General features: G+C 61.6%; 104 protein-coding genes, 3 tRNA genes and 2 pseudogenes (1 of these 109 only partly in view). 54 read left to right on the forward strand and 55 right to left on the reverse strand.

From position 1 onward, the window contains the following. Positions 1-2 precede the first annotated feature (2 nt). The 6 genes and pseudogenes from AB1E34_RS14490 to AB1E34_RS14515 all read right to left on the reverse strand — a co-directional run bounded on the left by AB1E34_RS14490 (position 3) and on the right by AB1E34_RS14515 (position 5,046). A complete protein-coding gene (locus AB1E34_RS14490) occupies positions 3-137 on the reverse strand; it encodes a hypothetical protein (RefSeq protein WP_372570726.1) in 135 nt (44 codons plus the stop codon). A gap of 463 nt (positions 138-600) precedes the next feature. Beyond that, positions 601-1,783 (reverse strand): annotated as a pseudogene (locus AB1E34_RS14495) (IS91 family transposase); the annotation flags it as partial. 10 nt (positions 1,784-1,793) lie between these two features. Beyond that, positions 1,794-2,263, reverse strand: a pseudogene (locus tag AB1E34_RS14500) (tyrosine-type recombinase/integrase). A gap of 47 nt (positions 2,264-2,310) precedes the next feature. Beyond that, positions 2,311-2,529 (reverse strand): phage integrase N-terminal SAM-like domain-containing protein, encoded by a 219-nt coding sequence (locus tag AB1E34_RS14505; protein WP_372573061.1) that lies wholly within the window; start codon positions 2,527-2,529, stop codon positions 2,311-2,313. A gap of 309 nt (positions 2,530-2,838) precedes the next feature. Beyond that, complete coding sequence (locus AB1E34_RS14510) at positions 2,839-4,059, reverse strand: lectin-like protein (RefSeq protein ID WP_372573062.1); 1,221 nt, start codon at positions 4,057-4,059, stop codon at positions 2,839-2,841. A gap of 78 nt (positions 4,060-4,137) precedes the next feature. Further along, positions 4,138-5,046, reverse strand: a complete 909-nt coding sequence (locus AB1E34_RS14515; protein ID WP_372573063.1) for a LysR family transcriptional regulator — start codon at positions 5,044-5,046, stop codon at positions 4,138-4,140. Positions 5,047-5,139: 93 nt separating this feature from the next. Here AB1E34_RS14515 and AB1E34_RS14520 point away from each other — a divergent pair, with 93 nt between their 5' ends. Beyond that, entirely contained in the window at positions 5,140-6,096 is a 957-nt protein-coding gene (locus AB1E34_RS14520; protein WP_372573064.1) for a Rossmann-fold NAD(P)-binding domain-containing protein, read from the forward strand. A 15-nt stretch (positions 6,097-6,111) separates the two neighbouring features. Here AB1E34_RS14520 and AB1E34_RS14525 read toward each other — a convergent pair whose 3' ends face one another. The 3 genes from AB1E34_RS14525 to AB1E34_RS14535 form a co-directional block, all read right to left on the reverse strand. Next, complete coding sequence (locus tag AB1E34_RS14525; RefSeq protein WP_372573065.1) at positions 6,112-6,621, reverse strand: bactofilin family protein; 510 nt, start codon at positions 6,619-6,621, stop codon at positions 6,112-6,114. Then, positions 6,611-7,936 (reverse strand): DUF5930 domain-containing protein, encoded by a 1,326-nt coding sequence (locus AB1E34_RS14530; RefSeq protein ID WP_372573187.1) that lies wholly within the window; start codon positions 7,934-7,936, stop codon positions 6,611-6,613. The genes AB1E34_RS14525 and AB1E34_RS14530 overlap by 11 nt, the downstream gene beginning before the upstream one ends. Positions 7,937-8,118: 182 nt before the next feature. Beyond that, a complete protein-coding gene (locus tag AB1E34_RS14535; protein WP_372573188.1) occupies positions 8,119-8,925 on the reverse strand; it encodes a ferritin-like domain-containing protein in 807 nt (268 codons plus the stop codon). 248 nt (positions 8,926-9,173) lie between these two features. Between AB1E34_RS14535 and AB1E34_RS14540 the strand changes: the two genes are divergently transcribed. After that, a complete protein-coding gene (locus AB1E34_RS14540; RefSeq protein ID WP_372573066.1) occupies positions 9,174-12,269 on the forward strand; it encodes an RCC1 domain-containing protein in 3,096 nt (1,031 codons plus the stop codon). Between the two features lie 315 nt (positions 12,270-12,584). Here the strand turns inward: AB1E34_RS14540 and AB1E34_RS14545 are convergent, their stop codons facing one another. Next, positions 12,585-13,046, reverse strand: coding sequence for a peroxiredoxin (locus AB1E34_RS14545; RefSeq protein WP_372573067.1), 462 nt, complete (start codon positions 13,044-13,046; stop codon positions 12,585-12,587). A 70-nt stretch (positions 13,047-13,116) separates the two neighbouring features. Here AB1E34_RS14545 and AB1E34_RS14550 point away from each other — a divergent pair, with 70 nt between their 5' ends. The 4 genes from AB1E34_RS14550 to AB1E34_RS14565 all read left to right on the forward strand — a co-directional run bounded on the left by AB1E34_RS14550 (position 13,117) and on the right by AB1E34_RS14565 (position 19,830). Further along, positions 13,117-16,482: a YhdP family protein gene (locus tag AB1E34_RS14550; RefSeq protein ID WP_372573068.1), complete on the forward strand. Its 3,366-nt coding sequence runs from the start codon at positions 13,117-13,119 to the stop codon at positions 16,480-16,482. A 36-nt stretch (positions 16,483-16,518) separates the two neighbouring features. Continuing rightward, a complete protein-coding gene (queA, locus tag AB1E34_RS14555) occupies positions 16,519-17,565 on the forward strand; it encodes a tRNA preQ1(34) S-adenosylmethionine ribosyltransferase-isomerase QueA (protein WP_372573069.1) in 1,047 nt (348 codons plus the stop codon). A 103-nt stretch (positions 17,566-17,668) separates the two neighbouring features. Further along, the gene (locus tag AB1E34_RS14560) at positions 17,669-18,940 is read left to right on the forward strand and encodes an MFS transporter (RefSeq protein ID WP_372573070.1); all 1,272 of its coding nucleotides are present in this window, start codon (positions 17,669-17,671) and stop codon (positions 18,938-18,940) included. Between the two features lie 308 nt (positions 18,941-19,248). Further along, entirely contained in the window at positions 19,249-19,830 is a 582-nt protein-coding gene (locus AB1E34_RS14565; RefSeq protein ID WP_372573071.1) for a DUF924 family protein, read from the forward strand. Here the strand turns inward: AB1E34_RS14565 and AB1E34_RS14570 are convergent. After that, the gene (locus tag AB1E34_RS14570; RefSeq protein WP_372573072.1) at positions 19,827-20,255 is read right to left on the reverse strand and encodes a hypothetical protein; all 429 of its coding nucleotides are present in this window, start codon (positions 20,253-20,255) and stop codon (positions 19,827-19,829) included. The genes AB1E34_RS14565 and AB1E34_RS14570 overlap by 4 nt on opposite strands. 203 nt (positions 20,256-20,458) lie before the next feature. On the opposite strand from AB1E34_RS14570, the gene lpdA reads away from it, so the two are divergent. From lpdA to AB1E34_RS14595, 5 genes are all read left to right on the forward strand, one after another. After that, positions 20,459-21,853 (forward strand): dihydrolipoyl dehydrogenase, encoded by a 1,395-nt coding sequence (gene lpdA, locus AB1E34_RS14575; RefSeq protein WP_372573073.1) that lies wholly within the window; start codon positions 20,459-20,461, stop codon positions 21,851-21,853. A 187-nt stretch (positions 21,854-22,040) separates the two neighbouring features. Continuing rightward, on the forward strand, positions 22,041-22,589 hold the full coding sequence (locus tag AB1E34_RS14580) for a methyltransferase domain-containing protein (RefSeq protein WP_372573074.1): 549 nt from the start codon (positions 22,041-22,043) through the stop codon (positions 22,587-22,589). Beyond that, complete coding sequence (locus tag AB1E34_RS14585) at positions 22,579-23,742, forward strand: MFS transporter (protein ID WP_372573075.1); 1,164 nt, start codon at positions 22,579-22,581, stop codon at positions 23,740-23,742. Before AB1E34_RS14580 ends, AB1E34_RS14585 begins: the two co-directional genes overlap by 11 nt. A gap of 79 nt (positions 23,743-23,821) precedes the next feature. Beyond that, positions 23,822-26,680 carry an excinuclease ABC subunit UvrA gene (gene uvrA, locus AB1E34_RS14590; RefSeq protein ID WP_372573076.1) on the forward strand — a complete coding sequence of 953 codons (2,859 nt, stop codon included), beginning with the start codon at positions 23,822-23,824 and terminating at the stop codon, positions 26,678-26,680. A 25-nt stretch (positions 26,681-26,705) separates the two neighbouring features. After that, complete coding sequence (locus AB1E34_RS14595; RefSeq protein ID WP_372573077.1) at positions 26,706-27,536, forward strand: spermidine synthase; 831 nt, start codon at positions 26,706-26,708, stop codon at positions 27,534-27,536. 4 nt (positions 27,537-27,540) lie between these two features. Here the strand turns inward: AB1E34_RS14595 and mmsB are convergent, their stop codons facing one another. The 4 genes from mmsB to AB1E34_RS14615 are packed head-to-tail and all read right to left on the reverse strand — an operon-like array spanning position 27,541 to position 30,986. Then, positions 27,541-28,413 carry a 3-hydroxyisobutyrate dehydrogenase gene (mmsB, locus tag AB1E34_RS14600; protein ID WP_372573078.1) on the reverse strand — a complete coding sequence of 291 codons (873 nt, stop codon included), beginning with the start codon at positions 28,411-28,413 and terminating at the stop codon, positions 27,541-27,543. After that, positions 28,410-29,456, reverse strand: a complete 1,047-nt coding sequence (locus AB1E34_RS14605) for an enoyl-CoA hydratase/isomerase family protein (protein ID WP_372573189.1) — start codon at positions 29,454-29,456, stop codon at positions 28,410-28,412. The genes mmsB and AB1E34_RS14605 overlap by 4 nt, the downstream gene beginning before the upstream one ends. Continuing rightward, positions 29,449-29,847, reverse strand: coding sequence for a hypothetical protein (locus AB1E34_RS14610; RefSeq protein WP_372573079.1), 399 nt, complete (start codon positions 29,845-29,847; stop codon positions 29,449-29,451). The genes AB1E34_RS14605 and AB1E34_RS14610 overlap by 8 nt, the downstream gene beginning before the upstream one ends. Next, a complete protein-coding gene (locus AB1E34_RS14615; RefSeq protein WP_372573080.1) occupies positions 29,844-30,986 on the reverse strand; it encodes an acyl-CoA dehydrogenase family protein in 1,143 nt (380 codons plus the stop codon). Before AB1E34_RS14615 ends, AB1E34_RS14610 begins: the two co-directional genes overlap by 4 nt. Before the next feature lie 345 nt (positions 30,987-31,331). Here AB1E34_RS14615 and AB1E34_RS14620 point away from each other — a divergent pair, with 345 nt between their 5' ends. Next, on the forward strand, positions 31,332-31,763 hold the full coding sequence (locus tag AB1E34_RS14620) for a hypothetical protein (protein ID WP_372573081.1): 432 nt from the start codon (positions 31,332-31,334) through the stop codon (positions 31,761-31,763). A 21-nt stretch (positions 31,764-31,784) separates the two neighbouring features. Here the strand turns inward: AB1E34_RS14620 and AB1E34_RS14625 are convergent, their stop codons facing one another. Next, a complete protein-coding gene (locus AB1E34_RS14625) occupies positions 31,785-32,900 on the reverse strand; it encodes a carboxylate-amine ligase (RefSeq protein ID WP_372573082.1) in 1,116 nt (371 codons plus the stop codon). Between the two features lie 395 nt (positions 32,901-33,295). Here AB1E34_RS14625 and AB1E34_RS14630 point away from each other — a divergent pair, with 395 nt between their 5' ends. The 6 genes from AB1E34_RS14630 to AB1E34_RS14655 all read left to right on the forward strand — a co-directional run bounded on the left by AB1E34_RS14630 (position 33,296) and on the right by AB1E34_RS14655 (position 36,978). Further along, complete coding sequence (locus AB1E34_RS14630; RefSeq protein ID WP_372573083.1) at positions 33,296-33,652, forward strand: hypothetical protein; 357 nt, start codon at positions 33,296-33,298, stop codon at positions 33,650-33,652. A gap of 151 nt (positions 33,653-33,803) precedes the next feature. Next, positions 33,804-34,742, forward strand: a complete 939-nt coding sequence (locus AB1E34_RS14635; RefSeq protein ID WP_372573084.1) for a pirin family protein — start codon at positions 33,804-33,806, stop codon at positions 34,740-34,742. 130 nt (positions 34,743-34,872) lie between these two features. Then, a tRNA-Asp gene (locus tag AB1E34_RS14640) sits at positions 34,873-34,949 on the forward strand. Positions 34,950-35,021: 72 nt separating this feature from the next. Next, positions 35,022-35,098 (forward strand) — tRNA-Asp (locus AB1E34_RS14645). A 99-nt stretch (positions 35,099-35,197) separates the two neighbouring features. Next, a complete protein-coding gene (locus AB1E34_RS14650) occupies positions 35,198-36,184 on the forward strand; it encodes a DUF922 domain-containing protein (RefSeq protein WP_372573085.1) in 987 nt (328 codons plus the stop codon). An 80-nt stretch (positions 36,185-36,264) separates the two neighbouring features. Then, complete coding sequence (locus AB1E34_RS14655; RefSeq protein ID WP_372573086.1) at positions 36,265-36,978, forward strand: enoyl-CoA hydratase/isomerase family protein; 714 nt, start codon at positions 36,265-36,267, stop codon at positions 36,976-36,978. Positions 36,979-36,983: 5 nt separating this feature from the next. Here the strand turns inward: AB1E34_RS14655 and AB1E34_RS14660 are convergent, their stop codons facing one another. Continuing rightward, a complete protein-coding gene (locus AB1E34_RS14660; protein WP_372573087.1) occupies positions 36,984-38,360 on the reverse strand; it encodes a M20/M25/M40 family metallo-hydrolase in 1,377 nt (458 codons plus the stop codon). A 215-nt stretch (positions 38,361-38,575) separates the two neighbouring features. Here AB1E34_RS14660 and hemA point away from each other — a divergent pair, with 215 nt between their 5' ends. The 3 genes from hemA to ispG all read left to right on the forward strand — a co-directional run bounded on the left by hemA (position 38,576) and on the right by ispG (position 42,368). After that, a complete protein-coding gene (gene hemA, locus AB1E34_RS14665; RefSeq protein ID WP_372573190.1) occupies positions 38,576-39,799 on the forward strand; it encodes a 5-aminolevulinate synthase in 1,224 nt (407 codons plus the stop codon). Positions 39,800-39,928: 129 nt separating this feature from the next. Next, positions 39,929-41,149 carry a helix-turn-helix domain-containing protein gene (locus tag AB1E34_RS14670; protein ID WP_372573088.1) on the forward strand — a complete coding sequence of 407 codons (1,221 nt, stop codon included), beginning with the start codon at positions 39,929-39,931 and terminating at the stop codon, positions 41,147-41,149. 85 nt (positions 41,150-41,234) lie between these two features. Further along, positions 41,235-42,368 (forward strand): flavodoxin-dependent (E)-4-hydroxy-3-methylbut-2-enyl-diphosphate synthase, encoded by a 1,134-nt coding sequence (gene ispG, locus AB1E34_RS14675; protein ID WP_372573089.1) that lies wholly within the window; start codon positions 41,235-41,237, stop codon positions 42,366-42,368. A 48-nt stretch (positions 42,369-42,416) separates the two neighbouring features. On the opposite strand, the gene AB1E34_RS14680 is transcribed toward ispG, so the two are convergent. Both AB1E34_RS14680 and AB1E34_RS14685 read right to left on the reverse strand, forming a co-directional pair. After that, positions 42,417-43,172, reverse strand: coding sequence for a DsbA family protein (locus tag AB1E34_RS14680; RefSeq protein WP_372573090.1), 756 nt, complete (start codon positions 43,170-43,172; stop codon positions 42,417-42,419). Next, positions 43,172-44,551 (reverse strand): M48 family metalloprotease, encoded by a 1,380-nt coding sequence (locus tag AB1E34_RS14685; protein WP_372573091.1) that lies wholly within the window; start codon positions 44,549-44,551, stop codon positions 43,172-43,174. Before AB1E34_RS14685 ends, AB1E34_RS14680 begins: the two co-directional genes overlap by 1 nt. Here AB1E34_RS14685 and AB1E34_RS14690 point away from each other — a divergent pair. The 3 genes from AB1E34_RS14690 to AB1E34_RS14700 all read left to right on the forward strand — a co-directional run bounded on the left by AB1E34_RS14690 (position 44,550) and on the right by AB1E34_RS14700 (position 49,723). Then, positions 44,550-45,695 (forward strand): pyridoxal phosphate-dependent aminotransferase, encoded by a 1,146-nt coding sequence (locus tag AB1E34_RS14690; RefSeq protein ID WP_372573092.1) that lies wholly within the window; start codon positions 44,550-44,552, stop codon positions 45,693-45,695. The genes AB1E34_RS14685 and AB1E34_RS14690 overlap by 2 nt on opposite strands. A gap of 63 nt (positions 45,696-45,758) precedes the next feature. Then, on the forward strand, positions 45,759-46,988 hold the full coding sequence (locus tag AB1E34_RS14695) for an N-acetylmuramoyl-L-alanine amidase (protein WP_372573093.1): 1,230 nt from the start codon (positions 45,759-45,761) through the stop codon (positions 46,986-46,988). Between the two features lie 242 nt (positions 46,989-47,230). Next, the gene (locus AB1E34_RS14700; protein ID WP_372573094.1) at positions 47,231-49,723 is read left to right on the forward strand and encodes a penicillin-binding protein 1A; all 2,493 of its coding nucleotides are present in this window, start codon (positions 47,231-47,233) and stop codon (positions 49,721-49,723) included. Here AB1E34_RS14700 and AB1E34_RS14705 read toward each other — a convergent pair. Further along, a complete protein-coding gene (locus tag AB1E34_RS14705; RefSeq protein WP_372573095.1) occupies positions 49,717-50,559 on the reverse strand; it encodes an aminoglycoside phosphotransferase family protein in 843 nt (280 codons plus the stop codon). The two genes, AB1E34_RS14700 and AB1E34_RS14705, sit on opposite strands and share 7 nt — an antisense overlap. A 79-nt stretch (positions 50,560-50,638) precedes the next feature. On the opposite strand from AB1E34_RS14705, the gene prfB reads away from it, so the two are divergent. The 3 genes from prfB (at position 50,639) to AB1E34_RS14720 (ending at position 55,075) form a co-directional block, all read left to right on the forward strand. Then, the gene (prfB, locus tag AB1E34_RS14710; RefSeq protein WP_372573096.1) at positions 50,639-51,763 is read left to right on the forward strand and encodes a peptide chain release factor 2; all 1,125 of its coding nucleotides are present in this window, start codon (positions 50,639-50,641) and stop codon (positions 51,761-51,763) included. A 152-nt stretch (positions 51,764-51,915) separates the two neighbouring features. Continuing rightward, positions 51,916-53,994 (forward strand): calcium-binding protein, encoded by a 2,079-nt coding sequence (locus AB1E34_RS14715; protein ID WP_372573097.1) that lies wholly within the window; start codon positions 51,916-51,918, stop codon positions 53,992-53,994. A 277-nt stretch (positions 53,995-54,271) separates the two neighbouring features. Then, the gene (locus tag AB1E34_RS14720; protein ID WP_372573098.1) at positions 54,272-55,075 is read left to right on the forward strand and encodes a DUF2189 domain-containing protein; all 804 of its coding nucleotides are present in this window, start codon (positions 54,272-54,274) and stop codon (positions 55,073-55,075) included. Here the strand turns inward: AB1E34_RS14720 and AB1E34_RS14725 are convergent. The 4 genes from AB1E34_RS14725 to AB1E34_RS14740 form a co-directional block, all read right to left on the reverse strand. Beyond that, positions 55,060-55,794 (reverse strand): helix-turn-helix domain-containing protein, encoded by a 735-nt coding sequence (locus AB1E34_RS14725; RefSeq protein WP_372573099.1) that lies wholly within the window; start codon positions 55,792-55,794, stop codon positions 55,060-55,062. The genes AB1E34_RS14720 and AB1E34_RS14725 overlap by 16 nt on opposite strands. 310 nt (positions 55,795-56,104) lie before the next feature. Further along, positions 56,105-56,665 (reverse strand): acetolactate synthase small subunit, encoded by a 561-nt coding sequence (gene ilvN, locus AB1E34_RS14730; RefSeq protein WP_372573100.1) that lies wholly within the window; start codon positions 56,663-56,665, stop codon positions 56,105-56,107. 14 nt (positions 56,666-56,679) lie between these two features. Then, positions 56,680-57,339, reverse strand: coding sequence for a hypothetical protein (locus AB1E34_RS14735; protein WP_372573101.1), 660 nt, complete (start codon positions 57,337-57,339; stop codon positions 56,680-56,682). Further along, complete coding sequence (locus AB1E34_RS14740) at positions 57,336-59,087, reverse strand: acetolactate synthase 3 large subunit (RefSeq protein WP_372573102.1); 1,752 nt, start codon at positions 59,085-59,087, stop codon at positions 57,336-57,338. The genes AB1E34_RS14735 and AB1E34_RS14740 overlap by 4 nt, the downstream gene beginning before the upstream one ends. Before the next feature lie 510 nt (positions 59,088-59,597). Here AB1E34_RS14740 and AB1E34_RS14745 point away from each other — a divergent pair. Next, complete coding sequence (locus AB1E34_RS14745) at positions 59,598-60,029, forward strand: hypothetical protein (RefSeq protein ID WP_372573103.1); 432 nt, start codon at positions 59,598-59,600, stop codon at positions 60,027-60,029. A gap of 380 nt (positions 60,030-60,409) precedes the next feature. On the opposite strand, the gene AB1E34_RS14750 is transcribed toward AB1E34_RS14745, so the two are convergent. Beyond that, positions 60,410-61,057, reverse strand: coding sequence for a response regulator transcription factor (locus AB1E34_RS14750; RefSeq protein WP_372573104.1), 648 nt, complete (start codon positions 61,055-61,057; stop codon positions 60,410-60,412). Continuing rightward, positions 61,054-62,490, reverse strand: coding sequence for a cache domain-containing protein (locus tag AB1E34_RS14755; protein WP_372573191.1), 1,437 nt, complete (start codon positions 62,488-62,490; stop codon positions 61,054-61,056). The genes AB1E34_RS14750 and AB1E34_RS14755 overlap by 4 nt, the downstream gene beginning before the upstream one ends. A gap of 246 nt (positions 62,491-62,736) precedes the next feature. Here AB1E34_RS14755 and AB1E34_RS14760 point away from each other — a divergent pair, with 246 nt between their 5' ends. The 3 genes from AB1E34_RS14760 (at position 62,737) to AB1E34_RS14770 (ending at position 67,235) form a co-directional block, all read left to right on the forward strand. Next, positions 62,737-63,822 carry a TRAP transporter substrate-binding protein gene (locus tag AB1E34_RS14760; RefSeq protein WP_372573105.1) on the forward strand — a complete coding sequence of 362 codons (1,086 nt, stop codon included), beginning with the start codon at positions 62,737-62,739 and terminating at the stop codon, positions 63,820-63,822. Positions 63,823-63,927: 105 nt separating this feature from the next. Further along, positions 63,928-64,863, forward strand: coding sequence for a TRAP transporter small permease subunit (locus AB1E34_RS14765; protein ID WP_372573106.1), 936 nt, complete (start codon positions 63,928-63,930; stop codon positions 64,861-64,863). A gap of 17 nt (positions 64,864-64,880) precedes the next feature. Next, positions 64,881-67,235 (forward strand): TRAP transporter large permease, encoded by a 2,355-nt coding sequence (locus AB1E34_RS14770; RefSeq protein WP_372573107.1) that lies wholly within the window; start codon positions 64,881-64,883, stop codon positions 67,233-67,235. A gap of 51 nt (positions 67,236-67,286) precedes the next feature. Here AB1E34_RS14770 and AB1E34_RS14775 read toward each other — a convergent pair whose 3' ends face one another. The 5 genes from AB1E34_RS14775 to AB1E34_RS14795 all read right to left on the reverse strand — a co-directional run bounded on the left by AB1E34_RS14775 (position 67,287) and on the right by AB1E34_RS14795 (position 71,162). Beyond that, positions 67,287-68,645, reverse strand: coding sequence for a dicarboxylate/amino acid:cation symporter (locus tag AB1E34_RS14775; RefSeq protein WP_372573108.1), 1,359 nt, complete (start codon positions 68,643-68,645; stop codon positions 67,287-67,289). Between the two features lie 274 nt (positions 68,646-68,919). Then, positions 68,920-69,309, reverse strand: a complete 390-nt coding sequence (locus AB1E34_RS14780) for a VOC family protein (protein WP_372573109.1) — start codon at positions 69,307-69,309, stop codon at positions 68,920-68,922. Between the two features lie 4 nt (positions 69,310-69,313). Further along, a complete protein-coding gene (locus tag AB1E34_RS14785; protein ID WP_372573110.1) occupies positions 69,314-70,135 on the reverse strand; it encodes an arginyltransferase in 822 nt (273 codons plus the stop codon). A 73-nt stretch (positions 70,136-70,208) separates the two neighbouring features. Then, entirely contained in the window at positions 70,209-70,646 is a 438-nt protein-coding gene (locus tag AB1E34_RS14790) for an RDD family protein (RefSeq protein WP_372573111.1), read from the reverse strand. A gap of 78 nt (positions 70,647-70,724) precedes the next feature. After that, positions 70,725-71,162, reverse strand: a complete 438-nt coding sequence (locus AB1E34_RS14795) for a DUF2852 domain-containing protein (protein WP_372573112.1) — start codon at positions 71,160-71,162, stop codon at positions 70,725-70,727. A 147-nt stretch (positions 71,163-71,309) separates the two neighbouring features. Between AB1E34_RS14795 and glnE the strand changes: the two genes are divergently transcribed. The 5 genes from glnE (at position 71,310) to AB1E34_RS14820 (ending at position 77,049) form a co-directional block, all read left to right on the forward strand. After that, the gene (gene glnE, locus AB1E34_RS14800; RefSeq protein WP_372573113.1) at positions 71,310-74,108 is read left to right on the forward strand and encodes a bifunctional [glutamate--ammonia ligase]-adenylyl-L-tyrosine phosphorylase/[glutamate--ammonia-ligase] adenylyltransferase; all 2,799 of its coding nucleotides are present in this window, start codon (positions 71,310-71,312) and stop codon (positions 74,106-74,108) included. Continuing rightward, on the forward strand, positions 74,092-74,367 hold the full coding sequence (locus tag AB1E34_RS14805) for a hypothetical protein (protein WP_372573114.1): 276 nt from the start codon (positions 74,092-74,094) through the stop codon (positions 74,365-74,367). The genes glnE and AB1E34_RS14805 overlap by 17 nt, the downstream gene beginning before the upstream one ends. Positions 74,368-74,498: 131 nt before the next feature. Beyond that, positions 74,499-75,254: a DUF6778 family protein gene (locus tag AB1E34_RS14810; RefSeq protein ID WP_372573115.1), complete on the forward strand. Its 756-nt coding sequence runs from the start codon at positions 74,499-74,501 to the stop codon at positions 75,252-75,254. A 38-nt stretch (positions 75,255-75,292) separates the two neighbouring features. After that, positions 75,293-76,504 (forward strand): RSP_2647 family RNA methyltransferase, encoded by a 1,212-nt coding sequence (locus tag AB1E34_RS14815; protein WP_372573116.1) that lies wholly within the window; start codon positions 75,293-75,295, stop codon positions 76,502-76,504. Then, the gene (locus tag AB1E34_RS14820) at positions 76,501-77,049 is read left to right on the forward strand and encodes an RSP_2648 family PIN domain-containing protein (protein ID WP_372573117.1); all 549 of its coding nucleotides are present in this window, start codon (positions 76,501-76,503) and stop codon (positions 77,047-77,049) included. The genes AB1E34_RS14815 and AB1E34_RS14820 overlap by 4 nt, the downstream gene beginning before the upstream one ends. Positions 77,050-77,054: 5 nt before the next feature. On the opposite strand, the gene AB1E34_RS14825 is transcribed toward AB1E34_RS14820, so the two are convergent. From AB1E34_RS14825 to AB1E34_RS14855, 7 genes are all read right to left on the reverse strand, one after another. Next, positions 77,055-77,744 (reverse strand): M48 family metallopeptidase, encoded by a 690-nt coding sequence (locus tag AB1E34_RS14825; RefSeq protein ID WP_372573118.1) that lies wholly within the window; start codon positions 77,742-77,744, stop codon positions 77,055-77,057. A 101-nt stretch (positions 77,745-77,845) separates the two neighbouring features. Continuing rightward, positions 77,846-78,361, reverse strand: a complete 516-nt coding sequence (locus AB1E34_RS14830) for a hypothetical protein (protein WP_372573119.1) — start codon at positions 78,359-78,361, stop codon at positions 77,846-77,848. 163 nt (positions 78,362-78,524) lie between these two features. Further along, positions 78,525-79,709: a vWA domain-containing protein gene (locus tag AB1E34_RS14835; RefSeq protein WP_372573120.1), complete on the reverse strand. Its 1,185-nt coding sequence runs from the start codon at positions 79,707-79,709 to the stop codon at positions 78,525-78,527. A 6-nt stretch (positions 79,710-79,715) separates the two neighbouring features. Next, a complete protein-coding gene (locus tag AB1E34_RS14840; RefSeq protein WP_306193869.1) occupies positions 79,716-79,883 on the reverse strand; it encodes an apolipoprotein acyltransferase in 168 nt (55 codons plus the stop codon). Positions 79,884-79,889: 6 nt separating this feature from the next. After that, positions 79,890-81,227, reverse strand: a complete 1,338-nt coding sequence (locus AB1E34_RS14845; protein ID WP_372573121.1) for a DUF2927 domain-containing protein — start codon at positions 81,225-81,227, stop codon at positions 79,890-79,892. Positions 81,228-81,259: 32 nt separating this feature from the next. Next, positions 81,260-81,706 carry a GNAT family N-acetyltransferase gene (locus AB1E34_RS14850; protein WP_372573122.1) on the reverse strand — a complete coding sequence of 149 codons (447 nt, stop codon included), beginning with the start codon at positions 81,704-81,706 and terminating at the stop codon, positions 81,260-81,262. A gap of 175 nt (positions 81,707-81,881) precedes the next feature. After that, on the reverse strand, positions 81,882-82,727 hold the full coding sequence (locus tag AB1E34_RS14855; RefSeq protein ID WP_372573123.1) for an AAA family ATPase: 846 nt from the start codon (positions 82,725-82,727) through the stop codon (positions 81,882-81,884). A gap of 432 nt (positions 82,728-83,159) precedes the next feature. On the opposite strand from AB1E34_RS14855, the gene dksA reads away from it, so the two are divergent. Then, positions 83,160-83,582 carry an RNA polymerase-binding protein DksA gene (gene dksA / locus AB1E34_RS14860; protein ID WP_306195672.1) on the forward strand — a complete coding sequence of 141 codons (423 nt, stop codon included), beginning with the start codon at positions 83,160-83,162 and terminating at the stop codon, positions 83,580-83,582. A 71-nt stretch (positions 83,583-83,653) separates the two neighbouring features. Further along, complete coding sequence (locus tag AB1E34_RS14865) at positions 83,654-84,835, forward strand: FAD-dependent monooxygenase (RefSeq protein WP_372573124.1); 1,182 nt, start codon at positions 83,654-83,656, stop codon at positions 84,833-84,835. A 6-nt stretch (positions 84,836-84,841) separates the two neighbouring features. Here the strand turns inward: AB1E34_RS14865 and xth are convergent, their stop codons facing one another. Beyond that, positions 84,842-85,621 (reverse strand): exodeoxyribonuclease III, encoded by a 780-nt coding sequence (gene xth, locus AB1E34_RS14870; protein ID WP_372573125.1) that lies wholly within the window; start codon positions 85,619-85,621, stop codon positions 84,842-84,844. A 106-nt stretch (positions 85,622-85,727) separates the two neighbouring features. Further along, positions 85,728-86,051: a HesB/IscA family protein gene (locus AB1E34_RS14875; RefSeq protein ID WP_306193877.1), complete on the reverse strand. Its 324-nt coding sequence runs from the start codon at positions 86,049-86,051 to the stop codon at positions 85,728-85,730. 54 nt (positions 86,052-86,105) lie between these two features. On the opposite strand from AB1E34_RS14875, the gene AB1E34_RS14880 reads away from it, so the two are divergent. Continuing rightward, on the forward strand, positions 86,106-87,287 hold the full coding sequence (locus tag AB1E34_RS14880) for a deoxyguanosinetriphosphate triphosphohydrolase (RefSeq protein ID WP_372573126.1): 1,182 nt from the start codon (positions 86,106-86,108) through the stop codon (positions 87,285-87,287). 46 nt (positions 87,288-87,333) lie between these two features. Here AB1E34_RS14880 and AB1E34_RS14885 read toward each other — a convergent pair whose 3' ends face one another. Beyond that, positions 87,334-87,870 carry a hypothetical protein gene (locus tag AB1E34_RS14885; protein ID WP_372573127.1) on the reverse strand — a complete coding sequence of 179 codons (537 nt, stop codon included), beginning with the start codon at positions 87,868-87,870 and terminating at the stop codon, positions 87,334-87,336. A 123-nt stretch (positions 87,871-87,993) separates the two neighbouring features. On the opposite strand from AB1E34_RS14885, the gene argS reads away from it, so the two are divergent. From argS to AB1E34_RS14915, 6 genes are all read left to right on the forward strand, one after another. Continuing rightward, positions 87,994-89,739 (forward strand): arginine--tRNA ligase, encoded by a 1,746-nt coding sequence (gene argS, locus AB1E34_RS14890; protein WP_372573128.1) that lies wholly within the window; start codon positions 87,994-87,996, stop codon positions 89,737-89,739. A gap of 86 nt (positions 89,740-89,825) precedes the next feature. Then, positions 89,826-90,905, forward strand: coding sequence for an SPOR domain-containing protein (locus tag AB1E34_RS14895; RefSeq protein ID WP_372573129.1), 1,080 nt, complete (start codon positions 89,826-89,828; stop codon positions 90,903-90,905). After that, entirely contained in the window at positions 90,902-91,909 is a 1,008-nt protein-coding gene (nagZ, locus tag AB1E34_RS14900) for a beta-N-acetylhexosaminidase (RefSeq protein WP_372573130.1), read from the forward strand. Before AB1E34_RS14895 ends, nagZ begins: the two co-directional genes overlap by 4 nt. After that, positions 91,899-92,693, forward strand: a complete 795-nt coding sequence (locus AB1E34_RS14905) for a segregation and condensation protein A (RefSeq protein ID WP_372573131.1) — start codon at positions 91,899-91,901, stop codon at positions 92,691-92,693. Before nagZ ends, AB1E34_RS14905 begins: the two co-directional genes overlap by 11 nt. 46 nt (positions 92,694-92,739) lie before the next feature. Further along, positions 92,740-93,345 carry an SMC-Scp complex subunit ScpB gene (scpB, locus tag AB1E34_RS14910; RefSeq protein ID WP_372573192.1) on the forward strand — a complete coding sequence of 202 codons (606 nt, stop codon included), beginning with the start codon at positions 92,740-92,742 and terminating at the stop codon, positions 93,343-93,345. 72 nt (positions 93,346-93,417) lie between these two features. Beyond that, on the forward strand, positions 93,418-93,639 hold the full coding sequence (locus AB1E34_RS14915; RefSeq protein ID WP_372573132.1) for a hypothetical protein: 222 nt from the start codon (positions 93,418-93,420) through the stop codon (positions 93,637-93,639). Between the two features lie 12 nt (positions 93,640-93,651). On the opposite strand, the gene AB1E34_RS14920 is transcribed toward AB1E34_RS14915, so the two are convergent. The 8 genes from AB1E34_RS14920 to AB1E34_RS14955 all read right to left on the reverse strand — a co-directional run bounded on the left by AB1E34_RS14920 (position 93,652) and on the right by AB1E34_RS14955 (position 99,068). Then, positions 93,652-94,731: a 2'-deoxycytidine 5'-triphosphate deaminase gene (locus tag AB1E34_RS14920; protein ID WP_372573133.1), complete on the reverse strand. Its 1,080-nt coding sequence runs from the start codon at positions 94,729-94,731 to the stop codon at positions 93,652-93,654. Positions 94,732-94,789: 58 nt separating this feature from the next. Then, a tRNA-Pro gene (locus AB1E34_RS14925) sits at positions 94,790-94,866 on the reverse strand. A 69-nt stretch (positions 94,867-94,935) separates the two neighbouring features. After that, positions 94,936-95,583 (reverse strand): MerR family transcriptional regulator, encoded by a 648-nt coding sequence (locus AB1E34_RS14930; RefSeq protein WP_372573134.1) that lies wholly within the window; start codon positions 95,581-95,583, stop codon positions 94,936-94,938. Between the two features lie 12 nt (positions 95,584-95,595). Next, positions 95,596-95,901, reverse strand: a complete 306-nt coding sequence (ihfA, locus tag AB1E34_RS14935; protein WP_306193890.1) for an integration host factor subunit alpha — start codon at positions 95,899-95,901, stop codon at positions 95,596-95,598. Positions 95,902-95,998: 97 nt separating this feature from the next. Continuing rightward, on the reverse strand, positions 95,999-96,970 hold the full coding sequence (locus AB1E34_RS14940) for a beta-ketoacyl-ACP synthase III (RefSeq protein WP_372573135.1): 972 nt from the start codon (positions 96,968-96,970) through the stop codon (positions 95,999-96,001). Between the two features lie 18 nt (positions 96,971-96,988). Next, the gene (plsX, locus tag AB1E34_RS14945) at positions 96,989-98,101 is read right to left on the reverse strand and encodes a phosphate acyltransferase PlsX (RefSeq protein WP_372573136.1); all 1,113 of its coding nucleotides are present in this window, start codon (positions 98,099-98,101) and stop codon (positions 96,989-96,991) included. An 18-nt stretch (positions 98,102-98,119) separates the two neighbouring features. After that, positions 98,120-98,326 (reverse strand): 50S ribosomal protein L32, encoded by a 207-nt coding sequence (gene rpmF, locus AB1E34_RS14950; RefSeq protein ID WP_249707580.1) that lies wholly within the window; start codon positions 98,324-98,326, stop codon positions 98,120-98,122. 205 nt (positions 98,327-98,531) lie between these two features. Continuing rightward, on the reverse strand, positions 98,532-99,068 hold the full coding sequence (locus tag AB1E34_RS14955; protein ID WP_372573137.1) for a YceD family protein: 537 nt from the start codon (positions 99,066-99,068) through the stop codon (positions 98,532-98,534). A 117-nt stretch (positions 99,069-99,185) separates the two neighbouring features. Between AB1E34_RS14955 and AB1E34_RS14960 the strand changes: the two genes are divergently transcribed. The 3 genes from AB1E34_RS14960 (at position 99,186) to AB1E34_RS14970 (ending at position 102,330) form a co-directional block, all read left to right on the forward strand. Continuing rightward, a complete protein-coding gene (locus AB1E34_RS14960) occupies positions 99,186-99,632 on the forward strand; it encodes an outer membrane protein assembly factor BamE (protein WP_372573138.1) in 447 nt (148 codons plus the stop codon). 86 nt (positions 99,633-99,718) lie between these two features. Beyond that, positions 99,719-100,456, forward strand: coding sequence for a GNAT family N-acetyltransferase (locus AB1E34_RS14965; RefSeq protein WP_372573139.1), 738 nt, complete (start codon positions 99,719-99,721; stop codon positions 100,454-100,456). 68 nt (positions 100,457-100,524) lie between these two features. Then, on the forward strand, positions 100,525-102,330 hold the full coding sequence (locus tag AB1E34_RS14970; protein WP_372573140.1) for an ABC-F family ATP-binding cassette domain-containing protein: 1,806 nt from the start codon (positions 100,525-100,527) through the stop codon (positions 102,328-102,330). A gap of 711 nt (positions 102,331-103,041) precedes the next feature. On the opposite strand, the gene AB1E34_RS14975 is transcribed toward AB1E34_RS14970, so the two are convergent. From AB1E34_RS14975 to tyrS, 4 genes are all read right to left on the reverse strand, one after another. Next, positions 103,042-103,584: a sugar O-acetyltransferase gene (locus AB1E34_RS14975; protein WP_372573141.1), complete on the reverse strand. Its 543-nt coding sequence runs from the start codon at positions 103,582-103,584 to the stop codon at positions 103,042-103,044. A gap of 10 nt (positions 103,585-103,594) precedes the next feature. Continuing rightward, complete coding sequence (locus tag AB1E34_RS14980) at positions 103,595-104,350, reverse strand: SDR family NAD(P)-dependent oxidoreductase (protein ID WP_372573142.1); 756 nt, start codon at positions 104,348-104,350, stop codon at positions 103,595-103,597. Between the two features lie 78 nt (positions 104,351-104,428). Continuing rightward, entirely contained in the window at positions 104,429-104,875 is a 447-nt protein-coding gene (locus tag AB1E34_RS14985) for a universal stress protein (RefSeq protein ID WP_372573143.1), read from the reverse strand. 92 nt (positions 104,876-104,967) lie between these two features. Next, positions 104,968-106,224: a tyrosine--tRNA ligase gene (gene tyrS, locus AB1E34_RS14990; RefSeq protein ID WP_372573144.1), complete on the reverse strand. Its 1,257-nt coding sequence runs from the start codon at positions 106,222-106,224 to the stop codon at positions 104,968-104,970. Between the two features lie 63 nt (positions 106,225-106,287). On the opposite strand from tyrS, the gene AB1E34_RS14995 reads away from it, so the two are divergent. Next, positions 106,288-107,400: an anhydro-N-acetylmuramic acid kinase gene (locus tag AB1E34_RS14995; RefSeq protein ID WP_372573145.1), complete on the forward strand. Its 1,113-nt coding sequence runs from the start codon at positions 106,288-106,290 to the stop codon at positions 107,398-107,400. 31 nt (positions 107,401-107,431) lie between these two features. Here AB1E34_RS14995 and AB1E34_RS15000 read toward each other — a convergent pair whose 3' ends face one another. Both AB1E34_RS15000 and AB1E34_RS15005 read right to left on the reverse strand, forming a co-directional pair. Next, a complete protein-coding gene (locus tag AB1E34_RS15000; protein ID WP_372573146.1) occupies positions 107,432-108,346 on the reverse strand; it encodes a fatty acid desaturase in 915 nt (304 codons plus the stop codon). A 30-nt stretch (positions 108,347-108,376) separates the two neighbouring features. Continuing rightward, positions 108,377-108,796, reverse strand: coding sequence for a cupin domain-containing protein (locus tag AB1E34_RS15005; RefSeq protein ID WP_372573147.1), 420 nt, complete (start codon positions 108,794-108,796; stop codon positions 108,377-108,379). Positions 108,797-108,882: 86 nt separating this feature from the next. Between AB1E34_RS15005 and AB1E34_RS15010 the strand changes: the two genes are divergently transcribed. From AB1E34_RS15010 to eno, 5 genes are all read left to right on the forward strand, one after another. Continuing rightward, positions 108,883-110,301 carry a protein adenylyltransferase SelO gene (locus AB1E34_RS15010; protein ID WP_372573148.1) on the forward strand — a complete coding sequence of 473 codons (1,419 nt, stop codon included), beginning with the start codon at positions 108,883-108,885 and terminating at the stop codon, positions 110,299-110,301. A 63-nt stretch (positions 110,302-110,364) separates the two neighbouring features. Further along, positions 110,365-111,069: an endonuclease/exonuclease/phosphatase family protein gene (locus AB1E34_RS15015; RefSeq protein ID WP_372573149.1), complete on the forward strand. Its 705-nt coding sequence runs from the start codon at positions 110,365-110,367 to the stop codon at positions 111,067-111,069. Positions 111,070-111,151: 82 nt separating this feature from the next. Further along, positions 111,152-111,565 carry a Fur family transcriptional regulator gene (locus tag AB1E34_RS15020; RefSeq protein ID WP_372573150.1) on the forward strand — a complete coding sequence of 138 codons (414 nt, stop codon included), beginning with the start codon at positions 111,152-111,154 and terminating at the stop codon, positions 111,563-111,565. Between the two features lie 66 nt (positions 111,566-111,631). Next, entirely contained in the window at positions 111,632-112,537 is a 906-nt protein-coding gene (locus AB1E34_RS15025; RefSeq protein ID WP_372573151.1) for a DMT family transporter, read from the forward strand. A gap of 79 nt (positions 112,538-112,616) precedes the next feature. Next, positions 112,617-113,529, forward strand: the 5' portion of a protein-coding gene (gene eno / locus AB1E34_RS15030) for a phosphopyruvate hydratase (RefSeq protein ID WP_372573152.1). It continues 365 nt past the right edge of the window; the window shows 913 of its 1,278 coding nt (coding positions 1-913); it begins with the start codon at positions 112,617-112,619; its stop codon lies beyond the right edge, outside the window.

Here is a 113,529-nt window from a genome sequence, read left to right on the forward strand (position 1 = left end):
ATTCACTGGATCGCTTTCTGATCCTCCTCAATTATGTACGTGAAGCCGAGCTTGCGTAGGAACCGGCCAATTGCATCAGGGTGCGTCTGAACGCCGGTCGCTTCCGCCAGCGCACCGGCCAGTTCGGGCATGGTCATGTCGCCGTCCTGCTTTTGAGTTCGACGAGAAAAGACCGGTGGGGATCAAGCTTGCCCTTGCCTTGAGGCCGACCTTGCGGCGCAGCTCTGGCCTGTCCGGTTCGCCGGATTGCAAGTCCCCAGCGCGCCCCGGTGGCAGGCGAAAGCCTAAGCCGCAGCGCCGCAGCGCGACCACTTAACCCTTCCTCAGTCAACTTTTGAAACCGCGCCCGAAGCGCATCCGGCAAAGGTGCTGAATAGTGGCTCAGGGCTTATACAATCGATGCACTGAGTTTCGGAGTGTGCGACGCCGATGGGTGGCGGCTCTTCGAATTTTCCGGTCCGACGTCGTCAATCGACCTCTCCCTTTGTAGTCATGGGCCTTTCGCTGCGCAGGTTTCGTTGGAGCGGCCGCGTGGACTGGTCCGGCACCACCGGGTTTTGGTGCCAGGTGTGAAGGTGTTGCATCATTCGGCATCCCCCCTGGCGGTGCGCGGGATTTTTGAGGCTGTCCGAAGGTGAAGGTTTCGATGACAGGTATCGCCCCCCGCATTTGGGGCAAGGCTGAAGACAGATCTCGTCGCGGGGATCGTCGCGCGTCCCCTCATCCGGCGCCTGGGCAGGTTCTGGTTCCACATCGAGCAAGCGCCTGATCCGCTTGATCCTGTCACGGCGAATGCCATTTGCCAAGAATCCGGTGTGGCGGATGCGGTGGAAGCCCGTCGGCAGAACGTGGATCAGGAACCGGCAGATAAACTCGTCCGTGGGCAAGCGCATGACCTTCATGCGATCACCGCGCGTGATGCGATAGTCTTTCCAGCGGAAGGTCACCATTTCGGCGTCGGCGCTGACAAGGCGATGGTTGGAGATTGCGACGCGGTGGGTGTTGCGACTCAGATAAGCGAGCACGGGCTTGCGGCCCACCGAAGGGTGGTTGGCGAAGACACCCCATTCGGCCTTGCGCAGCGACGCCAGATGGGCTGTAAAGGCGTCGGGATCGGCCAACCCCGACAGATCGCAGAAGAACGCCAGCTTCCCCGCATGGTGTAATCTGGCCAGGCCTTCGAGGAACAAGCGCCGGAATAGCCGCGACAGGACCTTGACCGGCAGCAGAACTCCGGGCGGCAGCCGATCCATCGGGTTGCATCCGGTGACATTCCTGCGCCCGGCACAATGATATGCACATGCGGGTGGTGCGTCATCGCCGATCCTCAGGTGTGCAGCACGCTGGTCATGCCGATCCGGGCACCAAGATGCTTCGGCTCGGCCGCAATGGTGAGGAGCGTCTGGGCGGATGCTTTGAGCAGCAGGCCATAGACCACCGCCTTGTTCTGGAAGGCATTGTCAGCAAGCTGGGCCGGCAGGGTGAAGACCACGTGGAAGTACTCCACCGGCAACAGATCCGAGATGCGCGCCTGCATCCATTCCCGCGACGCGGCCCCTTGGCACTTCGGGCAATGTCGGTTGCGGCATGAGTTGTAAGCGATGTGCTCGTGGCCGCACTTGGTGCAGGCCGCCACCTGCCCGCCGAGCGCGGCGGTCCGGCAGGTCTCGATCGCGGACATCACCTTCAACTGCGGCCGGTTCAGGTGGCCTGCATGGTCGCTGCGATAGGCAGCACCATGGGCGCGGAAGAGATCCGCAACCTCCGGTCTGGGACGAGACATGCGACCGTGGTCAGTCGGAACCAGCCTCCCGCCGTACCAGCAGATCGAGCGGGCTGGTCACATCCCGGATCGTCTTGGTCGCCACCTTCGTGTAGATCGTCGTCGTTTCTAGCTTGGCATGGCCAAGCAGCACCTGGATGACGCGGATGTCAGTCCCGCGCCCCAGAAGATGGGTGGCAAAGCTGTGTTGCAGCGTATGGCGTGAGACCTTCTTCTTGAGCTCGGCGACAGCATCACATGACGGTCCTTGCACCCCTTGCCCTGATCGACCCGGATCAACATCCGGTCGCTGTCAATGGCGCCGACCTTGAGATGCGTGACCTCGCTGGCCCTGAGCCCACCGCCATAGGCTACGCTGAAGGCCGCCCGGTATCGCAGCCCAGGTTCTGGCGCAGCTTCGAGAAGGCGCGCGACCTCCTCGGCGCTCAGCACCACCGGGATCTTCTTGGCCGCCCGCTGGTAGCGCATGTGCCGCTTCATCTCCGGCCTCAGACATGTGGTTGTGCAGAAGAAATGGGCACCGTCAGTCAGTTGTTGAAGATCGGAGCGCCAACCCCTTTCTCCTTCATATCAAGCTGGAATGCGCACAATTCCTCCGAGGTCGCGGTATCAGGCGAATGGCCAAGATACCTCGTGAACTCGCGCATTGCCCGCAGATACATCGTCTGCGTCTTGGGCTGCAGACCCTTGATCCGCATATCTTCGAGAAAACGCTGGCGCAGCTTCGGTATATATTGGTCCGTCATCGGAACCTCCTGTCATCAGATGAAGAAGATCCCAATCGTCAGACAGGCGCGCTCATCAACAAAATCGAAGCGCCTCGTTCAGCGCACCCAACCCGCCACAAGCGCCAATACCGCGAAAGCGGCTTCGCCCTCGTCCGGGTTGCACTCATTGGGCCAGAACCGCCTGACGTTTGGGGCAGCGTTGCCCGAATAGCTGCGTCTTAAAGTCCCGGAAAGTCTCACCGATTGTGTCAAACATACCCGAAGTTCCACGGCCGGTTTGTTTCCGCGAAACCGGCGCATATGACCGTCACCGCGTTGCGGCCAGGATCACTCGAACTCGACGATATACCCGTTGGCCTGTTCCAGACCCGAGGCGTCGCCCCATTGCGGCTTGCTGTCGCCGCCCCAGTGATGGAACCGCGCGACGCTTTCGTTCCCGTCCCGATTGTCGGGCTGGTGCTCGTACCAGTTGCTATAGCCCAGGTGCGCGCCATTGACCCAGATCCATCCTTTCTCAGGGCTATCTGTGTCTGGCTGATGCAGCAGACCAATCCAGGGGCCGGTGTAGTGGCCGGGTTTCCATTCCTGCCAGAGCGACTCCTCCTGCTGGATCAACTCCGCGATGAAATCGTTTTGCGCCTGCGAGGTGATCGAGACGAGGCTGCCCCCCATGGCGCGCGCTTCGGCGTCTGCCTCGGCCCAGTTGATGCCCTCGGCCCTCACGATCGAATAATCATGCCCGCCAAAGGCTTCGGTTCTGAGGATATCGCGCCCGGCGATGGCCTCGCGCGCGGCGGCTTCCAGCGCCTGCCGGTCCAGTGCGTCGCGCGCGGCACTCAGCCCGTTCGTTGCACCGCCCTCCCAGAGATGGTGATACACAACGACACCAGCCGCCGCACCAACGCAGAGCAATGTGGCAAGCGCCATGCCTGTTCCGCGCCCGCGCAACTGGCGTTTCAGAATTGCGATCACGGACAGTCGCGCGCCATCCTCCAGCCCGATCTGATAGGCGCGAACCGGGCGAGGGATGTTCTTGAGCCGTTGATTGCCCAGCGACTGGACCTGCAAGGTTAGTTTGCCTTCGATTTGGTCACGCACATCGCTGGACACGCAGATGCCGCCCGGTGCGGCCAGCGATTCCAGACGGGCGGCGATATTGACGCCATCCCCCAGCAGGTCGCCCTCGCGCTCGATCACATCACCGACGCCGATGCCGATCCGGAACCGGATGCGTTTGTCGCTGGGCAAGGGATCGTTGCGATGGCGCAGTGCCTCCTGAATCTCGACCGCGCAGCGCACCGCCTCGACCGAGCTGGTGAACTCGGCCAGCACGCTGTCGCCCGCGGTATTGGCGATGCGCCCGCCGTGATGGGCGATCAGCCCGTCCATGATCTCGCGATACTGCGCCAGCGTGGTGGTGGTGAGCTCCTCATCCGCCGCCATGAGCCGGCTATAGCCCGCCACATCGGCCGCAAAGAGCGCGGCGAGTTTGCGCTGAATGCCACTGTCCTGCTGCAAATGATCTGTCCCGGTTCCGTCTGATGCCATGGGCGGCTTTCCCGCCTTACTCACAAAGCCTATACCAACCGGGCGTTTTTGCGCCATGTCCTGTTTGGGGATCTGCGCTCAGCTCGGGCGCTTGTCGACAAATTCGCTCAGTTCGCGATCAAGTGCGCTCCAGACGCGCCGGATCAGCGGGCTGTTGCGCAGCGCCGCCGGTTTGGTCAGCCAGATCGGGAGTGTCGGCAGAGGGAAAGTGAGGTCGATCTCTTCCAGATCCGGGTCGGCGCGTCCGACCGCCGCCTGCCCAAAGCCCAGACCGCAGCCCGCGCGGATGAGTTCCCAATAGGCCGTCTGGAGGTCGCATCTTGTCGTAAAAAACTCCCGATCGACGGCGAACCCCACGTCGCGAAAGCCCTGAATGATCTGATCGTTGCGGTCATAGCCGACGAAGTCATGGCTCAGTATGTCGGCATCTTTGGTCGGACGCCCCGCCCGGTCAAGGTAGTCCTTGTGCGCGAACAGGCCCATGTCCACCTCGCCCACATAGCGGCTTACCACGTCCAACTGCTCGGGGCGGACCATGCGTATCGCGATATCGGCCTCGCGGAACAGCAGGTTTTCGGTCGTGTCCGAGGCCACCAGTTCCAGCGATATCTCGGGCGCCGCGCGCCGGAGGCGGGCAAAGACCGGCGGCAACACGTGATGGGCCATGAAGATCGACGCGGTGATGCGCACGGTTCCGCTTTCCGCCTGCGCCGCGCCCGCCGCGTGCAGTTCCAGCAGATGCGCGGCCTCCTGCATCCGGCGCGCCGGGCTCAGCAGGTCGAGCGCGGCCTCGGTGGGTTGCATGCCACTGGCGGTGCGCGTGAACAGGTCAAGGCCAAGCCTGTCTTCCAGCGTTGAGATATGCCGCCCGATTGTTGGCTGGGTCAGCCCCAGACGACGTGCCGCCGCCGAGAGCGATCCGGTGTCAGCCACAGCAAGCAGCGTTTGAATATGCGCCCAGTCGAGCCGGGAGAGGGGAGATGTCATGCGTATATGTATATCCAATCAACAAATTTTGGCAATTTTCATACACAAAAGAATATCTCAGTTTGTCGCCATCGTCGCTAAAGGAGAGCAGATATGGGTGGAACGGTTCTGATACTTGGCGCAAGCGGGCGCTTTGGCAGCGCCGCTGCGGATGCATTCTGGAAAGCGGGATGGCAGGTGCGGTTCTTTGATCGAAAGGCAGATGATCTGGACAGCGCAGCCATGGGGGCGGATGTGATCGTCAATGGCTGGAACCCGCCCTATGACCAATGGGCCGCAACCGTGCCCGACCTGACGCGGCAGGTGATCGCTGCCGCTCGGGCCAGTGGCGCGATGGTGATCGTACCGGGCAATGTCTATGTGTTCGGTGTGGACGCCCCGGCGTGCTTTGATGCTGACACGCCGCACCGCGCCACAAACCCGCTGGGTCGCATCCGGATCGAGATGGAGGAGGCCTATCGCAAATCGGGGGTCAAAACCGTGATCCTGCGGGCAGGTGATTTCATTGATACCGCGCGCTCGGATGGCTGGCTCGACAAAATCATGCTGGCCGGGCTGGAGCGGGGCAGGTTCACCTATCCCGGCGACCCGGACCAGCCCCATGCCTGGGCGTTCCTGCCGGATATGGCGCGCGCGGCGGTAGCGCTGGCCGAAATGCGGCACCAACTTTCCCGGTTCGAGGATGTGCCCTTTCCCGGTTACACGCTGACGGGGCGGGAACTGGCAGAGGGCGTGGCATCGGCATATGAACACCGGCTGGCGCTGCGTCGGTTCAACTGGCTACCCATCCTGATGCTGTCGCCATTCTGGAGAATGGGCCGCCACCTGATCGAGATGCGGCATCTGTGGTCAAAGCCGCATGCGTTGGACGGCACGCGCCTGGGCGAACTTCTGCCGGAGTTTGAGGCAACGCCCGTGCAAGATGCCCTGAGTATGGCATTGAACGGTGCGCAGTACAGCCAGACCGATCTGGCGCGCGCGCCGCAAAGCGCAAAGGCCAGAGAAAAGAAAACGCCGCAGAAATTATCTGCGGCGCGTCCTGAATTCTGAACCGTCCTGAGGCTTTCAGGCTTCGGCCTTGGCGGCAGCTGGATTGGCGCCGGGCTTGGTTGCGCGACCGGGGTTCAACGGGTCGTCCTGACGCTGCACCGAACCTTCGAAATGCGCGCCGCTTTCGATTGCGATGGTCTTGTGGATGATGTCGCCTTCGACACGTGCGGTCGAGGTCAGGCGCACCTTGAGGCCCCGCACACGGCCCACGATACGGCCATTGATCACCACGTCATCGGCGGTCACTTCGCCCTTGATGGTGGCCGATTCTCCGATCGTCAGCAGATGCGCGCGGATATCGCCCTCGACCGTGCCTTCGACCTGAATGTCGCCGGTCGTCTTGAGGTTGCCGGTCACATGCAGGTCCGAGGACAGCACCGATGCGGGCGCTTTCGGCTTGGGGGCGGTGGGTTTGTAGTCGCTCTGGGCAGGCGCTGCGGGGGCCGCCGTGGGGGCAGCGGATGCGGGTTTGTCCGCTTCGGGCGCCTTGGTTCCGGGCTCGTTGATTTTGCTCTTAGAAAACATCTCTTGCAGCCTTGATGTAGGTCATAGGGTTCACGGGTTTACCATTGACGCGCACCTCATAGTGCAGATGCGTGCCTGTGGACCGTCCGGTGCTACCCATATCAGCTATGTGATCGCCGCGCGAGACCCTTTGGCCGACCTTTACGCGGATCGAGGTGTTATGAGCGTAAAGTGTCTCAATGCCGAATTCGTGCTTGATTTTGACCAGCCGTCCAAAGCCCGATTGCCAGCCCGCATGGGTGACGACTCCGTCCGCTGTTGCAAAGATATCAGTGCCATGTGCGCCCGCGAAATCGGACCCGTTATGCATCCGGCGACCGCCGGTTTTGGGGTCGCGGCGCGTGCCGAAACCGCTGGTGTAACGCACGGCGGCGCGAACCGGGCTGGCAAAGGGCGCCTTCTGGGCGGCCATACGATAAAGGTTCAGCTGATCCATCTGCTGCAGCAGGCGGTTGGCGCGAATCTCGTCGGGCGAGGCTTCCTCACCGCGTGTGCTGAAGGATAAAGGGGTCAGCGGACCGCCCACACCGCTATAGCCGCGCCGCACCTGTTCGATGATCCGGTCGGTGGGCATGCCCGCACTGCGGAACATCTTGTCCAGCGGTTCGACCGAGATGGCCATCGCCTCTTCGAGCTGACGGAAAATCTGTTCGTTCTGCTCGCGCATCAGCGCGATTTCCAGCTCCAGCTCGTCACGGGCCTCAAGGGCCGATTGCGCATCGGCGATGATCTGGTCGCGCTCGGCTGCGGTCCGGCTAAGCGCGTCGGCGATCAGGTCCATCTGCGCCGGGGCGGCAGAGGCAAGTTTCTGCGCATCGTCGCTCTCGGCCTCAAGCTGCATCTGTGCCAGCGTGGCGCGTGCCGTCTCGCGTTCCTTCATCGCGGTGCGCAGCGTTGTCTGGACGACTTCGATCCCTGTCTCCAGCTCGCTGCGGCGGATTTCCGAGTTCAGCAACTCGGACTGCATCGCTGAAACCTGCGCCAGCGCGGCGTTGAACCGTTCCTGCGCGGCCAGCGCCTCTTCGGCGCGGGCGTCGCGTTCCTGCGACAAGGCGTTGAGCCGGTCCTGATAGGTGGCCTGATCCCGGCGCGCCTGCTCGCGGAAGTTGCCCGAGCCGATGCTGTCCATCAACAGGATCGCGGTGGCCACAATGGTCCAGGCCACGAGCGCCGAGGCACCGGCAAATGCCATAAGCTGGGTTTCGGGTCGGAGGCGGATGAAGCGGGTGTCGCTGTCGGATTTGAGGAACACTCGGCGTTCCGGGAAGCGTCGTTCCAGAAACGCATGAATTTTGATCGCCAGCCTTGTACGCACGCGTAAGTCCCTGTCTGCCCCCAATAGGCGGCCCATCGGTTTGGTCCTGCGGGCCTTGGTGCGACTGAATAGCCACATGTTAAGAATTGGGCAAGCGCGACGCCTTGCGGTTGGTCTCAAGATGGGAGATTTCGCCGCAATTGCGCGGAAAGTTGCCGAAAATTGAGGCAGATTGGCTGATCTCAGCGTAGATAGGCCGGAAACTCCTCGGCAAGTGGCCAGTAAAAGTCGGGCGGCAATCCGGCTTCGGCGCGTTTTTCCTCGTTGAACGGGGGCTTAAGGCCGCCTTTGAAATAGTGCCTGACAAGCGCGTGAAAGACCTCTTTGGGGTCGCTGTTTTCCCGTCCGCAGCAGAAATTGAACCATTTCGCCCCATAGGCCACATGGCTGACCTCTTCGGCGTAAATTGTGTTCAGGCTTTCCACCGCTGCGGTTTCTCCGGCTTTCTCGAAGATGGCGATCATGCCGGGCGTGACGTCCAGACCGCGCGCCTCCAGCACCATGGGCACGATGGCCAGCCGTCCGTGCAGGTCGTCAGCGGTATCCGTCGCGGCCCGCCACATGCCGTGATGGGCGGGTAGGGCGCCATAGAAACTTCCCATATTTTCAAGGCAGTCGCACATAAGATTAAAGTGCTTCGCCTCATCATCTGCGGCCTTGACCCAGTCGTCATAAAACCCCGCAGGCATCGGAGTGTCGGCAAAGCGCGCGATGATGTCCCAATGCAGGTCAACGGCATTTAGTTCGATATGGGCAACGGCATGCAGCAGCGCGATTCGACCGGCAGGAGACCCCGGTTTGCGTTTCGGCACGTCGCGCGGGCTAAGCAGTTCGGGACGTTCCGGGCGCGCTGGGTGGTCCGGCGGGACCGCGTTGCCAAGCGGAATGATCTCGCCCGCATCGCGCGCCGCCTTCCAGGTCGCGGCATGGGCGCGTGATTTGGCCGCCTTGGCGCGGCCATCAGCGGTGCTCAGCACATCGACCGCCATCGCGCTCAATGTGTCCAGGGCAGAGGTATCGGGGGCATCGGTCACGGCTCGAGGGCTCCGGGGGCGTTTTGAAACGGGTCTGTGCCCGGCTATCAAATGCGCGCGGGCGATGCCAGCAGATCAGCTGATTGATGTCGCCGGCGGGTGCAACAGGGCACTGGACAAGCGCGCCGTTCCGTCCTAGCACGCCCTCGAAACTCAGCATTCCAGCCAGGCGACCCCTTTCAACTCAGAATGGAGGCCTGCACATGGCACGGCTTGTTTCCCGCACCCCCAATGGCATTTTGGTGGGCGATCAACGGAAGGATCAGATCCTTCTTCTTCAGGACATGGATGGCGACGGCACCGCCTCGGGCGTCGATGAGGCGCGCGTCTTCTTCGATGCCGATAACGCCTCCGGCCTCACCGCGCCCACCGGCAATGTGTTCACCATCCATCAGGCCAGCGACAAATCGGTCTATTTCGGCGATGGCAATGCCGACACGGTCTATCGCCTGAGCGATACCAATGGCGACGGCGATGCGCAGGATTCGGGCGAGGCGCGGGTCTGGTTCTCGGCTGACAATGCGGCAGGGTTCTCGACCGTAACACCGAATGGCGTGCATGAGGGCGTTGACGGCGCGATCTATATCGCCAATGCCGGGGTGTCCTCGGCACCGCAGGACGCGATCTATCGCACGCTTGATCTGAATGGCGACGGTGATGCCAATGACGCGGGCGAGGCGACGCTGTGGCTGGACCTGCAAAGCGTCATCGATACCGCCGTGCCTTTCGATCTGAGTTTTGACGGCGATGTGGCTTATCTGAACGACCTGACCGGGGCTGCGGCGGATGTGATCTACCGGATCGAGGACAGGAATGGCGATGGCGCCATTCAGAGTGATGAGGTCGTCGATTTCATCTCCGACGACATGAGTTTCGGCGCGCCGGTGGATATTGCCAGCGCGGTGGCGGTGGATGGCACGCTCTATACGCTGACCTGGTTCCCGGATGCGGCCGAGGTGCTGAAGGTTTATCGCCTGGAGGATCTGGACGGATCGGGGCAGATCGACGATTTGGGCGAAGCCACCGAAGTCTGGAACGCCAACCAGATGCCTGACGGGGTCGATGCTGAGATCGGCTTTTCCATCACTGCGGATGAGGATGGCACCCTGGCGCTGGTCGGCAACAGCTTTGCCGGTGCGGGCAATGTGATCCGCCTGAGCGATGCCAATGATGATGGCGATTATTTTGACGGGGCCGAAACCGCATTGTTTGGCTCCAGCACCTATGACGACCAACTGACCCGCCCTCGCGCTTTGGAAACTTATGAGGGCAAGGCGCAGGTAACCGCCGGGACCGCTGGCGCGGGCAACCATTTCTCGGTCTTCCTCGATACCGAGAGCAACACGCTTTATGCGAGCGGCGAGAATGTGGTGGGCCAGTTGGGCAATGGCGCGACGGGGTTCGATATCAAGACGCCCTTGGCGGTCGAGATGCCGGAAGGGTTTGACGCCAAGATCGTCTCCGTCTCCGCCGGTCTGCTGCATACCACCTTTCTGACCGAGGATGGCGATGTCTATGCGTTTGGCTTCAACAATCGCGGGCCGCTAGGGACCGGGGATGAAGAGACCCGCACCAGTGCCGTCAAGATTGACGCGCTGGATGATGCGGATATTGCCAGCATCGAAAACGGCAATGGCGCCTCTTATGCAATCTCCGAGACGGGGCAGCTCTACGCCTGGGGTAATAACAGCAACGGGCAGTTGGGGCTGGGCGATCTGGAGGAACGGCTGACACCGCAAATGGTCGAGGCGTTGGGTAATGAAACCGTGGTCACCGTGTCATCGGGTACTGCCCACACGCTGGCGCTGACAGCCGATGGTCAGGTCTGGGCCTTTGGCAGCAACACGGACGGCCAATTGGGTTCACCCGACGCGCTAGACGAGGATGGCGCGCCCGCGCGACGCTCGGCAGAGCCAGTTCTGGTCGAAGGTCTGCCCGAAAACATCACCTCGGTGACAGCAGATACCAAGACTTCATACGCGGTGACCAGTGATGGTAGGGTCTTTGGCTGGGGCGAAAGCCGCAATGGCCAGTTGCTGCAGGGCGATGACAATGGTGACGGCACCTTCACGCCCGATACCTCAGATGTGCTGGTCCCGGTCGAGCTGACCGGGCTGCCGAACAACGTGGTCGAGGTCAAGGGCGGCGCACGCTGGGCGATGGCGCTGACCGATGATGGCGATGTCTATGCCTGGGGTCCCAATGACGAAGGCCCGACCGGCGGGCTGGATGGTGATCCGCAGGAAAGCGATGCCAGCTTCTACCCGACCCTGATCACCGAGCTTGACGACGTGACCGTGGTGGAACTGCATACCGGTCCGAACTCGATCATCGCGGTGACGGATACGGGCGAGATCTTCACCTGGGGGTCCAACTCGGATGGGCGCCTTGGGTTTTCTTCCGATGGTTCGGTTTACGTCCCGACCCAGATCGAGCTGGGCGGCGAGGCTGATCCCTTCCTCGTCTCTGCGACGCCGGGCGACAACGCCCGCGAGGTGGAGAATGACAGCGCGCTGACCTTGAGTTTCACAGAAGAGGTTGCGGTTGGCGAGGGCACCCTCACGCTGGTCAACCGCGCCGACGGGACTCGGACCGAGATCGACGTGAGCGATGCGCGACTGGTTCAGATCGATGGGACAGAGGTGACCGTCACGCCGCCCGAACATCTGGAGGCGGATGCGCGTTACGCGGTGGAGATCACCGACGGTGCCTTTATCGACCTCAACGGCAATCCCTACGAGGGCATCGCCGAGGGCGACACCTCCAGCTTCAATTTCTCCACCGGCGAAACCCTGTCGCTGGCAACCGCTGGCAAAGGCAGTTTCGGGGCTGACCTGCTGCGCGCGGGCGCAGGCGATGACCGGATCAACGGGCGCTGGGGGGATGATATCGTCTCGGGCGGGGCCGGGGAGGACCGGTTGAAGGGCGGCTTTGGCAATGATCTGCTGAATGGCGGTACGGGTAATGACTGGCTGAAAGGGGGCTTCGGTCGGGATACGCTGGATGGCGGCGAAGGTAACGATGTGCTGACGGGCGGCTGGGGTCGCGACAGCTTTGTCTTTGACGGCGGGCATGACGTGATCCGTGATTTCGACCCCGGTTTCGAATTCCTATGGTGGAGTCGCCCGGGCGACACCGTCGTTCTTGATACCGAGGGTGTTGAAGACTTCGACGACGTGCTGTCGTCGGCCTCGCAGGTCGGGCGCAACACCGTGCTGGAATTCAGCGAGGATGACAGCCTGCTGCTGCGCAACGTCTGGGTGGCAGAGCTGGACAGCGACGATTTCGCATTCCTCTGAAAAGGTCACCCCGGGCGCTCCTGCAAGCGCCCGGGGTGTTTGAAAACCCGGCCTCTCGGGACGCCACTTGCAACAGGGGGCTGCTGCGGCGTTGCGGAGCCGGTGCCGCGCCCGGTGGCCGGAAACTTTCAAAGCTTCTGGACCGATTCCATTTCATGAAATCGGCTGCTCCGAGCCGTCCCGTCTCACCTCACCCCTATAAGCGGAAAACAGAGAGCTTCCTTAAGGGGCTCCTGACGTAGCCGCACTTTATCTGGAGGTCGAAACTGGCACTTCGGGGCAGGGCCGTCCCGGCTTTTTCGGGGCCAAGAGATCTCAGAGCGTTTCGACCGCCTCCAGAACCTCTTCCACATGGCCGGGCACCTTCACTTTGCGCCAGATGCGCGCGATCTTGCCGTCGGCGTCGATCAGATAGGTGGCGCGTTCGATCCCCATCGATTTGCGGCCATACATGTTCTTTTCCACCCAGACGCCATATTGCTCGCAGACGTCAGACTCGGCGTCCGACAGCATCGTGGTGGTCAGCCCGTGCTTGGCGACGAATTTGTCATGCTTGGTGACGGTATCCTTGGAAATCCCCAAAACGTGAGCGCCCGCATCGGAAAAAGCCTGCAACTGCTCGGAAAAGCCGATGGATTCCTTGGTGCAGCCCGGCGTATCATCACGGGGATAGAAGAACAGGACAACCTTGGAGCCGCGCAGGTCGGACAGCGTGACCTCGCCGCCCCCATCGCGGGGCAGGGTAAAGTCCGGGGCGGTATCGGAAAGATCGGGCATAAATGTACTCCGGCAGGAAATTGGTGACAGACAATCGGCATAATAGGCCGCCAGAGTGAAGCGGAAAGGCGTGACAGACAAAAAGAAATCCTCTCCTCGCGTGCCACGCCGCCGCTCGCGGGTGGCGCATGTCTCGATCTGGTCGATGCGGGGGTTTTTGGTGCTGGTCCTGCTGGCCGGGGTCACCGCGTTTGTCTCTCTGGGCCGGAACCTGGATGCGCCCGAATGGCTGCGAGAGCGGATCGAGGCGCGGCTGGAACGGGTGCTTGATGGCGCGCAGGTCGAATTCGGGACGGTCAGGTTCATCATGGATCAGGGCTGGCGTCCGCGCCTGAGCCTGCGCGACGTCACGCTGACCGCCGCCAACGGCACGCCGATCGCGCGTCTGGCCGATACTCAGGCCAGCCTGGCCATGCGGCCGCTGTTGCGGGGCCAGATACGCGCCAAACGGATCGCGCTGGACGGGCTGTTTGTCCTGTTGCGACGCGATATCGACGGCAATTTCGCGCTGACCTTCGGGGATGGGGCGACGCCTGTGGAAAGCGCTCCGAACCTGTCCGGGCTGATTGAAGAATTTGACGAGGTGTTCGAACTGCCGCAATTGTCTGCGCTGGTTGCCGTTGACATGAACGGGCTGACGCTGAGCTATGAGGACGCTCGCCATGGCCGCGCCTGGACGCTGGATGGTGGGCGCATCCAGCTTTATCGCAGCGATGACACGCTGCGTATGGCCACCAGCTTTTCGCTGCTGGGCGGGCGCGATTATGCCAGCAGTATCGAGGCCAATTACACCAGCAGCATCGGATCGCGCGAGGCGTCTTTCGGCGTTTCGATCAGCGATCTCGCTTCCGAGGATATCGCAGTCCAGAGCGTGGCGCTGGCTTGGCTTGAGGTGCTGCGCGCGCCCATTTCCGGCTCCTTGCGCGGTGGCATTGATGCACAGGGCGTGTTGCAGCCGGTCTCGGCCACGTTGCAGATCGGTCAGGGCGTACTGCAACCCACCAACGAGACCCGCCCGATCCCGTTCCGCAGTGCGCGCACCTATTTCAGCTATGATCCGGGCGCACAGGTGCTGCGCTTTGACGAGTTGGCGGTGGACAGCGCCTGGGGGAGGGCCTCGGGCCTGGGCACGGCCTATCTGAACGGCGCCGACCAAGGGCAGCTTGACAGTATCGAGGCGCAGTTCCGGCTCAGCGGGCTGGAGGTCAATCCCAGAAATGTCTACCCCGAGCCGCTGCAACTGGATGCGGCGGATCTGGACTTTCGGCTCGACTTGCGCCCGTTCCGGCTGCGTCTGGGGCAGATGAACATTCGCCACGGTGATCGCAACCTGCATCTGACCGGCGATCTGGCCGCCGCGCCCGAGGGGTGGGACCTGTCGGTGGATGGCAAGCTGGACCGGATCACGCCGCAGCAATTGCTGCATTACTGGCCCGACGGGCTTGCCGTGAAGCCGCGCAAATGGGTCCGCGAGAATCTGCGCGCGGGGCAGGTCAGCGATGCCGAGCTTGCGCTGCGGCTGCGCCCCGACCAGTCCCCGGACATTTATGCGGGCTTTGATTTCGAGGAGGCAGAGGTGAAATTCTCGCGCACCCTGCCGCCGCTGACCAAGGCGCAGGGGCGGGCCGACCTGTTCGGGCGCCGCTTTACGGTCACCGCCAGCGCCGGGCAGGTGGTCAGCGATGCAGGTGCGGTGATCGATGCGGCGGGCTCGTCTTTCATCATCCCCGATATCGGCATCAAGAAGGCCGCGCCGGGCATCGCGCGATTGGCCGCGCGCGGGCCTGTGACGGGCATGCTGTCGCTGCTGAACCGACCACCACTGAACCTGATGGACAAGGCCAAGCTGCCGGTGGATGCGGTGCAGGGCAATGTTGAGATGACGGGCACGCTGGCCCTGCCGATCAAGGACAAGGTGAAACTGCCGGATATGGAGTTCCATTTTGCCGGTACGGTCAGTGATGCCGAAAGCGATATTCTGGTGCCCGGGCAAGAGGTGAGCGCCACATCTTTGGAACTGAGCGGCGATCAGACCGGCGTCCGCCTGTCCGGTTCGGCCTTGTTCGGCGCGGTTCCGATGCAGATCGACTGGCGCCAGCCCATTGGCAAGGGTCCCGAGACGCGCAGCCGTCTGACCGGCTCGATTGAGCTGTCGCGCGCTTTGCTGGACGAGTTGAACGCGGGCCTGCCCGAGAGCATGGTCAGCGGCCTGGGCCGGGCGGATATTGTCTTCGAGGTCGGAGGCGGCACGCCGCCGGAACTGGCGGTCTCTTCCGATCTGGTGGGCGTGGTGCTGACGATCCCGGAACTGGGCTGGCGCAAAACCGCTTCATCTTCGGGGAGTCTTGAGATCACCACCGTGCCCAAGCCCGGCGCGGATATCGACCGGATCGCATTGCAGGCGGCGGGCCTGCGCGCGCAAGGCCGGATCAGCTTTGGCGAAGATGACCAGTTCGAGCGCGCCAGTTTCAGCAGTTTTGAGTTGCGCAACTGGATCGCGGCCCCGGTTGAGTTGATCGGGCGCGGCCGGGGTGCCCCGGATATCCGCCTGCTGGGCGGGCGGGTCGACATGCGCAATGCCACATTCGGAAGCGGCGGTTCGGACGGAGGCGGTAGCAGCGGCAGCGGACCAAACATTACCGCCAATCTGGACCGGTTGCAGATCACCGACAGCATCGCGCTGACCGGGTTTCGGGGCGAGTTTGTCACCGGCGGCGGCCCAAGCGGGAATTTCACCGGCGCCATCAATGGTGGTACGCAGATCACCGGCCAGATGCAGCGCCGTGGCGGGCGGAGCGGGTTTGTCCTGCAATCCGATGATGCGGGCGGCGTGTTCCGCTCGGCAGAACTGCTCAATCAGGCGCGCGGCGGCTCGTTCCAACTGACGCTCGAACCGGTCGAGAGCGATGGGCATTACGACGGTCGGCTCAGGGTGCGCAACACGCGGATCAAGGACGCGCCCGCCATGGCTGCGCTCCTGAACGCGATCAGTATCGTGGGTCTGATCGATGAAATGTCGGGGCAGGGTATCCAGTTCTCGTCTATGGATGGCCGGTTCCGCCTGACCCCAACCGAGGTGATCGTGCTGGAAGGCAGTGCCGTCGGTCCCTCGATGGGGATTTCGGTTGATGGCCGGGTCGATACCGAACGGCGCGTGTTGAACCTGCGCGGGGTGATTTCCCCGGTCTATCTGCTTAATGCCGTTGGCCGGGTGATCAGCCGCAGCGGTGAGGGCTTGTTCGGGTTCAACTACACGCTCACCGGGCCGATGACCGACCCGCGCGTCGGGGTGAACCCGCTTTCGGCGCTGACGCCCGGTATCCTGCGCGATATCTTCCGGGGCGAACCGCGCCCGACCGTTCCGGGGCAAGAGCGTGCCCGGCCGAGGGAGTCGACGCGGGAATCGCTCACCAAACGCCATGGCGAAGATCGCTAGTTTCCAATCCCGCCGCATCGCCGTATAGGGCGGCGCATGAAACTCAGCGATTTCGATTTCCACCTGCCTGAAGAGTTGATCGCCACGCGGCCCGCCAACCCGCGCTCCTCGGCGCGGCTGCTGGTGGCCGAGGGGGCCCGGATCAGCGACGCCCATGTCTATGATTTGCCCGACTGGCTGCGGCCCGGTGACCGGCTGGTGCTGAATGACACACGGGTGATCCCGGCGCGGCTGAGCGGGCAGCGTCACCGCGACAGCGCGCAAGGGCCGGTCTCGGCCCGGATCGAGGCGACCTTGCTGGAGCCGCGCGCCGATGGCGGCTGGTCGGCGCTGGTGAAGCCGCTGAAGAAGGTGAAACCGGGCGAGGAGATCCGCTTTTCGGACGCGCTCAGCGCCACGCTGGTCGGCGTTGAGGAGGGGCAGGCGGTGTTGCGCTTCAACCTGAGCGGCGAGGATTTCGACGCAGCACTGGCCGAGGCGGGCGCGATGCCTTTACCGCCCTACATCGCCAGCAAACGCCCAGCGGATGCGCGCGACAAGACCGATTACCAGACCGTCTGGGCGCGCCATTCCGGCGCGGTTGCCGCCCCCACCGCCTCGCTGCATTTCGACGAAGCCTTGCTCGCAGCCCTTGCCGCGCGCAGTGTCGATTTCACGCATGTGACGCTGCATGTGGGCGCGGGCACCTTCCTGCCGGTCAAGGTCGAGGATGTGACCACCCACAAGATGCATGCGGAATGGGGCCGGGTCAGCGCGCAAGCGGCCGAAGAGATCGTGCAAACACAGCGCGCGGGAGGGCGAATCATCCCGGTCGGCACCACCGCGCTGCGCCTGATCGAAAGCGCCGCACGCGGTGGCGCGATCGCGCCCTGGGAAGGCGAGACCGACATCTTCATCTATCCCGGCTTTGAGTTCCGGGTGACCGATGCGCTGATGACCAATTTCCACCTACCCAAATCGACCCTGCTGATGCTGGTCTCGGCCCTGGTCGGGCAGGACCGTGCCCGCGCGATCTATGATCATGCGATTGCGGGCAAATACCGGTTCTTCTCCTACGGGGATTCGTCGCTGCTGATCCCCTGATCATGGGCCGGAACCGACAGTGAAATTGTCGTAGACAAACGCGTCGGCCCCGCGCAGAGATGGCACCGTGGTCGCAAGATCGGCCAGGCACAGGGAGGCGCAGATGCTACAGGTTCTTTCCAGCGCTTGGGCGCTTTTGCTGGGCATGGGCCTGCTGATGGTGGGCAACGGGCTTCAGGGCACATTGCTGGGCGTGCGCGGCGAGATCGAAGGGTTCTCGACGCTCGAGATGTCCTTTGTGATGTCTGCCTATTTCCTTGGCTTTCTTGGGGGGTCACGTCTGGCCCCCGAGATGATCCGCCGGGTCGGGCATGTGCGGGTCTTTGCGGCGCTGGCCTCGTTCATCTCGGCGGTGATGATCATGTATCCGCTGCTGACCAACCCGGTGGCCTGGGTTCTGGGCCGCGTGGTGATCGGGTTTTGTTTCTCGGGCGTGTATGTGACGGCCGAAAGCTGGCTGAACAACGCCGCCGACAACCAAAACCGCGGCAAGGCGCTGTCGCTTTATATGATCGTGCAGATGACCGGTGTGGTCACGGCGCAGGCGCTGATGTTGGTGGGCGGGCCGGAGGGGTACCAATCCTTCGTGATCGCCTCGATCCTGGTCTCGATCTCTTTTGCGCCGATCCTGCTGTCGATCTCGCCCACACCGGCCTTCGATACCGCCAAACCGATGAGCCTGCGCCGGATCCGCCAGATATCGCCCCTGGGCTGCGTGGGTATGTTCCTGCTGGGGGGCGTGTTTTCGGCACAGTTCGGCATGGCCGCCGTCTATGGGTCTGTTGCCGGGCTGTCCCTGACGCAGATTTCGATCTTTGTCGCGACCTTCTATATTGCAGCCTTGTTGGTGCAATACCCGCTGGGCTGGCTGTCGGACCGGATGGACCGGCGGCGGTTGATCTTTCTTGTTGCTGGTGCTGGTGCGGGCGGCGCGCTTTTGGCGATGTTGATGGGCAACGTCTTTGCCATCCTGCTGATCGCGGCCTTTGTGATCGGCGGCACGTCGAACCCGCTCTATTCGCTGCTGCTGGCCCATACCAACGACCACCTTGATCATGACGACATGGCGGCGGCTTCGGGCGGGCTGGTCTTCATCAATGGCCTGGGCGCAATCGCAGGTCCGCTGATCACCGGTTGGCTGATGAGCGAGAAGGTGTTCGGCCCGCCGGGCTTTTTCCTGTTGATCGCTGTGCTGCTGATTGCGCTGGCGCTTTATGCCGCCTTCCGCATGACCCAGCGTGCGGCTGTTCCGGTCGAGGAAACCGGGACCATATCGCCAATGGGTCCGATCGCGACTCAGGTCGCGATGGAGGTCGCCCAAGAGGTGGCTATCGAGGCAGAATTGGAAGGGCAGGAGGCGGAACAGTCGGCCTGATGGCCCCGCTGTTCCGGCAGAAATGGCAACAAAGCGCGAGCCGCCTCACGCATTGTTTCACTTTGGCGCGCGGCTTTCGTCGCGCCTGTTCCTTTGATTTGGAAACAATCCCCGCGCCAACCGGGCTGTTACCGCAAAACCTTCATAAAAATGTTATAATTTTCACATTCGAGGGCAAAATTTGTGCACATCACCGGAAACAATCGCAACACTCATACGGTGTTGCAATTCGTGACTGTATCGGGGCTGCCAAAAAAGTGTTACTCTACATATGCCTTTGGGGGGCATATGAAAGGTGGAGTGAGGACATGACAGGTCCTGAAGATGTACTGAGTTTTTGGTTGGACGAAATCGGTGAAGACGGGTGGTACCGACAAGACGAGGCGCTGGATCAGCAGATTCGCGACAGGTTCTTGTCCGCCTGGGAGGCAGCATGTGAAGGGCGCTTTGCGCTTTGGCTGACATATCCCAGCGGCGCGCTTGCATACATTATCCTGATGGATCAGTTCCCGCGGAACATGTTCCGGGGCGAGGGACGGGCATTTGCCTCGGACCGTGCCGCTCTGGCAGCAGCAAAATGCGCGGTGGACAAGGGTTGGGATATGCGGATCGATGAACCCGCACGGCAGTTCTTCTACCTGCCGATGATGCATTCGGAAAGCCTCTGCGATCAGGAGCGCTGCGTGCGTCTTCTGTGTCAGCGGATGCCCGAGACGGGCGCATCGAACATGGTGCACGCGCAAGCGCATCGCGAGATCATCCGTCAGTTCGGCCGATTTCCATATCGCAACGAAGCGCTCAGCCGCGAGACAACGCCGCAGGAAATGGCGTTTGTGTCAAACGGCGGCTACGGCGCAACCGTTCGCGAATTGCAGTCCGCCGCCGTTTAAGACGGCGCCGGAACGCAGCCGCGCAGGGTGGTCACCCTGGCTGCAACAGTGTCCGCTGTTGTCTCAATGGCTTGGTCAAGCAATTGACCGGGCCGGTCGGCCAGATCGTCGATCCGCGTTTGCGCTGCGCTGAGCCGTGTGTTCAACGCGTCCAGCTGTGACTGGATCTTGGCCAGCTGCAGCAGGTCATCTCGCGCTGTTTCTGTGTCGAGCGCCTTGATCTCCCCGCGCAACGCGTTGAGTTGCGCCGCAACATCCTGCATATCGTTTCGCAGGGGTGTTACCACCTGCACCGTATCCTGAACCGTATCGGCCACCTGGTTTGCTCTGTCGACGGTTTTCCATGCCAGGAACAGGCATAGCGCCAGCAGGATCAGCGTTGCATTGAGCAGCGCCAGCACAAGATCTTTCAGTGTTTTTGCCATTTCTCGGGGGCCTCCGGCGATGTCTGTTTGCAGCTCTGAGGTTAATTTCTAGCCAGCATCCGGCGATGCGTATAGGGTGAATTCCAGCGGATATCCGCGACATAGCCCCGCGACGCGTTTTCTTTTCTCATGGGTTGTTGATGCGCCGCAAAAAGTAGTTTAATGCTAAACTAATTTTCACGGACCGGCGCCGAGAGGGAAACATGGCTGCACAATCCTTTGATCTGATCGTAATTGGCTCGGGCCCTGGTGGCTATGTGGCCGCCATTCGCGCCGCGCAACTGGGGCTCAAGACCTGCGTGGTCGAGCGTGAGCATCTGGGGGGCATCTGCCTGAACTGGGGCTGTATCCCGACCAAGGCGCTGCTGCGCACCTCCGAAGTGTTCCACCTGATGGAACGCGCCAAGGAATTCGGTCTGTCGGCGGGCAAGGTCGGCTTTGATCTGGACGCGGTCGTGCAACGCTCGCGTGGGGTTGCCAAGCAGCTCAGCGGTGGGGTCGGGCATCTGCTGAAAAAGAACAAGGTCACCGTGATAATGGGCGAAGCCTCAATCCCCGCCAAGGGCAAGGTTGCCGTCAAGACCGACAAGGGCAGTGAAGAGCTGACAGCCAAGAACATCATTGTAGCGACAGGCGCGCGGGCGCGCGAATTGCCGGGGCTGGAAGCGGATGGTGATCTGGTCTGGACCTACAAGCACGCGCTGCTGCCGCCGCGTATGCCGAAAAAGCTGCTGGTCATCGGTTCGGGTGCCATCGGGATCGAATTTGCCAGCTTCTACAACACGTTGGGCGCGGATACGACGGTGGTCGAAGTGATGGATCGCGTCCTGCCGGTCGAAGATGCCGAGATCAGCGCCTTTGCCAAGAAAGCCTTTGAGAAACAGGGCATGAAGATCATGGAAAAGTCCATGGTCAAGCAACTCGACCGCGCCAAGGGTAAGGTCACCGCGCATATCGAAGCGGGCGGCAAGGTTACAAAGCACGAGTTCGACACCGTGATCTCAGCCGTGGGCATTGTCGGCAATGTCGAAGGGCTGGGGCTGGAAGAACTGGGCGTCAAGATCGACCGCACCCATGTGATCACCGATGAGTTCTGCCGCACCGGTGTCGATGGGGTCTATGCCATCGGCGACATCGCGGGCGCGCCATGGCTGGCGCACAAAGCCTCCCATGAAGGTGTCATGGTCGCGGAGCTGATCGCAGGCAAACACGCGCACCCGGTCAAGCCGGAAAGCATCGCGGGCTGCACCTATTGCCAGCCGCAAGTGGCCTCCGTCGGCTATTCCGAGTCCAAGGCCAAGGAGCTGGGCTATGAGATCAAGGTGGGCCGCTTCCCCTTCATCGGCAATGGCAAGGCCATCGCTCTGGGCGAGCCTTCAGGCCTGATAAAGACGGTGTTCGACGCCAAGACCGGCGAGCTATTGGGCGCGCATATGGTGGGTGCTGAGGTGACCGAGCTGATTCAGGGCTATGTGGTGGGCCGCCAGCTGGAGACCACCGAAGAAGACCTGATGCAGACCGTCTTCCCGCATCCAACGCTGAGCGAAATGATGCATGAAAGCGTGCTGGATGCTTATGGCCAAGTCATCCATATGTAAGGCGCATTGATCACTAAAAAGAGAGGCCGGGCAGGGGGTTGCCCGGCCTTTTTCATGTTAGGTTAGCGCATTGGCGGGCGTCTTCGGAACACCTCTGCCTTCAGTCCCTGCTGGACCTTCTCCGGGGCGCCTGTTTAAGTCGCGGCGAACCCGATGGAACGCTATGTCCAGCCTGAATAGAATCGTGATGAACCGATCCAGCCGACGGCTGATCCGGAACCTGCAGCCCGAGCGGCTGCAGGTGGCCGAGATATCCGGAAAATGGGGGCGGCAATTCCCGTTTCGCTCCTATGACAGCTTTCGCTATCCGGCGCATGACATCTGCGCCGGCCCGGTTCTGGACCATGACGGGCAGCCCCGCCGCTTCGATCTGGTACTGGCAAACCAGGTCTGGGAGCATCTGGACCGCCCCTATGAGGCGACGCTCAATGTGATCGAGATGCTCAGGTCGGGCGGGTATTTCTGGCTCGCGGTGCCCTTCTTCATCCCGTTTCACGCGGCCCCCCGGGACAATTCGCGCTGGTCGGCGCGCGGGTTGCGCAACCTGCTGATCGAGTGCGGTTTTGCAGAGGATCAGATAGAGGCGCATCAATGGGGCAATCGCCCCGCGGCGCTGCGCAATCTGGAGCCCGACTGGCCGCCGCAATACGACCCCGACAGGGACAATCTGGACAATGATCCGGATTTCCCGATCTGCGCCTGGGCGCTGGCACGAAAGACATCTCATGACGCGTGAGAAAACCCGCTGGGGCCTGATCCTGCTGATCTGGGTCGCGGGGCTGGGGGCCGCTGCGCAATATGGCAAGATCAGCGTGGTCTTTTACCGGATGGAGGCGCTGTTTCCCGGGGTCGGCCATTGGCTGGGCTTCACCGTGTCGATGGTGGCGGTTCTGGGCATTCTCTTTGGTATCGTGACCGGCGCGGTTGTGGCCGCCATCGGGTTTCGCCGGGCGCTGGTGGGCGCGCTCTGGATCGGGGCGGCGATGTCGGGCTTGCAGGCGCTGGACCTGTCCTTCGGGCTGTTTCTGCTGACCCGCGCCGTCGAAGGCCTGTCACATCTGGGGCTGGTGGTCGCCGCCCCGACGCTGATCGCGCAGATCAGCAGCGAACGGAACCGGGGCGCGGCCATGACGCTCTGGGGGACGTTTTTTGGCGTGTCTTTCACTGTGCTGGCTTGGCTCGGGTTACCGCTGGTGGATCGCTATGGGGTGCTGAGCCTGTTTGCCGCGCATGGGCTGATCATGGCGGCGCTGGCGGTGATCTTGCATCTGGCGCTGCGCAGCGTGCCTGCGCTGCCCCGGCAAAGCATGCCGCAGCTCTCCGAACTGCCAAGGCTCCACCTGACCATCTACAGCTCGCCCTGGATGAGCGCGCCGGCCGCGGGCTGGCTGTTCTATACCGCCTGTTTCGTGTCGATCCTGACGGTCATCCCGCCCTTCATCGCCCCGGAATGGCGTGGCTTTGTCGTTGGTGCGATGCCGCTGACCAGCATTCTGTCGTCGATGAGTATCGGCGTGCTGCTTTTGCGGTACATACAGGCGGTGCAGGTGGTACAACTGGGCTTTGGCTTGAGCATGTTGAGCATGATCTGGCTCTGGTCCATGCCCGGTGATCCCGCCGCCTGCCTGGTGCTGGCCGCCTCGATGGGGCTGATCCAGGGGGGCAGCTTTGCCGCCATCCCGCAACTGAATTCCGCCGTGGTCGACCGGGCCTATGCGCAGGGCGCGCTGGCGCAGACCGGCAATCTGGGCAATGGCATCGGCACACCGCTAATGGTGGCCCTGCTGGCGCTCTCGGGCTATTCCTCCATGGCGGGGGCGGTCACTTTGCTGTTCCTGTCGGGCCTGCTGGTGCATCTGTTTCTGGCACGCCTGCGTGCCGATGGGTGATGTTCTTGTAACGTTCCTATTTTTTTGTTGGAGACTCAGGCAGCCTTCACTATGTGTTAACCGGTGAACCGAGGGCATCATGGCTGAGCTGAAAAACATCGAGGTGCGCGGCGCGCGCGAGCATAATCTCAAAAGCATCGACGTGGATATTCCGCGCGATCAGTTTGTGGTGATCACCGGGCTGTCTGGCTCGGGGAAATCCTCGCTGGCATTTGATACGATCTATGCCGAAGGGCAGCGGCGTTATGTCGAATCCCTCAGCGCTTATGCCCGTCAATTCCTTGATATGATGGAAAAACCGGATGTGGACCATATCAGTGGTCTCAGCCCGGCAATCTCGATCGAGCAAAAGACGACGTCCAAGAACCCGCGTTCAACCGTGGGCACCGTGACCGAGATCTACGACTATCTGCGTCTGCTTTTTGCCCGCGCCGGAACGCCCTACAGTCCGGCTACCGGCTTGCCCATCGAAGCGCAGCAGGTGCAGGACATGGTCGACCGGATCATGACGATGGAGGAAGGCACGCGCGGCTATCTGCTGGCCCCTATCGTGCGCGACCGCAAGGGCGAGTACAAAAAAGAGTTTCTGGAGCTGCGCAAGCAGGGCTTTCAGCGGGTGAAAGTGGATGGTGCGTTCTATGAATTGGACGAGCCGCCAACGCTGGACAAGAAGTTCCGCCACGACATTGACGTGGTTGTCGATCGTCTGGTGGTGCGCGAAGGGATGGAGACGCGGCTGGCCGACAGCTTGCGCACCGCGTTGGACCTGGCAGACGGGATCGCGGTGCTTGAGACGGCCCCGAAAGAGGGCGACCCGGAGCGGATTACGTTCAGCGAGAATTTCGCCTGCCCGGTCAGCGGCTTCACCATCCCCGAGATCGAACCGCGCCTGTTCTCCTTCAACGCGCCGTTTGGGGCCTGCCCGGATTGTGACGGGCTGGGGGTGGAACTGTTCTTTGATGAACGCCTCGTGGTGCCGGATCAGGGGCTGAAAGTTTATGACGGGGCGCTGGCGCCCTGGCGCAAGGGAAAGTCACCCTATTTTCTACAGACCATCGAGGCCATTGCGCGCCATTACGAGTTCGACAAGAACGCCAAATGGAAGGACCTGCCAGCCCATGTGCAGCAGGTCTTCCTCTATGGCTCGGGCGATGAGGAAATCCCGTTCCGTTATGATGAGGGCGGGCGGGTCTATCAGGTCACGCGGGTGTTCGAGGGGGTGATCCCCAACATGGAACGCCGCTATCGCGAGACGGATTCGAACTGGATTCGCGAAGAATTCGAGCGCTACCAAAACAACCGACCTTGTGGCACCTGCGAGGGTTACCGCCTGCGCCCCGAAGCGCTGGCCGTGCGTATCGCCGACCTGCATGTGGGGCAGGTGGTGCAGATGTCGATCCGTCAGGCGCTCGCCTGGATCGAGGATGTGCCGAACCACCTCTCGGTGCAGAAACAGGAGATCGCCCGCGCCATCGTCAAGGAAATCCGCGAACGGCTAGGATTCCTGAATAACGTTGGATTGGAATATCTTACGCTGTCTCGTTCAAGTGGTACACTGAGCGGTGGCGAGAGTCAGCGGATCAGGTTGGCCAGCCAGATCGGCTCTGGCCTGACCGGGGTTCTTTACGTGCTGGATGAGCCCTCGATCGGGCTGCATCAGCGTGACAATGACCGGCTGCTCGGCACGCTCAAGAACCTGCGCGATCAGGGCAATACGGTGATCGTGGTCGAACATGACGAAGAGGCCATTCGCGCCGCCGATTACGTCTTTGACATCGGCCCCGGTGCTGGCGTGCATGGCGGGCAGGTGGTCAGCCACGGCACGCCGGATGTTGTTGCGGCGGATGCGGGTTCGATCACCGGGCAATACCTGTCCGGCAGCCGAGAGATCGCAGTGCCGGTCAAGCGGCGCAAGGGCAACAAGAAGAAGGTCAAGGTGGTCAAGGCCACCGGCAACAACCTCAAGGACGTCACTGCCGAGTTCCCGCTGGCCAAGTTCGTCTGCGTCAGCGGCGTCTCGGGCGGGGGCAAATCGACCCTGACCATCGAGACACTGTTCAAGACCGCCTCGATGCGCTTGAACGGTGCGCGCCAAACGCCCGCGCCCTGCGAAACGATCAAGGGGCTGGAACATCTGGACAAGGTGATCGACATTGATCAGCGCCCCATCGGGCGCACGCCACGGTCCAATCCAGCGACCTATACCGGGGCCTTCACCCCGATCCGCGACTGGTTCGCGGGTCTCCCCGAGGCCAAGACGCGCGGCTACAAGCCGGGACGGTTCAGCTTCAACGTCAAGGGCGGACGCTGTGAAGCCTGTCAGGGCGACGGGGTCATCAAGATCGAGATGCACTTCCTGCCCGACGTCTATGTGACCTGTGAGACCTGCAAGGGCGCGCGGTACAATCGCGAGACGCTGGAGATCAAGTTCAAGGGCAAGAGCATTGCCGATGTGCTGGATATGACGGTGGAAGATGCGCAGGACTTCTTCAAGGCGGTGCCCTCGATCCGCGACAAGATGGACGCGCTGGCCCGCGTCGGGCTGGGCTATATCAAGGTGGGTCAGCAGGCCACCACGCTCTCGGGCGGCGAGGCGCAGCGAGTGAAGCTGTCGAAGGAGCTTAGCAAGCGGTCCACCGGTCGCACACTTTATATCCTCGACGAACCGACCACCGGCCTGCATTTCGAAGATGTCCGCAAGCTCTTGGAAGTGCTGCATGAACTGGTCGATCAGGGCAACACCGTGGTGGTGATCGAGCATAATCTGGACGTCATCAAAACCGCCGACTGGATCATTGATATCGGCCCCGAGGGCGGCGATGGTGGCGGAGAAATCGTGGCAACCGGCACGCCGGAACAGATTGTCGAGGAACCGCGCAGCCATACCGGGCATTATCTAAAGCAGATGCTGGATCCGCAGGCGGTCGCGGCTGAATAACCATCGCAGCGATAACCAGCAGGGGATGTCAGAGCGCGACATCATGGATCGCCTGCGGCCCCTGCGCGAGCTGCCTGACGGTATCGTCGAGCATCGTCAGGGGCAGTTCGGACAGATCGTCGTCGCCAAGCAGGGCGATGAGCTGTTTCTGGTGTTCTGCCCGGAGGGCGTGCCGCTCAGCAATGACGCCCTGAGCGGAGTGATGTCGCGAATCAATCTCGGCACGCCGCTGGTTCTGACCGGGGCCTATACGCAGGCAATGCTGCTCTGCCTGGCGTTCTTCGGGGCTCCGAAACAGGTCTATGTGATGGGCGGTGGCGGGGGCCGGGTGCCGATGGTGTTAGGCGCCCTGATCAAAGGTATCACCATCCAAAGCTCCGAGATTGACCGGGATGTGATCGAGCTGTCGCAAAAGTATTTCGGGCTGCGCGATGGACCGCGCCATCAGATCACCTGTCGCGACGGACAGGCGCATCTGTCGGAGCAGCCGGATGGTTCCTTCGATCACATATATCTCGATTGTTTTGCCGCAGACGGTTTCGTGCCCGAGCTGTTGACGACGGCCAACTTCCTGCAGATGTGCGCGGGAAAACTGAGCGCTGGTGGCGTGATCTGCATGAACATGGTCGATCGCGATCCGTCATTTGCCGCGCAGAGAGAACGGTTTGCCTCCGCTTTCCCGATCGCCTGGCAGTTGGAGATCGACGGGACCCATGTGCTGTTCGGCCAGATGGCGGGCGCGTCAGCGGCGCGTGATCTGGTCGCTGACGCCAGGGCCGTTCAAGCCGATCTGCTGCTGGGGTTCGATTTGTCGGACCACGCCCTGCGCCTGACCTCTCTGGTCAGCGAGGGGTAACGGGCTATCCGCGCCCGCGCCCCTCGAACCTCGGCAGCATGGCCGAGAAGTCGCGGCCCTTGCCGTCTTCGGCCTCGACAAATTGCGCATAGAGCCGTTCGGCCAGCAGCCCCATCGGCGTATCCGCATCGGCGCTTTCGGCGGCCTGCTGGCTCAGGCGCAGGTCCTTGAGCATCAACTCGGCGGCAAACCCGGGCTGGTAGTCATTATCCGAAGGGCTTTGCGGCCCAATGCCCGGCGCCGGGCAATAGGCGTTCATGGTCCAGCTATAGCCGGAAGAGGTGCTGACCACGTCAAACATCTTTTGCCGGTCGAGCCCCAGCTTATCGGCCAGCGCAAAGGCCTCGCAGGTGGCGATCATGGTGACGCCGAGGATCATGTTGTTGCAGATCTTGGCGGCCTGACCTGCGCCCGCTTCGCCGCAATGCACGGCCTTCTGGCCCATGATGTCAAAGAGCGGCGCGGCCTTGGCAAAGGCATCATCCGAACCGCCCGCCATGAAGGTGAGCGTTCCGGCGCTGGCCCCGCCGACGCCCCCCGAGACCGGCGCATCGACAAAAAGCAGCCCGGCCTGTTCGGCCTGCACCGCGACTGCGCGGGCGCTTTCGACGTCGACGGTGGAGCAGTCGACAAGCGCGGCCCCCGGTTCCATCACCGGCAGGATATCCTCGGCGACCGACCGCAGGATTGCGCCGTTGGGCAGCATGGTGATCACCACCTCGGCACCCGCAACCGCATCTCTGGCAGAGCCGACCATGGTGATCCCGTCAACCGCGACCGCAGCGGTGTCAAACCCGTGTAGCTGATGCCCCGCCTTGGCAAGATTGGCCGCCATCGGTGCGCCCATATTGCCAAGGCCGATAAATCCGATCCTCATGTCGTCTCCTCCTCGAATGTCAGACCTTCCTGGTCCAATGGCTGCAGCATCCGGGCCACGGCATCCGCCGGGACCTCCATGTCGGGATACTGCCAGCGCGGGCTGCGGTCCTTGTCGATGATCTGGGCGCGGATGCCCTCCAGAAAATCGCCATGCTCCATCGCGCGCGCGGTGAAGCGGTATTCCAGCTCCAACGCCGCGCGGATGGTGGGCAAGGCGGTGCGCAGCCGGTGCAGAATCTCTACGCCGCAGGCCATCGACAGGGGCGAATGGCGGGACATGGTTTTCAGCGCCTGTCGCGCCAAATCGCTGCCCTGCGCGCGCAGATGGGCGAGGATATCACCCAGCGTGTCGCCCTCAAAGAGGCGGTCGATTTCAGCTTCCTGTCCGCGCAGATCGCCGGTTGGGGCTGGGCGCGCATGGGTGTCGACTAGCGCGGCATCGCCTGCGCTTTCCAGCATGTCGATCAGGTCAGACCATTGATCCTGCGGGATATAGTGATCGGCGAACCCGACCAGGATGGCATCATTCGGCCCCATCCGATGGGCGGTGAGGGCCAGGTATTCGCCCAGCCGCCCCGGCGCTTGCGCCAGCATCAGCGAACCGCCCACATCCGGCACCAGGCCGATCCCCACTTCAGGCATTGAAATGCGAGAGCTATCACAAACCACGCGGTGAGAGCCATGACAGCCAATGCCGACGCCCCCGCCCATGGTGAAGCCCTGCAGGAAACTGACAACGGGTTTGGGGTATTCATGGATCAGCGCGTTCAGTCGGTATTCATCACGCCAGAAGCGGCGACCATAGTGGTAATCGCCCTTGGTGCCGGTCTCATACAACTCGGCGATGTCACCCCCTGCGCAGAAGGCCTTGTCGCCCTCGGCATCAAGGATCACCAGATCAACCGCATCATCCTCGCGCCAATTGCGCATCGCGGTGTCTATGCCGAGGCACATGTCATAGGTCATCGCGTTCAGCGCCTGCGGCCGGGTCAGGGTGATCCGGCCCGCGCGGCCGGTGGTGCGGATGTAGATGTCAGGCAACGCGCGGTTCCCATTCATTCAGTTCGTTTTGAGTTTTTTCCAAGAAAACAAGTGCTCTCTTTCGCTTGCCGAAAACCGCGAACAGACCGGCAAAATAGCCCTGGGTTAAATCGGTGAAGATCCGCAGAGATATCGGCCCCAATGCGATCAGGTAAACCATCAAGAGGGAATTGATGATTGCAACCGAAACGCCGCCATCGCCCGTCAACCAAAAAATCGCAGGCAGCGTCAAGGTAAGTGGCAGAAAGACCCAAACGAAGGCGACGCTACCAAGCGGAAAACAGAAAAGTATAGGTGAAGCGATCACCAATTTGGCGACCCAGACGCGGTGTTGGAGGAACGCCCTGTAGAAACGCGTTGCCTTCAAGGTTCGATACCAGTCCCTGATCATCTGTTCGCTAGCATGCTCCGCGCCACGATCACCCGCATGATCTCGTTCGTGCCTTCCAATATCTGATGCACCCGCAGGTCGCGCACAAGCTTTTCGATCCCGTAATCGGCCAGATAGCCGTAGCCGCCATGCAGTTGCAGGCATTGGTCGACCACCTTGGACCCGGTCTCGGTCACGAATTTCTTAGCCATGGCGCAGAATTTGGTCGCATCGGGCGCGGCAGTGTCCAGCTTCCAAGCGGCCTGCCGCAGGAAGGTGCGAGCGGCCTGCAGCTCGATCTCCATATCCGCGAGCCGGAATTGCAGGCCCTGGAACTGGTCGATGCTTTGGCCAAAGGCCTTGCGTTCGGACATGTATTGCAGGGTCATGTTCAGCGCGGTTTGCGCAGCCCCCAGCGAACAGGCCGAGATGTTCAGCCGACCGCCATCCAGCCCCATCATGGCATATTTGAACCCGTCGCCCTCGCTGCCCACCAGATTGCCCGCCGGAATCTTGCAATCGTCAAACTGCACTTGCGCAGTGGGCTGGCTCTGCCATCCCATCTTCTTCTCCAGCGCGCCGAAGCTGAGGCCGGGCGTGCCATCCTCGACATAGACGGTCGAGATGCCCTTGGGGCCATCCTGACCGGTGCGCACCATGCAGACATAAGCATCGGAATAACCACCGCCCGAGATGAAGGCCTTGGTGCCGTTCAGCGTATAGCCCTCATTCGTGCGTTCTGCACGCGTCTTCAGCGCCGCTGCATCCGAACCGGAACCGGGTTCGGTCAGGCAATAGCTGAGCACGGTGTTCAGGCTGAGCACATCGGGCATGATCCGCGCCTTGAGTGCGTCATCGGCAAAGCTGTCCAGCATCTTGGCGCACATGTTGTGGATCGACAGGAAGGCCGCAACCGAGGGGCAGGCCATCGACAGCGCCTCAAACACCAGCGTCGCATCCAGCCGCCCAAGCCCGGCACCACCACCGCCCTCGGACACATAAAGCCCGCCGAATCCCAAGGCACCGACCTGCGGCCAGAGATCCTTGGGGATGGTGCCGTCAGCCTCCCACTGACGGGCAAAAGGCGCGATCTGCTCCTGCCCGAAGGCATGGGCCATATCGAAAATGGCGCTTTGTTCTTCGGTCAGTGCGAAATCCATGAGGTCTCCTCCACTGGCATGGCTCGAAATTGAACGGGTGTTAAATTAATACGGGCCCTGCCTGTGCCGATCAAGCCGCAAATCCGCAAAGAGCCTTTGCAGGAATGCAAAACATTTGCGCGTCGCCGCTCCCCGTGACGGCAAAACTGCCGGGTATTCTTGTGTTTTAACCGGCTGATCACCGGGACATCTCTATCGAAAGCGGATCGCAAGCGTAAGTTGAAATACCGTTTGCCAATACCCGATCACCTGCGGCATCGTGCGGGTATGCGATATGGTCCTATTGTATATCTCCTCTCCGCCTCGGCGGCATTTGCGTCTTGCCCGGCGGACCAGAGTTCTTTCTTGTCCTGTCAAATCGAAGGAAAGTCGGCAATTTTGCAGGTCTGCTATGACGCAGGGGCCGCGCATTATTCCTATGGGCCGCGCGGAGGGCCAGCCGAGCTTGCCTTGTCAGAGAGCTATGACACGCTCGGCTACACTCCATGGCCCGGCGTCGGCCGCGCGATCTGGGAGGCCGTCACATTCACCAATGGGCAATACACCTACATGGTCTCGGGCGGTGTCGACCGCATGTTCGGCGATGAGGTCGACACAGATAATCCATACCCGCAATTCGGGTCGGTAACAGTGTCGAAGGGGGATGATTTCCTCGCCGAATTCACCTGCGACCGGGCGACGACATCCTTTAGCTGGTCCGACAACCTCTTCGACTACAAAGAGGCTGCGGGGTTTGAATGGGATGACCGTGACAGCAGTTGGAAAGCCCGCCGCTGAGATCGTCTGAACTTGCAGGCCTCAAAGATCGGCGTGGAATTCTTCGATCAGATGTTTGACCACCGCCTGTCCGGGGTCGTCGCCGCGCGCGCTGGCTTCGGCGTGGACGCGGCGCTGGCGGGTGGCCGATGTGCCGCCCTCGGCAATGCGGCGCAGGCGGGCCAGATCGCCCAACGTTCCCAGCGCTTCGGCATCCTCGGCCAGCATGCCCATCAACTCATCGACCAGCAATGTCATCGGCTTGATCGAGCGGTCGCCGAAATCGATCATCCCTTCGCTCACCCCATAGCGCTGCGCGCGCCAGCGGTTTTCACCGATCAGGAACCGGTCATAGGTGCGCCAGCGCAGGTTGCGTGATTTCAGACGGCAGAACATCCGCAGCAACGCCTGATTGAGCGCCGCCAGTGCCAGCGTATGTTCAAGGCGGGGCTGCACATCCATGATCCGCGTTTCAAGCGTCGGGAATCGGTGCGACGGGCGCAGGTCCCACCAGATTTTTGTGGTGTCCTCGATCACGCCCATCTCGATCAGCGTGCCGGTGGTGCGCTCATATTCCGACCAGCTGTCAAACCTGGGCGGCAGGCCGGTACGGGGCAGGTTGTCGAACACGGTCAGCCGGTAGGAGGCCAGACCGGTATCCTCGCCATTCCAGAACGGTGAGGAGGTGGAGAGCGCCAGCAAATGCGGCAGGAAATAGCTGAGCTGTGGCATCAGGTCGGCACGCAGCGCCTGGTCCGCCACACCGATATGGACATGCATGCCACAGATCAGCATGCGCCGCGCCACGCCCCCCAGCGCGTGTTGCAGCGCGTCATAGCGGTCCTTGCGGGTATGTGGCTGGTCCTTCCAGTTCGCAAACGGATGGCAGGACACCGCGATGGGGGCCAGATTGTGCTGGGCGGCATGCATCGAGACACAGGCGCGCAGGCGTTTGAGGTCATCACGCGCGCTGGCGATGGTGGTGTGGGAGCGGGTGCCGACCTCGATCTGGCATTGCAGGAATTCCGGGCTGACCTGGCCTTCGAACTCGGCCTGACAGGCGGTCATCAGCGCCTCGGGGGCGGTGGCCAACGCGCAGCTGTCCTTATCGACCAGCAGATATTCCTCTTCGATGCCCAGCGTGAAGTCTTGCTGCATCCGGTTCCTCCCTTGGTGCCCCGCGCCATGATCGGCTGTCCATCGACCTATCCCGAACGGCTTGGTTGTTCTAAACTTTTGTAGCTTAGCCAGAATGTTGCCCTTTGGTCGAGTGCCGCTGTGCTGAGCGTGGGCGCTCGGCAGGGCGCGCTGCTTCTACCCGGGCGCGGGCTCCGATGCCCGCAGCGTGCGCCGAGAGGGCGGTCTTTGTGGTCGCTACATCGGATCGCAGGGGCAGGCCGCCTGTCAACGCTCCGCGCTGGCCAGATTAAAACTCTTTCACGGCGCGTTGCGGCCCCCCTCAACCCGGATGACTACCTCTTGTCTTGCACACATGCGCGTCCTGAGCCTCTGACCAAACGGATGGCGGGGCGCAAAAAACAGAGGAGGAGAAGATGAAAAACGATATCAGTGCCCGCGCGGGCGAAATGAAGACCCACCCGTTTTTTACGCGCGTTTTTCAGGATGAGGCTTACGCGAAACGTCTGGAGATCGACACGCGTGCTGCGTTGGAGGAAGTAACCGGCCCGCTGCCCGATAGGGTCGAATACCGGCTGGTCAGGGATACCGCGACACTCAAACACGTCCATATCCCGCAACCGCCAACCACTGCTGAGATCAGCGACGCGGATCTCCTCTTTGCACAAGGGGGCAGCACGATGCTTTGCACGGCGATTGCCGTCGGAAGTGTGGCCACTGGTGTGATCAGTGCGAGCGTCACCATAAGCTACATGGTCACGACCGAGGTCTAGCGCGCTCCGCTCCGCCCGCGGTTGTGCATGCTTGCACATATACTGGGTGTTCGCGCGGGATACTCTTTCTCGCCGAACACTCTAACTTTGCTCCAACGGGCCAAGATTGTGGCTCTACATCCTGGACACGCCATCAGAACGGAGCAAGGCCATGAGTTGGAACCCCGCCCTTGACGCCAGTATCCCGACCGGAGATGCGGTCGACGCGATCGAAACTGTCATCGTCCCGCGCGCCCGCGATCTGGGCGGGTTCGAGGTGCGACGCGCATTGCCCGCGCCAAAACGGCAGATGGTCGGACCGTTCATCTTCTTTGACCAGATGGGACCGGCCGAGTTTTTGACCGGGCAGGGGCTCGATGTGCGTCCGCACCCGCATATCGGTCTGGCCACGGTCACCTATCTCTATAAGGGCCGCCTGCATCACCGCGACTCGATGGGGATTGACCAGTGGATCACGCCCGGTGCGGTGAACCTGATGATCGCCGGCAACGGCGTCACCCATTCCGAGCGCACCGATGGCGAGGCGCGGCAGGCCCCGCTGGAGATGTTTGGCATCCAGACCTGGCTGGCCCTGCCGGAGACGCGGGAGGACGACGCGGCCGCGTTCGAACACGCACCAGCCGATACGCTGCCGCTGCTCGAAGGCGAGGGCAAGCAGGTGCGTCTGATCCTCGGGGACGCCTGGGGCGAGCGCGCACCAGTCACCACCACATCCGAGATGTTCTATGTCGATGCGGTGCTGGAGCCGGGGGCCGCCATCCCACTGCCCGACAATCACGAAGATCGCGGGGTCTATGTGGTTGAAGGTGACGTGAGCGTCGGGGGTCAGATCTTCGAGGCGGGCCGGATGATGGTTTTTCGCCCCGGTGACCGCCTGAGCCTCAGGGCGGGTCCGCAGGGCGCGCGGCTGATGATGCTGGGCGGAGCCACATTCAGCGGCTCGCGTTACATCTGGTGGAATTTCGTGGCCTCGTCGCAGGACCGCATCGACGCCGCCAAAGAGGCGTGGCGCGCAGGCGACTGGACGCATGGGCGCTTCCGTTTACCACCGGGGGACAATACCGAGTTTATCCCGCTACCGGAGCACTGATCGCGTGACGGATCGGGGACGGTTTGCGAAATCCTCGGGCCGATCCGAAAAAAGTACGAATGCGTGCTTGACCCTGCACCGCACTGCCCATAATACACGCAAACGCTCGGGCAACCGGGCAAGACAGCGGGCGGTTGTAGCTCAGTTGGTTAGAGTGCCGGCCTGTCACGCCGGAGGTCGCGGGTTCGAGCCCCGTCAACCGCGCCACTGCTGTCATCCCTCGGACCCGGGACAATGGGTCTCCCTTGGACCCGGGACAGGTATCCACGAAAACGATGCGCGGTTGTAGCTCAGTTGGTTAGAGTGCCGGCCTGTCACGCCGGAGGTCGCGGGTTCGAGCCCCGTCAACCGCGCCATTTTTCTTCGATTGGTAATCCAGATCACAGTCAGCGCGCCTCTGCCCGTGATAGCTGCGCGCTGCGGGTTTATTTCGGCCCGCGCGACGGAGACCGATTATGCCGACGAAGATTAAGACCAAGAACCAGAAGCCCAGAAAGAAGATTTTTACCATTTCGGGCACCGATCTGGATGCGCTGACCACGATTCTCGACAAGCGCGACACATGGGGGGCGTACCGGCCCAATGTCACGCTCGTGCCCAAATACGACAAGTCGAAGACGGTGACCGAGATCACCATCACGCTCAAGCCGGTGATGGACATCCCGAAATGGAAGGAGTTGTCCAAATCCACCAAGAAGCGTCAGGCCGAATGGAACCGCATGGTAACCGCGTTGGAGAAATACCTGCGCAAGCTCTATGCGCTGTCGCTTGAGGCGCTCGTCAAGGTGGTGAAGGACCTGGAGGGCAAGGATGGTCTGAAGAAGGCGGATTTTGTCAAGGAACAGAAGAAAGCCAAGGAGGCCATTGAAAAGGCGGCCAAGGACTATGACAGCAAACAACTGGGCGGCTACAAGCAGGGCGTCGAACTGGCCGACATTCCGCCCGATCCGCCCGAGGTCAAGCAAGCGATCTCGAACCCCAAGCTGGTGGTCTATTCGGTGGGCGGCAATACAATTGAACAGGTCTTCAACAACCTCAACAAACGTCAGTTCTGGGGGCGTTACCGCTCGAACCAGTCAAAATCGGCCACCTACCAGTTGGACGGTCATATCAAAACCATCACCGTGACCGCCAAGCCGACGATCACCATGCCGAAATGGAAGAATTATTCGAAGGGCAACAAGGGCCAGAAGGGCACCTGGGACACTATGTGGAAAAAGCTCAAGGCGCATGAGGACAATCACCACAAGATTTTCCTGAAATGTGTCAAAAGCTTCGAGGATGATCTTAAATCCGACAATGTCACCAAGAAGGAATTGCCGACCCATTGGCGCGACGAGACCAAAAGCTGGCAGGATGATCAGGATGCGTATGACTCACCCGCTCAATCGGATCACGGGATCAACGAAGGAGTGGAGCTGGATTTCTCGCATGATCCCTGAACGGGGGCGCGCCGCGCAGGCTTGACGCGGGGCAGGGTTGTTCCTCCAACTGAAGCGAGCCGAAGCGGAGGCAAAGACTCATGGATGTGCAACATGCGGACCGCCTGATGATCTGGACGCTGGACCGGCCAGCGCAGGCGAATGGGATCGACGCGGCAACCATGGGCGATATGGAGGCAGCGCTGAGCGCGCTGGAAACGCCGGACAGCCCGCTCAGTTGCCTGCTGGTGCAAGGGCATGAGACGGTTTTCTCTACCGGGCTTGACGCGGAGATGCTTGAGGTCTGTTTTCAGGATCGCGCGGCCTTTGCTGAGGCCGTGCGGCGCATGGGTCTTGTGCTGGACCGGCTGGCGGCGCTGCCGCTGGTGACAATTGCCTGCATCGATGGCGAGTGCCGGTTGGGCGGATTGGAGCTGGCGCTGGCCTGCGATCTGATCGTGGCCGGGTCGGGGGCATCGATCACGGACGGTCATCTGGGCTTTGACGCCATGCCCGGCGCTGGCGCCACCAAGCGGCTGCCTGCGCGATTGGGCTACGGGCGTGCCCTGCATTTCCTGCTCGAATCGCCGGTGCTTGATGCAAGGGCGGCCCATGCGATGGGGCTTGTGGATATTGTGGCCGAAGGGCTGGCAGCGGAACGCGGCGCCGATCTTGTCCGGATCGTGACCGGGCGAGACCCGGGCCTGATGCGTGACCTCAAGGCCAGCCTGCGGGCGGCGTGTCCTGCGCCCTCAGATCAGTCGTTTATGGATGCGTTTCAGCGCTCGGTGATCAACAGGTTGGTCCCCGAGTAATAGCGCTAGGTCAGCGCATCCAGCACCCGCGCCCAGGACCGGATGCCCTTGTGAAAGCTCTTGAGGTCGTATTTCTCGTTGGGCGAGTGGATGGCGTCATCCTCGTTGGCATACCCGATCAGCATCGCATCCATGCCCAGAATGTCCTTGAAGAAACCCACAACCGGGATCGATCCGCCCATACCGGTGAACACCGCCTCGCGATCCCATTCATCCGAGAGAGCGCCGCGCGCGGCCTCAAACTCCGGGCGGTGGATGTTCATCACCGAGGCGCGCGAGCCTTCCAGATCATTGTCCCAGACCACCTTGGTATCCGGGGCCAGACGATCCTCCACATGTTTGCGGATATTGCGCCGCAGCGCGTCCGGGTCCATGTCACCCACCAGCCGGCAGGTCAGCTTGCAATGGGCCTCGGACGGGATCACCGTTTTGGACCCGGCGCCGTTATAGCCGCCCCAGATACCGTTGATTTCAAGCGTCGGGCGCGCCCATTGCTGCTCCAGCGTGGAATAGCCCGTTTCCCCGTGCGGCTGGCTGTAGCCGACCGAGTTCAGATATTCATCCTCGTCAAATCCGCAGTTCTGCCATTGCCGAAGCTGATCGGCGGGCACCTCATGCACGCCTTCATAAAACCCCTCGACAGCGACGCGCCCGGTTTCGGGATCGTGGAACGAAGCGATGATGCGGGAAATCTCGCGCAGCGGGTTCAGGCCGGGGCCGCCATAATGGCCCGAATGCAGGTCGATGCGCGGGCCGATCAAGGTAAACTCATCCTTCAGCATGCCGCGCAGCTGCGCCGCGATCGACGGCACCCCGCGTGACACCATCGAGGTATCGCAGACCAGCGCCAGATCGGCGGTCAATTCGTCCTTATGGGCCTCAAGAAACGGCACCAGCGAGGGCGAGCCGCTTTCCTCTTCGCCTTCAAAGAAGAAAGTGATGCGGCAGGGCAGTGTGCCATGCACCGCTTTCCAGGCGCGGCAGGCTTCGACAAAGGTCATCAACTGGCCCTTGTCATCGGAGGACCCGCGCCCGCGAATGATGGTGCCATTCTCGGTCTCGTGCAGATCGGGATCGAAGGGCGCGCGCTGCCAGAGTTCCAGCGGGTCGACCGGCTGCACATCGTAATGGCCGTAAAACAGCAGATGCGGGCCGCTGTCGCCCACATGGCCCACCACCATCGGATGACCCGGTGTGGCGCGCTTTTCGGCCTGAATGCCGTTGCTTTGCAGATCGCGCACCAGCCAGTCGGCGGCCTGATCACAGTTTTCGGCATAAGCCGGATCGGTCGAGATCGAGGGGATGCGCAGCAACTCCATCAGGCGCTCGGTGGACTTGGGCAGGTCGCTGTCGATCCGTGCCAGCACGTCAGCTAGAGACATTGTGAACTCCGAAGATTTTGAGATTTTCTGCCGCTGACCGTATCATTGTCGCGGCGGGTGTCCAGTTTGACTTGATTGAAGTCAAAGATGCGACATGACGCCCTTGTCTAATGTATTGATTGAACGGGGGAGGGGCTGTATCCACCTCTAACGCAAAAGCGGTCGCCGGACCGTCGTTCCGATCCAGATCGGGGCGGAAGCCAAGGAGAAGCATGTTGGACTATACCGCACAGCTTGATACCGCCATTGCGCGTCTGCATGAAGAAGGCCGTTACCGGACCTTCATCGACATTGAGCGTCGCAACGGCAATTTTCCACATGCCGTCTGGACCCGGCCCGATGGCAGCCAGCAGAACATTACGGTCTGGTGTGGCAATGACTACCTTGGCATGGGCCAGAACCCGATCGTGCTGAACGCGATGCATGAGGCGATCGATGCGGCGGGCGCGGGCTCGGGCGGAACACGCAACATCTCTGGCACCACGGTCTATCACAAACAGCTTGAGGCCGAACTGGCGGATCTGCATGGCAAGGAATCAGCACTGCTGTTCACCTCGGCCTATATCGCCAATGACGCGACGCTCAGTACGCTGCCGAAACTGTTTCCCGGCCTGATCATCTATTCCGACGCGCTGAACCATGCCTCGATGATCGAAGGCGTGCGCCGCAATGGCGGGGCCAAGCGGGTTTTCCGTCACAACGACGTGGCACATCTGCGCGAGTTGCTTGAGGCCGATGATCCCAAGGCGCCCAAGCTGATCGCTTTTGAATCGGTCTATTCCATGGATGGCGACTTTGGTCCCATCGAAGAGATTTGCGATCTGGCCGACGAGTTTGGAGCGCTGACCTATATCGACGAGGTCCACGCCGTCGGCATGTACGGTCCCCGCGGTGGCGGCGTGACCGAACGTGACCGTCTGGCGCACCGGATCGACATCATCAACGGTACACTGGCCAAGGCCTTTGGCGTGATGGGCGGCTATATCGCGGCATCGGACAAAATGTGTGACGCGATCCGCTCTTATGCGCCGGGCTTCATCTTCACCACCTCGCTGCCACCCTCGGTTGCAGCAGGGGCGGCGGCCTCGGTTGCTTATCTCAAGGGGGCGCAGCAACTGCGCGAGCGGCACCAGACTCAGGCAAAGATCCTCAAACTGCGCCTGAAAGGGCTGGGACTGCCGCTTATTGATCACGGATCGCATATTGTTCCGGTGATGGTCGGAAATCCGGTTCACACCAAGAAGTTGAGTGATATGCTGCTGGAAGATCATGGCATCTATGTCCAGCCGATCAACTTCCCGACGGTTCCGCGTGGAACCGAACGGCTGCGCTTTACCCCATCCCCCGTTCATGGCCCTGACGAGCTGAATGCATTGGTGCACGCGATGGACGAATTATGGTCACATTGTGCGCTAAATCGCGCCGAACTTGCCGGATAAGCTCTTCGCTGAGTATGCAAATCCGATAGCTGCGTGTTACAGTTAAGTTAACAATAAGCGTGAACGAATCGCATTGGGGCGATTTCATGCACTGCTTACACTCGCGGCAGGCAAAACGGGGCGGCAGAAATGATTGGGCGTAGACCCCAACCTGTAGAGTCCGAGGAATCGGAAGTCGTGAGACCCAAGGGGTTTGACGACTTTGAGTTGCGTCTTGGTGATACCATGCGTGGCGAGCGGGCGACTCTGGGCAAATCGCTGCTGGATGTGCAGCGCGAATTGCGCATCAAAGCCAACTATATCGCCGCCATCGAAAACTCCGATCCATCCGCCTTTGATACGCCCGGCTTCATCGCCGGATATGTCCGTTCATACGCGCGCTATCTGGGCATGGACCCGGATGAGACCTTTGCCTCTTTCTGCGAAGAAAGCGGGTTCGAGGTGGCGCATGGCATGTCGGCGCAGGCCTCGGTGATCAAGAAATCCGGCTCCGAGGTGATTGCCAAGGGACCGATCGGGCATGATCCGTTCATCTCGCCCAACACCCCCTTCATTCCCGGCGGCGAACCCGTCTTTTCGCAGATCGAACCCCGCGCCATAGGGTCGCTGATGGTGCTGATCGCGCTGATCGGTGGCATTGGTTATGGCGGCTGGACGGTGTTGAAACAGGTGCAGCAGGTGCAACTGGCTCCGGTCGAACAGGCGCCACTGGTGCTGGCCGATCTCGATCCGCTCGAAGGGGCGCTGGTGACCGAAGAGCCCGGCGTCGAAGATGGTGCGCCGACGGCGGATGCGCTGGATCGGCTCTATCGTCCACAGGCGCTGGATGTGCCGGTTCTGGTCTCGCGGGATGCGCCGATCTCGACTCTCGATCCCCGCAATGTTGGCAGTTTCCGCCCGCCGGAACTGCCCGAGGTGCAGATCGCCGATTATCAGCGCAAGGAAGAGTTGATCGGGCCGCAATTCCCATCCGTCCCGCAAGTGGTCGAAGATGCGGCCCCAAGCCTGCAGATGGTCGCTGTCCGCCCCTCCTGGGTGCGGGTGACGGCGGCGGATGGCACCCATATCTATGAAAAGATCATGGAGCCGGGCGAAGTCTATGAGGTTCCGCTAACCGAAGAGCCGCCGAAATTGCGGGCCGGTGAATCCGGTGCTGTCTATTTCGTGGTGAACGGCGCGCATTATGGGCCGGTTGGCGAAAAGGGCGTTGTGACCAAGAATGTGCCCCTGTCCATCGACGCGGTGAACGAGCGCTATCAGGTCGCCGACATCAAACAGGATGGCGATCTGGCCCGCGTTGTGGCGGAAATGCAGACATTGCCGGACGAAACAGCGCAGCCTGCGCAGTGATCTGACCGTTGCGGGCCGCCCCGCATCGCCCTATGTATCCCCCAAAGACATAGATACCGGCTCAGAGCCGCAGACAGGGACCCCCATGTCGCTCAATCACGTGCGCCCCTGGCGCAACATATATCGCCGCAAGTCCCGTCAGATCATGGTGGGCAACGTCCCCGTTGGCGGTGACGCGCCGATTTCGGTCCAGACCATGACCAACACGCTGACCACGGATGTGGCGGCGACCGTGGCTCAGGTGAACGCCGCCGCCGAGGCTGGCGCCGATCTGGTCCGCATCTCGGTCCCGGATGAGGCGTCCTCCAAAGCGCTGAAAGAGATCGTCAAAGAGGTGACGGTCCCGATCGTCGCCGACATCCATTTCCACTACAAACGCGGGATCGAAGCGGCTGAGGCGGGCGCAGCCTGCCTGCGCATCAACCCGGGCAATATCGGTGACGAAACCCGCGTCAAAGAGGTCATCAAGGCGGCGCGCGACCACAATTGTTCGATCCGGATCGGGGTCAATGCAGGCAGTCTGGAACGTCACCTGCTGGAGAAATACGGCGAGCCGTGCCCCGAGGCGATGGTGGAAAGCGGCCTCGAACATATCCGCATTCTGGAAGACAATGATTTCCACAATTTCAAAATCAGCGTGAAGGCCAGCGACGTCTTTCTGTCAGCCGCCGCCTATCAGGGCATTGCCGAAGCCACCGACGCGCCGATCCATCTGGGCATCACCGAGGCAGGCGGGCTGGTCTCTGGCACCATCAAATCCGCCATCGGGCTGGGCAACCTGCTGTGGATGGGGATCGGTGACACGATCCGCGTCAGCCTGTCGGCGGACCCGGTGGAAGAGGTCAAGGTCGGCTATGAAATCCTGAAATCGCTGGGTCTGCGTCATCGCGGTGTCAACATCATCTCCTGCCCCTCCTGCGCGCGGCAGGGGTTTGACGTGATCAAGACGGTCGAGGTGCTGGAAAAGCGGCTGGAACATATCAAGACGCCCATGAGCCTCAGCATCATCGGCTGCGTCGTGAACGGGCCGGGCGAGGCGCTGATGACCGATGTCGGTTTCACCGGCGGCGGGGCCGGGTCCGGCATGGTCTATCTGGCGGGCAAGCAGAGCCACAAACTGTCGAATGACCAGATGATCGATCACATTGTCGAACAGGTCGAGGCCAAGGCCGCACAGCTTGAGGCGGAAAAGGCGGCCTCAGACAAGGCCGCCGAATAGTTCGTGATGGATGAATTATAGGCGGCAACACCTTGTTGCCGCTTCAAATTACCCCTGTTCGGCGCGCACCCCATCAGCGATTTGCTGCATCTGGTCTGCCGTCAGGTAACCGCGCAGCATCTCTGTTCCCAACACAAAGGACGGCGTGCCGGAAATCTGCAGCTTTTGCGCCAATTCGCGGGTCTGGCTGATCTCTTCACTCACCGCGTCGCTATCCATGGCCGCAAGGATGGCGTCGCTGTCCAGCCCCAGACCGTCCGACAGGCGGCGCAATGTGACCTCGGAAACATCGCCGCCGAATTCCAGCAAGGCGTCATGGACCTGTTTATAGGCATCGTCGCCCGCGACCTGTTTGGTGGCAATGGCAAAGCGGGAGGACAGCACCGAGGCTTCGCCCAGAATCGGCAATTCCTTGATCACCAGACGGATATTTCCGTCATCGGCCAGCAAGCTGGCCACTTCGGGCACGGCGCGACGGCAATAGCCGCAGCGGTAATCCATGAATTCGACCAGCGTGATGTCGCCATCCGGGTTGCCGCCGACCCAGCTATAGCCGTCATTGAACAGCGCATCGGCATTGGCCTGCACCAGTTCCTGATCCGCAAACGCGGCGGCCTGTTGCTGCTGCTGTTCCAGAATTTCGATCGCCTCGACGATGATCTCGGGGTTTTCCAGCAGATAGGCGCGCACTTCGTTGCCGAAGGCGGCGCGCTCTTCTTCACTCATGGAGCTCAGATCAAGCGCCTGAACAGGATGGGCGATCAGGGTGAGCGCAGTCAGGGCCGGGGCGGCAAAGCGGAACATTATCTCTTCCTTCTTTTCTTTTCAGCTCGTTTGGCGGCAAGAAGCACATCTTCGGCCCGTTGCCAACCCGGCGATCCGGTCGGCAGTTGAGCAACGGCCCGTTGTGCATGCAGGCCCGCATCTTCCATTCGGCCATTTAGCGCATAGCGTTCCGCTGTCACCAGCGACGCCATACCATTCTGACCAAGTTTTGAATAGGCCACCGCCAGATCGCGCATCATCCGTGCATCGCGGAAATCGCGTGTGCGGGCGCGTTCGAGAACCGGCAGCGCCTCTTTCGGGCGGTCCAGCGCCAGTAGCGAGCGGCCATATCCGGCAAGGATCAACGGTTCGGTGGGCGCAATTTCGGCGGCGGCCGCATAGGTCTGCATCGCCTCCGCAGCGCGGCGGTTTTCCATCAGAATCTGGCCCTTGAGTTCCAGATAATAGGGGTCGTCGGGCTTCAGGCTCAGCGCCCGGTCGATTGCCGTGCGGGCCTGGCTCAGGTTCTGGCTGCGGTGATAGGCGGCAGCCTCGCGCATGGCACGGATATCGGCATAGGGTTCCGACTGCGCCCGGCGCATTGTCCATTTCGGGCTGCGGGTGAAGGCCGAGAGTTTGCCCTTGACCCGCGCGAACCAGTAATCGGCATTGGCATTCGGCTCGGCACTGTCGCCATAGGCGGCCACATAGGCCTCAGCCGCCCGCATCCGGTCACGGTTCAGTGGGTGCGAACGCATATAGGGGTCTTGCAGCGACTCGCTCAGCGTTTCCTGTCCCACGAATTTGCGGTGCAACTGGACCATCCCCCGGGGGCTGATACCGGAGGCGCGCAGGAAACTGACGGCCGATCGGTCGGCGGCTGATTCCTCAGCGCGCGTGTGCTTGAGGAAGCTGCGCAACGCTGATGTACGCGTACCCGCTGTGATGCCCGCGCCCGCCTCGGGGCTGCCAGCAGCCGCAACCGCGAGCCCCAGCAGAAACCCCAGCGCAGAGGCGGATTGCGCGCTCTGGATGTTGCCAAGGCGGCGCGCGATATGGCCGTTGGCGATATGGGCGGCCTCATGCGCGATCACCGCTTGCAGCATTTCGGGGGTCTCGACCTGAAGGATCAGGCCGTAATTTATGTAGATCGCGTTGTTGTCGACGACAAAGGCGTTGAAGCTGTCGTCGTTGACCAGCAGCAGCTTGACCCGCCTGGGGTTCAGGCCCGCCGCCCGCAGGATCGGAAAGGACAGTTCGCGCAGCCCGTTCTCGATATCCGCGTCGCGCAGCAGGCCCACCGCCGCAGCCGGGATCGCAGAGGCCACAAACAGCAGGCAGCTCAGCACCAGAGCTGGGATTGACGCCAGCCGGGATACGCGATCAAAAGCCATGGCCGCAACATGGGAGATGGGCATGAGAAACTCAACCCGGTCCAGGGTCGATCCCTTCATCGTGATGGACGTGATGGAGGCCGCCCGCCGTGCCGAAGAGGCCGGGCGTCACATCATCCATATGGAGGTCGGCCAACCCGGCACTGGCGCGCCCAAAGTCGCGCTGGAGGCGCTTGGGGCGCGGATGGCATCCGATCCGATGGGCTACACGGTCGCGCTGGGGCTGCCCGCTCTGCGCCAGCGTATCGCCCGGCTGTATGGCGACTGGTACGGCGTCGATCTGAACCCCGAGCGGGTGATCGTGACGTCCGGCTCCTCGGCGGGGTTCCTGCTGGCCTTCACCGCGCTTTTTGACAGTGGTGATCGTGTCGGTATCGGTGCGCCGGGCTATCCGTCCTACCGGCAGATTCTGCGTGCGCTGGGGCTGGAGCCGGTCGACCTGCCCACGGCACCGGAAAACCGGCTGCAACCGGTGGCGGCTGATTTCGCGGGGCTTGATCTGGCTGGTCTGATGGTGGCCTCTCCGGCCAATCCAACCGGCACGATGCTGGATCGCGACGCGCTGGGGGCGCTGATCGAAGCAGCGCAGGGGCAGGGGGCGTCGTTTATCTCGGACGAGATTTATCACGGTCTGGAATATGAGGCCAAAGCGGTGTCGGCGCTTGAAATCAGCGATGAGGTCTATGTGATCAACTCGTTTTCCAAGTATTTCTCCATGACCGGCTGGCGCGTCGGCTGGATGGTGGTGCCCGAAGATCACATCCGCACCATCGAGCGTCTGGCTCAGAACATGTTCATCTGCGCGCCCCATGCCAGCCAGGTGGCCGCTTTGGCGGCGATGGAGTGCGAAGATGAACTGCAGGCCAATGTGGAGGTCTACCGCCGCAACCGCCAACTGATGCTGGAGGGGCTGCCCAAGGCGGGCTTCACCAATATCGCGCCGCCGGACGGGGCGTTTTACGTCTATGCCGACGTCTCCGACCTGAGTGATGACAGCCGCGCCTTTGCCGCCGAAATTCTCGAACACGCCGGGGTCGCGGTGACCCCGGGGCTGGATTTCGACCCGCTGCGGGGGCATCACACCTTGCGGTTCTCCTACGCGCGGGCCACGGCGGATATCGAAGAGGGACTGACACGGCTGCGCGAATTCATGCGGTCTCGTGGATAGGTGTTTTCCCTGCGCGGCTTACTCCTCTATGATCATCCGAAACGGCATAGAAAGCCGGAGGCAATGAGCAGAGTTTTTTTGATCACAGCGCTGGTCTTCGGGCTGGTCGGTTCCTTGGCGAGCCCCCTTCGGGCGCAGGCGTTTGGTGGGCTGGCGCGCGTCGACGCCGGGCGCAGCCTGATCACGGATACGGGCCGCGAGGTGGGCGTCGACCTGCATCTGAGCCAGGGCGTGCCGTACCGGGTGTTCACGTTGGACAGCCCGCCGCGCCTTGTTCTGGACTTCAGGGAAGTGGACTGGTCCGGGCTGGATGCCGGTGATCTCAACAAAAGCGCGCGGATTTCGGATGTGAAGTTCGGCACTTACGTGCCGGGCTGGTCCCGCATGGTCCTGATGCTGGCGGGGACGCTCTCGGTGGCGCAGGCCGGGCTGGAGGTCGACCCGGTCACCGGTGGTGCGCATCTGGCGATCCGGCTTGCGCCGGTGGAGTCCGAGGACTTCGCTGCCGCCGCGGGCGCGCCCCGCGATCCGCGCTGGGATCTGCCGGAACCCCAGCAGTTTGACGGCCCGCCGCCACGCGCGGCAGACGCTCCGCTGCGCGTGATGCTGGACCCGGGCCATGGCGGGATCGATCCGGGGGCTGAAACGGAACAGGTCGTGGAAAAGCATCTGGTGCTGACCTTCGCCCGCGAATTGCGCGAGCTTCTGCTGCGCAGCGGCAGGTTCGAGGTCACACTGACCCGGGATGCGGATTACTTCGTTTCGCTGGAACGCCGTATCGCTCTTGCACATGAAGCGGGCGCGGATATCTTCATTTCGCTGCATGCCGACGCGCTGGCCGAAGGGCGGGCCCATGGCGCGACCGTTTACACGCTGTCGGAGGAGGCCTCGGACATTGCCAGTGCCAAACTGGCCGAGCGTCATGATCGCGACGACCTGCTCTCGGGCGTTGATCTGAGCAATGCCGATGACGAAGTCACGGATATCCTGTTGGATCTGGCGCGGCAGGAAACCCGGCCCCGCTCGCAAGCACTGGCGCGCGTGCTGGTCGACAATATCGCCGCTCAGGGCACCCCGATGAACCGGCGGCCTCTGCGCTCGGCCTCCTTCTCGGTGCTCAAGGCCGCCGATATTCCTTCGGTTCTGGTCGAAATCGGGTTCCTGTCCTCGCCCCGTGATCTGAAAAACCTGGTGGACCCTGCGTGGCGCGCGACCATGGCAACAGGCATCCGCAACGCGTTGCAGGACTGGCGGTCACAGGATCAGGCCCGCCGCGCGCTGGTCCGGCAGTGATATGATCACACCGCTGACCTGCGCGTTTTGAACGCGCCATCCAGTGTTTCAGGCGGTTTGCACGCAATTATTCCGGGAACCGGTCAAAAGTGCCGCAGGGTAACGCTATGGCAGCGGCGCAAGGCCGATGATCGGCAAAGGCCCGCGCGTCGCACCTTGCGTGACGAAACGTTTCCGGTTCGTGTTTTGACGCCCCGCATCGGGATGCCTATATAGGGCCCATCGCACAAAAGGGCAGCAGCGTGATCCGGTTTATTCTTTCCTTCTTCGGGACGATCTTCACACTCGTCACATTGGGTATTTTCATGGCTGCGCTGACCATTGGCGGGGTGTTCTGGATGTATGGCCGGGACCTGCCCAGCCACGAGTCGCTGGCGCGCTACCAGCCGCCGACCATCAGCCGCATCTATTCCGGCGAAGGCACGCTGATTGATGAATTCGCCAAGGAACGCCGCCTGTTCACCCCGATCGAGGAAATTCCCGATCTGGTGAAACAGGCCTTCATCTCGGCCGAAGACAAGAATTTCTACTCGCATAGGGGCTTCGATGTGCGCGGTATCGCTGCCGCCGGGGTCGAGGCGATCCAGTCGCGGGGCCAGAACATCCGAGGTGCCTCCACCATTCCGCAGCAGGTGGCCAAGAACGTGTTCCTGAGCGGTGAACGCTCGGCTGAACGCAAGATCAAAGAGATCATTCTGGCCAACCGCATGGTCACGTCGCTGAGCCGCGATGTGGTGCTGGAAATTTATCTCAACGAGATTTTCCTGGGCCAGAACTCTTTTGGTGTGACGGCTGCCGCGCAGACCTTCTTCAACAAGACGCTGGGTGAGTTGGAGCCGCATGAGGCCGCGATGCTGGCCGCGATGCCGCAGGCGCCCAGCAAATACCACCCGGTGCGTGCCAAAGAGCGCGTGACCCAGCGCCGCAACTACGTGCTGCGCGAGATGTATGAGAACGGGTACATCGACAAGGCAGTCTATGAGGAAGAAGCCCAGAAACCCCTGCGCACGGTGCAGAATGGCGATTTCGAAAGCTTCCGTACCGCGCTGCCACCGCGCGACTATTTCACCGACGAGATCCGCCGCCAGCTGAGTGACGATTTCGGCGAGGGGGAGTTCTTTACCGGCGGTATGGCCGTGCGCGCCACCATCGACGAAGAATTGCAGGTCGAAGCTGCCCGCTCGCTGCGCGAGGGGCTGCAAAAGTATGACCGGCAGCGCGGCGTCTGGCGCGGTACCGATGTGGTGCTGCCCGCCGAGGTGCTGGGGGACGAGACCGCCTGGCGTCAGGCGCTGGCCGTGGCCGAAGTGCCGCGCGACATCACGCTGGGCGGCAAATGGCATCCGGCTGTGGTGCTGTCGGTGGGCGATCAGGAATTGACCGTAGGCGTCGAGGATGGCGACAGCGCAGGCATCGTGCCGCGAGAGGACATCAAATGGATGCGCGGCAATTTTCAGGACAACTTCACCGTTGGTGACGTGGTTCTAGTGCGTGCGGGCGAAACGGCCGGCCAGTACTCTCTCAGGCAGGTGCCCGAGGTGCAGGGCGGCTTTGTTGCGATGGATGTGAACTCGGGCCGTGTTCTGGCGATGCAGGGCGGGTTCAGCTATCAGGATTCGGTGTTCAACCGCGCCACGCAGGCGCAGCGGCAACCGGGGTCTTCGTTCAAGCCTTTTGTCTATGCCGCAGCGCTCGACAGTGGTTACAGCCCAGCCACCATCGTTGTGGACGCGCCTATCGAGATCAACACACCGCAGGGCCTGTGGCGGCCCCGGAACTCATCGAACAAATTCTACGGGCCCACGCCACTGCGGACCGGCATTGAACGCTCGCGGAACCTGATGACGATCCGTCTGGCGCAAGAGGTGTCGATGCCTGTCGTGGCAGGCTATGCCGAACGCTTCGGGGTCTATGACCATATGGGGTCGTATCTGGCCAATTCGCTGGGCTCGGAAGAGACCACGCTTTATAAGATGGTGGCGGCGTATGCGATGTTCGCCAATGGTGGTGAACGGGTAGAGCCGACGCTGGTCGACCGTATTCAGGATCGTTATGGCGAGACGATCTATCGCCATGACGACCGCAACTGCGTCGATTGCAGCAATGACACCATCGCCCCCAATGCCGCCCCACGGATCGAGACCAACCGCGAGCAGGTGATGGACCCGATCACGGCCTATCAGCTCACCTCGATGATGAAGGGTGTTGTCGATCGCGGCACCGCTGCGGGCACAGTCAACCTGCCGGTGCCCACCGCAGGCAAGACCGGCACCACAAACGACGCCAAGGATGTCTGGTTCATCGGCTTCACCTCGAACATCGTGGCAGGTTGCTATATCGGTTATGACCAGCCCCGACCGATGGGGCGCGGGGCCTATGGCGGTGCCATGTGCGGCCCGGTTTTCCAGAGCTTCATGGAACACGCGGTCGAGAAATATGGTGGCGGTCCGTTTGACGTGCCCCCCGGTGGTTATTTCATCAAGATCGACCGCTTCACTGGCGCGCGCCTGCCGGACAATGCCAGCGGTGATTATGTGGTGGCTGAGTATTTCCGCGAGGGCGAACAGCCGATCTTTGGCCTGACCTATGATGGCGGCTTTGCCATGGGCTCTGACCTGCCGCTGTTTGAAGAGGCGCAGCAGGCCGGTGTGTCGGTGACCACCTCAACCGGCAGAACCACCACGGTGGGGCCAAATGCCTCGCAGGGCACGGTTAGTTCCGGCGGGCTTTACTGACCGGCCTCGCGCAGGAAAAGCGCCAGCAGGTCTTTCTCCTTGTCATCGGCGATGCAACCCTTGGCGCGCCAGGTGATCGAGAGCGCGCATTTGACCGCCACCCAGGCCGTGAGCCGCATGGGATCAACCGGCATCGCCTCGGCATAAAGCGCGACGCAGCGACGAAGGCGCTGCGGATCACGGACCAGATCGGGCAGCCCTCGGGGATTGCGCAGGGCATTGGCCATCTCAAAAGCCGGGTCGCCGATATACCCTTTGGCATCGATCACGCGCGGGCCGCGTTCAGTCAGGATCACGTTGTCATGATGCAGATCGCCATGCAGCGGCACCTGTTCGGGCTGGCTGTTCAACAGGTCGCGCGCCAGATCCTGCGCGCGTTCAATGTTCTGCCAGAGCCCGTCATCACAAGCGGCGCCGCGTTGAAGCGAAAAGAGCGGCGCGGTGATCGTCTCAAGACATGGCAGGCCCGGCACGGATGGGGTAGGGCGCTGGTGAAGCCGCGCGGCGGTTTGTGCCAGTAGCTCTGTGGCGCGCATATCCTCACCGCCGCGCGCGATATCCCCCAGCAGCGGGCCATCAAGATGTTCGAGCAGCAGGATCGGGCCATCCTCTACAATCACCTGGGCGGCCCCGCGATCCGCCCAGGCGCGGAGCAGATCGACGCCCGGTCCCTCATTGGCCCGGTCGGCGCGTGTGTAGAGTTTCAGGACCGCCCGTGTTCCATCCTCTTGCCTGACCGCCCAGACCTGCGCGATGGGCGAGTCACCCAGCGGGTGCGGATCGCTCAGGCGCAGGCGGTGCAGCGCGGCTTGCAGGTCGATTTCCGTCTCGGGCATGGGGTGGTCCGGGTGATCTTGTGAAGGGGCAAGGCTCTTGCTATCACGCAAGCCTCAATTGTGAAGTCAGGAAGTCCCAATGCGCGCCGAGACGCAGAATACTGTCGCCGAGATCGAGAAGTCGCTGGAGTTGCTGGCCCAGCGGATGGATTACGAGACCGCGCCGCACCGGCTGGAGGAATTCAACGCCCGCGTCGAGGACCCCAACCTGTGGGACGATCCCGAGGCGGCGCAAAAACTGATGCGTCAGCGCCAGATGCTGGTCGATGCGATGGAGACCTATAGCTCGATCAAGACCGACATGAACGACAATGTCGAACTGATCGAACTGGGTGAGATGGAAGAGGATGAAGAGGTCGTCACCGACGCCGAAGAGGCGCTGAAGGCGCTGCAGGTGAAGGCCGCCGAAAAAGAGCTTGAGGCGCTGCTGGATGGCGAGGCCGACGGCAACGACACCTTTCTTGAGATCAACTCGGGCGCGGGCGGCACCGAAAGCTGCGACTGGGCCTCGATGCTGGCGCGGATGTATGTCCGCTGGGCCGAGAAAAAGGGGTACAAGGTCGAGCTGCAATCGGAAAGCGCGGGCGAAGAGGCGGGGATCAAATCCGCCGCCTACAAGATTTCCGGCCACAACGCCTATGGCTGGCTGAAATCGGAAAGCGGCGTGCACCGGCTGGTGCGCATCTCACCGTTTGATTCCGCGGCCAAGCGGCACACATCCTTCAGCTCGGTCTGGGTCTATCCGGTGGTGGACGACAATATCGAGATCGAGGTGAACCCGGCCGATATCCGCATCGACACCTATCGTTCCTCCGGCGCGGGCGGCCAGCACGTGAACACCACCGACTCGGCGGTGCGGATCACCCACATCCCCACCGGCATCGTGGTGACCTCTTCCGAGAAATCCCAGCACCAGAACCGCGATATCGCCATGAAGGCGCTGAAATCGCGGCTCTACCAGCAAGAGCTCGACCGCCGCAACGCCGCCATTAACGAGGCGCATGAGGCCAAGGGTGACGCGGGCTGGGGCAACCAGATCCGGTCTTATGTCTTGCAGCCCTACCAGATGGTCAAGGACCTGCGTACCAATCACGAGACCTCGGACACCAAGGGCGTGCTGGACGGTGATCTGGATGGGTTCATGGCAGCCACGCTGGCGCTGGATGTTGCGGGCAAAAGCCGCGCTGAGGCGCAAGGCGACTAACCCCTGGTACTGTCGGCCTCCGCTTTCCGGGGGTGTCGCGATTTAATATTTCTCAAGTGGCAATTTTAAGCTAATTTTATTATCATTCGCCCCTGCCGCGCGGAACACGCGCGAAAAATGCATTTTTAGCATCAATTTCTGGGGAGGGGACAATGCCCACATACAATACGAACATCAACAATACGTCCGATGTTACATTGCCCGATGGCAGCACCGTTGCATGGGACAATGATGAGTTCATAAGCCTGCTATGGATGAACGATCCGACCAGCAACGGGGTCTCGACCATTAACGCCAGACTTGCGGGCGCCAACTGGTACATAGATGCCTTACGCTTTTCCGGTAACACCGAATTCACCAATATTCGCGACCTGAATGGTGCGGATGGGCGGAACATTTCTTGGTTGAAGCTGGGCCAGAATTCGGATGTCGATCTGATCTCGACGCGCATAAAACACATCGAAGGCAGCGATGGCAATTTGCACGACATAAAGCTGGGCAGCGCCTCGACCAACAGCATCACGCTTTATGCCGATGCCAATCATATTACCACCGGTTCCGGATGGGTCGGGCAGATCGAGACGGGTGGCAAAGACAGGATCACGGTGAATGGGGATGTCGGGCGTATCAGCGCGGGCTGGCAAAATGATCAGGTCAAGATACTGGACGGTCGGGTGGAATATGTCGATCTCAGCCGTGGCGTCGATCTGCTCGAAGTCTCGGGCGAGAGCCGGGTGATCACGGCGCAGGCTTATCTGGGCAGCAACACATTTAAACTGACCAACAACGCACGCATTTTCCTGCTGGATTCCTTTGATGGCAATAACACGGTTAATGTTTCCGGAAACGCCCGGATCGAAAATGCAAAACTTGGCGGGGAGGGGACGACCAACAAGTTTACCCTGAACGGGAACGGCCGGATCGACCAATTGCAGCTTTCCGAGACGGATGGCGTGATGATCAACCTTAACGGTAGTGGTCGGATCCGCCATCTGAATCTCTACGATACGCAGAACGCAAAAATTACGGCATCAGGCAACAGCCGTATAGAAATTCTGGAAATAAGCGAGGCCAGTATGACGCTCGATACCGACGAGCGCTGGTTCAATTACATATCAAGCTGGGAAAGCTCGAATACGCTGAATATCGGGTCCGGCGGTGCTGGACGTATCGTGATGCATGCGGAAACCGCTCAGACCCAGACCATCACGGCAGAGGGGTACATTTCTTATGTCGAAGTTGGGGACAATCAGAAAACCAAACTGACGATTGGTGACGAGGGTGCTGGGGTTATCAAGCTCAGTGACGCGAATGACGTGGTTGAAACAGGCAGTGGCTGGGTCGAACTTATCTCGACAGGTAACGGAAGCGATTTCGTGCGCATGGGGTCGGTTGGCGGTGGGCTGGTGCGTCTTGGAAACGGAAATGACACCATCGTCGTCAATGAAATGAGCGAGGACAACGGTGTTAGCATCAACGGCGGATCGGGGATCGACACGATCCGGTTTGGCCCGTTCACCAAAAGCGTGACGTTCGGTCTGAACCTGGATGGTGCTTGGCAGAACGTGTCCGATCCGAGCCTGGGCTATGTGCAGGCGATTGGCATTGAAAATATCTGGGGCGGCATCGGCGCGGACTCGTTGACCGGAGATCACCGAAACAATGAACTGCGCGGCGGGGCTGGACATGACACTCTGAACGGACGGGAAGGCAATGACCAGCTTTTCGGGGACAATGGCAAAGATCGTCTGATTGGCGGCGACGGTGCCGACAAGCTTCTGGGCGGCAATCAGAACGACACTCTGTTCGGCAACGCCGGAAATGACTCGCTTACCGGCGGAAATGGGAATGATCGCCTGTTCGGTGGCGCTAGAAATGATCAACTGGTTGGCAATTTGGGTGCCGACACCCTGGTTGGTGGCGATGGCGGCGACCGCCTCTTTGGAGGTGGCGGGGCAGACCGACTCGAAGGTGGCAGAGGTAACGATCATCTTGATGGTGGGCCTGGTGCCGACATATTCCGATTTGGCCCCATGTCGGGCGCGGATACGATCAAGGGTTTCGAGGACGGATTGGACCGCATGGAGATCGTCGGTCAGGCCGGTGGTTTTGGCGGTTTGACGATCACGAATAGCGGAAATGACTTGCTGATCCAGCACGACAATGGGTCGATCCGCTTGCTGGATGAGGCAGGACTGGTTTTGACCGGTGCGGATTTCCTGTTCGTATGAGGTGCAGGCGGGGCCAAACAAGACGGTCCCGCCCGATCGGTCGGCCTTGATTAGGTTTTGGAAGGACGCAGACCCGCGTCTGCCTTGCCACAGGCACCAGCATTGACGGCGGATAGAGCACACCGGTTTTGCCTTATCCTGGGGCTGGGATCGGTCCGTCTGGCGATATGGCGTGGAGTGCGAAAGTCGCCTCCGCGATGCATCTTTTTTTCCCATGATACCACGATTAGGCTCTTTGCACGGAAACCGCGACATACCGGCAAGGAGGAGAAAATCGGTGGAGAAGGAGTTTGGTGTGCCGCCCCTGGGGCCCGCAAGTGTCGATATGATCAAACAGGCCTTGCGAAACGGGTGGCAGGATTATCGCAAGGCACCGCTCTTCGGCCTCCTGATTGCGGCGTTCTTCATTCTTGGCGGTTGGCTGTTCGTCTGGATCACCCTGCAGACCGGAAGCACGTTCTGGCTGATTCTGGCCGCCATCAGCTTTCCGATGATCGGTCCATTTGCGGTCGTGCAGCTCTATGAGGTTTCGCGGCGGCTTCAGGAGGGCGAGCCGCTGAACCCCGGGGAAATCTTTGGCGTCATGCTGGGGCAGGGCCGCCGTCAGTTGCCGTCGATCTGTGCCATCATCGTTGTGGTCTTCATGTTCTGGTTCTTCATCGGACACATGATCTTTGCCCTCTTTCTCGGGCTGACGACGATGACCAACATCTCGTCCTCGATGGAGGTGTTTCTGACCCTGAACGGGATCGTCATGCTGGCGATGGGCACTCTGGTCGGCGGGCTGTTTTCGCTGTTGCTGTATATGCTGACAGTCTTGTCCATCCCCATGCTGCTGGATCGGGAGCTGGATTTTGTCTCGGCCATGATCGCGAGCTACAAGTATGTGATTGCCAATGCCAACGTGATGCTACCCTGGGCGGCCTTCATTGCACTTGCGACTTTTGCGGCCATGATCCCCTGGTTTTTGGGCCTCTTCATTGTTTTGCCCGTGCTGGGTCATGCAACATGGCATCTCTATAGCGAGATCACGGGCGCAGGCGCAACGGAGGCGGGCGCAACGGATCAGGCCAGCGCCTGATCCTCTGACAGATGCGCCTTTTGAAGGGCTGAAAGCTGATCGGCAGTGATTGCGCCGCTCTGTCGCGCGGCGCTCAGGATGCGCGCCGGGTCGCGGCCCAGATATTCATAGATCACCGGAACCGAGTGCCGGCTTCCGGTAGCGGGGGCATGGCACATCACGTGGCCGGTCCAGACAGGTGTATCGGTGTTCGGCAGCGGGGACAGGAAAGTGGCCGCACAGTTCTGCGCGCCGCGTTGCGATGTCACCAGCATCAGCCCCGCATCCTGGCAGGCCGCGTAGCCGCGAAACTCGCGGCGGGGCAGGTCGGTCTCTGCAGCGGCATAACCCCGGACAAATACCTCGCCGCCTTCGCGGAAGATCAGGATCAGCGCGGACCGGAACCCGACGGAAGCGCCCCCCCGACGGCAGGTCACCTGGTAGAGCCCCGAAGGCAGCATCCGCTCGTCCAGCGCCGCGTGGACCGGCGTCATGAAATCGTGCAGAAAGTCAGCGCTCAACAGCGGCGCCGTGCGCGAGATCACCGCGACGGGGTGCAGCAGGATACGTGCGTCAGTGCCAAAGAAATCACAAATCCGGTCCAGCACATCGGGGCGGGGAAAGCTCTCGCCCGAGAGATACCGGTTGAACTGGGTCCTGTTGATGCCCAACTGGCGCGACAATTCAGAGATCGAAGGATAGGCGCGGGACAGAAGGCGCAGATTATCCCCGAAAATCATGCGAAGCTGCGTCGGGGTCCGTTTTGTTCTTGGCATTTCTGATCCGGTTACGGCAAGGGAAGTTTGGCCAGAACCAGAAGGTCGGGTACAAGACCCGACCGATGACCGAATTAGCTAACAATGACGCGATACGACGCCGGTGGAGACGTCGCAACCACGGCAGCCTAGCTGCAAACGGCCAAAAATCAACCGTATTGAGGCTTTATGGCTGTGCATTTTTTAAAATATGCACAGTATTCGTAACGTAGGCGTAGGCAGGTGATCCCGCATTTGACAGATGCGGGATCGTGGCTTTTTGAACCCGGTCCGATCAATCGCCGCGCATCAGGGCGGCAACGCCGGTGCGGGCGACCTCGGACAGGCCCAGCGGGCGCATCAGGTCGGCGAAGGCGTCTATCTTGTCCGGCGCGCCGGTGATCTCGAACACGAAGGAGTTCAGCGTGCTGTCGACCACATTGGCACGAAAGATATCGGCCAGCCGCAGCGCTTCGACCCGCTTTTCACCGCTGGCCACAACCTTGAGCATGGCCAGTTCGCGTTCAACCGAGGCGCCTTCGACGGTCAGGTCGTGCACATCATGCACCGACACGATCCGGCCCAGCTGCGCTTTGATCTGCTCGATCACCTGCGGTGTACCGGTGGTGACGATGGTGACGCGGCTGAGATGACCGGCATGGTCCACCTCGGCCACGGTCAGGCTCTCGATATTATAGCCGCGCCCCGAGAACAGCCCGATCACGCGGGCCAGCACACCGGGTTCATTTTCCACCAGAACGGCAATGGTATGGCGTTCCTGCACATCCGAGAAGTTCGGACGTAGGTTATAGGCCGAATGGCGCGTCGCGCCTTTTTTGATTTGTAGGGCAGACATGGTTTCGCTCTGTGTTAGTTTTGTTTTCTGTAGATGCCGACTATCCTGCAGTTGAAGTATCCGGCTTTTTCGAAGTTTGCATCAACGCGAGCTTTCACTTCGTTCTTTGCGCGCTCTTGCCTGAACTTGTCGACTTCCATTTTGCATCGTTGCAGGGAGATAGCTTTTGCTTCCGACAAATCGCTATAGCCCCAACTAACATTCCAATTGGCCGCCGGGGTGGCGGAAACAACAATGTAGTCTTCCGGGCTGATTTCCCGTTTTGCTTCTACGATGGCTCTTTCCATACTTTGCAGCAATGCGCCCTTGGGTGCGGGGGTGATGGGTTCGAGAGCCGCGTACAAGACGCACTTGCGCCCAGTTGTTACGTCACATCCGGTTTTTGCCAGCTGCTTTGCCTCTTCGTGCGTGAGCATGCCCGAATGCCATCCCCAACCAGCGCCATTTGGCCTGACATACATTGCCCCAAATGCGCCCGGCTCGACCCGGAATTCCTCAAAGGCTTCCTTGACCTCCGGAGTGAGTTGGATATCGGAATGGACCACCAATTTCGGATCTCCGATGAAGGAGATTTGCGAAACATCAGAAACCGAGATCGCACTGCCGGTAGACTGCGTGCAGGCCGCGGTCACGCAAAGCAACGCCGCAGACACAATTGCTTTTGTAACGGTCAAACCAAAACGCTCCCTTTGGTGTCGATCACACCTTGTGTCTCGGCTTCGCCCAGCAGCATCTCGTTATGGGCCTTGCCCGAGGGGATCATCGGGAAGCAGTTCTCGTGCTTTTCCACCAGACAGTCGAAGATCACCGGGCCGTCATAGTTGATCATCTCCATGATCGCGTCATCCAGATCCTTGGGATCGGAACAGAGGATGCCCTTCGCGCCAAAGGCTTCGGCGAGCTTAACAAAATCGGGCAGCGCCTCGGACCAGCTATGCGAGTACCGCTCGCCATGCAGCAATTCCTGCCACTGGCGCACCATGCCCAGACGCTCGTTGTTCAGAATGAACTGTTTCACCGGCAGGCGGTACTGCACGGCGGTGCCCATCTCCTGCATGTTCATCAGCCAGGACGCTTCGCCCGCCACGTTGATCACCAGCGCCTCCGGGTGCGCCATCTGCACCCCGACCGAGGCCGGGAAGCCATAGCCCATCGTGCCCAGCCCGCCCGAGGTCATCCAGCGGTTGGGGTCTTCAAAGCCCAGGAATTGCGCTGCCCACATCTGGTGCTGGCCCACTTCGGTACAGATGTAACGGTCGTGATCCTTCGTCAGCGCCTCAAGCCGTTCCAGCGCGTATTGCGGTTTGATCGAGGTCTCGCTGTTCGTATAGGCAAGGCAATTGACCGCGCGCCAGTCGCTGATCTGCTTTTGCCACTGCGCCACATCGGCCTTGGCGGTCTTGCGCCCACGCGATTTCCAGACCTTCAGGATGTCTTCAAGCACATGGCCCACATCACCCACGATCGGGATATCGACCCGGATCACCTTGTTGATCGAGCTGGGGTCGATATCGATATGCGCCTTTTTCGAGTTCGGGCTGAATGCGTCGATGCGTCCTGTAATCCGGTCGTCGAACCGCGCGCCGATATTGATCATCAGATCGCAGTCATGCATCGCCATATTGGCCTCATAAAGACCATGCATACCCAGCATCCCGATCCAGTTCTCACCTGAGGCCGGATAGGCGCCCAGACCCATCAGGGTCGAGGTGATCGGGAAGCCGGTGGCATCGACCAGTTCGCGCAGCAACTGACTGGCGGCCTTGCCGGAATTGATCACACCGCCGCCGGTGTAGAAGACCGGTTTCTTGGCGGTCTCGATGGCGGCGACCAGTTCGGTGATCTCCTCCATGTCGCCCTTCACTGCGGGCTGGTAATGCGAATCCGTCGGGCGCGGGCCGGTATATTCGCCACTGGCGAATTGCACATCCTTGGGAATGTCGATCAGCACCGGGCCGGGGCGACCGGCGGTGGCGACGTGGAACGCCTCATGAATGGTTTTTGACAATGCGTCCGTGTCCTTGACCAGCCAGTTATGCTTGGTGCAGGGGCGGGTGATGCCGACGGTGTCGGCCTCCTGGAACGCGTCCGAGCCGATCATGAAGGTGGGCACCTGGCCGGTCAGAACCACGATCGGGATCGAATCCATCAGCGCATCGGTCAAACCCGTGACCGCATTGGTCGCCCCGGGGCCGGAGGTCACCAGCGCCACGCCCGGTTTGCCGGTGGCGCGCGCATAACCTTCGGCGGCGTGCACCGCGCCCTGTTCGTGGCGGACCAGAATGTGGCGAATGTCGTTCTGCAGAAAGATCTCGTCATAGATCGGCAGCACGGCGCCACCGGGATATCCGAATACCGTGTCCACGCCCTGATCCTTGAGGGCCTGAACCACCATCTTTGCGCCGGTCATCTCACGTGTCATCTGCTTTGCTCCATTGGCGACATCCGTGTCAGCATAAAAAAAGCCCCCGAAGGTTTCGGAGGCGCATGGGGTCGATTATGGTCTACCGTTACCGGCCCATGCGCGTGTGTCCTACGATGACTACTAGGGTCGTCATGATCCCGAGGCTCCTTTAACTGCGACCGGACATTATGTGCGCTTCTGCGGGGCGTCAACAGGCAATCAAATGAAAAACATACGCTGCATCGTGGATTTTTGACATTTTGTTGCGTGGATTGCGCCGTCACGGACATTTCGCGCAATCCGGGCCGTTTGACGGTGTTGTGGAGATATGAGTTTCGCAGGCCGCCGCCAAGTCACTCTCCGAAACTCGTCAACGCGAGTCGAGTCGCGATGGGCCGGATCAACGGATACCCGATTGCAGGAACCGGAAGTCAACGCTGGCAAAACGCGTGGCCCTTGGGCTAGTCTTTTTACGATCGGGCTCTGATCGGGCTTCACCCATATAGGCGATACAAGGAAATGAAATCGATGCGCTCCAAAACCATTCTGACATCAGCCGTCTGCGCCGCAGTTGCGTGTTCCACTCTGACCGCGAGCCCGGTTCAGGCCAAGGATCCCGGCGCGCTTATCGCAGGTGTTGCGCTTGGCGTTTTGGGGGCGTCGATCGCGCATCACCACCACAAGCACGGGGCACCGTATCAGAAGCACCCCGGCGTTTCCCCGGAAGAGAATGCCATCGGTCTGTGCATGCACCGCACCAAAACCGCGATGTCCAATCAGGGCTATTACGCGGTGGATTTCGAACAGACCCTGTCTTACGAGACAAATGCGGACGGGATCGACCTGATCGATCTGGAGGTGGCCCGGTCCAAGGACAGCAACGATCAGCGCAGCACCATCAAGGCCCATTGCGCGATCCAGAACGACGCCGTGGTGAATTTCCGGTATTCGAGCTATTAAACCAAATATTTTCAATAGGTTGTCGCCGGTTTGGATCCCGGCATCACATAAATTCATTGGGACCGGGACCGAGGTTCGGCTAGCGTCTTTGTGCGCCGTGCATTGGCGGGCCGTGGCGCGGCGACCCGACATCGGTATCGGGCAGTTTATGCCGACCAATGCACAGAACGTTGATGTTGCGTGAGCGGTCAGCCAAATCGCCGTGCCAGGGGGCGGCCCGGCGATGCACGGCGGCCTTCGGCCTTGATTCCGCGCATTCCCGTCTACGGATTGAACAATAAGTCCCGGTTCTAGTCGATTGAGTTGCCTTGAAATAGGGAGAAACCCTGGTCAGCGGCATGAGAGGTAAAGCGAACACTGCCTCCGGCGCAAAGATGGCCTCAAAACCTCCCGCCCGTCCCCTGCAAAACCCCATGTTCCAGCGCGTAGCGGGTCAGGCCTGCAGTCGATGAAATCCCCAGCTTGCGCTTGATGTTCTTGCGGTGGGTTTCGACCGTGCGGACCGAGATATCGAGCGCGATGGCGACTTCCTTGTTGGACTTGCCCTGCGCCAATTGCAGCAGGATCGTCTGTTCGCGCCCCGTGAGTGCCTCGCGGGTCTCACCATCCTTGGGCTCCAGCGAGCCGCTGGCGCCGGTGCAGAGATAGCGCTCGCCGCGCATCACCGCGTCGATGGCCTGCTTGATCTCGTCCGTGGGCACGTCTTTCAGCACATACCCCATTGCGCCGTGGCTGAGCGCCGAGGAGATGTATTCGGAACTGTCATGCATCGACAGGATCAGGATGCGCATGCCGGGTGCGCGCTCCAGCAGGATCTCGGTGGCGCTCAGCCCGCCGACGCCGGGCATGTTCAGATCCATCAGGATCACATCCGGTTGCAGCGCCAGCGCCTGATCCACCGCTTCCTGACCGTTGTTCAACGTGCCGACCACGGCGATATCGTCATAGCTTTCCAGAATGGACTGGATGCCTTCGGCAACCATCGGGTGATCGTCAACGATCAGGACGCGGATGGGCGTATCGCTCATGTATTTACACTTCTTCGCTTCGGTGCGCCTTCTTCTTCGGGCGGCAGCAGGTGGCTCAGCGGCAGATCGATCTCGATCACGGTGCCGCTGCCTGGGCCGCGTGATGACAGGATGCGCAAGGTGCCGTCAAGCTGTTCGATCCGTTCCTGCATGTTGCGCAGGCCCAGCCCGGCACCCGGGCTGGCGGTATCGGCGGGCAGGCCCTTGCCGTTATCCGTGATCCGCATGGTGGCCCCTTTCTTGTGGCCGCGCAGATCGATGCTGACCTTGGTGGCATCCGCGTGACGCTCGATATTGGTCAGCGCCTCCTGCGCAATCCGGTAGAGCGCAATCTTGCTGTCCTGATCCAGCCGGTTGCGGAAGACCACGGTTGAAAACCCGGTCTCGATCCCGGTGCGTTCGCTGAAATCATCCGTCAGCGCCTTGAGCGCCGGGCCAAGGCCCAGATCATCCAGCACGCCGGGGCGCAGGTCGCGGCTGATCCGGCGCACTTCGGTGATCGCAGTGCCCAGATTGTCGAGGCCCTTTTCCAGCGGGGTCGCCGCGCCGTCGCTATCGCCGCGCATCAGCCGCCGCCTTGCATTGTCCAGCGCATAGCGCACGCCGACAAGAATCTGGCTGATCCCGTCGTGCAACTCGCGCGCCACGCGACCGCGCTCTTCCTCCTGCGCGTCAAAGACCCGCTGGGTCAGCTCCTTGAGCTTGGCATCCGCCAGCCTGCGCTCGCGGATGTTGATGACCATGCCGCTGAGGAACACCACAAGCAGCGCGATCAGGGCGATGCCGCCAATATAGTAGAAGGTCCATCGGGCACGGTTCTCGACCTGGGCGCGGGCGGCGGCGACCGAGGCCAGAACATCGTCGATGAACACGCCGGTGCCCACGGCCCAGCGCCAGCTGGGAAACGAGGTGACATAGGTGATCATGCGCGCCTCCTCGCCGGTCGAGGGTTTGGGCCACAGATAGGTGTGATAACCCGCGCCCTGCCGGGCGATGCGGATCAACTCGTCCACCACGGGCGTGTCTTCGCTGTCGGACAGGCCGATCCAGTTGCGGTTGATCATGTCGGTCTGGCGCGGGCTGACCAGGTTGTTGCCGTCATAGTCATAGACAAAGAAGAACCCCTCATCGCCATAGATCATGGCCGACAGGATTTGCGCGACCTGATCCTTGGCGACCTGATCGTCGGGCGCGGCCGAGCCGTAGATGAAGTAGAACCCGTTGCGCGCCTGGGTGACGTAGTTGCGCAGTTCGGCCTTCTTGGCCTCGATCAGCTGATGTTCCAGCTGCGCGATTTCGCGTTCGGCCAGCCTGCGCGACTGATAGGACACCAGAAGCGCGATCGCCGCCACTGCCGCGATCAGCGGCAGCGTTGCCAGCAGAGACAGTTTCTGGGCATAGTTGGGACGAAAGAGCGCGCGCAGCCATTGCATGACCGAATCGATAGGCAAGAATCAGCCCGGATGCAAAGGCCATGATTCGCGCATCACCCGGATGCCGACGGGCCTCTGGCATCGCAAGCCCCTGATTGCCTGCCATCACCGCGGGATTTTTGGCGGCAATACCGGCTATCTACGCAGTCATGGGTATTTCCTTGCCTCACGTCTTGGTTACTGTGGCGCCACTGAAACATTCTGCCCGCGCGGGCAGACAAAAACTCGTTTGGGAGGAATAACGTAATGGATCGCCGTTCATTTCTGAAGGCATCGACCGCTGGTGGCGCTGCTGCCGCTGCCACGTCGCTGGCCGCACCAGCCTATGCACAGGGCAAGCGCACACTGACCATGGTCACTTCGTGGCCGCGTGGCTTTGCCGTGCTGGACGATGCTGCCAGCTATATGGAAAAGACCGTATCCGAGCTGTCGGATGGCCAGTTGACCATTGAAAAGAAAGCACCGGGCGAACTGGTGGGCGCGTTGGAAGTGTTTGACGCGGTGTCTTCGGGTCAGGCCGACATGTACCACTCGGCGGATTACTATTTCGTCGGTCAGCATCCGGGCTATGCCTATTTCACCTCGGTTCCCTTCGGCGGTACCGCGCAGGAGGTCACCAACTGGTACCTGCATGGCGGCGGTCAGGAGCTGCATGACGAACTGGGGTCGATCTTTAACCTCAAGGGCCTGATCGCGGGCAACTCGGGGTCGCAATCGGGTGGCTGGTTCCGCAAGGAGATCAACAGCGTCGACGATTTTAAGGGTCTGAAATTCCGGATGCCGGGCCTGGGTGGCCAGGTGCTGACCAAGCTGGGCGCATCGGTGCAGAACATCCCCGGCGGCGAGCTGTATCAGGCGCTGTCCTCGGGTGCGCTGGATGGTCTGGAATGGGTTGGCCCGCTGGCCGATGAACGCGCCGGTTTCCAAGAGGTTGCCAAGGTCTATTACACCGCCGGTTTCCATGAGCCGGGCTCGGCGCTTGCCGCGTCGGTCAATCTGGATGTCTGGAACGACCTGACCGATCAGCAGCGTTCGATCCTGACACAATCGTCTTATGCCACGACCTACTGGCAGCTGGCGCAGACGCTGGCCGGTAACGGTGCGGCGCTGTCGCGCCTGCAGGCGCAGGGCGTCAAAACGCTGCAATTCCCCGATGATGTCTGGGACGGCTTCGGTTCGGCCTCCAAAGAGGTGCTGGACGAGTACATGGATGACGAGTTGTTCGCGAAAATCCGGTCCAGCTATGAAACCTCGATGGCTGAATCCTCGGGCTGGCTCAGCAAGTCCGACGCCTTTTATGTCGAACAGCGCGTGCGCGTTCTGGGCGGCTGAGTCGCAGCCACATTCGGGAAAAGCCCCGCAGGACGGGGCTTTTCCTTTTGATCCAACGACGTTGCCGGGGCAAGCTATCCGGCAACGGACGTATCGGGGGACAACATGCAGGACGTCAAATCCGCAAGTCTCGGGTCGGCATTTTCCGCAATCGGAAACGGTGTGCTCTGGGTGCTGCAAAACCTGGCCGAGGCCTTTTACAACATAGGTTATGCAATCACGCACCCGATGCTCTGGCTGAACTGGTCGGACAAAGAGGCGGTGATGCGCTTTGTCTACTACGGCGGCTCGGTCGAGTTCTTCTTTGCCGTCACCGCGCTGGTTCTGGTGATGACTGCGATCGGCATCTGGCACCGTCCCTTCATGTGGGGTTGCGTGCGGGTGATGGAAGGCTTTGCCAACACGGTGGGGCGCTTCTTTGCCTGGGCCGGGTTGCTGATGGTGTTGCAGCAGATCATCATCGTATTCATGCAGCGGATTTTCACCCGCCCGGATATCATTGTGGGTTTCGGTATTCCGATGCAGTTTGACATCAGTTGGTATGCCGAACAGCTGAAACTCTACAACGCGCTGATTGTGGCGCTCTGCGTGACCTACACCTTTGTGCAGGGCGGGCATGTGCGGGTCGATCTGATCTATTCGGCGGTCCGCTTCCGCACCAAGAAGGTGATCGACATGTTCGGATCGCTGTTCTTCATGGTGCCGATGGCGGTGCTGACCTGGATGTATGGCTGGTACTTCCTGTGGCGACACTTGATCGTGCCGAAACCCTCGGCCAGCGACACGCTGGAGCGCTTGCTGGCGAAGTCGCGCGCGCTGCGTTGGAACGTCGAGACCATCGGCTTCAGCCCCAGCGGTTTCTCGGCCTATTTCCTGTTCAAGATCCTGCTGGTGGCCTTTGCCGGGCTGGTCTTTATCCAGGCCGTCGCTTTCTTCTACCGCTCCTGGCTGGAATTCGTCGAAGGGCAGGACAGCGAGAACAAATACCTCGACAAGGATACCCTTGGTGAGGGCGAAGAAGCCTTTGAAGGCGTCCATTAAGAGTGAGAATCTGAACCATGCTATTCGGTCTTGATGGCGTCGAAATCGGCCTGATCATCGTGTTTTTCTGCCTCTTTGGCAGTATCCTGTCGGGCTTTCCGGTGGCTTTTGCCATCGGCGGGGCCGGTATCATCTCGTTCGGGATCATCGCCGCGCTGGACAGTGCCGGGTTGCTGATCCATCAGGCGATCGACACCTCGTCGGTGCTATATCGCGACCTGATCAGTTCCGGGGTGCATCCCGATACTGTGTCGGTCTTCCGGTTTCCGGACCTACCTCGCATTGACGAACCGGTCTTTGTGAATGGCTGGGAAACCGCGCTGGACCGCAACGTGTCCTTTATCGTCAACCGCATCAACGAGCGTGTGCTGGCCGGGCAATCCATCGAGACCCTGCTGGCGGTGCTGATGTTCGTGCTGATGGGCATCACGCTGGAACGCTCGAAGATCGCCAATGATCTGCTGACCACCATGGCGCGGGTCTTTGGCCCGCTGCCCGGCGGTCTGGCCGTGTCGATTGTGGTCGTGGGTGCCTTTCTGGCCGCCTCGACCGGCATTGTCGGCGCGACCGTGGTGACCATGGGTCTGCTGGCGCTGCCGACCATGCTGCGAAACAACTATTCGCCGGAACTTGCGACCGGCGTGATCGCGGCCTCGGGCACGTTGGGGCAGATCATCCCGCCCTCAATTGTGATCGTTCTGCTGGGCACGCTTGCGGGCGACCTCTATTCCGCCGCGCAGGAAAGCCGTGCGGTGGCGGCGGGCTGCACCGATGCGCTGACCTATCTTGGCGAGCCTGCGGTGGTTTCGGTCGGCACGCTGTTCCAGGCGGCCTTGCTGCCGGGCATCATGCTGGCGCTGCTCTATGCGCTCTATGCGTTTGGCTATGCCATGCTGAACCCCGACAAGGCGCCGGCGGTACCGATGGGGGATGCCGGCAACGAGCCGATCACCCGGGGCGAGGGGCTGACCTGGTTCCTGGGCGCGCCCCTGGCGCTGATTGCCGGTGTGATCCTGCTGTCCAGCGCGGGTATCATCGGATCGCAGAGCACGACGGTCTCGGCTTTCTCGGATATCGGCGAGGGCGCCAGCCTGCGCACCAATGTCTCGGAGCAATGCCAGGCCTCGATGATCGAATTGCATGGGCAGCAGGCCTGGGACACGGCGGTGGCCGAACAGACCGCCATCAACGAAGCCGGCGGTGTCGCCGAAAGCCAGCGTTTGAGCGAAGAAGAGTTCGCGGCAGCCCAACAGGCCAAGATCGACGCGGCGGCACCGATCGGAAGCGGCATGGCGGTCATCATCGTGCTGCTGGGCCTGACCCTGATGCTGGGCCGGGGCGTCGCACCCTCGCGCGATGTCAGACCGCTGATCGCCGGAGCCATCGGGGTGCTGCTGATCGTTCTGGTGGATGTGCTGTTCATTACGCCGGTCACCTCTGCGGGGGCGACGGTGTTGATCATGGCCGTGCCGCTGCTGGTGGCGCTTTATGGCTGTCGCGCGGCTGCGATCCGTGCGGCGCGCAACGAGCTGATCCGGGTGGTCTTCCCGCCGCTGGTTCTGATCGTAGCGGTGCTGGGGTCCATTCTGGGCGGCATCACCAACCCGACACCTGCCGCGGCGCTGGGGGCGGGCGGGGCCATCATGCTGGCGGCTTATCGCAGGCTGCAGGATGAGGGCCGGTCAGGCATGGTGATCATCTGGTCGACCTTCGCCATCATCATTTGCGTTCTGATCGGCGTGAATTTCGACCTGCGCATCAACCAGAGCAGCGTCAGCGTCGAAAGCTGGATCGCGTTCTTCCTGGCCTATGCCGCCTATCTCTATGCTCTGTTCGGGCTGCTTTTCGGGTGCTGGGTGCTGTTTGCGGGCGGCGTTCTGACCCCGGTGGTGCGCGAGACGGCCAAGGTCACCTCGATGGTGTTCACCATCCTGATCGGCTCGCAGCTACTGAACCTGGTGGTGATCTCCTTTGGCGGAGAGCACTATATCCAGCAATTCCTCAAGAGCTTTGACAATGAATTCACGGTCTTCCTGATCGTGATGCTGGTGCTCTTCGTGCTGGGTTTCGTGCTGGATTTCCTTGAGATCATCTACATCGTGATCCCCATCGTGGGGCCGGTGATCTATGGCGGGTCGTTTGACCCGAAATGGGTGACGATCATGGTGGCGGTGAACCTGCAGACCTCGTTCCTGACGCCGCCCTTCGGCTTTGCGCTGTTCTACCTGCGTGGGGTGGCGCCAAAAGAGGTGACGACGGGCCATATCTATCGCGGGATCATCCCCTTCGTGATCATCCAGGTGGTAGGGATCGCGATCCTGTGGTTCTTCCCGGCCATCGTGACGATCGTGCCGGATCTGATCCCGAACTGATCCGCTTGCCGGAGACGCAAAAGGAGGCCGTAACCGGCCTCCTTTTTTTGATCAGGCGGTGCCTTGTTTATGCGTGATGCTCTCAAAGGCGCGCTCTGCGTCGGGATCGATTTCCAGTCCCGAAGGGTCGAACGTGCCCGCATGAGGGTCGTTGAACACGGCGCGGTCCAGCTTGCCGACCCGCTGCCCGACGATCGTGGTCACAACCGCGTCGCCGGTGATGTTCACAACGGTGCGCATCATGTCGACGATCCGGTCCACGGCAAGGATGATGGCGATCCCTTCCAGCGGCATGCCGAGCTGGTTCAGAACCATGGCCAGCATCACGATGCCCACACCCGGAACCCCGGCGGTGCCGATCGAGGCCAGAACCGAGATCGAGATCACGGTCATATAGCCGCCCAGCCCCAGATCCATGCCATAGGCATTGGCCAGGAACACCGTTGCAACGCCGTGCATGATCGCGGTGCCGTCCATGTTGATCGTTGCCCCCAGCGGGATGCCGAAGGACGCCACCGAGCGATCCACGCCGATCCGCTGCGTCACACATTGCATGCTGGCAGGGATCGTGGCGTTCGAGCTTGACGTCGAGAAGGCAAAGACCTGTGCCGAGCGCATTTTCTTCAGGAACGCCAGCGGGCTGAGCCCGGTGCAGACATAAAGCAGGACCATCAGCGTGACGCCGAAATGGAAGACCAGCGTCAGGCTGATGGTGGTGAGATAGCCGATCACGGGCGCGAACAGGCTGAACCCTTCCAGCGCAAAGGTTCTGGCGATCAGGCAGAACACGCCGATCGGGGCGAAGGCCATCACGATCTGGACGATTTTCATCGCCAGTTCATTCATGAATTCGCAGCCCTCGACAAACTTTTTGGCCTTGGTGCCGAGCATCAGAACCGCGATGCCCACAACCATCACATAGAAGATGATCTGCAGCATCTCACCATTGGCCAGCGCGTTGATCGGGTTTTTGGGAATGATGTTGGCCAGAATGTCCCAGGTGCTCAGCTGCGCGGCAACATCCACGCCGCCACCGGGCAGATGCACGCTCTCGAAACCCGTGCCCGGCCCGATGAGGCTGGCAAAGATCAGCGCTGTGGTCACAGCCAGCGCCGTGGTCGCCAGATAGGTGACAAAGGTCAGCCCGCCGACGCGACCCAGTATCTTGATGTCGCCAATGCCCACCACCCCGCAGAGCAGCGAGAACACCACCAGCGGTACAACAAGCATTTGCAGCGCGTTCAGGAACATCTGGCCGATCATGGCAAACAGCCCATTGACCAATCCGTCCTGCAGGGCAGGGATGGCGAGATAGTTCAGACCCAGTCCAAGAGCCGCGCCCAAGGCCAGCGCGATCATGATCTGTGTTGTCAGAGTGGCCGACAGCAGTCGGTGCGTAGCGTATACCATGGTCTTTACCCTCCAAAAACCGTAGCAAACCGGCGGCTGCATATAGCCGCAGTGACAGGGCCAGCGCTCGGTCTTCGAGGCTGGCGAGAAAGCTTCAGATGTGTGATAGGCGTCGCAAGAGTCTCACATACTTGGTGACGCGGCGTCACCTTTCAAGCGCCCGAAACCGGGCAACGAGCGTTTCTTCATTAAATTGCGTTAATGGGGGTGGTGGTGCCACATATCGGAATTCTGCTGCGCAGGTTAACGATATATTTTCAGTGTATTAGAGGTGCTACTTAAACTCAATTAGATCCCAGCGGTTCCCGAAGGGATCACGCCAGACCGCGACAATTCCATAGGGTTCGTGGCGCGGGTCTTCCTCGAACAGCACCCCGGCGGCGATCATCGTCGCATGGTCGCGGGCGAAGTCATCACTGCTCAGGAAAAAGCCCACGCGCCCGCCGGTCTGGTTGCCGATGGCGGCCTGCTGATCGGGCCCATCCGCCTTGGCAAGCAGCAGCGACCCGGCAGTCCCGCCCGGCGGCGTCACCCGCACCCAGCGCTTGCCGCCGCCCAGATCCACATCCTGATCGAGGGTAAAGCCCAGCGTGCCGACATAAAATGCGATTGCGCCATCATAGTCGGGCACCACAAGGGTGGTCGCAAAAAGCTGTTGGGTCATCTGGTTACTTACGGGTCGGCCAGCGGTCGGGCAGGCTGATATTGGCGACCTGCTCGGCAATCGGGTCGGTCGAGAGCGGGTGGGTATCGGCCTCATAAGTCTTGGGGTCGCGCATTTTCTGCCAGGCCCCGCGATGATAGACCTCAAGCCCGGAAAACCGCGCCTTGTAGCCCATCTTGGGGCTGCCGGGCACCCAATAGCCCAGATAGACATAAGGCAGACCCGCCTCGCGCGCGATCTTGATATGGTCGAGGATCATATAGGTGCCCAGCGAGTTCTGATGCTGGTCCGGGTCGTAGAAGGAATAGACCATACTCAGCCCATCCTCCAACACGTCGGTCAGGCTGACCGACGTCAGATCACCGCTGGTCTTGTCGACATATTCGATCACCCGGCTGCGGATCGGGGTTTCCTCGATCATCGCGGCAAATTCGAACACATCCATGTCGGCCATTCCGCCATCGGCATGGCGGGCGTCGAGATAGGTGCGGAACAGCTCATATTGTTCATCGGTGGCCCAGGGCGAGGTCGCCCGCCGCTCCAGCCTGCGGTTGCGGCGCAGGGTGCGTTTCTGCCCCTTGTTGGCCTCGAATTCGCGCACATCGATCCGGGCGGAAAGACAGGCGGCGCAATCGGAACAGGACGGCCGGTAGAGCACGTTCTGCGATCGTCGGAACCCCTGCTGCGACAGCGCGTTGTTCAGGCTGTCCGCCCCTTCGCCCTGCAGCGCGGTGAACAGCTTGCGCTCCATCCGCCCGTCGAGATACGGGCAGGGTTGCGGGGCGGTCACGTAGAACTGAGGCGCTATCGGCAGCGTATGGCGCATGAATGGTCCCTAAACAATGGCTTGTCGGGATGATAGCAACCGATTCGGGACCCGCCAAGAAGGGATTGCGCCCTCAGGCAATCGCGCGACGATTGATGGCAACCGTGCCAAGCACGGTATCGCTCAACCCTTGTCCACGTGCGCCGGTCAGCATCATGATGATCGAGATCACCTGCAGGATCGGAAACGCCATCGAGATCGTATAGCCCGCCGTATGGGCCAGCGCCTGTCCGGCGTCTAGCCGGGTGCCGTCATTGTCGCGCAGCTCAACTCCGACAAAGCGCATGCCCCAGGTGGACGAGCCCGAGGCGATGGTGGCGGTGCGGTAGATGAAGCCGATCACCAGGTAAAGCACCGGGAAAAAGAACAGCCCGATAAAGGCGGTGAAGGGAATGGCGATCAGGCTGATCAGGACGATCAGCAGGCTGTCGAACACCCAGGCAAAAAAACGCTTCGCGGGGACCGAGGCATAGAATTCGGGCTGATAGTCAGGGTTGGGCAGGTGGGTCATGGCTTACATGTCTGATAAGATCGGGATACCCCGCCATAGGGGCGGGGCAGGGTCAATGCGGGGGGCAGTCTAAACCGTTCAGGCCTTGCTGTCGCCGTCCGTTTCGCCGTCGGTTTCACGGTTGGCGCGGCTGCGTTCGTCCATGAACTGGTCGAACTCGGACTTGTCCTTGGCCTCGCGCAGACGCTCCAGGAAGGCTTCGAAGTCGTGCTGTTCCTGTTCCAGACGGGCCAGCGTGTCGGCCTTGTAGGAATCAAAGGCGCTGTTGCCGGTGGGGGTCATTGCGCGCATTCCGTGACGGGGCCAGGCGGCGCTGCGGCGGCAGGATTTGCTGAACATACGTTTGCTCCAGATCATATAGGCAAGAAGGGCGAGGCCGACAGGCCAGAAGAAGATGAACCCAAGGACCATCGCGGCGATCCAGGCGCCTTTGCCCTTGCTGTCCATCCAGGCTTCGGTCCGCTGAAACCACCCTTGGGTCGAAGGGGAGACGGCGGGTTCGGTCATCATGCTCATTGTTGGTTTCTCCAGATCGAGGGGATGTAAATCGCTTTCACATCATACCAGATGGGGGCAGGTCGCGGCATTGCAAGAGTTGATGTAAAACTTTTTTACATTCAGCCCGCGTTGACCTGCTGGCGCCACAATGGTCTAGGTGCATGCATGACCGGTTCGCTTGAAATCACCCGCCTGCCACTGGCCTTTGACCCCGATCTGGGCGCCGAGGCGCGCGCGCTGGTTCCGGGCCTGTCTGACGATCACGCGCAGCTGATTGCGGGGACCGGGGGCAGCAGCCCCTACCTCAAAGGCCTGATCGAGAAAGAGGCCGATTGGCTGCCGCGGGCATTGAGCGCACCGGATGAAGCGATGCAGGCGGTGATGGCCGAGTGCCGCGCGCTGCCGCCCGATCAGTTGAAGCCGGGTTTGCGTCAGGCCAAGCGGCGCATTGCCCTTCTGACGGCGCTGGGAGACCTGAGCGGGGCGTGGCCGCTGGAAAAGGTCACGACCGCGTTGACCGATTTCGCCGATCTTTCTGTTGGTCTCGCCGCGAAGGCCGAAATCGCCACGCTGATCCGGCGCGGAAAGCTGCCGGGCCAGAGCGAGGATGATATCGACGCGGCTGCCGGGATGGTGGTGCTGGCCATGGGCAAGATGGGCGCGCATGAGCTGAACTACAGCTCCGATATCGACCTGATCGTGCTGTTTGACGAAACCCGTTATGACCCCGACGATTTCTATGAGGCACGTCAGGGCATGGTGAAGGCCACCCGCAATCTCTGCGCCACGCTCAGCGATAAGACGGCTGATGGATACGTCTTTCGTACCGATCTTCGCCTGCGCCCCGACCCGGCGGTCACGCCGGTCTGCATGGCGATGGAGGCGGCGGAACGCTATTATGAAAGCCTCGGGAGGACATGGGAGCGCGGGGCCTATATCAAGGCACGCCCCTGTGCCGGTGATCTGGAGGCCGGGCAGCGCTTTCTGAAAACACTCACGCCTTTCGTCTGGCGGCGGCATCTGGATTTCGCCGCCATCCAAGACGCTCATGACATGCGTTTGCGCATCCGTGAGAACAAGGGCACCGGTGGCGCGCTGGAAGTGCCGGGTCATGACATGAAACTGGGTCGCGGCGGCATTCGCGAGATCGAGTTCTTTACCCAGACACGGCAGCTGATTGCAGGCGGGCGCGACGCCGATCTGCGTGCGCGCGGCACCGTCGACGGGTTGCAGGCGCTCGCCGCCAAGGGCTGGGTGCCGCAGGAGGTCGCGGATCAGCTGACCATGCATTACCGCGCCCATCGCGAGGTCGAGCATCGAATCCAGATGGTGCATGACAACCAGACCCATAAGGTGCCCCAGACCGAGGACGGCATCGCCCGTGTGGCCTGCCTGATGGGCATCACGCCCGAGGCGCTCTGTGCTGATCTGGCAGAGCGTCTGGCCGAGGTGCATGCCTTGACCGAGGATTTCTTTGCCCCCGATGCCAGCCCCGCCGCTGCGCCGCAGCCCGAGATCGCCTTTGACGCCTCGATCCTGGCGCGCTGGACCACCTATCCGGCTTTGCGCTCGCAGAGGGCGCGGCGGATCTTCGACCGGCTTCGCCCCGAGTTGCTGAGCCGTCTGGCCCGCACCACCAAACCCGAAGAGGCGCTGATGGCGCTGGACGGGTTTCTGGCGGGGTTGCCTGCGGGGGTGCAGCTCTTTTCGCTGTTCGATGCCAATCCGCATCTGATCGACCTGCTGATCGACATTGTCGGCACCGCGCCCGAACTGGCCGGGTACCTGTCGCGCAATTCCTCGGTGTTTGACGCGGTGATCGGCGGCAGTTTTTTCGACGACTGGCCCGGACGCGCTGCACTGCGGGATGACCTCTCTGCCCAACTGGCAGATGAGGGCGATTATGAACGGCGGCTGGATCTGGTTCGGCGCTGGAAAAAGGAATGGCATTTCCGGGTCGGAGTGCATCACCTGCGCGGTCTGATCGACGGGGCCACGGCCGGGGCGCAATATGCCGATCTGGCCGACGCGGTGATCCTGTCGCTGCTGCCCGTGGTGATGGAGAATTTCGCTATCAAACACGGCCCGGCGCCGGGACGGGGCGTGGCGGTTCTGGGCATGGGATCGTTGGGGGCGGGGCAGCTCAACGCGGCCTCTGACCTCGACGTGATCCTGATCTATGACCCGGAGGAGGTCGAGTTTTCCGACGGGCGCAAACCTTTGGCAGCACGGACCTATTTCGCGCGCCTGACCCAGGCCTTGATCACCGCGCTCACCGCGCCGATGGCGCAGGGGCGGCTTTATGAGGTTGATATGCGCCTGCGCCCCTCTGGCAATCAGGGGCCAGTTGCCACCAGCTGGGCCAGCTTCACCAATTACCAGCGCAACGAAGCCTGGGTCTGGGAACATCTGGCGCTGACGCGGGCGCGGGTTGTGGCGGGCAATGAGGGGCTGGGCCAAGATATCGAGACGTTCCGCCGCGACTTGCTGGGTCAGTCACAGGACCGCCGCAAGGTCTTTGCCGAAGTCTCGGAGATGCGCGAGCGGTTGGCGGCAGCCAAGTCGCCCTCGGGCATCTGGGACGCCAAGACCGGGCCCGGCCGGATGCTGGATATCGAACTGGTGGCACAGACCGGCGCGCTGCTATCCGGCAGCCCGAAACGCGATGTGGGTGCGGCGCTGGACGGCGCGGTCGCTGCCGGGTGGCTGAATGTCGCTGAGGCGCGGCAATTGCAGGACAGCTACGCGCTATTTCTGTCGGTGCAATCGGCAGCACGGCTGCTGCTCTCCGATGCGGCGATCGAAAGCGGCACGATCGGCGAAGGCGGCGTGGCGTTCCTGTGCCGCAGCAGCGGGATCGACCGGATCGATGCTTTGCAGGCCGCGCTGGCGGCAGCGTATGAAACAAATGCCGGGATCATCTCGGCAGCGGTGAGGGAAAGCGCAGATGGCACGCGGCAATGATCCTCTGGACCCCAAGGGGTTGATACGGGAAGCCTATCGCATCGACGGGATCACCCCGCCGGAATGCCGCAGCATCTTTCTGGATTGGGCGCTGAGCCTGCCTGCGGAGATCGACCAGAATACCGCGCTGCGCGCGCTGCATGACAGGTTTGAGGCCGAGACCCCCGATCACCCCATGACAGAGGTCCTGGCGCAAGGGCTGAGCGCGGCCCAGAGCCCCAGACGCCGGGGCGGCTGGCGCTCGCGCGAGCGCGGCTGATTGGCCACACCTGCGCGACAATTTCCGCTCTGGTTGTAAATCGTCCCATAGTTGCCCCAATTCGTCGACAACATGCTCCGCGTGACCCGGGTTTCGTGAAGAGGCCCCAATACGCATAAGGAGCAGGGACAATGAATTCCATGCGAGCAGTGGTGTTGATCGGTCTTGGCGCGGGCATGGCCGCCTGCAGCACGTCCGACATTCCTAGCCGGCACACCGGCCTTGACGAGTTGCCTTTGGTTGAAACCTCGGCGCTGCCACAGGATGGCGCGGACGCGGCCACCGTCATCTCGACCCCCGAGGCGGTGGAGGCACGGCAATTGGTCGAACGCCCAGCCGTTGAAGAACAGGACGACCCGGTGGTAACCATTGCTTCTCCGGTGTCGGTTCATGCGGTGCAGGTGCGGGTGCCTCGGTCGCTGAAAGTGTCCGAGCGCAACAGATACATGCCCTTTGGCGACATCGTCTGGCGCGAGGACCCGATCGGGGACCGGCATGCGCAGGTGCAGAAGATCATGCAGGATGCGCTGATGCGTGGCGTCACCCCGCTGGAAGGGCCGGGGCAGGTCGATGTCGAGGTCGAGCTGGTGCGCTTTCATGCGATCACCGAAAAGGCGCGCTATACCACCGGCGGCGTGCATGCGATCACCTTTGACCTGACGCTTAGGGATCCAGAAACCGGCGCGATGGTGGTGCCCCAGCGCCGTATCCGGGCCGATCTGGAGGCTTATGGCGGGCAGCAGGCGATCAATGCCGAAGCGCTTGGCATGACCCAAAAGGCGCGGATTTCCGAGCATCTGAGCGAGGTGATCCGCGAGGAACTGACCAGCCCCGAGGGCTATCAGAACGCAAAACTTGGCGTCTTCCAACTGCTGAACAATCTCTGAGGCTTTCACTCGCGCAGCGATGCACGTAAGAGGGCGCCATGACCGCGCCCTCTTTGCTTTCCGACCGCCCCCGTGTCCGCCTGAAACCCAAGGCCAATGCCCGCGCCATCCGGCATGGCTTCCCCTGGGTCTATGCCAATGAGCTGGTGACCGACCGCCGAACCAAGAAACTCGCCCCCGGTACCTTGGCGGTGCTGGAGGATGAGGGCCGCGCGCCGCTGGGGCTGGTCTCGGTCAACCCCGCCTCCAAGATCATCTGTCGCATGCTGGATGCCGCGCCTGATGCGGTGCTGGATCAGAACTGGTTTGAGGCGCGCCTCACCCGCGCGTTGGCCCTGCGCGAATGCGTGTTCGATGCGCCGTTCTACCGGCTGGTGCATGCCGAGGCGGACGGGTTCCCCGGCGTGATCATCGACCGGTTCGGCGAGACCTGCGTGATCCAGCCCAACGCCGCCTGGGCCGAAGCGCATCTTGACCTGCTGACCGAGGCGCTGGTTTGCGTGACCGGGGTGCAGACGGTGCTCAAGAACGGCTCGGGCCGGACCCGCGTGCTTGAGGGGCTGGATGATGCCAGTTCGGTGTTGCGCGGGACCGAACCCGCCGCGCCAGTGCCTGTGCCTATGAACGGCGCGACCTATCTGGCGGACCTGACCGGCGGGCAGAAAACCGGGCTGTTTTACGATCAGCGCCCCAACCACGCCTTTGCCGCCCGGCTGGTCCAACCCGGCGCGCGGGTGTTGGATGTGTTTTCTCATGTCGGCGGCTTTGCTTTGGCCATGCTGGCGGGCGGTGCTGGGGACGCGCTGTCGGTTGATGGATCAGCAGCAGCGCTGGCGCTGGCCGGGCAGGGGGCCGAGGCCTCGGGGTTTGTTGACCGTTTCTCCACCCGCCAAGGTGACGCCTTCGAGGTGCTGGCCGCCTTGGGCGAGGGGGGCCGCAGCTTTGACGTGGTGATCTGCGACCCGCCCGCCTTTGCGCCGAACAAGCAGGCGCTTGAGGCCGGGCTGCGCGCCTATGAGCGGGTGGCGCGGCTGGCGGCCCCGCTGATCAAGCCCGGCGGCTATCTGGGGCTATGCTCCTGCTCGCACGCGGCAGACCTGTCGCGCTTCCGCAGCGCCTCGGCGCGCGGCATTGGGCGGGCCGGGCGGCAGGCGCAGCTGATACATACCGGCTTTGCCGGGCCGGACCATCCCCTGATGCCGCAACTGGCCGAAAGCGGCTACCTCAAGGCGCTGTTTTTCCGGCTGTGAGGGCGGTTCTCGACACTTGCGTGATCTTTCCGACGATCATGCGCGAGATGCTGTTGGGCGCGGCGGAGCAGGGGCATTTCGCGCCACAATGGTCGGATCGCATTCTGGAGGAATGGGCGCGCGCAGCGATGCGTTTGGGGCCAGAGGGTGAGGCACAGGCGCGCGCAGAGGCCGCTTTGATGAGCGCCGCATGGCCCAAGGCACGCATCGCCCCGGCACCGGGGCTTGAGGCGCGGCTCTGGCTGCCCGATCCGGCGGATATCCACGTGCTGGCCACGGCGATTGCAGGCTCGGCGGATAGGATCATCACGCTCAACGCCAAGGATTTCCCCCGCAACATCCTGGCCGAAGAAGGGCTGACCCGCATCGACCCCGACGGGCTGCTCTACCAGTTCTGGCTGGAGGACCCGACCAGCATCGAGGCCGTGGGCCGCACGGTTCTGGAAAGGGCGCGGGCGCTGTCGGACGGAGAGTGGCAGATGCGGCCGCTCTTGAAAAAGGCGCGTCTGCCGCGGCTGGCCAAGGCACTTTCCGATATCAGCTGAAAGGCTCAGGCGTCGGTTTTCCAGCGCGCTTCCAGCTTTTCCAGTGCGGCGATGCGGTCCTGGGTCTTGGGATGGCTCATTAGCCAGGCTGGGGCCACGCCCGCACGCTGCTGGGTGAGATCTTCGAGCTTGGTGAACAGCGACTTTTGCGGCGCCACGCCGATCCCGGCCTTGGTCAGCAGGGCGGCGGCATATTCGTCGGCCTCATATTCGTCCGAGCGCGACAGATGCGAGGCCAGAAGGCTGGTCAGCATATTGGCAATCATCGCGCCGACAAAGGGGATGAAGCGGTTCAGTACCATGATCAGCGCGGTGCGCAGGGCGTTCTGGCCCGAGAAATCGATCATCCGCCGTTTCGCATGCCCCAGCGCCACATGGCCCAGTTCATGGGCGATGACGCTGGCCATCTCCTCGGCGCTGACCTCGCCATTGCGGAACTTGCGGTAAAAACCGCGCGTGATGAAGATGCGCCCGTCGGGGGCTGCCAGCCCGTTCACCGGGTCGATCTCGTAGATAAAGACCGGGATACGCTGCAAATCGAGCGCCGCCGCCAGTCGGTCGGTGATCCGCTTGAGCGCGGGATCGGCCAGTTCGGTGGATTTCTGATCCAACTCGCGATGCGTGCGCCAGACCGAGACGCGGTACATCACCAGCGCATAGGCAATCGCCAGAAGGATCGGGGTGAGCTTCAGCATGGGGTAGATATGGGGCACCGCTTGTTTTCAAGCAAGTCAGTTGGTGCAAGATAAAGTGGCAAAGGTAAGATACAAGTAGTCCGATGAAACGGAGCGGGCAGCTATTCAATTCTCTTCGCTTGAGCGGGGAAAACCCCGAACCTTGTGCCTTTGCCTGAGACTACGATTTGGGAACCGGGTGAAAGCGTTCGTCTGAACTCCTCAGAAAAGCCGCAAAGGGAATTTTGAGCAAACGGCAAGCCCTCGACTTTGATTGGCCTCGAGCAATATCTGCTGTTGCCGTCGTCTACATCGCCAACATCGTATTCGACCTCAACTGGGTAGCCAGTAAAAATAGTTGCGATCATTGGTAGACCCGCGGTTACCATCGTGCTCCCGAGCCAATAACCCAAGAAGGGCGCAAACGAGACAACGAGAATTGCCTTTAGTGGCGACGGATCATTGCCGTCCTTTGCAAGGCCTTTGGGAGCTAACCACAGCATGAAACCGCCTGCAGCGATACCTGCAAGCAATGCCACCCAAAAAACCTGAGAAACCCACTCTTGTGTTGGCAAATACTGAAAGCCAACAACGGTTGCTAGTGTCGGTGCTGATCCGAGCAGCAATATCGCAAACAAGAAGATACGAACCCACCTTGGCGGGCGTGTGCTTGGCCGCTTAGTGTTGGAAGAAATTTGCAACTCTCAAGAACCCGATTCCATTCAATCTAAGACGCTTGCAGCTAAGCAAGAAGGATTCGCCGTAAAATATCAATTTTTCAGTATGCTAGCTTCAGGTATCTTATCGGGTTAACTCCCGCATCCCCTGTTCCAGCCCGGCCAGTGTCATCGGCACCATGCGGTTCTCGAAGATTTCCTGAACCATGGTGATGGAATGGGTGTAGCCCCAGTATTTCTCGGGCACCGGGTTGATCCAGAGGTTGGAGGGCCATTGCTCGCGGGCGCGGGCTAGCCAGACCTGTCCGGCCTCCTGATTCCAGTGTTCATTGGCGCCGCCGGGATAGGCGATCTCGTAAGGCGACATGCTGGCATCGCCCACGAAGATGCATTTGTAATCTGACCCGTAGGTGCGCAGCACTTCGTGGGTGGGGATCTGGTCCGTCCAGCGGCGGGAATTGTCGCGCCAGACGCCCTCGTAGAGGCAGTTGTGGAAATAGTAATATTCCAGATGCTTGAACTCGGTGCGGGCGGCGGAGAACAACTCCTCGACCACTTTCACATGCGGGTCCATCGAGCCGCCCACATCGAGAAACAGCACCACCTTGACCGCGTTGTGCCGTTCGGGGCGGGTTTTCACGTCCAGATAGCCATGCTCGGCGGTGGCGCGGATGGTGCCGTCCAGATCGAGCTCATCCGCTGCACCCTCGCGGGCCCAGCGGCGCAGGCGTTTCAGCGCAACCTTGATGTTGCGGGTGCCCAGCTCAACCGTGTCATCGAGGTTTCTGAACTCGCGCTTGTCCCAGACCTTGACCGCGCGCTGGTGGCGGCTTTCCTTCTGGCCGATGCGCACGCCTTCAGGGTTGTAGCCATAGGCGCCAAAGGGCGAGGTGCCGCCCGTGCCGATCCATTTGTTGCCACCCTGATGGCGGCCCTGCTGTTCCTTCAGGCGCTCTTTCAGCGTCTCCATCAGCTTGTCGAAACCGCCAAGCGCCTCGATCTCGGCCTTTTCCTCGGCGCTCAGGTGCTTTTCGGCCATCTTCTCAAGCCAGTCGCCGGGGATATCCACGGCTTCCATGACCTGAGACATGCTGATCTGTTCCAGCCCCTCGAAACTGGTGGCAAAGGCGCGGTCGAACTTGTCGATATTGCGCTCATCCTTCACCATCGAGACGCGGGCGAGGTAATAGAACGCCTCGACATCATAGGTGGCGAGGCCGACCTTCATGCCCTCAAGAAAGGTCAGGTATTCCCGCAGGGACACGGGGATACCAGCGCTGCGCAGGTTTTCGAAGAAGGGCAGGAACATGTCAGCTCAGATCAGGGTACGGTCGATCACTATGGTAAGGATCAGCCCAAGCAGAGCAAAGGCGATTCCGTAGCCAGCCGCATATTGCGCTACGTCAGCTTTCGAGCCATTGCGTTTTTTGGCGGTCCTGCCGCCGATAACGGCCCCGATCAGGGCCATTGCGATTACGATCATGCGTCTCTATCCGCCCAGTCCTTGACGGGGGTTCAGCGCCGCAACCTCTTGCATTCTGGCGCGCACCGCCCAATCCGAGCCGAACCCGTAGCGCGCCCAACCCAGACTGTCCAGCCTGACATCCTCGGCCTTGTCACCTTCGCCCTGCAACTCAAGCGCTTCGGCATCGAGCAGCATCAGGGTCGACAGCAGCGCCGCGTTTTCAGCCCGTTGCGCCACTTGCAATTGTGGGCGGATCTGCTGGCGGGCGTCCTGTGGTTGCCCGTTGGCCAGCGCGTAGGCCGCGGTCTGGGTCACCACATAGGCGGTTTGCAGATCGGTGCCCGGCGTTTGCGACAGGTAATAGAGCGCACTGCGATAATGCTGCTGGGCGGTTTCGGGGTCACCGGCCTGCACCATACGCCCCAGAATATAGTGGCTGAAAGCACGGCGGTGGTCGGTCCAGCCTTGTTGCTGCGCGATCCGTGTAGCCTCGGTCGCGGCCCGTTGGCGCTGCGATTGCGTCGCGCCAGGCCCCAAGGCAGTCTGGGTCGCCTCGATCCAGCTGCGCGGCGTTTTCGAGATCGGGCGCTCGGCCACGCGCACACCGCGCGGGTTCTGCCGTGCGAGGATGCCGGGCAGGGCGGCGGCGACCTCGTCCCGTGTCATGCCGTTGCGCAGCGCAGGATCATAGCTGGCGCGCAGGATCAGCATGTCAAAGCCGGTCAGCACCGTATGCACATTGTCGTCGTTAAAGACCGAGTCGGGCAGCCGGTAGAGATCGTTCAGCGGACCGATGGCCTGGGCCAGTTCCTCATGCAGGCAGTCGCGCACTTCCTGCGGGCTGACATCATTGGGGATAAAAATGCCCAGTTGCGTACGTTCGCGCAGCAGCGCCCAGTTGGTTTCCGGCTTGCGGCGCTTGCGGCGGAAGTCTGCCAGGCTGGAGACATTGGGCACCACGAAACAGGCCGCATGGGGCAGGGCCCGGCGAATCTGGTCACGGCTGACCGCCTCGATGGTGATATTCGCGTCGCTGCCCGAAACCTGCTGGATGTTGATTCCGGCCTCGCGGCGCAATCGCTGCAGCAGTTGCGACAGATCGCTTTGCAGGCTTTCCGGCGGCGCGCCGGTAACGCGCAGGGTGATCGGCTGCTCGAACCGGGTGAAGAGCGGCAGCTCGCGTCCGCTTTCCAGCTCGAAATGCAACGCCAGGAAATCATTCGCGATATTGGTATTGGAGCGGACCGGCGCATGCGGTCGGGTTGCGGCAAAAGATTTCATCGGCGGCAGCGGCGTCGGCGACACCTGCGCCCGGGTGGGCGTATCGCGCACCGAGGATGCGGCGCATCCGGCCAGGACCATAACAAAAGGGAACAATAAACGTTTAAACATAATTACCTTTGGTACTTGATAAATGGCGTAACGCTGCCAACCCGATCATACAACTTTCTTGCGGTTTCGTTAAAGTCCTGTGTCAGCCAGTAGACCGAGGGGCATCCCCGCGCATCCGCTGCGGCATAAACCGCCTCGATCAGGGCGCGTCCGATGCCGGTTCCGCGGCTCTCGGGGCGGGCGTAGAGATCCTGAAGATAACAGACCTCTTCGATCTTCCAGGCATGGCGGTGGAACAGGTAATGGGTCAGCCCGACCAACCGCCCGTCCTGTTCTGCCACCAGACAAGAGAAATCTGCGGGGTCATCCCCCAGCAGACGCGCAAACGTGACGTCATACACCTCGGCCGAAACCGAGCTTTCATAGAAGTCCAGATAGGCTGTCCATAGCTCAGCCCATTCCGACCTGTCGCCGGACCGCAATGCGCGGATCGTCGTCACAGACGCCATGCTACTTCTGCCCCCACTCAGAAGTTAACGATTGAACCAGTTGATCCTCAATCTGACGCGAGGTCAATGGGCGCAAGGGGGGATTCGCGCAAGGCGGGAGTATCACCGAAGACTCGGGAAACAATTACCGCCAATATCGACATTTCGTTTCTTCAAACGCGCGGCTGGACAGGTTTTATCGCTGCCCGCGCGCCATGAAGGCCAGACGTTCGAACAGATGCACATCCTGCTCGTTTTTCAACAGCGCCCCGTGCAGCTTGGGCAGGGCGTTCGCGCCGTCGCGCTTGAGGTCTTCGGGCGTCAGGTCTTCGGCGAGCAGCAGCTTAAGCCAGTCGAGCACTTCGGAGGTCGACGGCTTCTTCTTCAGCCCGACCGTGTCGCGAATCTCGTAGAACTGGGTCAGCGCGGTGGTCAACAGCGCCTCTTTGATGCCGGGGTGGTGCACCTCGACAATCTTGCGCATCGTGGTCTCATCCGGGAAGCGGATGTAGTGAAAGAAGCAGCGGCGCAGGAAGGCGTCGGGCAGTTCCTTTTCATTGTTCGAGGTGATGATCACGATCGGGCGCTGACGTGCCTTGATGGTCGCGCCGGTCTCGTAGACATGGAATTCCATCTTGTCGAGTTCCTGCAAAAGGTCGTTGGGAAACTCGATATCGGCCTTGTCGATCTCGTCGATCAGCAGCACGGTTTTGCGTTCCGACTCAAAGGCCTGCCAAAGCTTGCCCTTCTTGATGTAGTTGCCCACGTCATGCACGCGCTCCTCGCCCAGCTGGCTGTCGCGCAATCGGCTGACCGCGTCATATTCATAGAGACCCTGCTGCGCACGTGTGGTGGATTTGACGTTCCACTCGATCATGTCGAGCCCGAGCGCGCCCGCCACCTGTCGCGCCAGTTCGGTCTTGCCGGTGCCCGGCTCGCCCTTGACCAGCAGCGGGCGTTCCAGGGTCACGGCGGCATTCACTGCAATGGTCAGATCGTCGGTTGCGACATACTCGGCTGTACCCTCGAAACGTGTGGTCATCTCAGTGCTCTCCAAACCGTGGGAAATGTTGAACGGGTATGCGCAGAAAAACGCCCCTTGGCCCTAGCGAGGCACAGGGCGATTTGCAAGCCACGCCGCCGGTTTGCTACGCTGCGTGACACGATCCGGCGCGCCTGTCGCCAGCTTTGCGGTGCAAGTGCAGACCGGGTTCGCTTGCTTCGCCTCTCCGCGCGCGGGGATTGGCGGCAAGCCTGTATTGTTTGTCCAAGTTTGTGACTAATTTCACAGAAAAACAACACTTTGTAATGTAGCATTTCAATTGCAACACGATCCGCGAAATTGGGGGTGTTGAGGTAGCTTTGACTAGTGACAATCTTCTGCGCGTCAGATAAACGCTGCGTCAGAAGGGGCGCCAATGGTCTTGGAACAAAAGACATGACGGACATAGTTGGCCACACCGAGGGAGCCAAGATGAAACAGGAAGTGTTTCTGCCGGAGGATTACCGTCCGGCGGAGGATGAACCATTTATGAATGAGCGTCAGCTCGAATACTTCCGCCGCAAGCTGAACAACTGGAAAAGCGAATTGCTGGCGGGCAGCCGCGATACGATCGAAGGGCTGCAGGACAACACCCGCAACATTCCCGATGTCGCAGACAGGGCAAGCGAAGAAACCGACCGCGCGTTGGAACTGCGTACCCGCGACAGGCAGCGCAAGCTGGTTGCCAAAATCGACTCGGCCCTGCGCCGGATCGACGAGGGCGAATACGGGTATTGCGAAGTGACCGGTGATCCGATCTCGCTGCGCCGTCTGGACGCGCGTCCAATCGCCACCATGAGCCTTGAGTCGCAGGAACGTCACGAGCGCCGCGAGCGGGTCCACCGCGACGACTAACCGCGCCTGACGCGACGAAGAACCAAGCGCCGGGGCCTGTCGCCCCGGCGTTTTTGCGTTAAACGGGCAGCATGAGTATTCGCGATCAGAAAATCGTTGTTGTCGGGGCCGGTATCGGCGGGCTTTCGGCGGCACTTGCCCTGCGTCAGCGCGGTGCCGATGTGACGGTTCTGGAACAGGCCGCCGCGATCAGCGAAGTGGGCGCGGGCCTGCAAATCTCGCCCAATGGTGCGGCGGTGCTGAACGCGCTTGGTCTGGCGGACGATCTGAACGCGGCGGCAGTCAGGGCGCGCGCCGTATCGCTCAGGGATTATCGCCGCCCCGGAGAGGTCCTGCGGCTGGACCTTGGAACCTATGCGCCCGATCTGAGCTATTGCTTTGTGCACCGCGCCGATCTGATCACGATTCTGGCCGATGCGGTGCGCGCCAGCGGTGTGCCGATCCGGTTGCTGCAAAGGCTCGAATCGGTCGATCTGAACGGGCAGGCGGTCTTGCATATGGGCAACGGTGCCCGCATCCGTAGCGATCTGGTGGTGGGTGCGGATGGGCTGCACTCGCGGCTGCGCAGCCATCTCAACCCCGCCAAGCAGCCATTCTTCACCGGGCAGGTGGCCTGGCGCGCCACGGTTCCCAACAGCATCGAGATGCCGCCCGAAGCGCAGCTTTATATGGGGCCGGGGCGGCATCTGGTCTGTTACCCGCTGCGCGATGGCCGCCTCGTCAACATCGTGGCCGTGGAAGAGCGCAAGAACTGGACCGCCGAGGGCTGGAACCATCAGGACAGGCCCGAGACTCTCAGGCGTGCTTTCGCGGAGTTTCGGGGCACCCCCGAGGCGCTTTTGGATCAGGTGTCAGAGGTCAATCTCTGGGGATTGTTCCGGCACAAGGTGGCGGAGCGCTGGCATGGCGCCAACGCGGTGCTTCTGGGCGATGCGGCGCATCCGACGCTGCCATTCCTGGCGCAGGGGGCCAATATGGCGCTCGAAGATGCCTGGGTTCTGGGAGATGAACTGGCGCGTGCGGACAGCCTCGAAAGCGGGCTGGCGCTCTATCAGGCGCGACGGCAGGCCCGCGCTGCTCGGGTGATCGCGGCGGCCAGCGGCAATGCCTGGAAATACCATCTGAGGTTTCCACCCTTGCGCGGGGCGGCACATCTGGCGCTGCATCTGGCCGGTCGTGTTGCGCCCGCGCGCATGGTGGGGCAGTTCGACTGGCTCTACCGGCACGACGTCACGCAAGAGCGCGCCGCCTGATCGGCGTTAATTGTCGAGCGTCACCCAGACCGGCACGTGATCGGAAGGCTTCTCATGGCCTCGCACCGCTGCATCGATCTGGCAATCCGTCATCAGATCGGCGGCTTGCGGGGTGAGCAGAAAATGATCGATGCGAATCCCGTCATTTCGGTTCCAGGCCCCGGCCTGATAGTCCCAGAAGGAATAATGCTCAGGCCCCCGCGTGCGGGCGCGGAAGGCTTCGGTGAAGCCCAGATTCAGAATACGCCGGAATGCGGCACGGCTTTCGGGACGAAACAGCGCATCCTCGCGCCAGGCCTCGGGGCGCTTGGCATCCTCGGCCTGCGGAATGATGTTGTAGTCGCCCGCCATCAGCGCCGGAATCTCCTCGGCCAGCAGGGCCTGCGCGCGGTCGTATAACCGTTCCATCCAGGCGAGCTTGTAGTCGTATTTCGGCCCCGGAACCGGGTTGCCATTGGGCAGGTAGAGCCCGCAGACGCGCAGCGCCTGTTTGCCCACCACCGTCGCCTCGATCCAGCGCGCCTGTTCATCGCTCTCATCGCCGGGCAGGCCCCGGCTGACATCCTCAAGCGGCAGCTTCGACAGGATCGCCACCCCGTTGAAGCTTTTCTGCCCATGGGTTTCGACATTGTAGCCGCGCTCTTCGAAAATCTCGCGGGGGAAGTTCTCGTCGATGGATTTGATTTCCTGCAACAGCACGATATCGGGCTGCGCCTCGTCCAGCCAGCGGGGCAGCGCCTCGGCCCGCGCCTTGATGCCGTTGATGTTGAATGTGGCGATTTTCATGGGCGGGTCTCCGGCTGCCTGTGATGATCTATCGCCCAGATAGAAGGGCGGAGCAAGATCATGGTCGTTGGGAGTTCGCGAGGCTCTGCCTCAAGCGCCCGATACGCTACATCGAGAAACTGGTGCCGCAGCCGCAGGAGGCGGTGGCATTGGGGTTGTCGATCACGAAGCGCGCGCCGATCAGTTCTTCGCTGAAATCAATCACCGCGTTTTCCAGAAACGGCAGCGAGACCGAATCCACCACGACGCGTTCACCTTGCCCTTCGAGCACCAGATCATCATCTGCAGGCGCGTCCAGCGCGATCTCGTATTGAAAACCGGAACAGCCGCCGCCTTCCACTGCCACACGCAGCGCTTGACCCTGATCGGCGGCGCCGATCTCGGCGAGACGCGCAAAGGCGCGGTCTGTGACTTTGGGCGGCAGGTTCATGGGGCCAACTCCGGCGGTTTTCTTATTGGGCGAGGACCAATATAGAAAGCCTTGATGCAGGCGACAAGGACAGGACGTATGGAACGGGCAGGTTTCGCCTCGGATCCCGCAAAAGCGCGGGGCAGGCTGGTAGCGGAAGAAGAAAGCAGTTTTCGGTCATGTTTCCAGCGTGACCGCGACCGGATCATCCACGCCAGCGCCTTTCGGCGGCTGAAACACAAGACTCAGGTCTTTGTCGAACATGAGGGCGACAATTACCGCACAAGGCTGACCCATTCGATCGAGGTGGCGCAGGTGGCCCGTACCATCGCGGGGACTTTGCGGCTGAACCCGGAACTGACCGAGGCGGTGGCGCTGGCCCATGATCTGGGCCACACGCCGTTTGGACATACCGGAGAGGACGCGCTGCATGCGCTGATGGCACCTTATGGCGGGTTCGATCACAACGCCCAAGCCATTCGTATCGTGACCCGGCTGGAACGGCATTATGCGGCGTTTGACGGGTTGAACCTGACCTGGGAAACCCTTGAAGCGATTGCGAAACATAACGGACCGGTGCTGGGCGACCTGCCTTGGGCGCTGGCTGAATGCAATGCGGGTTTCGATCTGGAATTACACACGCATGCCAGTGCCGAGGCGCAGGTGGCGGCGCTTTCCGATGACATTGCCTATAACAATCATGACCTGCATGATGGCTTGCGCGCCGGGCTGTTCAGTGATGCGGATATCGCGCCGCTGCCGATCATCGGCGCCTGTTACGCTGAGGTGGATCAACTCTGGCCGGGGCTGGATGCCAAACGCCGCCGATACGAGGCGCTGCGCCGGGTTTTTGGGGTTATGGTGTCGGATGTGATTGAAACGTCGCGAGCGCGGCTTGCCGCAAGCGGGGCGGAGTCGGTGGAAGAGATTCGGGCACTCGACCATCCCGTGATCGCCTTTTCCGATGCACTCTGGCGTGATCTGAAAGAGATCCGGGCCTTTCTGTTCACGCGGATGTATCGCGCGCCCAGCGTTATGAAGAAGCGCGCGGAAGTCTCGGAAATCGTGGAGGAATTGTTCCCGATTTACCTGAGAGATCCGCATCAGATGCCCAAGGGCTGGCACCCCGAGATCGACGCTGCGCCGGACGAAACGTCACTGGCGCGGATCGTGTCGGATTATGTTTCGGGCATGACCGATCGCTTTGCAGTGCAGGATCATGCGCGCCTGACCGGGGCCGATCCGGCGCGGCTATGAAGCGCAATCCGAAAACCGGTTCCCATTTTTCGGATTGCGCGCCCGCCTATTCGATCCCGATATAGGCCACCGCCCAGACCTGCAGGTTACCAAGCTCTTCGGCCAGCGCCGGGTCTTCGACGGCGGGAAAGATCACTACTGAGGGACCATAACCTCCCAGGGCCAGCGGTTTCTGATCGGCATGGGTGGCAAGGATCGGCTCGAACCTCTCGATCTGTTCCCAGGAGATTTCAGCGCGATAGCCATCCAGCGCAATGGGCACGGCGGTCTTGCCGGTGGCCCCGGCCTGCGCCATCACATCGGCCAATCGCGGGCCACTCATGGCGCGGTTGGCCTCCTGACCGGGCGGGCCAAAGGGTACGGTCAACTCATATTGCTCCATCGCGCCAAGGGCGGCGGCGTCAAAGCCCATCCCGTTGGCATAAGTGATCTCAAGGAACCCGAACAATCCGCCATCCTCTTCCCCGCGCGCGGGCAGGTTGGAACTGGCCAGATCGCCGCCCAGCGTCACCAGAACCGGCCCCTGCGCCTTGGCCATCAAGGGCAGGCAAAGCGCCAGAACCAGTATGATCATGCGTTTCATCGCAAAACTCCCTGTTGTTTTCCGGCAGGCTACAGGGTTGGTCCGCGAATCCAAGCAGGGATCGCCCGCATTGACCTTGGCGGCTTGCGTGGTAAACCGCCCGCAACCAAGAGGACGCAAGTCATGAACCTATTTTCTGAAATCCGCAGCCTCGTGCTGGACGCGCTGGCGCAAATGCAGGCCGAGGGCGCGCTGCCCGGCGATCTGAGCTTTGACAACGTGGCAGTCGAGCCACCGCGCGACGCGGCCCATGGCGATATGGCGACCAACGCGGCGATGGTTCTGGCGAAACCGGCAAAGATGAAGCCGCGTGACATTGCCGAAACACTTGCTGCGAAGCTGGCAGAGGACCCGCGCATCACCAGCGCCGAGGTGGCCGGGCCGGGCTTCCTGAACATGCGGCTGGCCTCCGGCGTCTGGCAGGGCGTGCTGGCGGCTGTGCTGCAGGGTGGGGCGGATTATGGCAAATCCACCATGGGGCAGGGGAAGCGGGTTAATGTCGAATTTGTATCGACCAACCCCACGGGACCGGTCCATGTGGGCCATACGCGCGGCGCAGTATTCGGTGATGCTTTGGCCGGTTTGCTGGGGTATGCGGGCTATGATGTGACGCGAGAGTATTACATCAACGATGGCGGTGCGCAGGTCGATGTCTTGGCGCGTTCTGTCTACCTTAGGTATCTCGAAGCGCATGGAGAGGTTGTTGAATTTCCCGACGGGGCATATCCCGGCGACTATCTGGTCGATGTGGGCAATGCGTTGAAGGACAAGGTCGGTGATGCTTATGTCGGGAAAGGCGAAGAGGTCTGGCTTGAAGACATTAGGAACTTTGCCACCGATGCGATGATGGATCTGATCCGGTCTGATCTGGCATATCTGGGCGTGAAGATGGATGTGTTCTTCTCCGAAAAGTCACTTTACGGGACGGGACGGATTGAGGCTGCACTCGATCGCCTCGATGAAATGGGGCTAATCTATGAGGGCGTGCTGGAACCACCCAAGGGCAAGAAGCCCGAGGATTGGGAGCCGCGCGAGCAGACGCTGTTCAAATCGACCGAACATGGCGATGACGTGGACCGGCCAGTCAAGAAATCCGATGGCAGCTGGACCTATTTCGCGCCTGATATCGCCTATCACTATGACAAGGTGACCCGTGGCTATGACGCGCTGATCGATGTGTTCGGCGCCGATCATGGCGGTTATGTCAAGCGGATGAAGGCGGCGGTCTCGGCGCTGAGCGACGGCAAGGTACCGCTCGATATCAAGCTGACCCAGCTGGTGAAGCTGTGGAAGAATGGCGAGCCCTTCAAGATGTCCAAGCGGGCGGGGAACTTTGTCACTCTGCGCGATGTGGTTGATCAGGTCGGCCCGGATGTGACCCGGTTCGTCATGTTGACCCGCAAGAATGACGCGCCGCTCGATTTCGATTTCGACAAGGTGCTGGAGCAGAGCCGCGAGAACCCGGTGTTCTACGTCCAATACGCCCATGCGCGGGTGATGAGCGTGCTGCGCCGCGCCGCCGAGGCGGACGTGGCGGCGGATGACGCAACCTTGAAGGCCGCCGATCTGAGCAAGATTTCGCATGAGGCTGAGCTGATCGTTGCCAAGAAACTGGCAGAATGGCCACGCCTGGTCGAGATCGCCGCGCGCACCAATGAGCCCCACAGGATCGCCTTCTATCTCTATGAATTGGCTGGGGATTTCCATGCGCTGTGGAACCGGGGCAACGAGTTGCACGAGCTGCGCTTCATCCAGGATGGCGATGTTGCCACAAGCCAGTCGAAAATCGCGCTGGCCCGCGCCGTTTCCGTTGTGATTTCGGCGGGTCTTGGTATTCTTGGCGTCACACCGGTGCAGGAGATGCGGTAAATCAAGCCGCCCAGACCGCCGGTTCGAGGCAGAAACAAGAAAACCTTGATCGCAAAAGGTTTTGCGTGACGGGCAGTGAGGCGGAAATGGCGAGTTACGATGGTGGCGGGCACTATGACCCGCAAGGCCCCCGGTATGACCAATATGGTCAGCAAATCCACTATGACGACTACCCTGAGGCCGACATTGGCCCGGCGGGGCCGTCTCTGGGTGGCAGGCTGAGCCGGATGGCCAGCATGTTGGGGGCGGTCGGCTCGCTGGCGCTGGTCGTGGGGATCGGCGTCTGGGGCGTGAAGCTGGTGGTGCGCGACGTGAGCGGCGTGCCGGTGGTGCGCGCCCTTGAAGGACCGATGCGCATTCAACCAGAAAACCCCGGCGGTGAAACTGCCGATCATCAGGGTCTGGCCGTGAACAACGTGGCCGCGCGCGGCACCGCCGCGCCGCCGCCCGATCGTTTGGTTCTGGCGCCGCGCCCGGTCGATCTGGCCGTAGAGGACGGCCCGATGGGCGAGATCAATCCAAGTCAGGAAGAGGTCGAGACTGCCAAACCGGTCACGGATGGCGCTGTTGCCGCCTTCAAACAGGGCAGCGTTGATGCGCTGGTGGCTGAGCTGACCAAGGATGTACAGCCGATGGTGCAGAATGCGGTTCTGACCGGCGACGTGCCTGATGAACAGCTGGCCGCCATCACCCAGCCCGATCCGCTGCCCGCCATTGATCCTGCTGATCTGGTGGCGCAACTGCCTGATCCGGACCTGCTTGAGGCGCCAGGCGTCAAACGCTCGCCGCGGCCCATCATCCGGCCCGCGCGCGCCGTACCCTCGGGCAACGTTGTCAAGGCCAGCCTCAACGATGCGATCAACGCTGCCGTCGAAAGTGCCGCCGGGCTGGAGGTTGATCCCGCCGAGATCCCGACCGGTACCCGGTTGGCGCAGCTTGGGGCTTTTGAAACGCCCGAAATCGCCCGCTCGGAATGGGATCGGCTGTCGGGTCAGTTCTCGGATTACATGTCCGACAAGCAGCGAGTGGTGCAGAAGGCGACCAGCAACGGGCGCACCTTCTATCGACTGCGCGCCATGGGCTTCAGCGACATGAGCGATGCGCGCCGCTTCTGCGCCACGCTGGGCGCCGAACGGGTCGATTGCATCCCGGTCACCGTCAGGTGAGGTTCGGCGCCACGATCCAGGATGCCGAAGGGCTGCGGCTGACGGCAGAGGAAAAGGCGCTGTTCCGTGACACGAACCCGTTCGGGTTTATCCTGTTCGGGCGCAATATCGACAGTGTCGATCAGGTGCTCGCGCTCTGCGGTGACTTCCGCGAGGCGGTCGGGCGCGATTGTCTCATCACCATCGATCAGGAAGGCGGCCGCGTGCAGCGGCTGCGCCCGCCTTTGGCGCGCGACTGGCTGCCGCCGCTGGACGAGGTGGCGACGGCGGGCGAACGGGCCGAGCGCGCGATGTATCTGCGTTACCGCCTGATTGCACAGGAATTGCGGGCACTTGGCATCGATAGCAACTGCGCGCCGACACTCGATCTGGCCTTTGCAGAAACGCATCCGTTTTTGCGCAACCGTCTCTATGCTGGAGACCCGGCGCAGGTGGCGCGCATCGGGCGCGCGGTGGCGGATGGCTTGCTGGAAGGTGGCGTGTTGCCGGTGATGAAGCACATGCCGGGGCATGGCCGCGCGACGCTCGACACTCATCACGAACTGCCGACGGTGTCGATTGAGACCGACCTGCTGGACAGCAGCGACTTCGCGCCGTTCCGGGCGTTGAACGACCTGCCGATGGGGATGACTGCGCATCTGGTCTTTGACCGGATCGGGCCAGACCCGGCGACCGTGTCTGCGCCGCTGGTTACGTTGATCCGTTCGCAGATCGGCTTTGATGGGCTGCTGATGACAGATGATATCTCGATGAAGGCGCTTAGCGGTTCTGTAGCTGACAAGGCCACCCGCGCGATTGCCGCCGGAGTTGACGTGGTTCTGCATTGCAACGGAACCTTTCAGGATCGCGCCGCCGTGGCACAAGCGGCGGGTGAGATGAGCGCGGTGGCGCAGGCCCGCGCCGAGCGGGCAATGGCGCAGCGCAAAGACCCGCAACCGCTTGACATCGAGGCCGCCGAGGCGGAACACTCCCGCCTCATTGGCGGGCAGGGCTATGGTGGATAATTTCAGCTCCGAAGATCCGATTTCAGTTGCCGACCGGCTGGCCGCCGAGGCGCTGATCGTTGACGTCGACGGGTTCGAGGGCCCGCTGGACGTGCTGCTGACCCTGTCGCGCACGCAAAAGGTGGATTTGCGCAAGATCTCGGTGCTGGAACTGGCGCATCAATATCTGACCTTTGTCGAACGCGCCAAGCAGCTGCGCATCGAACTGGCCGCCGATTACCTGGTCATGGCCGCGTGGCTGGCCTTTCTCAAATCCCGCCTGCTGCTGCCGCCCGATCCCGAGGATGAGGGGCCATCGGGCGAAGAACTGGCTGCACATCTGGCCTTTCAGCTGGAACGGCTGCAGGCGATGCGTGACGTGGCGGCGCGGCTGATGGCGCGCGACCAGTTGGGGCGCGATTTTTTTCGCCGCGGGCAGGGCGAGGATGTGACCCGGCTCAGGACCGTGACCTATTCGGCGACGCTGCTGGACCTGATGCAGGGCTATGCCCGCATCCGCACCCGCGACGAATTCCGCCCCTTCGTTATGGACCGCGAGGCGGTCTTTACCATGGAGCAGGCGCTTGACCGGATGCGCGGGCTGATCGGGTTTGCCGGAAGCTGGACCGAGATGGCCAGCTATTTGCCCGAAGGCTGGGAAATGGACCCGATGCGCCGCCGTTCGGCCACCGCCTCGACCTTTGCGGCCTCGCTGGAGCTGGTCAAGGAAGGCCATCTGGAAATCCGCCAGAGCGACACATTCGCGCCGATCCATCTGCGCAAGAGGACAGAAACACGTGACTGAAGACCCCCAGGACGCCCCGGCAGAAAGCCTGTTTGACGCGCCGCCCATGGCAGAACAGGAGCGCATGGTCGAGGCAGTGCTGTTTGCCAGCCCCGATCCGGTCAGCGTGCGCGATCTGGAAGCCCGCATGCCCCATGGCAGCAACGCGAGCCAGGCGCTGGAGCTGCTGCGCAAACGCTATGAGGGGCGCGGTGTGCGCGTGGTGCAGGTGGGCGAGGCCTGGGCCATTCGCACCGCGCCCGATCTTGGTTTTCTGATGCAGAAGGAAACGGTCGAGACCCGCAAGCTGAGTCGGGCCGCGATCGAAACACTTGCGATCATTGCCTATCACCAGCCCTGCACGCGGGCCGAGATCGAAGAGATCAGGGGCGTGTCGGTGTCGCGCGGCACCATCGACCAGTTGCTGGAGATGGAGTGGATTCGTCTGGGCCGCCGCCGCATGACGCCAGGCCGCCCGGTGACCTTTGTCGTGACCCCGGAATTCCTCGACCATTTCGGGCTGGAAAGCGCCCGCGATCTGCCGGGCCTGAAGGAATTGCGCGCGGCTGGCTTGCTGGAAAATCGCCCCCCACCGGGCGCTATGCCGCTGAGCGAAGGGCCAGGCGAGGACGCCGAAGACGAGGATCAGAGCGAACTCTTCGAGGAAGAGTGAACAGGCAAGCCCTGAAATCGGCGCAATCAGGCGCTATCTTGCAGGGTGAGGTACAGCAGAGAGGCAAGGCTGATGAATGTTGAACGATTGCTGAACATGATCATCCGCAGGGTGATGCGACGGGTCGTGTTCAAAGGCGTTGATGCCGGGATCGATGCCGTGGCGCGCAGGGGCAAACCCGGCGATGCGCAGGGGCGCCAACCGGCGAACCCGGAGATTTCGCGCCAGCAAAAGGACACCGCCCGCAAGGCTAAGAAAGCGGCGCGGATGAGCGCGCGGATGACAAAATTCTGATAGATCAGCAGATTAGGTGGCCGTTTTGAAGTGTTTTGACAGCTTCAGCCCCTGACCTTGGTAGTTCGAGCTGATACCCGCGCCATAAAGCTGCGAGGGTGTCTCCGCCATGCGCTCATAGACCAGACGGCCCACGACCTGCCCATGCTCCAGCACAAAAGGCGCCTCGTGGCAGCGCACTTCCAGCACGCCGCGCGAGCCTGACCCACCTGCGGCGGCATGGCCGAAACCGGGATCGAAGAACCCGGCATAATGCACCCGGAACTCGCCAACCATCGCCAGATAGGGGGCCATCTCGGCGGCGTAGTCGGGCGGGATATGCACCGCCTCGCGGCTCACCAGAATGTAGAACGCGCCGGGATCGAGGATGATGCGCCCATCGCTGCTGCGCACTTCCTCCCAGTATTCCGCTGGGTCATAGGCACCGATCCGATCCAGATCGATCACGCCGGTATGCGGTTTGGCGCGGTAACCGACCAGATCGGTGTCGGGCAGGCGCAAATCGACGGAAAATCCCAAACCGTCCTGAATCACGGCCTCACCGTCGACCAGAGGGGTTTCGCCATGTAGCTCCCGCAACTGATCGTCGCTCAGTACCGCCTGACCGGTGCGAAAGCGGATCTGGTTGAGGCGCATGCCGGGCCGCACCAGCACCGAAAACGAGCGCGGGCAGATCTCGGCATATAATGGCCCGGTATAGCCTGCGGGCACGCGGTCGAACTCGGTGCCGCCATCGGTGATCGTGCGGGTCAGCAGATCGAGCCGCCCGGTCGAGCTTTTGGCATTGGCCACGGCGCTGATATCGGCGGGCAGGGCCAGCGATTCCATCAGCGGCACCAGATAGACGCAGCCCTTTTCCAGAACCGCACCCTGGCTCAGGTCGATCTGGTGCATCTCGAATTCAGAGAGCCGTTCAGCCACCGTGTTACCCTCACCCGCAAGAAACGAGGCGCGGACGCGGTAAGCCACTGTTCCCAAGCGCAAATCAAGGCTGGCGGGCTGAATCTGCCCCTCGGGCATAGGCGCGGGCGCAATGATCTCGCCTGCGGCGATCATCGCTTCGATCTGCTGGTTCGGGCAAACACCGGTCATACAAAACTGCTCCATTCCCTATGGGGCCGGAGTGCAGTCTTGCAGCGAGGGTATGAATTGGTCGGGCTAGCAGGACTCGAACCTGCGACCTTCCGTCCCCCAGACGGACGCGCTACCAGGCTGCGCCATAGCCCGACTTTGAGGTGTTCATAAAGGTTTTGCGGGCGGGGGCAAGAGGAAATCATTGCCTTTTTCTTATCCGTCTCAGCGCGATGCCTGCCGGTCGATCCAGCCCTTCAGATCCCGCGCGAGCGCGGCGGCCGCAGGCAGGTCATCGGGCGCAAAGCGCGAGACGAGCGCGAGTTTCGACAACGGCCCTGGCGCGCAGGGCAGGGCGCTTTCATCGGGCGGGTCGGGACGGTCGACCAAGAGCGGCACGGGACCAGCGGCCGCAGTATGTGAGGCCGATTCGGCGGTTTCTGGCGTGGTCTCGGGGGTGTCTTCTGTCGGGGCAGGCTTGGCGGGAGCCTCTGGCAGGTCCATGTCGATCTGGGTTGTGATGGGCCGCGCATCGATCGGGGGTTCCTGAAACCGGATGACATTCCCGCCATCGCTCACATCGTCGGTGGCGCCGTCTTCCAGACCTCGCGAAAACCCCTGAACATGGGCAACACCCTGTTCGCGCAGCAGCTTCTGGAGGCCCTTGATGGTCATGCCGTCATCGTGGAGCAGGCGCTTGATCCCACCCAGCAGCAGCATATCGGCGGGCCTGTAATAGCGTCGACCGCCGGCGCGTTTGACCGGCTTCACCTGCGTGAACTTGCTTTCCCAGAACCGCAGCACATGGGCTTGCACACCCAGCCAGTCCGCAACTTCACTGATGGTGCGAAACGCGTCACGAGACTTTGCCATAAGGAAAGGGTCCTAGGTTTTGCGGTTGCCGTCGGCGACCCGGTCTTTCATCAGATGCGAGGGACGGAAGGTCAGAACACGGCGCGGCTGGATCGGAACCTCTTCGCCGGTTTTTGGATTACGCCCAATCCGGGCCGATTTGTCGCGCACGCTGAACGTGCCAAAGGACGAAATCTTGACCTGTTCGCCGCGCACCAGAGCGTCTGACATGTGGTTGAGAAGGCTCTCGACCAGTTGCGCACTTTCGTTGCGCGACAATCCAACTTCGCGGAAAACGGCTTCGCTCAAATCCATTCTGGTTAAAGTCTTGTCGCCCATGCTGATCCCCTTGTTATTGCGCGAGCATAGGGTGCAGGGTTTTTCCCTGTCAATATCAATGAAATTCAATCGTTTGGCTTGGCTGGTTTGTGCCGGATCACCAGCGCAGCACAACCGCACCCCAGGCCAGACCACCGCCGATGGCCTCGGTCACGATCAGGTCGCCCTGTTTGATCTGGCCGCGCGCCTTGCCCACCGACATGGCCAGCGGGATTGAGGCGGCGGATGTATTGCCGTGATCCTGCACCGTGACGACCACATTATCCATCGGCAGGCCCATTTTCTTGGCCGTGCCCTGAATGATGCGGATATTGGCCTGATGCGGCACGATCCAGTCGACATCCGCATTTGCCAGCCCTGCCTTTTCCAGTGCCGTCTCGGCGGCAGTGGTCAGCTTTTCAACTGCATGACGGAAGACCTGATTGCCCTGCATGCGCAATTGCCCGGTGGTCTGTGTCGATACCCCGCCATCCACATAGAGCAGGTCCTTGAACCGGCCATCGGAATTCAGGTCCACCGACAGGATGCCGCGATCGGCATTGGTGCCGGATTCGTCCTGGTATTCCAGTACCAAGGCACCAGCACCGTCGCCGAACAGCACACAGGTGGAGCGGTCGGTCCAGTCCATGATCCGCGAAAACGTCTCGGCCCCGATCACCAGGACACGCCTGGCCTGACCGGACAGGATCAGGGCGTTCGCGTTGCACAGCGCATAAACGAACCCGGCACAAACCGCCTGTATGTCGAAGGCAAAGCCGCGCGTCATGCCGATCTTGGACTGCACCATGGTGGCCGCAGAGGGAAAGGTCAGGTCCGGTGTCGAGGTGGCGACGATGATCGCGTCGATATCGTCTGACTCCAGCCCGGCATCCGCCAGCGCCGCGCGGGCAGCGTTTGACGCCAGATCCGAGGTGGTCTCGCCCTCGGCGGCGAAATGCCGTCGTTCAATGCCGGACCGGGTCCGAATCCATTCATCGGTCGTGTCCAGTGTCGCCTCGAACTCGGCATTTGGAACGATGCGCTCGGGCAAATAGTGTCCAATGCCTTTGACGACTGCACGGCCTGTCATGGGTCACCTGTGTATTTGTTATTGATCTGCCGCCTCATTGGCGTGAGCGGCATCTTGAGTAAGCTCGCCGGTGGATGCAACCCGTGCCGCCAGTTTTTCCGTAAACCCGGACTGCGCAAGGGTGAAGGCAAGTTTGATCGCTGCCGACACACCGGTGTCATCGGCCGAGCCATGGGATTTGATAACCGTGCCGTTCAGCCCGAGGAACACGCCGCCATTGACCCGGCGTGGGTCGATCCGCTTTTTCAGACGGTTGAGCGAGGTGATCGCCAGAACCGAGGCCAGCCGCGACAGGAACGAATATTCGAACGCTTCACGCAGTAGCCCGCCGACCATGCTGGCAGTACCTTCGCCGGTCTTGATCGCCACATTACCGGTGAACCCGTCGGTGACGATCACATCAGCCACGTTGCCGGTGATATCGCTGCCCTCGACGAAACCGGCGAAGTCGAAATTGGAACGCTCGGCGAAATCGGAAATCAGCGCATGCGCCTCTTTCAACTCGGCGCGGCCCTTGTGTTCTTCGGTGCCCACATTCAGCAGCCCGATGCGGGGGCGGGGCAGTTCCATGCCGTTGCGCGCATATGAGGCACCCATCAGCGCGTATTGCAGCAGATCGCGGGCATCGGCCCGGATATCGGCGCCGACATCCAGCATCACGTTGAACCGTTGCGGATTGCTGGAGGGGAACAGGATCGCGATGGCGGGCCGGTTCACGCCCGGCAGTTTGCGCAATCGCATCATGCTCAGCGCCATCAGCGCGCCGGTATTGCCGCAGGACACAGCGCCGGAGGCTTCGCCATTGCGTACCGAATCCAGCGCCGACCACATCGAGGTCTGTTTGCCGCCGCGCACAACCTGGCTGGGTTTGTCGTCCATGGTGACGACGTCCTGCGCATCACGAAATTCGACGCGACCTTCAAGGCCGCGCCGTTTCGCAACAAGTTTGCGCAGAGTGTCTTCCGGACCGTGCAGGATGAACCCGATATCGGGGTTCTTTTCTGCCGACTTGGCGATTCCCGCCACGACGACCGAAGGACCGGCATCACCGCCCATCGCATCAACCGAGATGATGATCCGCCCCTGCGTTGATCCGGGGGCTGATCCGGTTTGATCGGGCTGTGCCGTCATGCTTCAGTCTGCGACCATTCAGGCCGCGTCTTCGTCCAGATCGATCTCGTCGGCCTGAGCGACAACCTCGCGGTCGTCATAGTGGCCGCAGGACGGGCACACGTGATGCGGACGGCGCAATTCGCCGCAATTGCCGCACTCGTTCGGGTTTGCAGCAACCAGTGCATCGTGCGCGCGGCGATTGTTGCGGCGCGACTTGGATACTTTATTCTGTTGGACAGCCATTGTCTCAACCTTTGTCTCGCTAAGGGCCGCGGTCAGTGCCGGAGGGCCGGTTATTGTCTACGTTTCTCTTGGTGTGACGCGCGTGTAGGGCGTTGCCCCCGCATTGTCCAACCTTAAATCCGATGAGCGCGCGAAAATACTGCGAATCTCGCCATGTTCAAGCGGTTTTTCTGGTCGCTCCCTATGACATGCCAAAGCGGTGTTGTCATGGTTCTTTTTTGAGTGCATCGCGCAAATCTGCCAGTCCTGCAAAGGGTTTGGCATCCTCGTCGCGCATCGGCGTCTTGCCCGGCTCGGTAAAGACCATCTCGCCGGAGTCAGCCCCATCGCTGCGGGGATAGAGCGGCAACGCCAACGCCAGCGACTCGATCATGATCCGCGACAGGTTCAACTCCGGGGGTAGCGCTTCGGTCTCGTCATCTTCGGGCATTTCGACCTCGGAGGCTTCGGGTTCCTGCCAATCCGCAAGGAACAGCCGGCGCACCGGGATGTCGATCCGGGTGGTCACCGGGTCCAGCGTGACGATACAGGGCTGCACGACAGTGGCGCCCAGCTTGGCCTTGAGACGCCAGTCCTTGCGCCCCTCAGCGCTCACCTCGCCGGAAAAATCCAGCTTTCGCAGGCCCAGCAACTCCAGCTCATCTGCGATCTGCGACAGCTCGGGGGCTGCGGGGCGCAGATGGAATTGGGTGGCGCTGTTCTGGGGCAGGTCGGCGACCCGCAACACATCCTCTTTGGGCATGACAGGACTTTCGTTGGTTGAACCACTTGGCCGGTTTATGTAATCGGGATAGAAGGCGCGCACAGCCAAGGCAAGGGGGCCGGGATGATTGAAGCCGCAAAGCTGCCAGGACAGAAGATGTCCCGCATCGTAATGATGGGGGTTTTCGCGCTGTGCCTGTCCGCCTGCGCCGAGATCTATCGCAATCACGGCTATGTCCCGCCCGCCGAAGACCTGTCGAAAGTGACCGTCGGCGTCGACACGCGCGACAGCGTGATCGAATCGATCGGCGCGCCAACGGCCTCTGGTGTATTGGAAGATAGCGGGTTCTACTATGTGCAGACCCGGTTCCGGCATTACGGCGCGCGGGCTCCTGAGATCGTGTCGCGCGAACTGGTGGCGATCAGTTTCGACAACTCGGGCGTTGTTCGCAATATCGAACGCTTCGGTCTGGAGCAGGGCCAAGTCGTCACATTGCAGCGCCGGGTGACCGAATCGAGTCTTGAGGACAAGACCTTCCTGCGGCAGTTGCTGGGCAACTTGGGCAATTTCGATCCGGGCACAGTGCTTCCGACAGGGGAATAATCTGGTCCGCGTCAGACTTGTGTCATACTTTGCGTGATAGTGACCGACCCATCAGGAAGTCATACAGCACTGCGGAGGGCGCGATCATGGCGCAGGTGATGCTGAACAACGGGCGCTACCGGGCGCGGCTTGCGACCTGCGGGGCGGATATCGCCGCCGCGCAAGGCTTGCGCACCCGGGCCTTTGCCACTGAAACTACCGATCGCGATTCCTATGACCACCTGTGCCAGCACGTATTGGTCGAGGATATGCGCGCGGACAATCATCTGGTCTGCTGTTTCCGGCTGTTCGATATGCAGGGCGGGGCGGAGATTGGGCGCAGCTATTCGGCGCAGTTCTATGAATTGTCGGCCCTGAAGGCGTTTGAGGGGCGGATGGTGGAAATGGGCCGGTTCTGCATCGCCCCGGACTATAGCGATCCCGATATCCTGCGTACGGCCTGGGGCGCGATGACGACCTATGTGGATGAAAACGGTATCGAGTTGCTGTTTGGCTGTTCCTCCTTTGCCGGGACCGAGACCGAGGCCTATCTGGATGCCTTTGCGATGCTGAAGCACCGCCATCTGGCCCCCAAGCGCTGGCTGCCGCGGGTCAAGGCACCCGATGTGTTCCGCTTTGCCGCGCGCCTGCGCCGCAAACCCGATTCGAAAAAGGCGATGCTGCGGATGCCGCCTTTGCTGCGCAGCTATCTGGCGATGGGCGGCTGGGTCAGCGATCATGCGGTGGTGGACCGAGACCTGAACACGCTGCACGTGTTCACCGGTCTGGAAATCTGCGCGATCCCCCCGGCGCGCAAACGGCTGCTGCGCATGATTGCCGGCTGAACCTGCGCACTCGGCACAACAGGACGCGGGACGTTGACGCGCTGAGCCAGCCGGTTTAGCTGGCGGGCATGGCACGTATTCCTCTTTTGCAGATGTCCGGTATCTCGCTGACCTTCGGTGGTGATCCCGTGTTTTCGGGACTTGATCTGGTGGTACAGCCGGGCGATCGGGTGGCGCTGGTGGGGCGCAACGGGTCGGGCAAATCCACCCTGATGAAGGTGATGGCGGGGCTGGTCGAGGCCGATGCGGGCGATATCACCATCCCGCCGGGCAAATCCGTCGGCTACATGGAGCAGGACCCGGATATGGCGGGGTTTGCGACTTTGGGCGATTATGCCTCCAGCGGGCTGGAGCCGGGCGAGTTGTACAAGGTTGAACGCGCGGGCGAGGGGCTGAAGTTCGACCCCGACCGCCCCGTCGACACCGCCTCGGGCGGGGAACGTCGCCGTGCGGCGCTGGCTAAATTGATGGCCGAGGCGCCCGATCTGATGCTGCTTGATGAGCCGACCAATCATCTCGACATTCAGGCCATTGGCTGGCTGGAACGGGAACTGTCCGGCACCCGCGCGGGCTTTGTCCTGATCTCGCATGACCGGGCGTTTCTGCGTGCGCTGACCCGCGCAACCCTTTGGATCGACAGAGGAATGGTGCGGCGGCAGGAGAAAGGGTTCGACGTGTTCGAGGCCTGGCGCGACAAGGTCTGGGAAGAAGAAGACAGCGCGCGTCACAAGATGAATCGCCTGATCAAATCCGAAAGCCGCTGGGCCGTCGAAGGCATCAGCGCCCGGCGTACCCGCAATCAGGGCCGGGTGCGCGCGTTGCAGGCGCTGCGCGCCGAACGCTCGGCGCAGATACGCCGTCAGGGCGCGGCGGCGATGGCGCTGGAGGCGGGGCCGAAATCGGGCCGCAAGGTGATCGAGGCACAGGGGATCGCCAAAAGTTTCGACGGCCAGACCATCCTGCGCGATTTCGATCTGCTGGTGCAGCGCGGCGACCGGGTGGCTTTTGTCGGACCCAATGGCGTGGGCAAGACCACCTTGCTGAAAATGCTGCTGGGGCAGGTCACACCAGACGCCGGGCAGATCAAGCAGGGCACCAATCTGGAGGTCGCCGTGTTCGATCAGGCCCGCGCGCAGCTCGACCCGGACATGACGCTCTGGGACAGTCTGACAGGCGATCCATCAATGCGGGTCTCGGGCAAGGCCGATCAGGTCATGGTGCGCGGCACGCCGAAACATGTGGTGGGTTACCTCAAGGAGTTTCTCTTTGACGACCGGCAGGCCCGCGCGCCGGTGCGCTCGCTGTCGGGGGGCGAAAAGGCACGGCTGCTCCTGGCCAGGCTGATGGCGCAAAGCTCGAACGTTCTGGTGCTGGACGAACCAACCAACGATCTGGATGTGGAAACGCTCGACCTGCTGCAGGAACTCTTGGACGATTACGACGGCACCGTGTTGCTGGTCAGCCACGACCGCGACTTTCTGGACCGCATCGCCACCACCACCATTGCGATGGAGGGCGACGGGCGCGCCACCGCCTATGCGGGCGGGTGGAGCGACTATCAGGCACAGCGAGTACCGGATACGCGCCCCACGAGTGACGCAGCAAAAAGCGCAAAACCCAAACCCAAAGCGACTCCGAAACCCAAAACGGGCCTGTCCTTTGCCGAAAAGCACCGCCTGGAAAACCTGCCCGCCGAGATCGAGCGGCTGGAGGCGGAGATCGGCAAGCTGGAGGAGCTGCTGGCGGACCCCGCGCTTTATACCAGCGAACCGGTCAAGTTTCAGAAAGCCACGCAAGCCCTTGTGGAACGTCAGGAAAAACTCTCTGCCGCCGAAGAGGAGTGGCTGTTGCTCGAAGAAAGAGCTGAGGGCTAGCTTTGGAAAGTCTGATGCGTTCGTACAATACGTCAAAACTGATCCGGCAAGAGTACAGTGGGCCTGTTGTTAAGGTCCGCGTTGAGCCCAAATAGACGTTGCCGAGAATGGGGGGACAAAGGTAACCGTTCCACCAACGTCAAGAGTTGTTGCTGTGGGGTGTTCGATTTTGCTTCTTCGTTTTTGGGATATGTTCCACCGTCTTTGCGGGGAGTCATGGACGGACGTTAAGCTTGCTGATGGCATTGAAATGCGTCTTGTTTTTAGCCGCGAAGGTAGCGCAAAGACAGTCGTTCTGAGACATGGAAAAACGTACAAAAGGTCTTCGATTGCTGACACCAGAGGTTCTTTAAGCCTTAGCCTCGTAAACGGCACATGGTCGCAAGTTGTGCAATTCGCGAGATCAAAAGGTGAAGCGCCCTATTTGTTAGACTTTTATTTTGATCGGAAGCGAGACAGAGTCTTCTACTCTCTTGATGGCGAAACATTCTCGGTACCGCGCGACTCAATTAAGGAAGTCGACGTGCAAATTTCGAGAATTAAGGAGGCACATAGCAGCAAGTGAGTGACGTCACGAAAGACAGCTTTTGTCCGCCGAGCCGCCATCGGGCCAGAAACGTAAAGCGTTTGTTTCAAGATTTGCTGACAATCCTGATAGGGCAGGTTTAAGACAGTCGCCCGTTTTGAGCCAAAGATGCGTGTTGGTTCGAACTAGCGTACCTGTGCCGGATTGCCCATAACGGTCTGGTTGGGCGCGACATCCCGCGTCACGACGCTGCCTGCGCCGACAATGGCGTTTTCGCCGATACTCACGCCGGGCAAGATGATCGCGCCGCCGCCGATCCACACATTGTCGCCCAGCGTGACGGGCAGGGCGATCTCCAGGCCCTTGGCGCGTTCGATCGGGTCCTTGGCATGTTGCGCGCAATAGATCTGCACTGCCGGCCCCAGCATCGTGCCAGCCCCGATGCGCACCGGTGCGGAATCGAGGATGACGCAGCCCGCATTCAGATAGCACAGATCACCCAGCGACAGGTTGACCCCGTAGGAGCAGTGAAACGGGGCCTCGATCACGCAGTTCTGCCCGACATGAGCAAAAAGCTCTGCCAGTTGCGACCCCATGGGTCCACGGGTATCGGGCGGCAGAGTGTTGTGCTGATACACGGCGTTGCGGGCACGCTGGCGCATCATCTCCAACTCGTGATCGAGGCAGCTATACCACTCCCCCGTCAGCATTTTCGCTTTCTGGGACATGGGCCAAGCGTTACCGCATCCGCAAGGCTCCGTCGAGGCGGATGACCTCGCCGTTCAGGTAGCCCATCTCGACGATGAACGCCGCCATCCGCCCGAACTCCGCGGGATCGCCCAGCCGGGCCGGGTTGGGGACATCCGCGGCCAGTTGTTGCTGCACCTCTTCGGGCAAGCCCGCCAGCATTGGCGTCATGAAGATTCCGGGTGCGATGGCCATCACGCGGATGCCCGACGCGGCCAGATCGCGCGCCATCGGCAGGGTCATGCCCACGATCCCTCCCTTGGAGGCCGCATACGCCGCTTGCCCCTTCTGCCCGTCAAAAGCCGCGATCGAGGCGGTGTTGATGATCACCCCGCGCGCGCCGTCAGGTTCGGGGTCGTTCTTGGCCATCTCGGCCGCGGCCAGGCGCGAGACATTGAACGAGCCGACAAGATTGATGTCGAGCGTCCGCTGAAACGGTTCCAACCCGTGCGGGCCGTCTTTGCCGATGGTTTTCATCCCCACGGCAATGCCTGCACAATTCACGCAGGCGGTGATCTTTCCCATCCGCTCCAGCGCGACGGCAATGGCGTCTGCAACCGAGGCTTCGTCGGTCACATCGGTCTGCACGAAATGCCCGCCGATCTCTTCGGCAACGCGCGGGCCGCGTTCGCCGTCCCGGTCCAATAGAGTGACCTGCGCGCCCTGCGTGGCGAAGTGGCGCGCGGTCGCTTCTCCCAGCCCCGAGGCGCCTCCGGTCACGATCGCGGCTGTATCGGGCAGTTGCATGGCAAGGCTCCATTATTTGAACACATGTTCAAATAGCCGGGAAGCCGGTGCCCTGTCCAGTGTTGGATGATGCCGGCGTCAGACGACAGACAGGCAAGAGCAGTTGGACAGCTTTCCGATGCGCTGCGTGGTGCTGCCCTGAACCAGCGCCTGCAAGTTGCCCAACCCGCGCCGACCGGTGACAATCAGGTCCGCGCCCGCGCTTTCGGCGCAGTGCACGATCTGCTCGGCCGGATCGCCGCGATCGGTATGGGTTTCGGCGATCTCGATGCCTTTTTCCGCGGCGATCGCCTTACCCGCGTCTACGATCTTGTCGGCGGCTTGTTTGACCTCAACCTCGGTCGGCATGGTTGTCACCGCGTGATAGCCCATCGTCGCGCCAAGGGCGAAGGCTACGGTCTGCGGCTGCGGCGTATGGACAAGAGTGATACTGGCGCCGAATTTCCCGGCCAACTCACAGGCCACGCGCATGGCACGGTCCGATGGTTCCGATCCGTCGAGGCCTACAACGATTTTCTCAAACATTGGTACCCTCCTCTTTGGTTCATGCCGCAATGATGGGGCAGGCAGAGCGCCCGCCCCATGACATGGATCAACAGAAGGGTGCCTACGTCGCGTCAGACGTCCAGTTTCACCAGGGCGTGGCGCTTCTTGCCCGCGCTCAGCTTGATCGGCGCGGCCAGCGCGCCCGCGTCGATCATCAGCCCGGCATCGGTCAGCGGCGCGTCATCCAGCTTGGCGCCGTTCTCAGAAATCAGGCGCTTGGCCTCCTTGCCGGATTTGGCGAGGCCGGATTTCACGATCAACTGCACGATGGACATGCCGTCGCCCAGATCAGCCGCGCTCAGCGTCAGGGTGGGCAGGTCGCCGCCCACGCCACCCTTTTCGAACACCTCGCGGGCAGTGGCTTCGGCCTTGGCGGCGGCTTCGGACCCGTGCAGCAGGGTGGTGACTTCATTGGCGAGGCGTATCTTGGCCTCGTTGATCTCGGAGCCTGCCAGCGCGCCCAGACGGTCGCACTCATCCACCGGCAACTCGGTATAGAGCTTCAGGAACCGGCCCACATCCGCGTCGGTGGTGTTGCGCCAGAACTGCCAGAACTCATAAGCGGACAGCATGTCGCCGTTCAGCCAGATCGCGCCGGATTGCGATTTGCCCATCTTCTTGCCGTCGCTGGTGGTCAGCAGCGGTGAGGTCAGGCCATAGACTTCGCCCTCGATCACCCGGCGGGTCAGGTCGATGCCGTTGACGATATTGCCCCACTGGTCGCTGCCGCCCATCTGCAACACGCAGCCATAGCGGCGGTTCAGCTCAAGGAAGTCATAAGCCTGCAGGATCATGTAGTTGAATTCGAGGAAGGACAGCGACTGCTCGCGATCCAGCCGCGATTTCACCGATTCGAAGCTGAGCATCCGGTTGACCGAGAAATGCCGCCCGATATCGCGCAGAAAGTCGAGATAGTTCAGATCGTCCAGCCATTCGGCATTGTTCAGCATCAGCGCCGCGTTTTCCGCGCCGCTGTCATAATCGATATAGGCCGAGAACACTTTCCTGATCCCGGCGATATTGGCGTCGATCTGTTCGGGGCCCAGCAGTGGGCGCTCATCCGCGCGGAAAGACGGATCGCCGACCTTGGTGGTGCCGCCTCCCATCAGCGTGATCGGCCTGTGCCCGGTCTTTTGCAGCCAGCGCAGCATCATGATCTGGATCAGCGATCCCACATGCAGCGACTTGGCGGTGGCATCGAATCCGATATACCCGGGCTGGCACCCTTTGATCAGAGCCTCATCAAGGCCCTGATAATCGGTGCAGTCGGCGAGAAAGCCACGCTCCATCATCACTGCGATGAAATCCGATTTGGGGTGGTAGGTCATGTCTTGCCTCGGGGTTGAATTGCGAGGCAGGTTATAGGCGGCAGGAATGAGAAGGAAAAGGCCATGAATAGGGCCATTGCGCGGGCAGGCACGGTAAAAGCGCTGGGGGCGATGTCGGGCACCTCGCTGGACGGGGTGGATACGGCTGTGATCGAAACCGACGGGCTGACGATCGCGGGCTTTGGCGAGACCGGCTACCAGAGCTATTCCGAGGCGGACCGCGCCACGTTGCGCGCCGGGCTGGGTCAGTGGCATGGCGAGGCGGTCGAGGCGGCGGGCGATCTGGTGACCGAGGCGCATCGCAAGGCGCTTTCGGGATATGAGGGCATCGACCTGATCGGTTTTCACGGCCAGACGCTCAGCCACGAACCGCGCGGGCGCGGCACCTTGCAGGTGGGCGATGGCGCGGCGCTGGCGCATGCGCTGGGGGTGCCCGTGGTCTGGGATTTCCGCTCGGATGACATACGACTTGGTGGCGAGGGGGCGCCCTTGGCGCCGTTTTTTCATTTTGCTTGCGCCAAATGGGCGGAGCTGCGTGAGCCGCTCTGCTTTCTCAACCTCGGTGGGGTGGGCAACCTGACCTATGTCGATCCGAGTTTTGACCGACCCGAAGATGCAGGCGCGCTGCTGGCTTTTGACACCGGGCCAGCCAACGCGCCGATTGACGATCTGGTGCAGGCGCGGCTGGGCCTGCCTATGGATCGCGACGGCGCGCTTGCGCGCAAGGGCAGTGTGGAAACCGGCGCGCTGGAGCTGTTTCTGGCCGAGCCCTATTTTGCAAAAATGCCGCCCAAATCTCTGGATCGGAATGATTTCTCCGAGATGATCGAGCTGGTGCGCGAATTGAGCGACGCTGACGCCGTGGCCACGCTGACCGGCATGTGTGCCGCCGGCGTCGCGCAGGGGGTCGAGCATTGCCCGGTTCCACCATCGCGGGTTCTGGTCACCGGCGGCGGGCGGCACAACCCGGTCCTGATGCAGATGCTTGAGGTCTCGCTCGATTGCCCGGTGGAGCCGGTCGAGGTGGTTGGTCTGAACGGTGACATGCTGGAGGCGCAGGCCTTCGGTTACCTCGCCGTCCGGGTCGCACGCGGATTGCCGACCAGTTGCCCCGGCACCACCGGGGTCAGCGCGCTTGTGGGCGGCGGGGTCGTGAGCATTCCCGTGCCTGCCTGATAGCGGCCGGGGGGCTGCCGCCTAGATGTTTCTAGCCGGATGAAGGGTGGATCGGGTCTTGGCTCATGCTGCGGGCATAGCTGGTGGCGAACCCGGTATAGCCGTTCGAGGTCGATTTCAGATGTGCCTGCGTCAAAGTATGGAACTGCGGCAGCTTGTGGAACGGCACGTTGGGAAAGGCGTGATGCTCGGCATGATAGGGCATGTTCCACGCCAGAAACCGCACGACGCGGGTGGTAAACGTGGTGCGCGAGTTTTCCAGCATATTGGCGACCGGCGGGCAGAGCCCGTGTTCGGCCAGAAGGTAGAGCCGCAAGAAGGGCTGGCCGATCAGCACTGGCAAGAGCCAGACCCATAAGAGTAGCGGTGAGAGGATCAGGCTGAGCGCGCCCAGCCCGTAAAGCGCCAGCAGAAGCCGGGCCTCGCGGCGCATGGCGGTGTGCTGGCGTTCTGGCAGGTAGGGGGCGTCGATTTTGCCAAAGGCGTTCTGCAGCAGCGTTTGCGTCACGCCGCGCCAGTAGAACCAGCCGCTCAGATAGGCCAGCAGGCTTGGCCAACTATCGGGGCGGGGTTTGCCTGCAAGCTCGGGGTCGCGTTCGGGATCGTTGGTCCATTTGTGATGGGCCAGGTGGAAATAGCGAAACCAGATGAAGGGCAGGGCGATAGGCACCGCGCAGGCATGGCCCACCGCCTCATTGATCCAGCGGGTATTGAACGGGGTCTGATGGGTGCATTCATGGCTGAGCGTAAAGAGAAACACCAAGAGCAGCCCCTGCGGCAGGATCAGCAGCGGCCAGAGCGGGACTTTTGCGATGATACCAAGGGTCGTTAGGCCAAGCGCAAGGCCATAAAGCCCGAGATGGCGCAGACCCGCGCCATCTGATCGCGCCGTGAGCGCAAATTTGGTCTCGGACGGAAGTGCGGCGATAAGAGTGCGGTGATCCATGTTTTCAGCCTATCCGGCGCAAGATCTGCGTCAAGCGCGGGGAATATCGAAACCGGGTGCGGCCAGTTCGAACCCCTCGAACTCAAAGCCCGGGGAAACGGTGCAACTGACCAAGGTATAATCGCCAGTCGTGCGCGCCGCTTGCCAATGGCCCTTGGGCACGATCAGTTGCGGCTGGCCCTTGGTCAGATCGGGGGTCAGCACATGTTCGGCTGCCGGTCCCTGATCATCGGCGCTGAGCGACAGGATCAGGGGGGCACCGGCGTGGTAGAGCCAGATCTCGGTGGCATCGACCCGGTGCCAATGGCTGCGCTCATTCGCTTTGAGCAGGAAATAGATGCAGGTGCCGGTGGCGCGGCCGGGAGTGTCGGCGCGCCATGTCTCGCGGAACCAGCCGCCCTCGGGATGTTGCTCCAGACCCAGATGGGCGATGATCTCGTCTGCGGTCATGATGGTTCCTCCGATTTGCGCTGCCCGGGATATGCGCAAAGCGAGATGCCTCTGGCAATCCCCGGGCGTGCGCATATGTTCAGCCCATGACATTGATGATCCCGTTCGACAACAGCTATGCCCGTCTGCCCGATGCCTTCTATACAAGGCTGGAGCCGCAGCCGGTGGCGGCGCCGCATCTGCTGGCCTTCAACGAGGATCTGGCCCGCCTCATGGGGATCTCCCCCGGTGAAGTCACCGAAATGGCGCAGGTCTTTGCGGGCAATGCCATCCCCGAAGGGGCCACGCCGCTGTCACAGCTCTATTCCGGTCACCAGTTTGGCAATTACAACCCGCAACTGGGCGACGGGCGCGCGGTTCTGCTGGGCGAAACGGTGGGCACGGACGGGGGGCGCCGGGATATCCAGCTGAAAGGATCGGGGCGCACGCCTTATTCGCGGGGCGGGGACGGGCGCGCCTGGCTGGGGCCGGTGCTGCGCGAATATGTGGTGTCCGAGGCGATGCACGCGCTTGACATCCCCACCACGCGGGCGCTGGCGGCGGTTGAGACCGGCGAGCAGGTGTATCGCGAAACCGCCTTGCCCGGCGCCGTGCTGACACGCGTGGCCTCCAGCCATCTGCGTGTGGGCACCTTCCAGGTCTTCGCGGCGCGCGGGCAAACCGACAGCCTCAAGCGCCTGACAGACTATGCCATCAAGCGCCACTATCCGCAGGCCGACGGGCCGATGGGATTGCTGCGCGCAGTGAGTGAAGCGCAGGCGCGGCTGATCGCACAGTGGATGGCGGTGGGCTTTATCCATGGGGTGATGAACACCGACAATTGCTCGATCGCCGGAGAGACCATCGATTACGGCCCCTGCGCCTTCATGGACAGCTATCACCCAAACACGGTCTACAGCTCGATCGACCGGATGGGGCGCTATGCCTATTCGAATCAGGCCGATATCGTGGTCTGGAACATGGCGCAGTTTGCCACGGCGCTGATCCAGCAGATGGACAGCCGTGATGCGGGCGTCGAAGAGGCGACCGAGATCGTGCATGCCATGCCGGGTCTGGTGCAATCCGAATGGCTGACCCGGTTCCGCGCCAAGCTGGGATTGACGCAACAGGAAGAGGGCGATCAGGCCATGATCGCCGATCTCTTGACCCGCATGGCCGAGAATCAGGCGGATTTCATCAACACGTTCCGCGCACTTGGTACTGATAAGGCGCGCGATCAGTTCCTCGACCCCTCGGTGTTTGATGCGTGGGAAGCAGGCTGGAAAGACCGGACTGAGAAGGAGGACGACCCGGCGGCAGTGCTGCGCGCCGCGAACCCCTCGGTCATTCCCCGCAATCACCGTATCGAACAGATGATCGAGGCCGCCGTGGCGGGCGATTATGCGCCATTCCACCGCCTGAACGCGGTCCTGTCGCGGCCCTACGACGACCATCCCGACGATGGCGACCTGACCCACCCACCGGCTGAAAGCGAAGTGGTGCGAGCGACATTCTGCGGCACCTGAGCCATCTTGCATCCGCAGCGACCTCATCGCAAAAAGAAACGGCCTCGCTGAACCGGACCCCTCATGCGCCAAACCTCGACGCTGCGCCTTGCCAGCTATAACATTCAGAAATGCGTCGGGCTCGATCTGCGGCGCCAGCCGCGGCGCATCCTGCAGGTGCTGGACCGGTTGGGCGCGCAGATCGTGGTGCTGCAGGAGGCCGACAAGCGCCTGCCGCCGCGCCCGGCCGCCTTGCCGCATTTCGTGCTGGACGAGGCGGGCTGGCAGGTCGCTGATCTGGGCGGTGCAGGCAGCCTTGGCTGGCACGGCAACGCGGTGATCTGGAAGGGCGCCGGAATCACGGTCGACACGCTGGCCCATCACGATCTGCCGGGCTTTGAGCCGCGCGGCGCGGTGCGGGTGGAATTGGCAACACCGATTGGCCCGCTCAGGGTGGTCGGGCTGCATCTGGGGCTGCTGGCGCAGTCGCGCCGACATCAGGTCACCCATCTGGCGCAGGACATTGCAGCCCTGCCGGCGATGCCCACGGTCTGGGCCGGGGATTTCAACGACTGGTCGCGCCAGCCCATCCTTGATCGGCTTGCGCCCGGCATGCGCTTTCTGCGGCCTTTGCCCAGCTTTCCCGCCTTGCGCCCGCTTGGCCCGCTGGACCGGATCGCACTGGGGCCCGAGCTTGAGGCGGTGCGCCATGAGGTCTATGCCGACCGACCCGCCCATATCGCTTCGGACCACCTGCCGGTCTGGGCCGATCTGCGGCGCTGCGATTGAACGCGAATTCAACGCGAAACCCGGTGGCGCTACGGCGCGCAAGGCATTAAACCGGGGACCCAGACGGAGCAGAGGGCGAACCATGTCCAGTACGATCATAACCAGATGTGAGGCCAAGGGGCTGCGTCTGACCGGGCAACGCCGCGTCATCGCGAAGGTGCTTGAGGAAAGCGCCGATCACCCCGATGTCGAAGAGCTCTATGCCCGCGCCGTCGCCATCGATCCGGGCATCTCGATCGCCACCGTCTACCGCACTGTCAAACTGTTCGAAGAAGCGGGTATTCTGGACCGGCTGGAATTCGGCGACGGGCGCGCGCGGTATGAAGATGCCGAGCGCGATCACCACGACCACCTGATCGACATGAACTCGGGCGAGGTGATCGAGTTTGTCGACCCCGAGATCGAGGCATTGCAGGAAAAGATCGCCGCCAAGCTGGGCTATGAGCTGCGCGGTCACAAGCTGGAACTGTATGGCGTCCCGCTGCGAAAACGCTGAGGCAGGCTTGCGCATCCGAGCCAAAGCCTGCAGTGGGTTCTCCAACGAGCCAGCAGGAGAACCCCGATGAGCAAGATAAGCGCGAACCTGCGCGGTGCGACCCTGATGACGCTCGCAATGCTGGGCTTTGCGCTTGAGGACATGTTCATCAAGCTGATAGCTGAACTGCTGCCCACCTGGCAGATATTGGCGATTCTGGGCGGAGGGGGCGCGCTTGTCTTTGCGGCGATGACCAAGGCCAGCGGTCAACCGCTCTGGACGCGGGCTTATCTCAAGGGGCCGGTTCTGCTGCGCAATGTGGCCGAGATTGTCGGCACGGTTGGCTTTGTGACCGCCATTGCGCTGACACCGATTTCGCAGGCTTCGGCCATATTGCAGGCCACGCCGCTGGTGGTGACCATCGGGGCCGCGCTTTTTCTGGGCGAGCAGGTTGGCCTGCGCCGCTGGAGCGCCGTTATGATCGGGTTTTTGGGCGTGTTGCTGGTGATCCGTCCGGGGACCGAAGGCTTTGACGCCAAATCGCTTTTTGCGGTGCAGGGTGTGATCGGCTTGGCCGTGCGGGATGTGGTGACCCGGCGCGTGGGAGATGAAACCTCATCACTGCAACTCAGCTTTCTGGCCTTTCTGACCTTGATCCCTTCAGCCGCGATCCTGGCATATTTCAGCGATCGGCCCTTTGTCCCGACGTCTTTAGACCTTTGGGCTATGTTTGCGGTCTTCATCCTGATCGCGGCGGCGGCCTATCTGGCAATCGTGGCCTCGATGCGGGTCGGCGAGGTTTCGTTCGTGACCCCGTTTCGCTATTCGCGCATCGTATTTGCCCTGATCATAGGTATGACCGTTTTCCGCGAAAGGCCGGATCTGATGATGCTGATCGGGGTGGCCGTGATCGTGGGCGCGGGCATCTATGTGGTCTGGCGCGAGCGTTTGGCGGGCGTTCCAGCCGAAAAAGATGGGATTCCGGGAATTTGAACCGCTTTCAGCGGTGGTTTCCTGCTGGTCATCTCTGTTAAGACGCCCTCAATCAGGAACCAGCCGGGAAGAATACACCATGAGCACGATAATCGACATCTATGGTCGCGAGATTTTGGACAGCCGGGGTAATCCGACGGTTGAGGTTGATGTCGTGCTCGAAGATGGCACGATGGGCCGCGCTGCGGTGCCCTCCGGTGCTTCGACCGGCGCCTATGAGGCGGTCGAAAAGCGCGACGGCGACACCGCGCGCTATCTCGGCAAAGGCGTGCTGGAGGCCGTGGCCGCCGTCAATGGCGAGATCGCCGAAGAGCTGGTCGGTCTCGACGCCACCGAGCAGGAAGCTGTCGATGCGGCGATGATCGAGCTGGACGGCACGCCGAACAAGGCGCGTCTGGGTGCGAATGCGATCCTCGGCGTCAGCCTTGCCGTGGCCCGCGCTGCGGCCGATTTCACCACCCAGCCGCTTTATCGCTATGTGGGCGGCACCCAGGCGCGGGTTTTGCCGGTGCCGATGATGAACATCATCAATGGTGGCGAGCATGCCGATAACCCGATCGACATTCAGGAATTCATGATCATGCCCGTCGCGGCGGATAATATCCGCGACGCGGTGCGCATGGGATCCGAGGTGTTCCACACGCTGAAAAAAGAACTCTCCGCGGCGGGTCTGTCCACCGGGATCGGTGATGAGGGTGGCTTTGCGCCGAACCTCTCCAGCACGCGCGACGCTCTGGACTTCATCCTGAAGTCCATTGAAAAGGCGGGCTACAAACCGGGCGATGATATCCACCTGGCGCTCGATTGCGCGGCGACTGAGTATTACAAGGACGGCAAATACGTTCTGTCCGGCGAGGGTAAAAGCCTGACCTCGGAGGAAAACGCGGCCTATTTGGCGGCGCTGGTCAATGACTATCCGATCATCTCGATCGAAGATGGCATGTCCGAGGATGACTGGGACGGCTGGAAAGCGCTGACTGACGCCATTGGCA

This window comes from Ruegeria jejuensis, assembly GCF_041537905.1.
GTDB lineage: Bacteria > Pseudomonadota > Alphaproteobacteria > Rhodobacterales > Rhodobacteraceae > Ruegeria_C.

Bases quoted from the DNA above. Each gene is read 5' to 3' on its own strand.
- AB1E34_RS14740 (WP_372573102.1), bottom strand. From the start codon at position 59,087: ATGACACGTGAGATGACCGGCGCAAAGATGGTGGTTCAGGCCCTCAAG.
- AB1E34_RS14525 (WP_372573065.1), bottom strand. From the start codon at position 6,621: ATGTTTTCTAAGAGCAAAATCAACGAGCCCGGAACCAAGGCGCCCGAA.
- AB1E34_RS14505 (WP_372573061.1), bottom strand. From the start codon at position 2,529: ATGACGGACCAATATATACCGAAGCTGCGCCAGCGTTTTCTCGAAGAT.
- mmsB (WP_372573078.1), bottom strand. From the start codon at position 28,413: ATGAGGATCGGATTTATCGGCCTTGGCAATATGGGCGCACCGATGGCG.
- AB1E34_RS14980 (WP_372573142.1), bottom strand. From the start codon at position 104,350: ATGCAACTGCCCGATACAGCCGCGATCGTGACCGGAGGCGCCTCGGGG.
- AB1E34_RS14825 (WP_372573118.1), bottom strand. From the start codon at position 77,744: ATGCTGAAGCTCACCCCGATCCTTCTGGCGATTGCCTATGCGCTGGTG.
- AB1E34_RS14955 (WP_372573137.1), bottom strand. From the start codon at position 99,068: ATGCCCAAAGAGGATGTGTTGCGGGTCGCCGACCTGCCCCAGAACAGC.
- AB1E34_RS14755 (WP_372573191.1), bottom strand. From the start codon at position 62,490: ATGCAATGGCTGCGCGCGCTCTTTCGTCCCAACTATGCCCAGAAACTG.
- AB1E34_RS14705 (WP_372573095.1), bottom strand. From the start codon at position 50,559: ATGCCCGAGACGGAAATCGACCTGCAAGCCGCGCTGCACCGCCTGCGC.
- AB1E34_RS14995 (WP_372573145.1), top strand. From the start codon at position 106,288: ATGAATAGGGCCATTGCGCGGGCAGGCACGGTAAAAGCGCTGGGGGCG.
- rpmF (WP_249707580.1), bottom strand. From the start codon at position 98,326: ATGGCTGTCCAACAGAATAAAGTATCCAAGTCGCGCCGCAACAATCGC.
- AB1E34_RS14960 (WP_372573138.1), top strand. From the start codon at position 99,186: ATGTCCCGCATCGTAATGATGGGGGTTTTCGCGCTGTGCCTGTCCGCC.
- AB1E34_RS15005 (WP_372573147.1), bottom strand. From the start codon at position 108,796: ATGACCGCAGACGAGATCATCGCCCATCTGGGTCTGGAGCAACATCCC.
- AB1E34_RS14630 (WP_372573083.1), top strand. From the start codon at position 33,296: ATGAAAAACGATATCAGTGCCCGCGCGGGCGAAATGAAGACCCACCCG.
- AB1E34_RS14810 (WP_372573115.1), top strand. From the start codon at position 74,499: ATGAATTCCATGCGAGCAGTGGTGTTGATCGGTCTTGGCGCGGGCATG.
- AB1E34_RS14690 (WP_372573092.1), top strand. From the start codon at position 44,550: ATGAGAAACTCAACCCGGTCCAGGGTCGATCCCTTCATCGTGATGGAC.
- AB1E34_RS14805 (WP_372573114.1), top strand. From the start codon at position 74,092: ATGGCACGCGGCAATGATCCTCTGGACCCCAAGGGGTTGATACGGGAA.
- AB1E34_RS14535 (WP_372573188.1), bottom strand. From the start codon at position 8,925: ATGGCGGTCGATGTGCTGAGCACCGCTGATGGCCGCGCCAAGGCGGCC.
- lpdA (WP_372573073.1), top strand. From the start codon at position 20,459: ATGGCTGCACAATCCTTTGATCTGATCGTAATTGGCTCGGGCCCTGGT.
- AB1E34_RS14915 (WP_372573132.1), top strand. From the start codon at position 93,418: ATGAATGTTGAACGATTGCTGAACATGATCATCCGCAGGGTGATGCGA.
- prfB (WP_372573096.1), top strand. From the start codon at position 50,639: ATGCGCGCCGAGACGCAGAATACTGTCGCCGAGATCGAGAAGTCGCTG.
- AB1E34_RS14520 (WP_372573064.1), top strand. From the start codon at position 5,140: ATGGGTGGAACGGTTCTGATACTTGGCGCAAGCGGGCGCTTTGGCAGC.
- AB1E34_RS14905 (WP_372573131.1), top strand. From the start codon at position 91,899: ATGGTGGATAATTTCAGCTCCGAAGATCCGATTTCAGTTGCCGACCGG.
- AB1E34_RS14875 (WP_306193877.1), bottom strand. From the start codon at position 86,051: ATGAACCTGCCGCCCAAAGTCACAGACCGCGCCTTTGCGCGTCTCGCC.
- AB1E34_RS14680 (WP_372573090.1), bottom strand. From the start codon at position 43,172: ATGTTCCGCTTTGCCGCCCCGGCCCTGACTGCGCTCACCCTGATCGCC.
- AB1E34_RS14780 (WP_372573109.1), bottom strand. From the start codon at position 69,309: ATGACCCAACAGCTTTTTGCGACCACCCTTGTGGTGCCCGACTATGAT.
- AB1E34_RS14885 (WP_372573127.1), bottom strand. From the start codon at position 87,870: ATGAAACGCATGATCATACTGGTTCTGGCGCTTTGCCTGCCCTTGATG.
- AB1E34_RS14975 (WP_372573141.1), bottom strand. From the start codon at position 103,584: ATGTCCCAGAAAGCGAAAATGCTGACGGGGGAGTGGTATAGCTGCCTC.
- AB1E34_RS14540 (WP_372573066.1), top strand. From the start codon at position 9,174: ATGGCACGGCTTGTTTCCCGCACCCCCAATGGCATTTTGGTGGGCGAT.
- AB1E34_RS14795 (WP_372573112.1), bottom strand. From the start codon at position 71,162: ATGAGCATGATGACCGAACCCGCCGTCTCCCCTTCGACCCAAGGGTGG.
- AB1E34_RS14790 (WP_372573111.1), bottom strand. From the start codon at position 70,646: ATGACCCACCTGCCCAACCCTGACTATCAGCCCGAATTCTATGCCTCG.
- AB1E34_RS14970 (WP_372573140.1), top strand. From the start codon at position 100,525: ATGGCACGTATTCCTCTTTTGCAGATGTCCGGTATCTCGCTGACCTTC.
- AB1E34_RS14660 (WP_372573087.1), bottom strand. From the start codon at position 38,360: ATGTCTCTAGCTGACGTGCTGGCACGGATCGACAGCGACCTGCCCAAG.
- scpB (WP_372573192.1), top strand. From the start codon at position 92,740: ATGGCAGAACAGGAGCGCATGGTCGAGGCAGTGCTGTTTGCCAGCCCC.
- ispG (WP_372573089.1), top strand. From the start codon at position 41,235: ATGTCGCTCAATCACGTGCGCCCCTGGCGCAACATATATCGCCGCAAG.
- AB1E34_RS14610 (WP_372573079.1), bottom strand. From the start codon at position 29,847: ATGATCAGGGACTGGTATCGAACCTTGAAGGCAACGCGTTTCTACAGG.
- AB1E34_RS15000 (WP_372573146.1), bottom strand. From the start codon at position 108,346: ATGGATCACCGCACTCTTATCGCCGCACTTCCGTCCGAGACCAAATTT.
- AB1E34_RS14940 (WP_372573135.1), bottom strand. From the start codon at position 96,970: ATGACAGGCCGTGCAGTCGTCAAAGGCATTGGACACTATTTGCCCGAG.
- AB1E34_RS14965 (WP_372573139.1), top strand. From the start codon at position 99,719: ATGGCGCAGGTGATGCTGAACAACGGGCGCTACCGGGCGCGGCTTGCG.
- AB1E34_RS14750 (WP_372573104.1), bottom strand. From the start codon at position 61,057: ATGAGCGATACGCCCATCCGCGTCCTGATCGTTGACGATCACCCGATG.
- AB1E34_RS14920 (WP_372573133.1), bottom strand. From the start codon at position 94,731: ATGACCGGTGTTTGCCCGAACCAGCAGATCGAAGCGATGATCGCCGCA.
- AB1E34_RS14570 (WP_372573072.1), bottom strand. From the start codon at position 20,255: ATGGCAAAAACACTGAAAGATCTTGTGCTGGCGCTGCTCAATGCAACG.
- AB1E34_RS15025 (WP_372573151.1), top strand. From the start codon at position 111,632: ATGAGCAAGATAAGCGCGAACCTGCGCGGTGCGACCCTGATGACGCTC.
- AB1E34_RS14815 (WP_372573116.1), top strand. From the start codon at position 75,293: ATGACCGCGCCCTCTTTGCTTTCCGACCGCCCCCGTGTCCGCCTGAAA.
- AB1E34_RS14845 (WP_372573121.1), bottom strand. From the start codon at position 81,227: ATGGTCCTGGCCGGATGCGCCGCATCCTCGGTGCGCGATACGCCCACC.
- AB1E34_RS14770 (WP_372573107.1), top strand. From the start codon at position 64,881: ATGCTATTCGGTCTTGATGGCGTCGAAATCGGCCTGATCATCGTGTTT.
- queA (WP_372573069.1), top strand. From the start codon at position 16,519: ATGAAACTCAGCGATTTCGATTTCCACCTGCCTGAAGAGTTGATCGCC.
- AB1E34_RS14765 (WP_372573106.1), top strand. From the start codon at position 63,928: ATGCAGGACGTCAAATCCGCAAGTCTCGGGTCGGCATTTTCCGCAATC.
- AB1E34_RS14785 (WP_372573110.1), bottom strand. From the start codon at position 70,135: ATGCGCCATACGCTGCCGATAGCGCCTCAGTTCTACGTGACCGCCCCG.
- AB1E34_RS14515 (WP_372573063.1), bottom strand. From the start codon at position 5,046: ATGACATCTCCCCTCTCCCGGCTCGACTGGGCGCATATTCAAACGCTG.
- AB1E34_RS15015 (WP_372573149.1), top strand. From the start codon at position 110,365: ATGCGCCAAACCTCGACGCTGCGCCTTGCCAGCTATAACATTCAGAAA.
- AB1E34_RS14585 (WP_372573075.1), top strand. From the start codon at position 22,579: ATGACGCGTGAGAAAACCCGCTGGGGCCTGATCCTGCTGATCTGGGTC.
- AB1E34_RS14840 (WP_306193869.1), bottom strand. From the start codon at position 79,883: ATGATCGTAATCGCAATGGCCCTGATCGGGGCCGTTATCGGCGGCAGG.
- AB1E34_RS14760 (WP_372573105.1), top strand. From the start codon at position 62,737: ATGGATCGCCGTTCATTTCTGAAGGCATCGACCGCTGGTGGCGCTGCT.
- ihfA (WP_306193890.1), bottom strand. From the start codon at position 95,901: ATGGGCGACAAGACTTTAACCAGAATGGATTTGAGCGAAGCCGTTTTC.
- AB1E34_RS14635 (WP_372573084.1), top strand. From the start codon at position 33,804: ATGAGTTGGAACCCCGCCCTTGACGCCAGTATCCCGACCGGAGATGCG.
- AB1E34_RS14985 (WP_372573143.1), bottom strand. From the start codon at position 104,875: ATGTTTGAGAAAATCGTTGTAGGCCTCGACGGATCGGAACCATCGGAC.
- AB1E34_RS14670 (WP_372573088.1), top strand. From the start codon at position 39,929: ATGATTGGGCGTAGACCCCAACCTGTAGAGTCCGAGGAATCGGAAGTC.
- AB1E34_RS14930 (WP_372573134.1), bottom strand. From the start codon at position 95,583: ATGGCAAAGTCTCGTGACGCGTTTCGCACCATCAGTGAAGTTGCGGAC.
- AB1E34_RS14650 (WP_372573085.1), top strand. From the start codon at position 35,198: ATGCCGACGAAGATTAAGACCAAGAACCAGAAGCCCAGAAAGAAGATT.
- AB1E34_RS14850 (WP_372573122.1), bottom strand. From the start codon at position 81,706: ATGGCGTCTGTGACGACGATCCGCGCATTGCGGTCCGGCGACAGGTCG.
- AB1E34_RS14895 (WP_372573129.1), top strand. From the start codon at position 89,826: ATGGCGAGTTACGATGGTGGCGGGCACTATGACCCGCAAGGCCCCCGG.
- AB1E34_RS14855 (WP_372573123.1), bottom strand. From the start codon at position 82,727: ATGACCACACGTTTCGAGGGTACAGCCGAGTATGTCGCAACCGACGAT.
- AB1E34_RS14685 (WP_372573091.1), bottom strand. From the start codon at position 44,551: ATGCCCATCTCCCATGTTGCGGCCATGGCTTTTGATCGCGTATCCCGG.
- AB1E34_RS15020 (WP_372573150.1), top strand. From the start codon at position 111,152: ATGTCCAGTACGATCATAACCAGATGTGAGGCCAAGGGGCTGCGTCTG.
- AB1E34_RS14715 (WP_372573097.1), top strand. From the start codon at position 51,916: ATGCCCACATACAATACGAACATCAACAATACGTCCGATGTTACATTG.
- AB1E34_RS14545 (WP_372573067.1), bottom strand. From the start codon at position 13,046: ATGCCCGATCTTTCCGATACCGCCCCGGACTTTACCCTGCCCCGCGAT.
- plsX (WP_372573136.1), bottom strand. From the start codon at position 98,101: ATGACGGCACAGCCCGATCAAACCGGATCAGCCCCCGGATCAACGCAG.
- AB1E34_RS14615 (WP_372573080.1), bottom strand. From the start codon at position 30,986: ATGGATTTCGCACTGACCGAAGAACAAAGCGCCATTTTCGATATGGCC.
- AB1E34_RS14745 (WP_372573103.1), top strand. From the start codon at position 59,598: ATGCGCTCCAAAACCATTCTGACATCAGCCGTCTGCGCCGCAGTTGCG.
- AB1E34_RS14865 (WP_372573124.1), top strand. From the start codon at position 83,654: ATGAGTATTCGCGATCAGAAAATCGTTGTTGTCGGGGCCGGTATCGGC.
- dksA (WP_306195672.1), top strand. From the start codon at position 83,160: ATGAAACAGGAAGTGTTTCTGCCGGAGGATTACCGTCCGGCGGAGGAT.
- AB1E34_RS14725 (WP_372573099.1), bottom strand. From the start codon at position 55,794: ATGATTTTCGGGGATAATCTGCGCCTTCTGTCCCGCGCCTATCCTTCG.
- AB1E34_RS14695 (WP_372573093.1), top strand. From the start codon at position 45,759: ATGAGCAGAGTTTTTTTGATCACAGCGCTGGTCTTCGGGCTGGTCGGT.
- argS (WP_372573128.1), top strand. From the start codon at position 87,994: ATGAACCTATTTTCTGAAATCCGCAGCCTCGTGCTGGACGCGCTGGCG.
- AB1E34_RS14595 (WP_372573077.1), top strand. From the start codon at position 26,706: ATGTCAGAGCGCGACATCATGGATCGCCTGCGGCCCCTGCGCGAGCTG.
- uvrA (WP_372573076.1), top strand. From the start codon at position 23,822: ATGGCTGAGCTGAAAAACATCGAGGTGCGCGGCGCGCGCGAGCATAAT.
- AB1E34_RS14835 (WP_372573120.1), bottom strand. From the start codon at position 79,709: ATGTTCCTGCCCTTCTTCGAAAACCTGCGCAGCGCTGGTATCCCCGTG.
- AB1E34_RS14565 (WP_372573071.1), top strand. From the start codon at position 19,249: ATGACAGGTCCTGAAGATGTACTGAGTTTTTGGTTGGACGAAATCGGT.
- AB1E34_RS15010 (WP_372573148.1), top strand. From the start codon at position 108,883: ATGACATTGATGATCCCGTTCGACAACAGCTATGCCCGTCTGCCCGAT.
- glnE (WP_372573113.1), top strand. From the start codon at position 71,310: ATGACCGGTTCGCTTGAAATCACCCGCCTGCCACTGGCCTTTGACCCC.
- xth (WP_372573125.1), bottom strand. From the start codon at position 85,621: ATGAAAATCGCCACATTCAACATCAACGGCATCAAGGCGCGGGCCGAG.
- AB1E34_RS14655 (WP_372573086.1), top strand. From the start codon at position 36,265: ATGGATGTGCAACATGCGGACCGCCTGATGATCTGGACGCTGGACCGG.
- tyrS (WP_372573144.1), bottom strand. From the start codon at position 106,224: ATGACCTACCACCCCAAATCGGATTTCATCGCAGTGATGATGGAGCGT.
- AB1E34_RS14560 (WP_372573070.1), top strand. From the start codon at position 17,669: ATGCTACAGGTTCTTTCCAGCGCTTGGGCGCTTTTGCTGGGCATGGGC.
- AB1E34_RS14625 (WP_372573082.1), bottom strand. From the start codon at position 32,900: ATGCAGCAAGACTTCACGCTGGGCATCGAAGAGGAATATCTGCTGGTC.
- AB1E34_RS14490 (WP_372570726.1), bottom strand. From the start codon at position 137: ATGACCATGCCCGAACTGGCCGGTGCGCTGGCGGAAGCGACCGGCGTT.
- AB1E34_RS14580 (WP_372573074.1), top strand. From the start codon at position 22,041: ATGAACCGATCCAGCCGACGGCTGATCCGGAACCTGCAGCCCGAGCGG.
- AB1E34_RS14510 (WP_372573062.1), bottom strand. From the start codon at position 4,059: ATGGCATCAGACGGAACCGGGACAGATCATTTGCAGCAGGACAGTGGC.
- ilvN (WP_372573100.1), bottom strand. From the start codon at position 56,665: ATGTCTGCCCTACAAATCAAAAAAGGCGCGACGCGCCATTCGGCCTAT.
- AB1E34_RS14880 (WP_372573126.1), top strand. From the start codon at position 86,106: ATGCAGGCGACAAGGACAGGACGTATGGAACGGGCAGGTTTCGCCTCG.
- AB1E34_RS14775 (WP_372573108.1), bottom strand. From the start codon at position 68,645: ATGGTATACGCTACGCACCGACTGCTGTCGGCCACTCTGACAACACAG.